The following is a 111,979-nucleotide window of genomic DNA, read 5'->3' as shown; positions in this document are numbered from 1 at the left end:
CAGGGTGGTGGCACCGCCGATGCCGGAGCCGACGCTGACGGCCAGCCGCTCCCCGTCGAGGCCGGAGTCGGCGAGGCCGGCGTCCGCCCAGGCCTGCTGCGCCGCGATGATCGCGATCGCCTCGGAGCGGTCGAGCCGGCGCAGTCGGACCCGGTCCAGCACCTCGGACGGCTCCACGGCCAGCTGGGCGGCGATCCGGACCGGCAGTTGCGCGGCCCACTCCTGGGTGAGGGCACTCACCCCGGAGCGGCCGGCGAGCATGGCGTCCCAGGTCGACGCGACGTCCCCGCCAAGCGGGGTCGTCGCGCCGAGCCCGGTGACGACGACGTCAGGACGACTCATGATCAGGACTGCGCCTCGATGAAGCTGACGGCGTCCCCGACGGTCTTGAGGTTCTGCACCTCGTTGTCCGGGATCTTGACGCCGAACTTCTCCTCGGCGGCCACCACGACCTCCACCATGGAGAGCGAGTCGACATCGAGGTCGTCGGTGAAGGACTTCCCCTCGGCCACGTCGTCCGGGTTCACCCCGGCAACCTCTTCGAGGATCTCGGCGAGGCCGGTGGTGATCTCGTCACGGGTCATTGCGGTTGGTTCCTCTCATAGGGGGGTCTCCGGCGGCCGGCGTCGCCGACCGCCACTCCTCGACGCGTACGCGCCCGAGGGGGTTTCAGGGGCAGCGGACGACCTGACCGGCGTAGGTCAGGCCACCGCCGAAGCCGAACAGCAGCACCGGGGCGCCCGACGGCACCTCCCGGCGCTCGACCAGCTTCGACAGGGCCAGCGGCACGCTCGCCGCCGAGGTGTTGCCGGACTCGACGATGTCCTTCGCGATGATCGCGTTGGGGATGTTGAGCCGCTTGGCGATGCCGTCGATGATCCGGGCGTTGGCCTGGTGCGGCACGAAGGCGGCCAGCTCCGACGGGTCGACCCCGGCACGCTCGCACGCCTGCAGGGCCAGCGGCGCGAGCGCGGTGGTGGCCCAGCGGAACACCGCCTGCCCCTCCTGCTGGATGTACGGGCGCCAGCCCTCGATGCGGACCGCGTCGCTCTTCTCCGGCACGGAGCCCCAGACGACCGGGCCGATGCCGGCCGGCTCGTCCTCGGCCGTGGCGGTGACCACCGCGGCGCCCGCGCCGTCACCGAAGATGATGCAGGTGGAGCGGTCGGTCCAGTCGGTGAAGTCGGACAGCTTCTCGGCGCCGATGACTATCGCGTTGCGCGACGCCCCGGCCCGGATAGCGTGATCCACGGTGCCCAGGGCGTACGCGAAGCCCGAGCAGGCGGTGTTGACGTCGAACGCGCCCGGCGCGGCGATGCCCAGCTTGGCGGCGACCCGGCAGGCCACGTTGGGGCTGCGGTCGATGGAGGAGCAGGTGGCGACCACGACCAGGTCGATGTCGGCGGCGGTGAGCCCCGAGTTGGCCAGCGCCTTGCCGGCGGCGGCGGCGGCCATGTCGGCCACCGTCTCACCGTCGGCGATCCGCCGGGTGACGATGCCCACCCGGTCGCGGATCCACTCGTCGTTGGTGTCCACGAGCTGGGCGATGTCGTCGTTGGTCACCACCCGGGAGGGCTGGTAGTGCCCCATCGAGACGATGCGACTGCCGGTCATGAGTGTCCTCCGATGGGGGCGAGCGGTTGGCCCGGCGTGCCGTGGCGGGCGATCAGGTCCCGTGCGGCCGGCAGGTCGTCCGGGGTGTTCAGGGTGACGATCTCCGGGGCGCCCGCGCCCTTGAGCTCCCGCTTGACCAGACCGGCGAGGGTGCCGGCCGGGGGCAGCTCGATCACGCCGGTCACCCCGCGCTCGGCCAGCGTGCGCATGCACAGGTCCCAGCGCACCGCGGCGGTGACCTGGCGGACCAGCCGGCGCACCAGCTCCTGGCCGTCGGTGACGGCGGTGCCGTCGAGGTTCGACAACAGGATCCGGGCCGGATCGGCGGGGGCGATCCCGGCGGCGACCGCGGCCAGCGCGGTCTCGGCCGGGGCCATGTACGGGGTGTGGAACGCGCCGGCCACCTGGAGTCGGATGACGCGGGTCTTCGCCGGCGGGTCGGCGGCGAACTTGTCCAGCCCGTCGAGCGCGCCGGCGGCGACGATCTGGCCGGCGCCGTTGCGGTTGGCCGGGTGCAGCCCGTGCGCGGCGATCGCGGCGAGCACCTCGTCCGGGTCGCCACCGAGCACGGCCGCCATCCCGGTCGGCTCCAGCGCGCACGCGGCCGCCATCTCCCGGCCCCGGATCCCGGCGAGGGTGAGCGCGGCTTCGGCCGAGAGCACCCCGGCCACCGCCGCGGCGCCCAGCTCGCCGACGCTGTGGCCGGCGGTGAGCGTCACGCCGTCCAGCGGCAGGTGCTCGGCGGCGAGCAGCGCCGCCGCGACGAGCAGCGGCTGGGTGCGGGCGGTGTCCTTGATCTCGTCGGCGTCCGCGGCGGTGCCCAGGTGCACCAGGTCCACCCCGGCCAGCGCCGACCACCAGCGCAGTCGCGCCTCGGTGCCGGTCAGGTCGAGCCAGGGGGTCAGGAAGCCGGGTTTCTGGGAACCCTGGCCGGGACTAAGTACGGCGAGCACGCCTATGACTCTCCCGGATACGCGTGGGTAGCGCTGTGCCGAGGCCCACCAAACCGCACTAGAACCTTTGGAGGTTTCTCACAAAGATCGGCGAGGATCATCACTGCTTTGGGCGGATTTCCGGGCGGCCGGGGTCAATGTCTGGGTCGGGACCGCCGTGACCACCGGGACCACCGGATCCAGCCGACCGACGGTCAACGCCACCTGGAGGGCGAACGCGTCCCGGGGCGACAGCGGCGAGAAGCCGGTCACCTCGGCGATGCGGCGCAACCGGTACCGCACCGTGTTCGGGTGCACGAACAGCGCCCGCGCCGCGCTCTCCAGCGTGCCACCGGCGGCCAGGAAGGCGTCCAGGGTCTCCAGCAACTCGCCACCGGCGCGCACCAGCGTCGCGTACACGTCGTGGCGCAACCGGCGACGCGCCTCCGCGTCGCCGGCGAGGGCCCGCTCCGGCAACAGGTCCGCGGCCGGCACCGGCCGGGGGGCGGTCGGCCACGCCGGCGCCGCCCGGAAACCGGACAGCGCGGCCCGCGCCGACTCCGTCGCCTCATCCAGACTGGGTACGGCCGGACCGACCACCACCGGGCCGTCACCGAACGCGTCCAGCAGCTTGCCGGTGGCGCTCAGCGGATCCGCCGCGCCGCCCAGGACGATCACCAACCGGTCGCCGTGCACTCCGCCGATCACCTCGACGCCGATCCGCCGCGCCTGCCGGTACACCACGTGCAGCACGGCGGAGACCTCACCGCCGGGGGAGCGGCCGACCGCCACCGCGACCGGCGGCGCGTCCGCCCAGCCCAGCGCGGCGGCCCGGCTCGCCAGGACGTCCGGCGAGTCACCGCGCAGCAGCGCGTCGACCAGCAGGGCCTGCAACCGGGCGTCCCACGCGCCGCGCGACTCGGCGGCCCGCGCGTACACCCGGGCGGCGGCGAACGCGATCTCCCGGGAGAAGCGCAGCACCGCCTCGCGCAGCAGCTGCTCCTCACCCTCGGCGGCCAGCTGCGAGACCTGCTCCTCGACGACGTCGATGGTCACCTTGATCAGTGCCACCGTCTGCTGGAGGGTGATCGACCGGGCCAGCGCCTGCGGTGCCGCGGCGAACACCTCGTCGGAGACCTCCTGGGTGCTGTCCGCCGTGCCGCCGCCGTCGCGCAGCCACTGCACCAGCGACCGGGCGCCCGCCTGGGCCACCAGCATCACCCAGGAGCGCTGGTCGGCCGGCAGGGCGCGGAACCACGGCAGCGTCTCGTCCATCCGGGCCACGCTGGCGGTGGCCAGCGCTCCCGCCGATCGCTCGATCCGGCGCAGCGTGGCCGCCAACTCCCCACCGTCGGGCGTACTCACCGCCCTAGCCTGACACGTCGTGAGCAGGCCATCCACGCCGGCACCGGTCAGCGGGCCCGGGTCGGCCGGTCCCGGCGCAGGGTCACGGTGGCGCGAGCAGGCCCAGCTCCTGGGCCAGGATCGCGGCCTGCACCCGGCTGCGCAGGTCCAGCTTCGCCAGAATCCGGCTCACGTGTGTCTTGGTGGTGCTCTCCGCCAGCGCCAGCCGGTCGGCGATCTGCTGGTTGGACAGGCCCAGGCCGAGGCAGGCCAGCACGTCGCGTTCGCGCGGGGTCAGGGTGTCCAGCGCGGCCCGGGCGGCCGCCGACGCGCCGGGCGGGGTGGCCGCGAAGGCGGCGATCAGACGACGGGTCACCGTGGGGGCGATGAACCCCTCACCGCGCGCCACGGTGTGCACCGCCGCGACCAGTCCCGCCGCGTCGGTGTCCTTGAGCAGGAACCCGGACGCACCGGCGCGCAGCGCGCCGAAGACGTACTCGTCCAGGTCGAAGGTCGTCAGCACCAGCACGTCGGCGAGCCGGTCGGCGACGATCGCCCTGGTCGCGGCGATCCCGTCGAGGCGTGGCATCCGCACGTCCAGCACCGCCACATCGGGGCGCACCTGCCGGCACAGCCGGACCGCCTCGTCGCCGTCGGCCGCCTCGCCGACCACCTCGATGCCCGGCGAGCCGCCCAGGATCAGGGCCAGCCCCGCCCGTACCGCCGGTTGGTCGTCCGCGAGCACCACCCGTACCGGCGCGGCGCCGGCGTCGCCCGGGCGCGGCGCGGTCACCCGCCCTCCCCGGTGGGCAGCGCGGCCCGGACCTGCCAGCGGCCGTCGTGCGGCCCGGCGGTGAACCGGCCGGCCAGCAGCGCGGCCCGCTCCCGCATCCCGATCAGCCCGGCCCCGGCGCCCGGCAGCCCCGACCCGTCCGGGCGCACCGGATTCTCCACCGTCAGCACCACCTCCGCCGGCCGGTACGCGATGGTCAGCTCCGCCTCGCCCGTGCCGTGCTTGAGCGCGTTGGTCAGCGACTCCTGCACGATCCGGTACGCGGCGAGGTCGACCCCCACCGGCAGCGGGCCCGGGGTGCCGTCGGTGTGCACCCGTACCGCGAGGCCGGCCGCCCGGATCCGCTCGACCAACCCGTCCGCCTCGGCGAGCCGCGCCGTGACCGCCTCCGGCACCGCGCCGACCACGCCCGCCGTGCCCCGCTCACCCGCGTCCGGCTCGCGCAGCAGCTCGATCATCTGCCGCATCTCGGCCAGGCCCTGCACGCTGCTCTCCCGGATCACCCGCAACGCCGACTCCACCTGGCCCCGCTCCAGCCCCGGTACGGACAGCACGGCGGTGGCGTGGATGGCCACCGCGCTCAGGTGGTTGGCGACCACGTCGTGCAGTTCCCGGGCCATCCGCGCCCGTTCGGCGCTGACCGCCTGCCGGCGGTCCAGCTCGACCAGCCGGGCGGTCTGCTCGGCCCGGGCCCGCTCGGCGGCGGCCTGGTCCCGGTACTGCCGCACGCTGATCCCGGTCAGCACCGGCAGCAGCCCGGCGAGCACCACCGGCACCCCGACGGCCGCCCCCCGCCACTGCCCGAAGCCGAGCACGCCGGCCACCACCGCGATCGCGCTCAGCGTCGCGGTGATCCCCAGCAGCCACCGCCACAGCCGGGGCGGGCCGTACACGCAGGCGTCGTAGAGCACCTGCGTGTAGATCACGACGGTGCCCAGCGAGTTGCCCAGCGCCGTGTCCACCACGAGCGCCCCGGTCCCCACCGCCAGGCTGGCGCGTGGCGCGACCCGACGCAGACCGACGGCCACGCACACCGCCAGCAGCGGCGCCAGGAACAGCTCGGGCGGCACGTCCGGGTGCGGGACGATCTGCGGCTGCATGCCCAGGCCGTACAGCACCAGGCCACCGATCAGCGACGCGCCGGCCAGCGTGAGATCCCGGCCGGCCGTGCCGGAGCCGAGCCACGGTGGCGGTCGCATGCCCCGATCCCACCACAACCGTCGACCCTCCGACTCCGACCAGGGAAGGAGCCTGACGGCTCCGACATGCGCCGAAAGGGGTACGTCGAGCGCGTCCCGGACGGTTGGTCCGTCGAAGGGAGGACCCCGATCTCGTCTCCGGCGTCGAGGCCCGGGCCCCGCCGATCGGCGACGCTGGGTGCCGACGACGGGGGAGGTCGCCATGGTGGTCGCGGTGATCATCGGTTGTGAGATCGCGTTCTGGGTGCTGCTCGGCGCCGGGCTGGTGGCCCGCTATCCGCTGCGCCGGCCACGACTCGGCGCGGCGCTGCTGGTCTGCGTACCGCTGGTCGATCTGGCACTGCTCGCCGCGTCGGTGATCGACCTGCGCCGCGGCGCGACCGCAGGCGTCAGTCACGGTCTCGCCGCCGCCTACCTCGGCTTCTCGGTGGCCTTCGGGCACTCGATGGTGCGCTGGGCGGACCAGCGCTTCGCCCACCGGTTCGCCGGTGGTCCGCCGCCGGTGCGGCCTCCCCGCCACGGCTGGGCCCGCACCCGCCACGAGTGGCGGGAGTGGGCCAAGGCGCTCCTCGGCTGGGCTGTCGCGTGCGCCCTGCTCGGTGCGGCGATCCTCTGGGTCAACGACGCGGAACGAACCCGTGAACTGGGCAACTGGATCCGCAGCCTCACCGTCGTGATCCTGATCTGGCTGGTCGCCTTCCCGGTCTGGGAGACCCTGTTCCCTCGCCGCCCGAAGCGCTGACCCCGGGGTACGCCGTGCACAGGCCGTCGGTCCCGGCCAGTACGGTGACAGGGCACGTCGGGGGGAGCGCCCCCGCGCGTGAGTGCGAGCGTGAGGAGACCGGGGATGGCGCACGGGGAGGCCGAGCACGGCTGCGCCCAGGGCGAGCCCTGCCGGCTGGGGCACCACGACCCGCAGGCGGCCGGCAAGCCGCGCCGGCCGGTCGGCGGGGCGTCGGCGCACCCGGCGGAGTCGACCGGCGGCCGTCCGTCCGAGCGGGCCGACGACGACGTGGCCGTGCCACGCCAACGGGCCACCGAGCCGGTGCCGGCCGAGCCGGACGACGTCACCGGCTGCCGCAGCGAACTGCCCGGGTGGGCGGGGGCGCACCGGCACGGCCCGGTCCGGCCGCGTCAGCGGGCCACCCGACGGGAGCGCCCGCCGCGCCGCTGGTGCTGACCGCGCGACGGCTGGTCTGACCCGCCGCCCGAGGTCAGCGGGTCCGGCGGCGGATCAGCAGGGCGATTCCGGCGAGACCGACCGTGATGGTCAGCATGACCGCGACGTTGAGCAGCAGCAGTCGCTGCAACTCGCCGAGCGCTTCGTCGATGTCCCGTGCCGGGTCCATCGTGTCCTCCGGGAGGACCCGCTCGCCGCCGCCCACGCCGCCGCTGACCGTGTCGAACTGCCGCTCCAGCGGCACCCCGGCGGTGCGCAGCGTCTCGGACATGCTGAGCCGGCCGAGGAACCAGCCGGCGCTGGTCTTGCGGCCGTCCGGCTGCTTGGCCGGTCGGTAGACGCGCGGGCCGCCGGCCGCCTTGGGGTAGAGGTCGAACGTCTGCTTCGGCGTCTCACCGGCGAGCACCACGACCGTGTACTTCGGACCGAGGTTGGCTGCCTTCGGCCCGGTCGGCATGCCGGTACGACCGAAGAAGTTGACCTGGTCGATGACCGCCACCACGTGCGTGGGCTGGGTGTCCGACCGGAGCCGCAGCGGCTCGGTGAGCCCTTCGCCGGTGATGTCCACACCGGCGGGTGCCGGCTTGGGCGCCGCGCTGGCCGGGCCGGCGGTGCCGAGCGCCAGCAGTGCCGCCGCCAGCGTGCCCGCCAGCACGGCGACCCAGCGCCTCATCTGTCGGACCATCCCGCCTCCTCGCCCCGTTCGATGGATGGCTTCGTCATGACGTCCGGGTCGGTCGGCCGGTGACAACACCGACCGAGCGGTCGGGCCCACTCTCACAGACTCCGCAGAACGTCGATGAATTGCAGCTTGTGGAACAGTAATTGGAACTATCTGCGATCTCTGCTCGACTAATGAGGAGCTGTTTTGATCAGCGGGCGGATCGTACCCTTACGGAGGGGTTCATGGGGGGCAGGGTTACACGAATGGCGCGGGTCGTGCCAGTGGTGTTCGGCGTGGCGTTCGGTGTGTCGTTGCTGGCCCCGGCGACACCGGCCGCCGCGCACAACTCGCTGACCGGCAGCGATCCGCGCGACGGCGCCCGGGTGGCCACCGCGCCCGCCCGGGTCGAGCTTCGGTTCCTGGCCAAGCCGGCCCCCGCTACGACGAAGATCACAATAACCGGACCGGACAATGTGGTCGCCGGCGGGCAGCCGACCTTCGACGGCAGTCGCGTACGCGTGCCGTTCAAGCCCGGCGCGGCGGGGCTCTACATCGTCGGTTATCAGCTCGCGTCCAGCGACGGCCACCCGATCAAGGGCGAGGTGCGGTTCACCCTCACCACCGGCACGGCCGCCGACCCGTCCGCCAGCCCCTCGGCCGCCGGCACCGGCCCGGCGGCAGCGCCGACCGGCTCGCCCTCGGCCGGGCCCTCGGGAGTCAACCCGTCCTCGGGCGGGCCGCCATCGGCGCCGGCGGGCAGCTCAACGGCGTCCGCTGCGCCAGCGGCCTCGGAGCGGTCCGACTCTGGTGGCCGCTGGTGGCTCTGGGCGCTCGGCGGCCTGGTGCTGCTCGCTGCTCTCGCCGCCGGCCTGGTGTTCCGTCGCAGGAACCGGGCGCACTGATCACACGATCGCCGCAGGCCTGGTGAACGGGGTGTCCGCGTCCCCCTTTGCTCTGCTTCAGCGGAGGCAACACTTCGCGTCCGATATTCGGACACCGGGTGTTGCGTGGGTTGAAGCAGAGCAAAGGGGGCGACGCGTAGGTACGACGCCGGCCCGCTGCCGGTCGGACTGTCAGGGCAGGCGGAGCCGGGCGGCGCGCATCCGGGTCAGGGTGCGCTCGCGACCGAGCACCTCCAGCGACTCGAACAGCGGCAGGCCGACGGTGCGGCCGGTGACCGCGACCCGGACGGGCGCCTGCGTCTTGCCGAGCTTGAGGCCGCGCTCGGCGCCGACCGCCTCCAGCGTCGACTTCAGCGACTCGGCGTCCCAGGACTCCAGCGCCTCGAAGGCCGCGACGGCGGCGTCCAGCAGGTCGCCCGAGCCGTCCTTCATGGTCTTGGTCCAGGCCGCCTCGTCGATCAGCGGCGAGGCCAGGAAGAGGAAGTCGACGTTCGGCACGATCTCGCTGAGCACGGCGATCCGGGTCTGTGCCAGCGGTGCGACGGCGGCGAAGGCGTCGGCGTCGAACTCCTCCGGCTGCCACGGCGGCGGCGCGATGGTCCCGGTGCCGGTCAGCCACGGCTGGCAGGCGTCGATGAACTCGGGCACCGGCAGCGCGCGAATGTACTCGCCGTTGAAGGCGCGCAGCTTCTTCTCGTCGAAGAACGCGGGGGAGGGGTTGACCTCCTCCAGCCGGAACTCGTCCTCGATGACCGACCAGGGCACGATCTCCCGGTCGCCCGACGGCGCCCAGCCGAGCAGCATCAGGTAGTTGCGCATCGCGGCGGCGAGGTAGCCCTCGTCGCGGTACGCCTCCAGGGCGACCTTGTCGCGGCGCTTGGAGAGCTTCTGCCGCTTCTCGTTGACCACCACCGGCACGTGCGCCCAGACCGGCGGCTTGACTCCGAGGGCGTCCCAGAGCAGCTGCTGCTTGGGGGTGTTGGGCAGGTGCTCCTCGGCCCGGATCACGTGGGTGATCCCCATGGTCATGTCGTCGACGACGTTGGCGAGCAGGAAGACCGGCGAGCCGTCGCCGCGGGCGATGACGAAGTCCTCGATGAGCTTGTTCTCGAAGGTGGGCTCACCACGGATCAGGTCGACGACCACGGTGGTGCCCTCGTCGGGCGTACGGAAGCGCAGCGCGTGCCCAGGCCCCGGGCCGAGGCCGAGGTCGCGGTGGTAGCCGTCGTAGCCCTGGTACTGCGAGCCGGTACGGGCCTGCACGTCCTCGCGGGTGCAGTCGCAGTAGTAGGCCCGACCCGACTCGTAGAGCCGGGTGGCGGCGGCCCGGTGCTCGCCGGCGTTCGCCGACTGGAAGTAGGGCCCCTCGTAGCTGCCCCGGGAGATGCCGATCCAGTCCAGCGCGGAGAGGATGCCCTCGGTCCACTCGGGCTTGTTGCGGGCCGCGTCGGTGTCCTCGATGCGCAGCACGAACACCCCGCCCTGCTGCTTGGCGTAGATCCAGTTCTGCAGCGCCGAGCGGGCGCCGCCGACGTGGAACATACCGGTCGGGGAGGGGGCGAAGCGCACACGTACCGTCACGTCCTCCAGCCTACGGCGGCCGGCGACCGCTTTTGGCCACGGCCCCCCGACTCAGGGGACTGAGCGGATCTTGACGACCAGGGCGCTGCCCACCAGGGTGACCGCGGCGGTGACCGCGTAGAGCGTCGGGTAGCCGCCCAGGTGGACGACGAGCGGGGCGGAGAGCGCCGGGCCGAGCACCTGCGGCGCGGAGTTGGCAATGTTGATCACGCCCAGGTCCTTGGCGCGGTCGGTGGCCCGGGGCAGCACCTGGGTGATCAGGGCGGCGTCCACCGAGAGGTAGACGCCGTAGCCGGCGCCGAGCAGCAGGGCGGCGACGATCGCCATCGGCCAGACCGGCGCGATGGCGAGCAGCAGCGCCGCGACCGCCATGATCAGGCCGGAGACGATCACGTAGACCTTGCGCCGCCCGGAGCGGTCCGACAGCCGGCCGGCGACCACCGCGGTCAGCATCATGCCGAGCGTGTAGAGCAGGATCAGCACCAGCAGACCGCCCTCGGGGTCGGGGTAACGCACCCCGTCGGTGAGGAAGTACAGCAGGTAGAGGGTGCCCAGCGCGTTGCCGAGCTGGACCAGGAACCGGGTGATCCACGCCCAGGCGAAGTCCGGGTGCCGGCGCGGGCTGATCCACATCGAGGCGAACAGCGCCCGGGCCCGCAGTGCCGGGCGGTGCGCGCGGGGCAGTCGGTCGTCGGGAGTGAGCAGCGCGAACGGCAGCGACAGCACCAGGATGGCCACCGCGATGGCCAGGTAGCCGGCGGCGTTGCCGGTGACGACTGCGGTGACCAGCACCGCGCCGAGCACCAACCCGAGCGCCTGCGGGATACCCACCCAGCCGGAGACCGCGCCGCGCTGCGCCACCGGAACCCGGTCCGGGATGGCGGCCGTGAGGCTGGCCAGCATCGCGTTGAAGCAGACCTGGGCGGCGACCCAACCGACGGCGACCCCGAGGATGGTCCGCTGCTGGGCCAGCAGCACCAGCGCCGCCGCGCCGAGCACCGCGCCGCCCGCGGTCCAGACGTGCCGACGACCGAACTCCCGGCCGAGGATCCGCAGGCAGGTCCGGTCGGACAGCGCGCCCGCCAGGGGGTTGGCCAGCACCGCGGCCAACGCGCCCAGGCCGGTGACCACGGCCAGCATGGTCTCCTTGTCGGCGGGCGCGATCCGCTCGATCTGCTGGGGCAGCAGCACCTGGATCGGGGTGAAGAACGCCATCCACACGCCGAGGTTGGCCGCGAAGACCAGACCGATCCAGCCGCGTCGCACCGGCACGGTCGGTTCGGCGAGCGCCGCCGGCAGCGCCGCTGGTGCGGGGTCGAGGGTGGTCACCGCGCCGAACCGTCCCGGGAGGCCGCGATCACGTCCCGCAACCAGGCGTACGACGACTTCGGTGTACGCCTCTGGTCGGCGTAGTCGACGTGCACCAGCCCGAAGCGCTTGGTGAACCCCTCGGCCCACTCCCAGTTGTCCAGCAGCGACCAGACGAAGTACCCGCGTACGTCCACCCCGTCGTCGATGGCGGCCCGGACCGCCCGCAGGTGCCCGTCGAGGTACGCGATGCGCTCCGGGTCCGCCACCTGCCCGTCCGCGTCGGGTGCGTCGTCGTATGCGCAGCCGCTCTCGGTGATCTCGATGGGTGGCAGCGCGTCGCCGTACGTGTCACGCAGCCAGCCGAGCAGCTCGCGCAGCCCGTCGGGGGCGACCGGCCAGTCGAAGGCGGTACGCGGGTAGCCGTCCAGCGGCACCAGGTCGAACGGCAGCGGCGAGCCCTCCTCGGCGGCCCGTACGCCGGTGGGGTTGTAGTAGTTCACCCCCAGCACGTCGATGGGCGCGGCGATGGTGTCCAGGTCGCCGGGGCGGACGACGCCCGGGTCGAAGCCGGGCAGCTCCGGGTAGCCGCGGCCGAGCAGCGGGTCGGTGAAGAGCCGGTTGTGCAGCGCCTCGTACGCGGCCCCGGCGGCCCGGTCGGCGTCGCGGTCGCCGAGCACCCGCACCGGGGAGTAGTTGTTGGCGATCGCCACCGGGCTGGCGCTGCTGGCGCGCAGCGCGGCGACCGCGAGCCCGTGCCCGAGCAGTTGGTGGTGGGCGACGGGGAAGGCGTCGAAGAGCAGCATCTCGCCGGGGGCGTGCACGCCCATGCCGTAGCCGAGGCTCATGTGGATGAACGGCTCGTTGAGGGTGATCCAGAGCCGGACGCGGTCGCCGAGACGGGCGGCGGTCCGCTCGGCGTAGTCGGCGAAGCGGGCGGCGGTGTCGCGGTTGAGCCAGCCACCGGCGTCCTGCAGGGGTTGGGGCAGGTCCCAGTGGTACAGGGTGGCCACCGGGTCGACGCCGGCGGCCAGCAGGTCGTCGACCAGGCGGTCGTAGAAGTCCAGGCCGGCGGCGTTGGCCGCGCCGCTGCCGCTGGGCTGCACCCGGGGCCAGGCGATCGAGAACCGGTACGCGGAGACGCCCAGACCGGCCAGCAGCGCTACGTCCTCGGCGTACCGGTGGTAGTGGTCGCAGGCGATCTCGCCGCTGCTGCCGTCGCTGATCCGGCCGGGGGAGCGCGCGAAGGTGTCCCAGATGGACGCTCCGCGTCCGCCGGCCGTGGTGGCGCCCTCGATCTGGTGGGCGGACGTGGAGACGCCCCAGCGGAAGCCGGCGGGGAACTCGGGCATCGGTGCGGTCGGCATGCGCCCTCCCGGTCAACGTGAAACGTGTTCGGGACTCTAGGGCGCTGTCGATGAATGCGCCATAGGCCGGGTTGGCGCAATCCGCAATGGTTGATCGGCGTGTCTTTTTCCTAACCCGTCCACGTAAGTCCGATTTAGCGCATAGAGTGCCGATATCGTGGGATGTCCTCACTGGAGGAAAGACGGAAATGATCCTCGTGGAACGCAGTGCGCACGTGGCGGCGCCGGTGGAAGTGGTCTGGGACGTCGTGCAGCGGGCCGAGCAGTTACCGGCCTGGCTGGCGGGGGTCCGCGCGGCCGAAGTGCTCTCTGGAGAGGGCTTCGGGCGGCGGCAACTGGTCCAGGCGGGGCGCGGTTCGGCGCATGAGGCCGAGGTGATCGCCTATCAGGAGCCGACGCTGATCGGCTGGCGGGAACGGGCCAAGGGTGCCGGTGCACGTGCGGAGGCGCGCACCGAGATCTACGTCCAGCTCACCGAGGACGAGGAGGAGGAGGGCGGGACGATCGTGCGACTCATCGTCGTCCGCTGGCCGGCCGGCCCGGTCAAGGCGGCCCTGCTGCGCCTGGGCCTGCGCCGGGTCGGCGCCGACCTGGAGGACTCGCTCGCCCGGCTCACCGACCTGGCCGCCGTCGGCTGACGGGCGCGTCTGCTCCCGGCGTCACCCGCCCCTGGCGGTGGCCCCGGGCCCCCGCCAGGGGCCCCTGGACCGCCGCCGCTCCCCACTCACCCGCCGTCCGCCCGGTCGGTCGGGGCCGGGAGCGAGGGTGCGGGTGCACCAAGAAGGGCCCGGCGCGGGTGCGCCGGGCCCTTTCTCGATCGTGCTGGATCAGCTGTCGCCGCCGGTCTCGCCGACCGGGGCGGCGTTGACGTCGTCGATCGCGTACTTCTTGGCGGCCTCGGCCGGCACGGTGGCCGGCACCGCGCCGCTGCGGGCGAGCTGCCGCAGCGTGGCGACCACGATCGACTCGGCGTCGACGTGGAAGTGCCGGCGCAGCGCGTGCCGGGTGTCCGACATCCCGAAGCCGTCGGTGCCCAGCGACGTGTAGTCGCCGGGTACCCAGCGGGCGATCAGGTCCGGTACGGCGCGCATCCAGTCGCTGACCGCGACCTTCGGCCCGTCCGCGTCGGCCAGCTTCTGCGCGACGTACGGCACCTTTGCCTCGGCGCCCGGGTTGAGCAGGTTGTACTCCTCGGTCTCCACCGCGTCGCGACGCAGCTCGGTCCAGGAGGTCACCGACCAGACGTCGGCGGCCACCCCCCAGTCCTGGGCGAGCAGCTGCTGGGCCTTGAGCGCCCACTGCATGCCGGTGCCGGAGGCGAGGACGTTGGCCTTCGGGCCGTCGACCTGCGGTGCCGGGGAGTAGCGGTAGATGCCCTTGAGCAGGCCCTCCACGTCCACCCCGGCCGGCTCGGCCGGCTGGAGGATCGGCTCGTTGTAGACCGTCAGGTAGTAGAAGACGTTCTCCTGCGCGTCCCCGTACATCCGGTGCAGGCCGGCTTCCATGATGTGGGCGATCTCGAAGGAGAACGCCGGGTCGTACGCGACCACCGCCGGGTTGGTGGCGGCGATCAGCAACGAGTGGCCGTCCTCGTGCTGCAGGCCCTCACCGTTGAGCGTCGTCCGCCCCGCGGTCGCGCCGAGCAGGAAGCCCCGCGCCATCTGGTCGGCCGCCGCCCACAGTCCGTCGGCGGTCCGCTGGAACCCGAACATCGAGTAGAAGATGTACATCGGGATCATCGGCTCGTCGTGGGTGGCGTACGCCGAGCCCGCGGCGGTGAACGAGGCGACCGAACCGGCCTCGTTGATGCCCTCGTGCAGGATCTGCCCGGTCGTCGACTCCTTGTACGACAGGAACAGCTCCCGGTCGACCGAGGTGTAGCGCTGCCCGTGCGGCGAGTAGATCTTCGCGGTCGGGAAGATCGAGTCGAGGCCGAAGGTGCGGGCCTCGTCCGGGATGATCGGCACCCAGCGCTTGCCGAACTCCTTGTCCTTCATGATGTCCTTGAGCAGGCGGACGAAGGCCATCGTGGTGGCCACCTTCTGCTTGCCCGAGCCGCGCTTGACGTCGGCGAACCGCTCCGGACCGGGGATGGTCAGCCGCTTGGTGCTGGTCCGCCGCGACGGCAGGTAGCCGCCGAGCTGCTCGCGGCGCTCCTTCAGGTAGGCCAGCTCCTCGGACTTCTCACCGGGGTGGAAGTACGGCGGCAGGTAGGGGTTGTCCTCCAGCGCCTTGTCCGGGATGTCCAGGTAGAGCCGGTCGCGGAAGGTCTTCAAGTCCTCCAGCGTCAGCTTCTTCATCTGGTGGGTCGCGTTGCGGCCCTCGAAGTGTGAGCCGAGCGTCCAGCCCTTGATCGTCTTCGCCAGGATGACCGTCGGCTGACCGGTGTGCTCGGTGGCCGCCTTGTAGGCCGCGTAGAGCTTGCGGTAGTCGTGCCCACCCCGCTTGAGGTTCCAGATCTCGTCGTCGCTCAGCGGCTCGACCATCTTGCGGGTCCGTGCGTCCCGGCCGAAGAAGTGCTCCCGCACGTACGCGCCGGACTCGGCCTTGTAGGTCTGGTAGTCGCCGTCGGTCGTGGTGTTCATGAGGTTGACCAACGCGCCGTCGGTGTCGGCGGCGAGCAGCGGGTCCCACTCACGGCCCCAGACCACCTTGATCACGTTCCAGCCGGCGCCGCGGAAGAACGACTCCAGCTCCTGCATGACCTTGCCGTTGCCCCGGACCGGGCCGTCCAGCCGCTGGAGGTTGCAGTTGATCACGAAGGTGAGGTTGTCCAGCTCCTCGCGGGCGGCCACACCGATCGCGCCCAGCGTCTCCGGCTCGTCCATCTCGCCGTCGCCGAGGAACGCCCACACGTGCTGCTGCGAGGTGTCCTTGATGCCGCGGTGCTGCAGGTACCGGTTGAACCGGGCCTGGTAGATCGCGTTCAGGCCGCCGAGGCCCATCGAGACGGTGGGGAACTCCCAGAAGTCCGGCATCAGCCGCGGGTGCGGGTACGACGGCAACCCGCCGCCCGGATGCGACAGCTCCTGGCGGAACCCGTCGAGCTGGTGCTCGCTGAGCCGCCCCTCCAGGAACGCCCGCGCGTACATGCCGGGGGAGGCGTGGCCCTGGTAGTAGATCTGGTCGCCGCCGCCCGGGTGGTTCTTGCCCCGGAAGAAGTGGTTGAAGCCCACCTCGTAGAGCGACGCCGAGCTGGCGAAGGTGGAGATGTGGCCGCCGACGCCGATCTCCGGGCGCTGCGCCCGGTGCACCAGCATGGCGGCGTTCCACCGGACGTACGCCCGGATGCGCCGCTCGACGTGCTCGTCACCCGGGAACCAGGGTTCCTGCTCCGGCGGGATGGTGTTGATGTAGTCGGTGGTGGTCAGGGGCGGAACCCCGACCTGGCGCTCACGGGCCCGCTCCAGCAGGCGCAGCATGACGTAGCGGGCGCGTTTGGCGCCGCGCTCGTCGATGACACCGTCAAGCGACTCGACCCATTCGCTGGTCTCTTCAGGGTCGATGTCCGGAAGCTGGCTCGGTAGGCCGTCGCTGATCACCGGGCGCTTGCGTTCCGTAGCCACAGGCGTTCCCTCGGTTGTGTGTGGGATAGGTCTCTAGCGCCATCCTGCCCCCTGGTGGCACCCGTCGTCACGTCTAGGTGCCCCCGACGCGATGCTGAACACAGGTACCCGTCGGTAACTTAGCGCGACGACCCTTCCTTTCCCCATGCACCGGGGCTCCCGGCCCGCTGCGGCAGAATGCGACGTATGCGCAGTGACGTGATCACCGTCCAGACCGGGACCCGGCCGGCCGTCCGGGACATCACCGCCGAGGCCCAGAGCTTCGTCTCCGGCGAGGGAGACGGCCTGCTGCACGTCTTCGTGCCGCACGCCACCGCCGGGCTGGCGATCATCGAGACCGGATCGGGCTCCGACGACGACCTGCTCACCGCCCTCGACGCGCTGCTGCCCACCGACAACCGCTGGCGGCACCGGCACGGCTCGCCCGGCCACGGCCGGGACCACGTGCTGCCGGCCTTCGTCCCGCCGTACGCGACGCTGCCGGTTCTCGACGGACGCCTCGCCCTGGGCACCTGGCAGTCCATCTGCCTGGTCGACACCAACGGCGACAATCCCACCCGCCAGGTCCGCTTCTCCTTCCTCCCCGCCTGACCCCGGGCGCCCCGGGCCGCCGTGTGGGGTCGAACCTGATCGTTGAGCTGGGCGGTCGTCGTGGTGCGTACGATGTGGCGGTGGCACCGGAGGTGGTTTCCGCGGCGGGTCGACCGGTGGACCGGGCCGGCCTCGCGGCCGACGTGGTGCGCCGGATGGCACACCTGACCGCCTCGCTGCGACACCGGCAGGGCACCGCGTTCGCCGAGTTGGGGCTCACCCCGGCCACGGCCCGGGCGTTGCACGAGCTGGACCCGGACCGTCCACTGCCCGCCCGGGATCTCGCCGATCGGCTGGGCTGTGACCGGTCCAACGTGACGGCGCTTGTCGACCGGCTGGAGCAGGCCGGCCTGGTCGAGCGTCGTACCGACCCGACCGACCGCCGGCAGAAGACGCTCGTGGTGACCGAGGACGGCCGGGGCGTGCGGGACCGGGTGACCGAGGTGATGTCCGACTCCCGACTCCTGGCCGGGCTGAGTGACCAGGAGCTGTCCACCCTGCGTGACCTGGTGTGGAAGGTGTCCGACGGCGGCTGTCCGGAGCCGTGCGACCCGGCGTGAGTCGACCCGCGCCGGCCGTGTCCCACTGGGCGAGCATGGCCTGCGTCGGTAATGCTGTCGGACGTGACCACCCCGCAAGATCTCGACGACCGGTTCCGGGAGACGCTGGCGGCGCTGCCCGCCGCGCAGCGGAGGCGTGACCCCGCCGACCCGGTCACCGACGACGCCCCGCTGACCGGCGCGCGCCTGCTGGAACTGTTCGACGCGCAGGTGACCAGCCGCCAGCTCGACCTCGCCGGTCGTTGGCTGCGCAGTTTCGGGGAGGGTTTCTACACCATCGGCTCGGCCGGGCACGAGGGCAACGCGGCGGTCGCCGCCGCGCTGCGCCCCACCGACCCGGCGTTGCTGCACTACCGCTCCGGGGCGTTCTACTGCGTGCGGGCGGCCCAGGTCGCCGACGCCACGACGCCGACCGACACCGCCGACGCCGAACGGGCCGCCGACCGGGAGGCTGCCGCCGACCCGGAGCCGGCCGCGGAGCCCGAGCCGGCCGGGTCCGAGCGGCCCACCGGCGGGTTCGCGGCGTACGCCGAGGCGGCCCGGGACGTGCTGCGCGGAATGGTCGCCTCCAGCGAGGAGCCGATCGCCGGTGGCCGGCACAAGGTGTTCGGCCGCGCCGACCTGGCGATCGTGCCGACCACCTCCACCATCGCCTCGCACCTGCCCCGCGCGGTAGGGATGGGGCTGGCCGTGGAGCGGCTGCGCCGGCTGGACACCGTCGGGCGGCGTGCCGGGGCCGGGGTACGGGTCGGCAGCGGGGCCGGCGCGGCGCACGCCCCCTGGCCGCCGGACGCCATCGTGGTCTGCTCGTTCGGCGACGCGTCGGTCAACCACGCCAGCGCCACCGCCGCCTTCAACACCGCCGGCTGGTACGACCACGCCGGGCTGCGCATCCCGGTGCTCTTCGTCTGCGAGGACAACGGACTGGGCATCAGCGTCCGCTCGCCGGAGGGCTGGGTGGAGGCGACGCTGCGCGCCAAGCCGGGCATCCACTACTTCAGCGCCGACGGCGCCGACCCGGTACGGGCGTACGAGGTGGCGCAGGAGGCCGCGGCCTGGGTACGCCGGCACCGGCGGCCGGCCGTACTGCACCTGCGCACGGTCCGGCTGATGGGCCACGCCGGGGCGGACGCGGAGTCGGCGTACCGCAGCCCGGCCGAGCTGGCCGAGGACCTTCAGCGGGATCCGGTGGCCGCCACCTCCCGGCTGCTCGTCGACGCCGGTGTGGCGACCGCCGACGAACTGCTGGCCCGGTACGACGAGACCGGCTGGCAGGTCCGCCGGCTGGCCGAGGAGGTGCTGGGCGAGCCGAAGCTGGCCTCCGCCGCCGACGTGGTGTCGGCGCTGGCGCCCCGCCGCCCGGTGCGGGTGGCGCGGGCGGTGGCCGACGCGGCGGCACGGGCCAGCGGGCCGGGCTCGGCGGCGCGGGAGGAGGCGTTCGGGGGCAAACCGCCGGAGCTGGCCGGCCCGCTCACCCTGGCGCAGAGCATCAACGCGGCGCTCGCCGACGGGCTGCTCGACCATCCCCAGATGGCCGTCTTCGGCGAGGACGTGGCCGCCAAGGGTGGCGTGTACGGGGTGACGAAGGGGCTGCGTGACCGCTTCGGGGCGGCCCGGGTCTTCGACACGCTGCTCGACGAGACGTCGGTGCTCGGGTTGGGCCTCGGCGCGGGGCTGGCCGGGATGCTGCCGGTGCCGGAGATCCAGTACCTGGCGTACCTGCACAACGCTGAGGACCAACTGCGCGGCGAGGCGGCCACCATGCAGTTCTTCTCGCAGGGGGCGTTCCGAAACCCGATGGTGGTGCGGGTGGCGGGGCTGGCGTACCAGGAGGGGTTCGGCGGGCACTTCCACAACGACAACTCGGTGGCCGTACTCCGGGATGTGCCGGGTCTGGTGATCGCGGTGCCGGCGCGGCCGGACGACGCCGCGCCCATGCTGCGGACCTGCCTGGCGAGCGCGGCGGTGGACGGCAGCGTCTGCGTGTTCCTGGAGCCCATCGCGCTCTACCACACCCGCGACCTGTACGCCGAGGGTGACGGGGAGTGGCTGGCCGGCTATCCGGAGCCCGGCTCGTGGGTGGCCGGGCACGTGCCGGTCGGCCGGGCCCGGGTCTACCGGGTCGGCTCGGCCGACGACCTGACCATCATCACCTTCGGTAACGGGGTACGGATGTCACTGCGGGCCGCCGCCGTCCTCGCCGAGGAGGGAGTGGGCACCCGCGTGGTGGATCTGCGCTGGCTGGCGCCCCTGCCGGTGGCCGACATCATCCGGGAGTCCTCGGCGACCGGCCGGGTGCTGGTGGTGGACGAGACACGCCGCTCCGGCGGGGTCGGCGAGGGGGTGATCGCCGCGCTGGTCGACGCCGGATACGTGGGTGCCGCGCGGCGAGTAGCCGGAGTTGACTCTTTTGTACCATTGGGTCCGGCAGCCCGTCATGTTCTGGTCTCCCCGGAAGCCATTACCGACGGTGCCCGTACGCTGCTGGCACGGTAAATTCCGTTCCACCCGGTGCGCCACTTGCGCGCAGAGGCACAACTGTGTGGACTTTGCCTGACGGCGTCGGTCCGACGCCGCGAGCAGGGACGAAATGAGGAGGCACGCGACAGTGAGCGCGACCGCTGGTCAGGCCGCCGACGGGGTACGCAGCCTGGCGGACCGGTTCGGCATCGAACCGGGGATGGTCGTCATGGAGATGGGGTACGACGACGACGTCGACCAGGATCTCCGCGACGCCCTGACCGACCGCTGTGGAGATCTGGTCGACGAGGACACCGACGAGGTGGTCGACGCGGTGCTGGTGTGGTACCGCGACGGCGACGGTGACCTCTTCGAGCTGCTCGTCGACGCCCTCGGCCCGCTGGCCGACAACGGGGTCGTGTGGCTGCTCACCCCGAAGGCGGGGCGCGAGGGGCACGTTGAGCCGAGTGAGGTCGCGGAGTCCGCGCCCACCGCCGGCCTCCAGCAGACCTCGACCGTCAACGCCGGCCGGGACTGGAGCGGCGCCCGCCTGGTGCTGCGCCGTGGGGCCAAGGCCAAGAAGTAGCCCGTCATCGCTTTCTCGCGCCCGGCGGTCCGCACCGCCGGGTGTGGCAGGCTGGCGTCGTCCCCCGACTCGACCCCGAGGAGTGCAGATGCCGATCGAGGTTGGCGCCGAGGCGCCGGACTTCGTGCTGAAGGACCAGAACAACCAGGAGGTCCGCCTGTCGGACTTCCGGGGCCGGCGCACCGTGCTGCTGGTCTTCTACCCGCTGGCGTTCACCGGCACCTGCCAGGGCGAGCTGGCCGAGGTGCGGGACAACCTCGACGAGTACGTGAACGACGACGTCCAGGTGCTGACGGTCAGCGTCGACTCGGCCTACAGCCACAAGATCTGGGCCGACCGGGAGGGCTACCAGTTCCCGATGCTGGCCGACTTCTGGCCGCACGGCGCCGTCGCCCAGGCGTACGGGGTGTTCAACGAGGTGGCCGGCTTCGCCAACCGGGGCACCTTCGTCATCGACAAGGCCGGCGTGGTCCGCTTCGCCGAGATGAACGGCCCGGGCGAGGCCCGCGACCAGCAGGGCTGGCGCAAGGCCATCGCCGACGCGACCGCCGGATAGGGGTACGCCGTGCGGCCGGGCCGGCGGCGAGCAGGTAGGCTTGCCAGCCACCGGCCCGCCGCACACGGGCGATCCGGGCGCGTAGCTCAGTGGGAGAGCACCCGCCTTACAAGCGGGGGGTCGCAGGTTCGAAACCTGCCGCGCCCACCCATCACCACCGGCGAGAACTGCCCTGAGGCGATCAATTCCGGGGCGGTGGCAGCAGCCCTCCTGCCCGAGCAGGTCTTACTCACGTGCTGCCGGGGTTCTGGCCCCGCCGCCACACCTCGCCCTGCGCGGCATGTCGCTCGGCCGCGTGCCGCTCCTGGGCCGATGTGGCATCGCGCCCCGCAGCCGAGTCCTCGGGCGTCGAAAGCCGCCTCCGATCGCGCCAAGCGACGAAGATGAACGCCGCGATCAGCAACACGACGAGCGCTACGAGAGACACCACCAGACTCGTCATGCCATCGAAGCTACCGGGTACGCGTAGCTCAGTGGGAGAGCACTTGCGCGGCATCCGTGACGGCGATGTCAGGACTGGGTGCGGGTCCACTGCTGGTTGGTGCCAGTTCCGCAGGTGTACTGAGTGATGTCGGTGCCGTCTGCGGTGCCGCTGCTCACCACGTCCAGGCACTTGCCGCTGTGTCGGGCCCGCAGTTGGTAGTAGTTGCCGGTGGCGACCCACTGCCACTGCTGGTTGGTGCCCCCGCCACAGCTGTACTGGATGACGTTGGCGTTGTTGGCGGTGGAGGCGTCGGCGACGTCGAGGCATTTGCCGCTGTTCTGGTTGACGATCCGGAAGTAGCCGCTACCGGCGTCGCGGAACTCCCACTTCTGGTTCGCACCGCCGTTCCAGGACCACTGTTTGACTTCGGCGTTGTCGGTGACGGCCTGGTCCAGCACGTCGACCACCTTGCCGCTGTTGCGGTTGGTGATGCGGTAGTAGAGCGGCGCCTGCCCGGTGACGGTGCCCGCGGCGGTGTCGATGGTGATGGTGGGATACCAGGTCAGGCTCATGGTCGTGGCCGAAGGGAAGGCGATCGGCAACCACACGTACTGGGAGTCGTTGACCGGCCCGCCCCAGGCGCCGGCCCAGCGGTCGCCGAGGTAGAGGTAGCTCGTCGACGACGTGCCCTGGATGGGGAGCACGAAGGCCGACTGGGAGCGGAAAGTGGTCGAGTCCCCGACGTTGGTCATGCCGGTCCACGGGCCGGAAATGCTGGACGCCGTGGCGTACCTGGCCTGGTTCGGGCTCCAACCGGTCAGGCCCGAGGTGAGCAGGAAGTAGGTGCTACCGCGCTTGAACAGAGCCGGTGCCTCACGGTTGCCGTCGTTCCAGAAGTTGCCGACCAGCGTGGCCACGGAGAGATAGTCGGCGGTGAGGCGATAGATGAGCAGGTCGCGGTTCTCGTCGCCGGCGGAGGCCATGTAGGCGGTACCGCCGTCGTTGTAGAGCGTGATGTCTCGCGACATGTTTCCCAGCGGCCGGAAGCTGCCGTGGTACGTGTAGGTGCCGTCCACGGTGGCCGAGGAGGCGACGGCGGCCCTGGCCTCGCCGTAGTCGCTGCCGTTCTCCTTGTGCATCCACATCACGTACCGGTTGGTGCTGGCGTTGTAGATGACCTTCGGCCGCTCGATGTTGGCCGACTGCAGTTCCGCCGCCGACGACTGGGTCAGCACGTTGTTGCGGAACTCCCAGTCGCGCAGGTTGGTGGAGCGGTAGACGGAGACGGCCCGGAACGTGTTGTTGGCGTTGCGGTTCTCACCGAACCAGTAGTAGTAGTCGCCGACCTTGAGTACCCCACCGCCGTGCGCGTGCAGCACGTTGCCGGCGGTGTCGGTGAACTGTGTGCCGTTGGAGATCGTGACCGGCGCGGCCTGGGCCGGGGCGGCGGCCATGGTGGTTACCGCCACGATCGCCGTTCCGACCAGGGTGAGCGCCGCCATCAGGGATACAAGCCGTCTGTTGCGTCTCACTACGTTCGTCCTTCCGTGGGCGGGCGGCGACCCGCCGCCGACTGCGGACGACGGCGCCACCGTCCGAACCAATCCATTCATGAATGTACATCTGTCGTCGTCGACTACCTCATCCGCCGGCTGGTGCCGTTGTGGGAGCCAGTGAGTCCCACCGGGGTCAGGCGCGATCCGCGACCATCACCCGACTGTGGGCGAGTGACGCACGGCGGATCGGCAGGGCGAGTGCCCGCGCCGTGTCGAGCAGGTCGTGGTCGCCGGTGACGGTGAAGCCGTGTCGGGCGAGCAGGGCGGCCATGGCGGCGGGCGTCCAGGTCGAGCGCCACGGCTCGGTAGCCCAGACACTCCGCCGGCCGGTGGACGCCATCAGCAGCCGTGCGACGAGCCGGCCCAGCGTCAGGGATTTCCCGGGGAGCTGGAAGTTGACGATGAGGCGGCTCGTCGGCGCAGAGCACGCGGCGATCGCGGCAACCGTCGTGGACACCTCGGCAGCCGTCAGGTACGGCACGACGCCCTCCCAGATCCACGTCGTCGGCTCGCCGGGGCGATGCCCGGCGGCTGCCAACGCCTCGGCGAGGCGGTCGCGGCCGAAGTCCACCGGCACGAACGTCGGTGAAGTGCCGGGCAGGCCCTCGGCGCGTTCGCGTTTGTCGCGCTGGCTGCTCGGCTGGTCGACCTCGAAGACCGTCTTGTCGGCGAGTTCCGGCATCCGCCAGGCGCGACCGTCCAGCCCTGCCCCCAGGATCACCACCTGCGAGCTGTGGTGGTCACGTACGGCGTCGTCGATCGCCACCGTGCGGGGCACCATCATCTCGGCGCAGGCCCGTACGGTCTCGTAGTCGACCCGTTGCCGCCACGGCTTGGGCGCGGAAGCAGCGCGTACCCAATCGACGGGCTCCCGCTCGTCGGCGCGGAGCAGGCGCATGGCCGTCGGGTCCGCGAAACGGCCGGGAGCGATCAGGCCGTCCGCCGCCGCGCGGCCCTGGCAGACGAGCACCGCCGTACGGCTCGCGGATGGCGTCGTCGGCATAGCTCGCGCTCCTGTCCGTGTCGCGGCATCGGCTCTGGGTGCCGACGCTACCGTCGCACGAAGCCGGTCGGCCCGTTGGTCTCAGTCTCCACGACCGTCACTTGACCGCACCGGATAGCCTTCGCGGCTATGGGCGCGATCAAACCGTGGCACCTCGCGGTCCTCAGCATCTGTTGTCTGCTGCCGACGGTGGTGGCGATCGCCGGTGGAGTTTGGGCCGTACGCCGCAACCGCACCCGGCACTGAGTCGAGGCGACACGCATGACCAACGCGGACGAGCACGGTCACCCCGAACCGCCCGTCGCGGGCGACGAGACCGCCACACTGCTGGGCTCCCTGGACCGCCAGCGCGCCACCCTGGCCTGGAAGACCGGTGGTCTCGACGCGGCTGGCCTGCGGGCGACGCTCGGCCCGTCGTCGATCACCCTGGGTGGGCTGCTCAAGCACCTGGCGCTGGTCGAGGACCTCTACTTCTCGCTCAAGCTGGCCGGACGTTCACCCGGGCCACCGTGGGACACCGTCGACTGGGACGCCAACCCCGGCTGGGAGTGGCGCTCGGCCGCCGAGGACACCCCCGAGCAGCTCTACACGCTGTGGCGGGAGGCCGTGGCGCGCTCCCGGGCCACGGTCACCGAGTTGCTGGCCGACGGCGGCCCGGAACAGCTCGCCCGGGGCGAGTGGCCCGACGGTCGGGTGCCGAGCCTGCGCCGGGTCCTGGTCGACCTCATCGAGGAGTACGCGCGGCACGTCGGGCACGCCGACCTGATCCGGGAGTCGGTGGACGGGCTCACCGGCGAGGACCCGCCCCGCTGAGCTTCCGGCTCAGGTGCGATCGGCCACCATCACCCGGCTGTGGGCCAGTGACGTGGCATGGCGGATCGGCACGGCAAGGGTCCGCGCCGTGTCGAGCAGGGCGTGGTCGCCGGTGACGGTGAAGCCGTGGTGGGCGAGCAGGGCGGCCATGGCGGCGGGCGTCCAGGTCGAGCGCCACGGCTCGTTCGCCCAGACACTTCGCCGGCCGGTCGACGCCATCAGCAGCCGCGCGACGAACCGGCCCAGCGTCACGGACGTGCCGGGCAGTTGGAAGTTGACGATGAGGCGGCTGGTCGGCGCCGAGCACCCGGCGAGCGCGGCGACCGTCGCGGACACCTCCGCCGTGCTCAGGTAGGGCACGACGCCCTCCCAGATCCACGTCGTCGGCTCGCTGGAGTGATGCCCGGCCGCTGCCAACGCCTCGGCGAGCCGGCCGCGGCCGAAGTCCACCGCGACGAACGTCGGTGGGGTGCCGGGTAGGCCCGCGGCGCGTTCTCGTTTGTCGCGTTGACTGCTCGGCTGGTCCACCTCGAAGACCGTCTTGTCGGCGAGTTCCGGCATCCGCCAGGCGCGCCCGTCCAGCCCCGCCCCCAAGATCACCACCTGCGGGTTCAGGCGAGCCCGTACGGCATCGTCGATCGCGACCGTACGGGGCACAATCATCTCGGCGTTGGCCCGCACCGTCTCGTAGTCGACCCGCTGCCGCCACGGTCGGGGAACGGCAGCGTCGCGTACCCACCGCACCGCCTCCCCTTCGTCGGCGCGGAGCAGGCGCATGGCCGTCGGATCCGCGAACCGGCCGGCAGCGATCAGCCCGTCCGCCGCCGCGCGGCCCTGGCAGACCAGCACGGCCGTACGGCTCGCGGGCGGGGTCTTCGGCACCGGCTTAGCTCCTGTCGCCGTTCCGGCATCGGCTCTGCAGTCGACGGTAGCTGGTGGAGGTGAGCTGACACGTGCCGGCAAGGCTCCTCCGCCGTGGTCCGGGCTCAGCTCAGGGCTGCGCGGAGCCGTTCCCGCTCGTCCGCGGTGCCGATCGCCGGTCGGTGTTCGGGGTGCTCGACATAGTGGCGGATTGTGTGCGCGAGGAAGGTCGGGTCGACGTGCAGGCGCGCGATCGGCAGCGGATATCCGACGGGCGCTCTGCCGCCCGGCGTCGCCGGAAGCCGCATCAGGGAGAGATTGGCGGCACCCCGGGCTGGAGGCTTCGGTCCGCCCGCGAGCAGGCGGTCCCAGGGGAGGAAAGTGCGCCGGATGATGCCCCGCACGGTGATGCCGTCGCGGTCCAGCGCCAGCAATGGCCGGTTCATCAGCAGGATGGCCGCTACGCCTCCCATGACAAGGACCGGGACACCGATGCTCAGAGCCACGGTGCCCGGATCGTCGGCGAGCCGCAGGCGGTCCTCACCCGGAACACGTTCGGTCTGCACGAAGCCGCCGGCCAGCCAACCGAGGACGATCGACCACGGGCCGATCCAGCGCGGACTGGCCGGTGCGACGAGACAGCGCCCACCGACGTCCACCTCCCAGGTAGCTGGTCGCTGCCGGATCGCCCTGGTGAACAGGGCATAAGCGGCCCACGGCACCAGGAAACAGGCTGCCTGAGCGGCCACCCAGAGCAGGAAGGCGACGCCGCTTGGGTGGATCCGCCAGGTCACCGGCTTGAACCACAGTTCGGCGCAGACGCGTAGGGCTAACGCGACCACGGCGATGGGCCAGATCAGCAGGCGAGCCGCACGAAGAGGCATGACGGCACCGTAGACGGCCCGGGCAACCACTGGGGCGCTCGGTGCTGGGCAGCAGCTCAGACAGACCGCGAGCGGTCCATGGCGTCACCGCATCGCCGAACCGCCCCCGATCACGGCCTCCCGCAGCACGTGCAGTGCATCCTCGAACTCGGCGGTGGCGGACTCGCGCGGGTATCGGCGGTGCAGCTCGGCGTTCCGATCAGTCGGGGGCATTGGCCGGAGGAGAAGTAACGATGGGCGACGACCACGCGGCGGGTCGGGACCGTCATGATGTGCGCGTGCAGGACACCGTCGCCGTCGCGCTGATCACCTCACTGTCCACGTTGGCCGCCGCGGCCCTGACCGGGCTGGTCGGCGCGTTCAGCACCCGTCGGCAACTCGCCCACCAGCTCACCGTCGCCCGGCAGGAGAGCGCCGACCGGTGGGCGACCCGGCGTGACGAGCTGCGGCGCGACGCGTACGTCGGGTTCCTCAGCGCCTGCGACGCGGCGTACCGGCGGCTGGACCGCCGGTGGGTCGAGCCGGGCGTGGACACGGCCACGCCCGGCTACGACGAGACGTACGCGGCGATGCGCGCCGTGGACGAGGCGTACAACCTGGTGTTGTTGGAAGGCCCGGCGGACGTCGCGGCGGCGGGCCGGTCGGTGCTGGCCAGCCTCACGACGGAGTACGCCGAGCAGCGCCGCCTCGCCGACGAGCCGGGCGACGCGGCAGTGCCGCTTCGCGACCGGCACCGGGAGCGCTGGCTCGCGGCCATCGAGGTACGGACCAACCGGCGCGTCGCGTTCGTCGACGTCGTGCGTTCCGTATTGGGCCGGGAGGAGTGACGCAGCTGGGTGGGGTATCTCAGCTGGTGAAACCCCCGTCGACGTTGACCACCGCCCCGGTCACGTAGCCCGCCTCGGGGCTGGCCAGGTGCGCGACGGTCGCCGCGATGTCGGCGGGGCGAGCGTAGCGGCCGACGGCGGTGAATCCGGCGATGGTCGCCGCGTTCGGCCCGTCCGCCGGGTTGGCGTCGGTGTCCGTGGGCCCCGGGTTGACCAGGTTGACGGTGATGCCCCGGGGGCCCAGCTCGCGGGCCAGACCCCGGGTCAGCCCGACCAGAGCGGTCTTGCTCATCGAGTAGAGAGCCAACCCGGGGAAGACCGCCCGTTCCCCGACGTTGCTACCGATGCTGATGATCCGTCCACCGTCGCCCAGGTGCCGCAGCGCCGCCCGCACGGCGAGGTACGGCGCCCGCACGTTCACGGCGATCGTCTGCTCCAGCTCGGCTGTGCCGAGATCCTCCATGGCACCGACCAGGAACACCGCCGCGTTGTTGACCAGGATGTCCAGCCGACCCAGCTCGGCGGCTGTCCGGTCGACGGCGTCCCGGACGGCCGTCGGGTCGACGCTGTCGGCCTGGATCATCAGGGCCCGCCGGCCCAGCGCCTCGATCTGCTTCACCACTGTCGCCGCCTGCTCGGCGTCCTGCCGGTAGGTCAGCGCCACGTCGGCCCCATTCTGTGCGAGGCGCAGTGCGATACCGGCCCCAATGCCGCGGGAACCCCCGGTCACCAGGGCGGCCTTGCCACCAAGTGTCGTCGTCGTCATGCGAACGATCATGTCGACGGCTCGTCTTCGAGTCTGGCGGCCATCGGACCACTCGTTCCCTGCGCCGGGTCCGTTTCCCGCCGCCGGCCAGGGACGCCCTATCCTCGTGACGGAGCGTACGGGGGGAGCATGATCGTGGAGCTGGCAGACGTCGACGCGGTGCTGTTCGACATGGATGGCACCCTGGTCGACTCCGACGCCGCCGTCGAGCGGGCGTGGGAGCGCTGGGCGTCCGAGTACGCCGTCGAGCCGGCGGCGGCACTCGCGATCGCGCACGGCAGACCCGCCGATCAGACGATCCGCCGGCTCCTTCCCTCGCTCGATGACGCGGCGGTCGCCGTGGCGGCGGCACGGCAGTTGGCGTTGCAGTACGACGACCTGTCCGACGTGACCGCCACCCCGGGCGCCCTCGAGCTGCTGTCGACGTTGGCCCGGTTGGGGTTGCCCTGGGCGGTGGTGACCAGCGCCGACGTCCGGCTGGCCGAGGCCCGGCTCGGTGCCGCCGGCATCACCGCGCCCGTGCTGGTCACCGTCGAGGACGTGCGCGCGGGCAAGCCGGCCCCGGAGGGCTACCTGCGGGCCGCCGCGCTGCTCGACGTGCCACCGGCGCGCTGCCTGGTCGTCGAGGACGCCGAGGTCGGGTTGCAGGCCGGGCGCGCGGCCGGCGCGATGACCGCTGCGCTCAAGGGACTCGACGGCGACCTGCGGTTGGTCGGCCTGACGCAGCTGGCGTACAGGTTCACCTCGGCGCCCACGGCACGCTGACCGGCAGGGTCGCGCATCCGCCGTGACGCTCGGCCAGACCCGGCAGCGCAACAGCGCCAACGGGCCGCATCAGGCGAGCCGCTCGGCCAGCCAGGGGAGCAGGGCGTCGGCCTGCGCCTGCTGGAACGCCCGTACGGTGGGGATGCCGGGCGGCGGCGGACGGCGGGCGCTGTCGGCGAAGAAGCCGGCCAGTCCGGCGTACACCCCGGTGAGCGCGGCCGGGTCGACACCGGCGGTGAGCGGCAGCCGGCGCAGCATCGCCTCGGTGTCGTGCCCGCCGTAGAGCCGGACGTTCACCAGCAGCAAGGCGGTGTCCAGCCAGGCCGGCCCCCGGCAGGCCCACGGCCAGTCGACGACTGTCACCGTGCCGGCCGCGTCGAGCAGCAGGTTGTCGGCCCGCACGTCCAGGTGGCAGAGCGTGTCCCCGCTCAACGCGGCGACGCCCTCGTCGGCGGCGTGCCGCAGGTGGTCCAGGTGGGCGCGAACCCACGGATCGAGTCGTGGCGGCGGGTCGGCGGCGATCCGGTGCCAGCCGGCGAAGTCCCCGGCCAGCAGCTCGGCGGCGGCCGACACGTGCGCGACGGGGTTCGGGGTGAGCGCGCCGGCCATCGCCTCCAGGGCGCTGAGCACGCGGGTCAGCTCGTCCGCCCGCCACGGGGTTGTCGGGTGTCGTCCGTCCACGTCGGAGAAGACCAGTGCCACCCACTCGTCGTCGTCGTGGCAGCCCAGCAGGCGGGGTGTCGGCGCTGTCGGCGGTAGCGCGCCGGCGGTGCGGGCCTCGGCGCGGTGCATGACCGGGCTGTCCGGGTTCTGCGCCGGGCTGACCGCCTTCACGAAAGCCCGCCGGCCGGTCGCGGTGCGGACCCGGTCGGCGGTGCCCGGCGAGAAGCCGCCCGACTGGGACACCGCCTCGACCACCCGATCACCGATGATGCCCTCCACCGCGGATCGGACCACCGCCGGCAGATCACCCCAGCCGATCCGCGTCGCTGTCCCCTGCATCCCGCCACGGTGCGCCGGCCCCGCCCCGACGAACAACCCATTTCCCGGGCTCGATGATCATGTGGATGCCGGGCCTCTTTGGGAGATCGGCCCGGGTCGCGGCCCCGTCGCGGGTATCACGGTGGCGGCGTCTGCGTGGTTCTGCTGCACTACGCGCTGGATCAGACATCGAAGGGGAGGCCCCGGTGGAGCTGACATTGACGCCGATGACCGAGCAGGAACTGGCCCGGCTGTGGGAACCGCTGGAGGTGGGATACGCCGAGGACCTGGTCGCGCACCGGGGCATGACGCCGGAGGCGGCCCGGGAGCGGTCGGCGCAGCAGCTGCGGGAAGGGCTGCCGGCGGGCGCGGCCACCGAGGGGGTTCTGCTGCGGGTGGCGCGGGTCGACGACACCGAGGTCGGGTGGATCTGGGTGAGCCTGCCTGGGGCGAGTGACGCGGCCGGCCCGACGCGGGCCTGGATTCAGAACATCGAGGTACATCCGACGCACCGGGGGCGTGGCCACGCGCGGCGGATGATCCAGCTCATCGAGGCCGAACTGGCCGGACTCGGGGTGCCCGAGCTGGGGTTGAACGTCTTCGGGACGAACACCGTGGCGATCGGGCTCTACCGGAGCCTGGGCTTCGAGGTCACCGCGCAGCAGATGGCCAAGCGCATCGATCCGACGGGCTGAGCCGCCCCGGCCCCGGTTCAGGACTGTTCGTCCGACCAGCGGGAAACCGCTGCGGACCGCACCCGGGGAGGAGCGACGGATGACGCATGGCGCCGGACTGACCATCGGTGTGCTCGGCTCGTACGGTGGCCGGAACCTCGGCGATGAGGCGATCCTCACCGGTCTCCTCACCGATCTACGCATGCAGGAACCCAACGCCCGGATCATCGTCTTCTCCCGCAACCCGGAACACACCCGCGCCGCCCACCCGGACGTCGAGGCGGTGCCCTGGGAAGGCGTCAGCCGTACCGACTCGGCGTTGGTGCTGGCCCAACTCGACCTGCTCATCCTCGGTGGCGGCGGGATCCTCTACGACCGGGAGGCCCGCCGCTATCTGCGGGTCGTGCGGGTCGCCCAGGAACGGGGCCTGCCCCTCCTCACGTACGCGGTGGGGGTCGGGCCGCTCAGCGACGCGGTCGACACCGGCATGGTCCGGGAGACGCTCGCCAGCGCGACCCAGGTGACCGTCCGCGACCAGGAGTCCCGGATGGTCCTGGAAGAGGCGGGACTGCTCAACCCGATCACGGTCACCGCCGACCCGGCGTTTTTGTTGCAGCCGGCCGACTTCCCGGTGCACCTGCTCAGCGAGGAGGGGGTGCCGGCCGGTAAGAGGCTGGTCGGGATCAGCGTGCGGGAGCCGGGACGGGCCGCCGAACGCCTCGACGTCGACGGCTACCACCGGCTGCTGGCCCAGATCGGTGACTTCCTGGTGCACCGCATCGACGCGTACGTGCTGTTCGTGCCGATGGAACGCGACGACATCCGGCACTCGCACGGGGTGTTGTCGCACATGGTCGCCGCCGAGCGGGGGCGGATCCTGCACGGCACCTACTCACCGGAGCAGGTGCTCGGGCTGATGCGCCACTTCGACCTGGCCGTCGGCATGCGTCTGCACTTCCTGATCTTCGCGGCGATGGTGGGCACGCCGTTCCTGCCGCTGCCGTACGCCGGCAAGGTCTTCGACCTGGCCCAGCGGCTCGGTGTGCCGGCGCTGCGGGGCGTGGAGCGGGAGGTGGAGGGGCCGCTGCTGGCCGAGGTCGACCGACTCTGGGACGAACGCGAGGAACGCGCCGCGGCCACGGCCCGTCGGGTCGCGGAGGTCTGCGAGCAGGCGCGGGGCACCTCGGAGGTCACCCGTGGCGTGCTGGACAGACTGCGCGCTCAGGCCCTCACCCGAGTCTGACCCGCGTCACACCGCCGGACCGGTCCACCGGTAGCGCCACTCGCGGCCTTCCTCGCGGGCGGACTCCAACTCGTAGATCTGCGCCTCCGCCAGCCCACCGGACCCGATGTGGTGGTGGGTGAGCGGCGGCCGGCCGTTGGTGTCCAGTTCGACGGTCACGGTCTGCCCGTCCGCCGCGCCGCCGACGAGGAGGATCTGCACGGATGAAGCCATGCGCCCATCCTGCCCGTCACGAGGGCGCCTCGCAGCGGGATACGGGGCAGCGCGAGGGGCCCGACGTGGTTACGGTCGGCGGATGACGGAGCAGACCATCGATCCGACGCTCGGCCCGGTGCTCGCCCGCGTCGGCGACGAGCGCGCCGTGCTGGACTCGTTCCTCGACTTCCACCGTGGCGTGGTGCTGCGCAAGCTGCGCGGCCTGTCCGACACCGAGGCGGCCCGCCGGCTGGTGCCCTCCGCGACCACGCTCGCCGGGCTGGTCAAGCACCTGACGCTTGTCGAGCGGAACTGGTTTCCGGTGCTGCTGGCGCCCGAGCCGGGCGACGTCTACCTGAACTCGGAAGAGGACGCGATCGCGAGCTTCACCCTCGATGAGCACGACACGGTCGACGGGCTCGTCGAGGCGTACGAGCGGGCCTGCGCCCGGTCCCGGGCGGTCGCCGCGCGTTTCGACCTCGACCACGTGGTGCCGCACCCGCAGCTCGGTGAGGTGTCGGTGCGCTGGATCCTGGTCCACCTGATCGAGGAGACCGCCCGCCACGCCGGCCACGCCGACATCCTGCGCGAACTGACCGACGGGTCGACCGGCGCGCTCTGAGCCCGGCCGCCCGTCGTCATCCGGCGGGTAACAGGCCCGGCGGATACTCCATGCCGTCGTGGGCGCAGGCCGCCGCGGCGACCCGTGCCGCGTACCGGGCCGCCTCGGTCAGGGGCTCGCCCCGCAGCCGCCCGGCGATCAGCCCGGCCGCGAACGCGTCGCCGGCCCCGTTGCTGTCCACCACCGGCCCCGGCGCGGCGGCGGGCGGCACCGGCACCCGCGTGCCGTCGCCCGGGTACAGCTCGGCGCCGTCCGCGCCCCGGGTCACCACCACGGTCCGGGGCGCCAGCGTGCCGGCGAGCGCCGCGGCCCGCTCGCCCAGCCGCACCCCGCTGACCAGGACCAGGTCGGCGACCTCGGCGAACGGCCGGTGGTAGGGGTTCGTGCCGTCCCAGTCGTGCAGGTCGGTGGAGAGCGACACGCCCGCCGGGAGCGCGGCCCGCACGGCGGGCAGCAACGGCACCACCCAGTCCATGATCGAAAGGTGTACGTGCCGGGCGTCCGCGACCAGCTCGGCCACCTCCGCGGGCGAGAACGGCGGGTCGCCCCGCCACGGGCGCGGGTCGTACAGCGAGGTGCGCCGGCCGCCCGGGTCCACCAGGTTCACCGACCGTCGGGTCCCGCCGCTGTCCTGCGCCAGCACCGCCGGCACCGCGGCCCGGGTCAGCGCCGCCCGGATCAGGTCGCCGGCCGGGTCCGCGCCGAGGGTGTCGACCACCCGTACCCGCAGGCCGAGCGCCCGGCCGGCCAGCGCCACCCCGGCACCGGTGTTGCCGATCCGCAGCTCGATCGGTTCGACGGTGTGCGAGTCGGCGGCCGGCAGCGGCAGCGCGGGCACCCGTACCCGCACATCCACCCCGAGCCCGCCAACAACCAGGAGATCGACCATTGTGCCGACGCTAGCCCAGCCCGGCGTGGACACCCCCACACCCCCGACCTGGAGTCGATCAACCCGTCGGCGGCGTGTGTCGTGCGGTGGGCGCTGACGCTCGTCGCCCCGGGCCGCCTATCCTGGGCGCGGGCGGCGGAGGGGGAGTAGGTGCTGGTCATCCATGGGCTGTGGAAGCCCTGCGACGACTCGACCGCTGGCCTCGCGGTCTGGGCCGAGGACAGCGCCGCGCCGCCGTCTCCGGTCCGCCCCGGCAGGCCGCCCCGGGAGCGCCCGCATCCCTTCGCCGCCGGGCACGCGGACCTGGTCGCGGCCCTCGCCGACGCCGCCGAGCCGGCCCGCCCGGCCACCGCGCTGCTCACCCTGCCCACCCGGGCGGGCGCGCCGACCGACTCACCCGAGCTGATCCGGACCACCGTCGCACCCCCGGCCCGCGGCCAGCTCACCCTCGCCGCGTGGCGGGTGCCCGTCCTGGTGTACGCCCCAGACGACGCCCTCGCACTGCTGCGCGCCCTGGACGACCTCCCGGTGGTGCCCGGGGCGACCCTGCGTCACCTCGCCGAGCTGGCCGACTTCGCCGCCGACCTCGTGGCCCGGGGCCGCGTCCTGCCCGGCGTCAGCACGCCGATCCCCACGGCCGGCTCGGTCGATGCCCCTGTCGGCTCGCCGGATGCCGGCGTGGCGTCGCAGGCCGGGTCGGCCGATGTCGACGTGACCGGGCTGGTGGCAGACCGGGCAGCCCAGGTGGCTGCGCGGGCCGTCTGGCGTCCGCTGCTGACCGGCACCGACGCCGCCTGGGCGCGCTCGCTGGCACTGGCACTGCCGCCCGCAGCCCGCGCCGCCGCCCCCGTCCCGGTCGCCGTCCCCGCTGGGGCTGCCACCGCGCCGCCGGCCGTTGCCGCTACCGCTGCTGCGGTGCCGGCCGCCGAGCTGGTCGCGGACGCGCTCGACGCGCTCACCGACGCCGCCGCCCGAGCGGCCCTCGTGACCACCACGCTGGCCCGAGGAGTACGCCCCGGCGGGCCCGCGCCGGCCTGGTTGGCCGCGCTCGCCGGCCCCCGCCGCGACTTCACCGTCGACCGGGCCGCACTGGACATCCTGCGCGCCGAACTCGACGACTGGCAGCGCGACGCGGCCGGCGGCGCCGTCCGGGCCAGCTTCCGCCTGGTGGAGCCGGCCCCCGACGAGGTCACCGAGCCGATCCTGGCCACCCGCCCGCTGCCGGGCGACGCGCCGCCCGCGTCTGTTCGCACAGGCGGCGGTGAGCTGGCCGAGGGTGGCCCGACAGGCGGCGAGGACTCCCCGGCGGCGCGGTGGCGGCTGGAGTTCGGGTTGCAGGCGGCCGATGAGCCGGGGCTGCACATCGACGCCGGGGAGGTCTGGCGGACGCACCCGCTCGACGGTCTCGCCGACCGTACGGCCAGCCCGCAGGAGACCCTGCTCGCGGAGCTGGGCCGGGCCAGCCGGCTCTGGCCCGACCTGGACGCCGCGCTGCGCACCGCCGCACCCGAGGCGATGGAGTTGGACGTCGAGGGCGCCCACCGGTTCCTCAGCGAGGGCGCCCCGGTGCTGCACGCCGCCGGCTTCGGGGTGCTGCTGCCCTCCTGGTGGCGGCGTCCGTCGGCGCGGCTCGGCGCTCGGCTGCGCGCCCGCAGCCGGACCGCGCCCGGCACGGTGGCCAGCACCGAGGCCGGCGTCGGGTTGGACGCGCTCGTCGACTACCGCTGGGAGGTCGCGCTCGGCGACCAGCCGCTGTCCGCCGACGAGCTGGCGGCGCTGGCCGAGCTGAAGACCCCGCTGGTACGGCTGCGCGGCCGATGGGTGGAGCTGGACCCGGGTCGGCTCGCGGCCGGTCTGCGTCTGCTGCGCTCGGCCGGCGAGCTGACCGTCGCCGACCTGTTGCGCCTCGGGCTCGCCGACGGCGACGACACCGAGGCGCTGCCGGTGCTGGAGGTGACCGCCGACGGGGCGCTGGGCGACCTGCTCGCCGGCGCGGTCGAGCGCCGGCTCACCCCGCTCGACCCGCCGCCGGGTTTCCAGGGGACGCTGCGGCCGTACCAGCGGCGGGGACTGGCCTGGCTGGCGTTCCTGCGGTCACTCGGCCTGGGCGGGGTGCTCGCCGACGACATGGGGCTGGGCAAGACCGTGCAGTTGCTGGCGCTGCTCGCCGGGGACCCGCCGGAGGCCGGACCGACCCTGCTGGTCTGTCCGATGTCGCTGGTCGGCAACTGGCAGCGGGAGGCGGCCCGGTTCACGCCGACGCTGCGGGTGCACGTACACCATGGGGCGGAGCGGGCGCGGGGGGCGGAGTTCACGGCGGCCGCGCACGGCGCGGACCTGGTCCTCACCACCTACTCGGTGGCCGCGCGCGACGCCGTCGACCTGGCCGGCATCGACTGGCACCGGGTGGTGGTGGACGAGGCGCAGGCGATCAAGAACGCGTCGACCCGGCAGGCCGAGGCGGTCCGCGCGCTGCCGGCCCGGCAGCGGGTGGCGGTGACCGGTACGCCGGTGGAGAACCGGCTCGCCGATCTCTGGTCGATCATGCAGTTCGCCAATCCAGGGCTGCTCGGCCCGGCCGCGACGTTCCGCAAGCGGTTCGCCGAGCCGATCGAGCGCCACGGCGACGTCGAGGCCGCCGAGCGGCTGCGCCGGATCACCGGCCCGTTCGTGCTGCGCCGGCTCAAGACCGACTCGTCGATCATCTCCGACCTGCCGGAGAAGCTGGAGATGGAGGTGCTCTGCAACCTCACGGCCGAGCAGGCCGCCCTGTACCGGGTGGTGGTCGACGACATGCTGGCCCGGATCGAGACCAGCGACGGCATCGAGCGACGCGGGCTGGTGCTGGCCACCATGACCCGGCTCAAGCAGGTCTGCAACCACCCCGCCCAGCTGCTGCGCGACGGCTCGGCGCTGGAGGGCCGCTCCGGAAAGCTGGCCCGGCTGACCGAGATCCTGGAGGAGGTGCTGGCGGCGGGGGAGCGGGCGCTGCTGTTCACCCAGTACGCGGAGTTCGGCGCGATGTTGCGCGGGCACCTGTCGGCGCGCTTCGGCCGCGAGGTGCTGTTCCTGCACGGTGGGCTCGGCAAGGCCGAGCGGGACGCCCTGGTGCAGCGCTTCCAGTCGGCCGACGGCCCGCCGCTGTTCGTCCTGTCCCTCAAGGCCGGTGGCACCGGGCTAACCCTGACCGCCGCCAACCACGTGGTGCACGTGGACCGGTGGTGGAACCCGGCGGTCGAGGACCAGGCCACCGACCGGGCGTTCCGGATCGGGCAGCGCCGGCGGGTGCAGGTCCGCAAGTTCGTCTGCGCCGGCACCGTGGAGGAGAAGGTCGCCGCGATGATCGCCGACAAGCGCGCCCTCGCCGAGCGGGTGGTGGGCACCGGCGAACAGTGGATCACCGAGCTGTCCACGGGTCAGCTGCGGGAGCTGTTCGCCCTGGAGGCCGGGGCGGTGGTGGAGTGATGAGCACGGACCGGTTCGCCGACTACGGCCGTCCCCGGCGGGTCGACGGTGGGCTGCGGGCGCGCAGCGCCCGAGGCGCGATCGGGCGGTCCTGGTGGTCCCGGCGCTTCCTGGAGGTGCTGGAGTCGTTCGCGCTCGGCACCCGGCTGACCCGTGGCCGGTCGTACGCGCGGGCCGGTCAGGTGCTCCGGCTCGACATCGCGCCGGGCCGGGTCACCGCCCAGGTGCAGGGTTCCCGGCCCCGGCCGTACGAGGTCTCCATCGCGCTGGCGACGTTCCCGGCCGCGCTCTGGACCCGGATCGAGGACGAGTTGGCCGGGCAGGCGTTCTTCAGCGCCCGCCTGCTCGCCGGGGACCTGCCCGACGAGCTGGAGGAGCTGTTCGTGGCGGCGGGCGCCCCGCTCTTCCCGGCCGCCGTGGACGAGCTGACCCAACGCTGCAACTGCCCCGACTTCGCGGTGCCGTGCAAGCACCTCGCGGCCACGTTCTATTTGCTCGCCGAGGCGTTCGACGCGGACCCGTTCGAGCTGCTGCACTGGCGTGGCCGCTCGCGCGCGGACCTGCTCGACCGGTTGCGCGCCCGTCGGGCCGAGGCCACCGGCACGGCGGTGTCGCCCGCGCCGGCTGCCGCCCCCGTGTCCACTTCGGACGACAGTTCGTCCGCGGTGGACGCGCTGCCGCCGGTCGGTGCGGCCCGGGCGCTCGCCGGGCTGGCGACCACCCCCCTCGCGGAGGCGGTGGACCGCTTCTGGGCGTCGCCGGTGCCGCTGCCCGACCGGCCACCCCGACTGGCGACCGGGCCGGATCTCCTGCTGCGCCAGCTCGGCCCGCCGGCGCCGGCCATCGGAGGGCCGGGCCTGCTGGAGCGGCTGCGTCGTGCGTACCGGGCGTTCGGCCCGAGGTGAGCCCTCACGTCCAGCGGCGGCGGAACCGCCACATGATCGCCGCGTTGGCCACCAGCACCACCGCGCAGATCGCGCCGGCCAGCCGGCCGGCGAACACGGCCATCGCCGGGAGCGACGCCCACAGCACGATGGTCAACAACATCAGGTAGCGGCCCCTGCGGGCTCGGACCCGGTGGTCCAGCCGGGCGAAGAAGGCCGGGTCACTCTCCCGGAGCTGACGGGTGATCTGGTCGAACCTGCGCTGATCCTCTTTGCTGAGCATGGCGCTGCCTTCCCCTCACGCGTTCAGCGGTTCGGCGGCATACCCGCTGCGGCGGCGGCTCACGCTCGCCCGCTCCTCCTTTTCCCAGCGTGAGGACACTTCACGTCCGGCTTAGCCGAGCCTTAAGTTTGCCTGTGGTGGTGAACGACGCGGAACGTGTCGCGTACGGCGGCCAGGTCCGATCCGTACCCGGCTGCCGCACGTCCGCCCTGCTGGGAAGGTCGGAGCCCGGCCCGCGTCCCCGGCCTGCCACGAACGCGGTGGTGAGGGCTGTCTTAAGTGCCCTCACCGGCGCGTTCGGCTCACCTTGAAGGCACCTGAGCGCTTGGTTACCTTGCCGTAGCAACCCCCTCAGGCAACAGTCGCCGCACCTGCCGCACCTGCTCGGTCGCAGCTTCCGGCGCTCATCAGAAATCGGGATTGGTACATGGCCGACCAGAATGTGCCACCACGTCGACCGCGGGACGACCGCGGCTGGGACGGACGCCAGCACCACACCTCGGACAGTTACGGCGACCCCACCGCGTCCGCGTCGTACGGATACGACTCGCCCCACCCCTACCAGGGCGGCTACCCGGCGCAGGGGGACCCGCGCGAGCAGTACGGCGACGGGTACGCGCACGCCGGACAACCCGCCCCCGCCCCGCGTGGGCCGCAGTGGGTCGGCCCGGAAGGTCTGGGTCGTCCGGCCCCGGCGCGTCCGGCCGGTGCTGGACTGCCCACCCTGGACGATGACGACGAGCCGGGCCGCAAGGTCGGCCGGCGCAAGGCCATTGTCGCGCTCGGTGGCACCGCCGCCGTCGTGGCCGGTGGCGCGGCGCTCGCCATGACGCCGCAGTTCCGCAGCCTCTTCGGTGACGAGGCGGCCGCGGGCGACGCGACGGGCAACACGGTGACCGACGGGACCGCGGCGCGTCCCAGCGGCCAGCAGCCCAGCACGGTGCGTACCTACACCGAGCAGAACGAGAGCTACATGGGCTCCCGGGCCGGCGAGGCGCTGAAGAAGAACGCGCCGACCGGTGGCCGGACCTTCTCCGGCCCGGCGGCGGCCGCCGCGGAGACCACGGTGACCGTCAAGACGGTGCTCGCCAAGGACCCGATCCTGCACCTGGCCCGGCGGGCCACCTTCGGCGCGACGCCCGCCGTGGTCGCCGACATCAAGCGCCAGGGCATCGACGCGTGGATCCGCGGGCAGCTCGACCCGGACAAGATCGAGCCGAGCAAGGCCGAGCTGAAGCTCGCCGAGCTGCCCACCCAGACGCTCTCGGTGGAGCAGCTGCGGACCCAGCGCGACAAGCTCAACGAGCAGGGCGCCCAGCCGGAGCGTGAGGTGGTCGACGCCACCCTGGCCCGCCAGATCTGGTCGAAGCGCCAGCTGTTCGAGGTCATGGTCGACTTCTGGAACGACTTCCTGCACGTCGCCGCCGACTTCGACGGCGGCGAGGTGTACCGCACGTCGTTCGACAAGGACGTGGTACGCAAGCACGCGCTGGGCAGCTACCCCGAGATGCTGGTCGCGGCGAACAAGCACCCCGCGCTGCTGATCTACCTGAACCAGAAGGACTCCCGCAAGGACGCCATCAACGAGAACCTCGCCCGGGAGAACCTGGAGCTCTACTCGGTCGGCGTCGACGGCGGCTACAAGGAGGGCGACGTCCGGCAGGCGGCCATGCTGCAGACCGGCCGTGGCGTCAACGACAAGGGCGAGTACGTCCTGAACGCCCGGAATCACTACCAGGGCAAGGTGAAGATTCTCGGCTTCACCCACGCGAACACGTTCGGCATCGAGGACAACAAGGAGCCGACGAAGCAGCAGATCGCCGCCGTGGACGCGGCGATCGACAAGTACATCACCTACATCGCGCTGCACCCCTCGACCGCGAAGTACGTGGCGCAGAGCCTCGCGACCCGGTTCGTCTCGGACACCCCGCCGAAGTCCCTCGTGGACCGGCTGGCCAAGTCGTACACCAGCAACAACGGCATGATCAAGCCGGTGCTGATGACGCTGTTCAGCTCGTCGGAGTTCTGGGCGGCGGTGGGTCAGAAGGTGCGCCGGCCGATGGAGTACCTGGTCGCCACGTACCGCACCCTGGGCGTCGCGCCGGAGGCGTCGGCGAAGAACGACAACGGCGACAACAAGCGCACCCCGTTCGCCCGGGGCCTGCGGCAGATCCAGGACAAGCTGCGTGAGCTGGGCCAGTACCCGATGGGTCAGCCCACCCCGGACGGCTACCCCGACGTCTACGTCGCGTGGACCTCGGCCGGCACGATGGTCAACGGCTGGAACGAGGCCGGCGAGATCGTGGCGGGCTACCGCACCGTCTTCACGTACACGGCGCCGGAGAAGCTGGTCGCCAAGCCGCCGGCCACCGCCGGGGCGTACGTGGACGCGCTCTCGATGCGACTGGTCAACCAGAAGCTGAGCACCCGGGAGAAGAACCTGATCCTCGGCGTGGCCGGCGTGCCGGCGACCGCCAAGGTCGATGCCACGTTCAACGGGGCCATCACCGCCGTCGCGCGGGCGATCCTCGCGTCCCCCCAGCACCACCTCCGGTGAGGCACCCGATGGAGAAGACTGTGTACAACTCTTTCCCCCTGCACCCCGAATGCCCGGACCTGCGGCGACTGGCCGACAACCCGGCCGAGGCTCTGTTGCGCGCGGAGGCCGACCTGGTCGCCGCCGAGAACGCGGCCGAGGCCGACCGCTACCGCACGCTGGAGGACCTGGAGGAGGCCCAGCAGGACGGGCGCGGCGTCACCCGGCGGACGTTCGTCGCCGGTGCGGCGGCCACCGCCACCGCCCTGGCCACCGCGCAGTTCGTCACCACCTCGGCGTCGTTCGCGGCGACCAAGACCGGCACGCTGATCCACGTCTTCCTCTACGGCGGCCTGGACGGGCTGAGCCTCGTCGCGCCGGACAACGACCCGGTGCTCGCCAAGGCCCGGCCCGACCTGCTGCTCGGCAACGACTCGCTGGCCCTGAGCCGCGGCTTCAAGCTGACCAGCGCGTTCAAGCCGCTGGAGCAGTACCTCAAGGCCGGTCAGCTGGGCTTCATCCCGGCGGTCTCCGACGAGCGGCTGTCCCGCAGCCACTTCCAGGCCGCGGACGCCTGCAACCTGGGCGGGCTGCCCAACGAGACCGGCGGCCGGGGCTGGCTCGACGGCCTGGTCGACCACCTGGGCAAGGGCACCGCGTTCCGTAGCGTCGGCATCGGCAGCACGCTGCCCCGCTCGCTGGTCGGCAACAACGGCGCGCTGTCGCTGAACAGCGTCGGCTCGCTGCGGCTCAACGGCGACGACAAGTTCCGGGCCGCCACCGAGAAGGCCATCAAGGGGCTCTTCACCGGGATCAACCACCCGGTCGAGGAGGCCGTGCAGGAGGGCATGGGCGCGCTGGCCACGGCGCAAAAGCTCGCCGCCAAGCCGTACCAGCCCGCCGCGGGCGTCAAGTACGAGGGCGTCGGCAACGCGTTCCAGCAGCTCGCGCAGCTGATCAAGGGTGGTGCCAACGTCCGGGTCGCGACCGTCGGCATGGGCGGCTACGACACCCACGAGAACCAGGGCACTCGCGAGGGCGGCCAGCTGCACCGCCGGCTGAACGAGCTGGCAAGCGCGATGGCGGCGTTCTTCACCGACCTCGGCCCGCAGGCCGCCGACGTCACGATCATGGTGTCCAGCGAGTTCGGCCGCCGGGTCAGCTCGAACACCGGCGGCACCGACCACGGCCACGGCGGCGTGGTCACCGTCCTGTCCGGCAAGAAGCTGGCCGGATCGCTGCTCGGCACCTGGAACGGCCTGGACAAGCTGGACTCCGGTGACGTGCCGGAATACAACAACATGTTCAACGTGTACGGCTCCCTGGCGCAGGGCCGCTTCGGGCTCACCAACGCCGAGGTGCAGAAGGTGTTCCCCCGCATGAAGTACGCACCGATGAAGCTGTACGCGTGACGCATTCGCACACCCACGCCGCCGGCCGCCGCACCGGGACGACCTCGTCCTGGCACGGCGGCCGGTCGGCGGAACCCGTACTCCCGCAGATCCCGGCCCGGCGCGGACCCGGCGGCCGGCGGCTGCTGGCCGCGCTGCTCCTGGTCGGGCTGCTCGCCAGCGTGTTGCCCTGGTGGCTGGGCACCCCCGCCGGTTCGCTGCGGACCACCGCGGCCACCGTCACCGCGGCCGGCCGGATCACCGGCCTGATCGCCGGCTACCTGCTCCTGGTGCAGGTGCTCATGATGAGCCGGCTGCCGGTGCTGGAGCGGTGGATCGGCGGCGAGCAGCTCGGCCGCTGGCACCGCGACATCGGCGCGACGCTGCTGGTCGCCGTGCTGTCGCACCTGTCGCTGATCCTCGTCGGGTACGCCGACCTGCGAAACCACTCGGTCCTCGCCGAGGTGGGCACGCTGCTCGGCGGCTACGAGGACATGCTCTCGGCCTTCGTCGCCACCGGCATCATGCTGGTGGTCGGCTTCAGCAGCGTCCGGGCGATCCGCCGGGCGCTGCCCTACGAGGCGTGGCACCTGCTGCACCGGTCGAGCTATCTGGTGCTGCTGCTCGGTTACGGGCACCAGTTCACCCACGGCGCGCAGCTCTACAAGCCGGGCCCGGTGCGGACCGGCTGGATCGCCCTGTACCTGCTGGTGGTCGCCGCCCTGCTCTGGGGTCGGGTGATCGCGCCACTGGCGTTCAACCTGCGTTACCGGCTGCGGGTCGCCGACGTCGTCGCGGAGAGCCCGGACACCATCTCCATCTACCTCACCGGGGAGCGGCTGGGCCGCCTGGAGATGCTCGGCGGGCAGTACTTCCGCTGGCGCTTCCTCACCCCCGGCTGCTGGTGGCAGTCGCACCCGTTCTCCGTCTCGGCCGCCGCCAACGGCCGCTGGCTGCGGCTCACCGTCAAGGTTGTCGGCCGGCACACCGCCGACCTGCGCGACCTGGACCCGGGAACCCGGGTCTGGGCCCACGGCCCGTCGGGCACCTTCACCGCCGCGCACCGGGTGCGCGAGCGGGCGCTGCTGATCGCCGGTGGGAGCGGCATCACGCCCATCCGGGCCATGCTGGAGGAGCTGCCGCCGGGCGCAGCCCTGATCTACCGGGCCCGTACGCCGGCCGACGTGCTGCTCAGCCGGGAACTGGACTGGCTGGCCCAGGAACGGGACACGTCGATCTGGTACGTCATCGGCTCCCGCGACGACCCCGGCCCCCGCCAGCTCATGAGCCCGGACGGGCTGCGCCAACTGGTGCCCGACGTGGCCCGGCGCGACGTCTACCTCTGCGGGCCCTCCGGGCTGGTCGAGCAGTCGGTGCGCGCGCTGCGCCGTGCCGGCGTGCCCCGCCGGCAGATCCACCTGGCCACCTTCGAGCTGTAGGAAGGCATCGCATGCGTCGCGCGTTGTTCGCGATCACCGGTCTGGCCGCCAGCACCACCGCCCTGGTGGTGCTCAAGGGCTCGCCGGGCGCCACCCAGGTCGCCCAGAACCTGCCGACAGCGCAGCCGGTCAACCCCGCCGGGCCGGGCGTCGACCCGAGCGCCGACCCCGAGGCGCCCGGGACCGACCCGGCTGGCGCGGGCCCGAAGCCGTCGGTGACCGCCGGCGCCTCCACGTCGCCCAAGCCCAGCAAGACCACCGCCCGCCCGTCGGGCACGAAGACCACCGCGAAGGCGCCCTCGGCGCCGAAGACCACCACCAAGGCGCCCCAGTCGACCACCCGCCGGGTCACCGGCCCTCCGGTGGACACGGCCAATGGCTACGGGTACGTGCAGGTGCAGATCGTGGTCTCCGGCAGCAAGATCATCGAAGCCACCACCCTGGCGTTGCCGAGCGGCGGCGAGTCCGACATCCACAGCGGCGACGTGCGGGACACGTACAACGGCACCGGCGCTCCCAACACCCCCAGTGAGGTGGTGCGGAAACAGAGCGCCAACCTGAACACCGTCTCCGGCGCCACCGCCACCAGCAACGCCTACAAGAGCTCACTGCGGGCCGCGATCGAGCAGGCATTCTGACGTGCCGGCCGCGATGATCCGACCCGGGCTCTGCCGGGTCGAGCAGATCATGGGTACGACGATCACCCTGGACCTCGCCGACGACCTGCCACCGGGCCGCCTGCACGAACTGGCCGATGACGTCTTCGCCTGGATGCGTGAGGTCGACGGCCGCTTCAGCACGTACAAGGCCGACAGCGAGGTGTGCCGGTTCGACCGGGGCGAGGTGCTGCTCTCCGAGGCGTCGGCGGACCTGCGTTTCGTCCTGGAGGCGTGCGCCGACCTGTGGGGCGCCACCGACGGCTTCTTCGACGCGTACGCCACCGGGCGGCTCGACCCGTCCGGGTTCGTGAAGGGCTGGGCGGCGCAGGTCGCCTCCGACCGGCTGCTCGCCGCCGGCGCGGCGAACCACTGCGTCAACGCCGGCGGTGACGTGCGCGTCCGCGGCTTCTCGCCGACGGGGGAGCCGTGGCGGATCGGCATCCGGCACCCCTGGGACGCGATGGCGACGTGTCTGGTGCTCGCCGGCACCGACCTGGCCGTGGCCACCTCCGGGGTCTACGAGCGGGGTCGGCACGTGCTGGACCCCCGGCGGGGCGCGCCGGCCAGCGGGCTGCGCTCGGTGACGGTGGTCGGCAGCGACCTCGGCGTCGCCGACGCCTACGCCACCGCCGCCCTGGCCATGGGGGCGGCGGGGATCGGCTGGCTGGACCGTCTGGGCGACCACACCCACGCGGTCGTCACCGACGACGCCCGCCAGTTCCACTCCACCGCGCTTCCGCTGACGGTCTAGACGCGTGTCTTCTGGATCCGGGCGCGAGCCGGCGACGATCCGGAGAGACGGTCTAGCGCAGCGGGCGATGGGTGCCGGCGGGGCGGGTGCCGGTGGGGCGGGGCCGCCCGGGGCGCGAGCCGGCCGGGCGGGTGCCCGCCCAGCGGTGCCGCGGATAGCTGCGACGGGGCGGTTCGGTGCCGCCGGGATACGGCGACCTGTCGTCCGTGGACATCGTTCCCCCGTTCGTGGCGCGCGTTCGCGCTGTCACCTGCTCAACGAGCACCGGCCGTCCGGCGACGCTGTCGGTCACCGGATCGAATCGTCGGCCGGGGCCCGGGTCACCTGCCCCGGCGGGGCAGGGGCAGGTGACCCGGGAGCAGGTCGGGGGCGAGCGTCACCCCGCTGGCCCGCAGCGCCTCGATCAGGGTGTTCTGCACCAGGTAGGAGTCCGGAAGCCGCCAGCGGGCCTGCTCCGGGGCGACCGCCCAGCGGACGGTCCCCTCGGGCAGCCGGGTGGGTGGCGCCGGGATCCACGAGCCCGGCCCGTGCCGGACGACGTGGAAGCAGTGCTCCAACTCCGGTCGGAGCGGGTCGCCGGGGCGGACCAGGAACATCCACCGGCCGGTGGGGGTGACCAGCACGGGCCCGCGTACGCCGGTGCCGGCCGGGTGGACCTGCACGGCGTCGAGCACGTGCCGGCCGAGGTGGGCCGGCACCTCCAGCACGTCGAAGGTCCGGCCGGTGGGCAGCAACACCCCGTGCGGGCGGGTGCGCCACCAGGTGGCCACCCGGGCCGGATCGGTGGTGGCGGCCAGCTCCCAGTTCTCCAGGGCGGGGTGGCAGCCCACCGTGGGGCAGCCGGCCCGACCGCACACGAACCGGCTGCGGGCGAGGCAGGCACCGGGGGTCACCTCCCAGCCGTGTACGGCGTACCGGATGGCGACCCGGCGCAGCCGGACGCGTTCCAGCGGCGACAGTTCGGCGACGCGCGGTACGACGTTCCCCCACATGTGTGCCATCTCCCCTCGTCGGGCCCGGCGAACGCCAGGTCGCATGTCGAGCACCGTCACTGCCGTAACCCACGATCGTTGAGGTTGACGAACGGCTCGTGCAACTTGCACGAAAAGTACGAGGACTGGCTGTCCGGCTGACGTACAGGCTGTGCGACCAGCGAAAACTGCAAGACGAACGACGGATCGCCGCACCCGCGGACATCGCCGCCAACCGATGGGTGGCGGCGGCAGGGGAGGGATGGGGAGATGGACGAGCTACCCATTGGACGGCGAGTGGCCTACTGGCGGGGGCGACGCAAGATGTCGCAGCAGGTCTTCGCCGACCGTCTGGGCAAGTCGAAGAGCTGGGTGGACAAGGTCGAGCGGGGCGTCCGCCGGCTGGACAAGTTCTCCGTCCTCTACGAGATCGCCGACATCCTGCAGATGGACGTGCAACTGCTGCTGGGCCGTGACCCGGAGCGGCGTACCGACGCGCTGAACTGCATCGACCAGGTCGAGGTGCAGGAGATCCGGGCCGCCCTGGAGCGGTACGACTCGATGAGCGCCTACTTCGACGCCGTGCCGTACCCGCCTCCGCTGGACGACATGCGCAAGGCCGTCAACCACGCCTGGCTCACCTACCAGTACGGCCGCTACGGGATGCTCACCCGGGCGCTGCCCAAGCTGCTGCGCGACGCTCAGGCGGCCGACGCCGCCTACGGGGGAGCGCAGGCGCCGGAGGCGGCCCACCTGCTCGGGCAGGTCTACCAGATCGCCTCGTCGGTGCTGCGCAAGCTCGGCGAGTGCGAGCTGGCCTGGCTGGCCGCCGACCGGTCGATGGCGGTGGCCCAGCGGGCCGACGACCCGCTGCTGGCCGGCATCGCCACCACCCGGGTCTGCAACGCCCTGGTCGCCATGGGTCGGGCCCGGCCGGCGCTGGAGCTGAACGTCCAGATCGCCAACCGGCTGGCTCCCGGCGGCAGCAACGAGGTCTCCCCGGCCCGGCTGTCCGTCTACGGGATGCTGCTGTTGCAGGGGGCCATGGCCGCGTCCCGGATCGGCGACTCGGCCAGCGTCGACGACCTGATCAACTGCGCGCAGGAGGCCGCCACCCTGCTCGGCGGCGACCACAACCACTACTGGACCTCGTTCGGCCCGACGAACGTCGAGTTGCACCGGGCCGCCGCCGCCGTCGAGTTGGGTGACGGGGGCCGCGCGGTGGAGGTGCACCAGGTACGCATCGTGGAGCCCGCGTTCAACGCGTTGCTGCCCGAGCGCCGCGCCCACCACCTGCTCGACATCGCCCGGGGGTACGCCCAGATCGGCGACGTGGCGAACGCCGGCGAGATGCTGCTGCTCGGCGATCGGCTCGCGCCGTCGGAGATCCGCTGCCGGCCGATCGCCCACGAGGTGATGTCGGACGTCCTTCGTCGCACACGTGGTGCGCCGCCTTCTCCGGTAGCGGAGTTGGCTGAGCACATGGGAGTAGGGGTATGAGCGCGGAGCCGGCTTGATGACCGGCGCACCACACACCAGCGAGCACCGTGCGGTGCTCTACGTCATCGCCTGCGGTTCGCCGCTGGCCCGCCACGTCGGCCGTCTGGTCGAGCTGGCCCAGTCGGATGACTGGGACGTCTGCGTGATCACCACGCCGGACGGCGCCAAGTTCGTCGACCGCCCGGCCCTGGTCCGGCAGACCGGCCACCCGGTGCGGACGCACTACAAGAATCCCGGCGACCCGGACGTGCTGCCGCCCGCCGATGCCATGATCGTCTGCCCGGCGACCGTGAACACGGTCAACAAGTGGGCGGCCGGCATCGCCGACACCCTCGCTCTCGGGCTGCTCGTCGAGGCGCAGGGCAAGGGCGTTCCGATCGTCGCGGTGCCGTACACCAATGTCGCGATGGCCGCCCACCCGGCGTTCCGGGCCGGTGTGGCCCGGCTGGCCGACTGGGGCGTCACGGTGCTCTTCGGTGATCATGTGGTCGCCCTGCACCCGCCCGGGACGGGTGAGCAGCATCTGCACGCGTTCCCCTGGCAGATGCCGCTGGCCGCGCTGCGGACCGTCGCGTACCGGGCCGCCTGAGCGCCCGCCGGTCGCCTCCCACGGGTCGACAGACCGGCGCGGCCGGGCCGGGCGTCGCCGCCCGAAGGTCCCCGCGCCGGTAAGCTGGCCCGCCGTGAGCATCAGCGCATCCACAGCCACGGTGACGGACGTCGTCGCCGAGTTGGAACGGCGCTATCCGCCGAGCTGGGCCGAGGAGTGGGACCGCGTCGGCCTGGTGCTCGGCGAGCCGACCGCCCAGGTCCGCCGGGTGCTCTGCGTGGTCGACGTGGTGCCCGAGACGGTCGCCGAGGCGCTGGCCGTCGGCGCGGACATGATCGTCGCGCATCACCCGCTGCTGCTGCGGGGGGTCTCCTCGGTCGCTGCGACGACAGTCAAGGGGCGGATCGTCCACCAGCTGATCCGGGCCGGCGTGGCGCTGTACGTGGCGCACACCAACGCCGACGTCGCGTCCCCCGGCGTCTCCGACGCCCTCGCCGCCCGGTTCGGCCTGACCGGGCTGCGCCCGTTGCAGCGGCCGGCGACCGGCTCTCCCGCCCACGGCGACGACCGGGGCATCGGCCGGATCGGGGAGTTGCCCCGTCCGATGACCCTCGCCGAGCTGACCCGGCACGCCGCAGCCGTGCTTCCCGTCACGTCCTGGGGAGTTCGCGCCGCGGGGCATCCCGGGCGTATGGTTCGTACCCTCGCCGTCAGCGGTGGGTCGGGGGACAGCTTCCTCGGCGCCGCGACCGCCGCCGGGGTGGACGCGTTTCTCACCTCCGACCTGCGGCACCATCCGGCCAGCGAGCACCTCGCCGCCGATGGTCCCGCCCTGATCGACGCCGCCCACTGGGCGACCGAACGACCGTGGCTGGACGACCTGGCCGCCCTCCTGCGAGAGGCGCCGGGCGTCGAGACGCTGGTGTCCGACCTGGACACCGATCCGTGGACCATGCACGCCGCCGCACCCGTTGTGGACGACAAGGAGCCCGACCGTGAAGGCTAACCCCCAGGTCCAGCGCCGCCTGCTCGACCTTCAGGCGATCGACACCAACCTCGCCCAGCTCGCGCACCGCCGCCGCTCGCTGCCGGAGCGGGCCGAACTGGAGGCGCTGGCCCGGGAGTTGTCGTCGCTGGAGGACGAGCGGGTTCGCGCCCAGGTCGCGGTCGACGACCTGGACCGGGACATCGCCCGCCTGGAGAAGGACGTCGAGCAGGTGCGGGCCCGCAAGGAGAAGGACCAGAACCGACTCGCCGCCGGCACCGGCCCGGCCCGGGAGCTGGAGGCGCTCCAGCACGAGCTGGCCTCGCTCAACCGGCGCCAGGGCGACCTGGAGGACGCCGAGCTGGAGCTGATGGAGCAGCGGGAGACCGCGCAGGGCGTGCTGGACGGCGTGGAGCAGCGGCTGGCCGACACCCGGGAGAAGCGGGCCGCCACCGAGCAGCGCCGCGACGACGCGCTGGCCGAGATCGCCAAGGAGGAGGAGTTCAAGCGGGGGGCCCGGCAGCCGCTCGCGGCCGACCTCCCGGCCGAGCTGGTCACCCTCTACGACAAGATCCGCGCGGACACCGGGTTGGGCGCGGCGCTGCTCACCGCCGGCCGCTGCGGCGGCTGCCGGCTGGACATCTCCGGCGCCGACCTGGCCCGCATCCGCAAGGCGGCCCCGGACGACGTGGTCCGCTGCGAGGACTGCCGGCGGATCATGGTCCGTACCAACGAGTCGGGCCTGTAGGTCGTGGCGCCGCGCGTGGTCGTCGTCGAGGCCGACGGCGGGTCCCGGGGCAACCCGGGGCCGGCCGGCTACGGCGCGGTGGTGCGCGACCCGGAGACCGGCGAGGTGCTCGCCGAGCGCTCCGAGTCGCTGGGTACGGCGACCAACAACGTCGCCGAGTACCAGGGCCTGATCGCCGGTCTGCGGGCCGCCGCCGAGTTGGGCGCCGCCGAGGTGGACGTCCGGATGGACTCCAAGCTGGTGGTCGAGCAGATGTGCGGCCGGTGGCAGATCAAGCACCCGGGCCTGCGGCCGCTCGCCGCCCAGGCGGCCACGCTTGTGGGTCGCTTCGGCGCGGTCCGCTTCACCTGGATCCCCCGCGAGCAGAACCGACACGCCGATGCGCTGGCCAACGCCGCCATGGACGCCGCCGCCGGCCGACCCACCCCGCCGCCGGCCTCCCTCGGCGCACCGGCCTCGGCCAGCGCCCCGGCCGGGGGTGCCACGACGGGCAGCGACCCGGCCACCGCGCCGGCCTCCTGGGAGCCCCGCCCGAGCTTCACGGCCACCCGCCTGATCCTCGTGCGGCACGGCGAGACCGCGTACACCGAGCAGGGCCGCTACTCCGGCCGCGGCGACGTGCCGCTCTCCGAGCGCGGCCGGGCCCAGGCCCGCGCCACCGGCGCCCGGGTGGCCGCGCTGGCCCCGTCCGTCGCGGCCGTGCTCAGCTCACCCCTGTCCCGGTGTACGGCCACCGCCGCGGCGATCGCCGGGGCGCTCGGTGACGTGCCGGTCCGCACCGAGACCGACCTGATCGAGTGCGACTTCGGGCAGTGGGAGGGGCGCACCTTCGCCGAGGTACGCCAGGAGTGGCCGGGGGAGATGGACGCCTGGCTCGCCTCGCCGCGGATCGCCCCGCCGGGCGGCGAATCGTTCACGCAGGTGGCCGAACGCGTCCACCGGGTCGTCAACGCGCTGCCGGCGGCGTACCCCGGGGAGACCGTGGTGGTCGTCTCGCACGTCTCGCCGATCAAGCTGGCGCTGCGCGACGCCCTCGCCGCCAGCGACGCCTTCCTGCACCGGCTCTTTTTGGACGCGGCCGGCATCTCGGTGCTCGACATGTGGCCCGACGGCGGCATCGCGGTCCGCACGGTCAACGACACCGCGCACCTGCCCGCCGCCTGAGCCGCGCCCCTCCGGCACCCGTCGCACGTCGCCCGCCAGCGGAACGGTCGCGCCGTTCGGCGCAGCCGGTGCGCCGTTCGGCGCAGAGCCGTCCGCGCGCTGATCGTGACGGCGGTCACAGAGTCGTAGCCTCCGGCCGTTACATCGAGTGCCACGACTCCCCGGAGGTGTGTCAGATGCCTGCACCGGAACCGGAGGCGCCCACCACGGCGCCAACCCGGGCGAAGGACCACAGTCCCTGGAACTGGTTGCTCTTCCTCCCCATCGTGGTGCCGCTGATCCCGGCGTTCTTCAACGGCGACGCGCCCCGGATCTTCGGGTTCCCGCGCTACTACTGGCTGCAACTGGCCTGGATCCTGCTCGGCGTCTCCACGACGACGCTGGTCTACCAGATGACCAAGAAGCGGGGTGAGCACTGATGTGGCGTGACCATCTCACCGAGATCATCGTCTTCTCCCTGCTGTTCCTGCTGGTCAGCGCGATGGGCTTCGTGGCCGCGCGGTGGCGGCGGCCGAAGGACATGGCGCACCTCGACGAGTGGGGCCTGGGCGGGCGCAGCTTCGGCGGCTGGATCACCTGGTTCCTGGTCGGCGGTGACCTCTACACCGCGTACACCTTCGTGGCGGTGCCGGCGTTGATGTTCGGAGCCGGGGCGGCCGGGTTCTTCGCGGTGCCGTACACGATCGTCGTCTACCCGCTGGTCTTCCTGGTGCTGATCCGGCTCTGGTCGGTCTCGCACCGGCACGGCTTCGTCACCCCGGCCGACTTCGTCCGTACGCGGTTCGACTCGCCGGTGCTGGCGCTGCTGATCGCGATCACCGGCATCGTGGCCACGATGCCCTACATCGCGCTGCAACTGGTGGGCATCGAGGCGGTCCTCAAGACGATGGGGGTCACGGGTGAGAGCACCCTGGCCCGGCACCTGCCGATCATCATCGCGTTCGCCATCCTGGCGGCGTACACCTACCAGTCGGGGCTGCGCGCCCCGGCGCTGATCGCGTTCGTCAAGGACAGCCTGATCTACATCGTGATCCTGGTGGCGGTCATCTACCTGCCGTACAAGCTCGGTGGCTGGGGCGACATCTTCGACGCGGCGGACGCGAAGTTCCAGGCGTCACCGAACCCGAACGACGGCATCCTGCTCAACGGCAACAACCAGCTGCAGTACGTCACGTTGGCGTTCGGCTCGGCGCTGGCGCTGTTCCTCTACCCGCACAGCATCACCGGCGTGCTGGCCAGCCGGAACCGCGACGTGATCAAGCGCAACATGTCGGCGCTGCCGGCGTACAGCCTGCTGCTCGGTCTGATCGCGTTGCTCGGCTACATGGCCATCGCGGCCGGGGTGAAGCCGCTGGCGGGAGCGTCGGCCGGCAGCGTCGACAACAACACGATCGTGCCGCTGCTGTTCGACCAGCAGTTCCCGGACTGGTTCGCCGGGGTCGCGTACGCCGCCATCGGCATCGGCGCGCTGGTGCCGGCGGCGATCATGTCGATCGCGGCGGCGAACCTGTTCACCCGCAACATCTACAAGGAGTACCTGAAGCGGGACGCCTCCCCGGCGCAGGAGGCGAACGTCTCGAAGGTCGCCTCGCTGGTGGTCAAGGTCGGGGCCGTGGCCTGCATCGTGTTCCTCGACCCGCAGTTCTCGATCGACCTCCAGCTCATCGGCGGCGTGATCATCCTGCAGACGCTGCCGGCCGTGGCGCTGGGCCTCTACACCCGCTGGTTCCACCGGACCGCCCTGATCGCCGGCTGGGTCGCCGGGATGGGGCTCGGCATGTGGATGCTCTACCAGGTGGCCAGCCCCACCCGGAAGCACTTCGGCGGGTCGGCGTTCCCGCTGGAGAAGTTCGGGTTCGACACGCCCAAGACGATCTACGTCGGCATCGTGGCCGTGCTGGTCAACCTGGCGGTCGCCGCGCTGTTGACGCTGGTCCTGCGGGCCACCAAGGCGCCCGAGGGAGTCGACGGCACCACGCCGGACGACTACTTCGCCGACGAGGGCGACCCCCGCATCACCCCCGGCGTCGACCGCGACGCCGACTCGGCCCGCGAACCGGTCGCCTGACCCCGTTCCCCGTTCCCGTTCCCCGTTCCCCGGGCGCCCGCCGCGAGGTCGGCGCCCGGGGTGCCCGGCAGGCCCGTCGCCCGCTCGCGCCGTCGCCTGTCGCGCCGTCGCCTCAAGATCGTGCTCGATCCTTGTTGTAGTGGTGTCGGGCCCTGGGGATGCCACTACAACAAGGATGTTGCGCGATCTAGGCGGTCGAAGGGTCACGCGTCGTCCGGGACCCGGGCGGTGGCGGGTCAGCGGGGATGGGTTAGCGGCGGTTGCGGTCCACCAGGGCCTGGTTGAGGCGGCCCAGCAGGGTCGCCAGGGCGGCCCGGTCCTCGGCGCTCCAGTCGGCCAGCATGTCGCCGTAGAGCCGGGTGCGGGCGGCCTGCACGGCGGCCATCCGCTGTAGCCCGGCCGGGGTGGGGGAGATGACCGTCCCGCGGCCGTCCGTCGGGTCGGGGGCGCGGACGATCAGGCCGTCGCGTTGCAGGGCGGAGACCTGCCGGGTCACCGTCGAGCCGTCCAGGTTGAGTCGCGCGGCGAGGGCGGAGACGTTCTGCGGGCCGGCGGCGTCCAGGTGCCGCAGGATGACGTACGCCGCGCGGTCGAGCACCCGGTGCTCGGCGGTGCCGGTGGCCCGCCGGGTGGCCTCGCCGAAGCGCATCAACAGGGCCACCTCGGTCTCGATCCGGCCGAGGGTGCTCTCGTGGTCGTCGCTCATAGCTGTATGATACAGGGTAAGTACCTGTACGATACAGCTAATTGGGGAGTCGGAGTGGATCGGTCATCCGAACCAAACCGCAGTGCCATCTACGCCACCACACTGGTGGCCTTCCTCGCGATCGCCGGCATCGCCGTGGTCGACCCGATCCTGCCGGCCATCGGCGACGCGATCGGGGTCACCGCCTGGCAGGTCGAGTTGCTGTTCACCGCGTACATCGCGGTCATGGCCCTCGGCATGATCCCGGCGACGCTCGCCAGCGGCCGGTTCGGTTTCAAGCCGGTCCTGATCACCGGGGTCTCGGTGGTCGGGCTGGCCGCCATCCTCGCCTCGTTCAGCGACAACATCGTGCAGCTGTCCGTGCTGCGCGGCGTCTGGGGGCTGGGCAACGCGATGTTCTTCGCCACCGCCATGGTGGTGCTGGTCAACCTGGCCGTCGACCGGGAGTGGGTGGTCGGCCTGTTCGAGACAGCCCTCGGTCTCGGCTTCGCCGTCGGCCCGCTGATCGGCGGCCTGCTCGGCCAGGTCTCCTGGCGGCTGCCGTTCTTCGTCTGCGGCGTGTTCATGGTGCTCGCGCTCGGCGTGGCCGCCCGCAAGCTGCGCGAACCCACCAACCGGCAGGCCCCGGTACGCGTCGGCCAGATCTTCGCCACCTACCGCCGACCGGCGTTCATCGCCCTCTGCGTGGTGACCGCCGCGTACAACTTCGTGTTCTTCGTCGTGCTCGGCTACACGCCGCTCTTCCTCGGCCTGGACGTCGTCCCGCTGGGGCTCGCGTTCACCGGCTGGGGGCTCGGCCTGGCCACCGGCATCCTGGTGATCGGCCACCGGCTGGCCCACCGGATCGGCGCGGTGCAGACCGTCGGCGTGGCCATCGCCGGCCTGCTGGTCTGCATGGTCCTCTTCGCCACCTCCACCAGCACCGCCGAGGCGCTCGTGGTGCTCGTGCTCGCCGGCCTCTGCATGGGTCTGGCCAACGCCAACCTCACCGACCTGGCGCTCGGCCTCGGCTCCAGCGACCGCAGGCTCGCCACCGGCGCGTTCAACCTGGTCCGCTGGGGCGCCGCCGCGCCCGCGCCGATCATCTCCGGCAAGCTCGCCGAGCGCTCGCTGTCGCTGCCGTTCTGGGTCGGCTTCGGTGTGCTCGCCGTCGGTGTGCTGGTCTACCTGGCCTTCGCGCACGTGATGGCCGCCGGCTACGGCGAGCGGGTGCTGTGGTCCCGCTGGAACCGCAGCGCCGCGAGTGCCGAGAACACCGCGGAGGAGCCGGTCGGCGAGGCGTACTGACCCCCGGCCCCCGGCCGGGGCCGTTGCGCCGTTCGAGATCCGCGCACTTTCGGGGATATTGCTGCCTCCGGGTTCGCCGAGGCAGCAACATCCCGGAAGTTGCGCGGATCTTGGCGTTGACGCCGCTCAGTGCAGGGCACGCCAGAGCAGGTAGAGGCCGATCGTCGTACCGAACACCACGATCAGCGTCTTGAGCAGCACCGGCGGCAGCCGACGGACGAGCCGGGCGCCCGCGTACCCCCCGATCAGCGTCGCCGGCGCGACGACCGCGACCGCCGCCCAGTTCACCGGGCCGAACAGGGCGAACACCACAAGCGTCGTGAGCCCCACCAATGCGGAGAGCAGATTCTTGATGGCGCTCACCCGCGCCAGCGTCGCGTCCAGCACCAGAGCCAGGCCGGCGACCAGCATCACCCCGAGCGCCGCGCCGAAGTACCCGCCGTACACCGCGCCGAGCGCGACCATCGTCTGCACCGCGACCGTCCGCCGCCGTGGCGACAGGTCGCGGGGGTGACCGACCAGCCGGCGCAGCGGGTCCTGGAAGGCCAGGACCGCGGTCGCGCCGAGGACCAGAAACGGTACGACCAGCTCGAACGCGCGGGCCGGGGTGGCCAGCAACAGCAGCGCCCCGACGATCGTGCCCACGATGGTGGTGGGCACCAGCGTGGCCAGCGCCCGAGGGCGCGGCAGGTCCTGCCGGCTGCCCGCCACGCTGGCCACGTACCCAGGGAACACGGCGACGGAGTTGCTCACGTTCGCCGGCACCGGCGGCAACCCGACCGCGATCATCGCCGGGAAGGTGATCAGCGAACCGCCACCGGCCACCGCGTTGACCGTGCCAGCGGCGAGACCGGCGGCGAGCAGCAGCGCGGCGTGGGAGAGATCCATAGCCCCACGAGGCTAGCCGCCGCCTTTTAGGCTGGCGTCGCCGGATCGCCTATGAGCTGCCCGATCTTGCCCAGGCGGGGCGGCAATACTGGAAGAGCGTCCGTCGTTAGGATGGGAGCGCGACGGACGAGTCGACCGGGCGGTCGCGTCGGCGGGCTCCGGCCCGCCGCCGAGGAACGTCCGGACTCCACAGGGCAGGGTGGTTGTTAACGGCAACCCGGGGCGACCCGCGGGACAGTGCCACAGAAAACAGACCGCCGACCCCAACGGGGACGGTAAGGGTGAAACGGTGGGGTAAGAGCCCACCAGCACCCCGGGTGACCGGGGTGGCTCGGTAAACCCCACCCGGAGCAAGGCCAAGCAAGGGCCGTCACCGCAAGATGACGACCCGGCGCAGACGCTTGAGGGCTGCCCGCCCGATGTCTGCGGGTAGGCCGCTAGAGCCTGCCGGCAACGGCAGGCCGAGATGGATGGCCGCCGCCGGCGCAAACCCCTCGGGGTACGCGCCGCGCACAGAATCCGGCGTACAGGTCGACTCGTCCGTCGCCCACCAGCTCAGAGACCTGATCAAGGCTTGAGCTGGTTCGATGTTGAGGCGTCATTCATGGTCAAACGTCGGGCGGCATCCGGTGCCCTGGAGACGCCCTGAGGGTCGACTGAGTCGAACCTCGTCTCAGATCGGGCTGGCTGTGCCGTCGTGGGTCATCTTCAGGCCCCCGCTTGATAGTCCCCGAGTCGGGCAGCAGCTGTGGGGGAGGGGCGGGAACGTCCCGCCGGTGGAGATGGCGCCGCGACCTGTGATCCAGCGGCAAGCCAGTCCCAGGGTGGGACTGGCGCGGCAGACGGCGCCCTGTCGGCCTCAGTTCTGTTCAAGAAGTGTGCCCGATGAAGTTGATGAGCGGAGTGCAACCTATCCCCAACGCCCGCCGGCTCACACTGAGGTTAAGGGGCCGTGTGACCGGATGAACGGACCTCCACCCTATGGCCGGGTCGCCTGCTCCTGTCGTGCTACCTGGTCCGCCTGATGAGCCAGGGCTGGTCCATCCCTGCCGACAGGCTCGACAAAGAGATTGCCAGTACCCGGCCTGAGGCTAGCCATTTCTGTATCTGCGGCTCCGGTATATCTTCTGCTCCACTCCGCGCGCCCACTTGGGCAACTTCTTCAGAAGAGGGATGTATCGCAGAGCCGGTGCAGCAAATTTGCTAGCAATTAGCAGAGTGCCGGCGCCGCCGCCGAGGAGCAGCAGATGACTGCGCATCGCCGTCCAGGTCCCACTGAATGCCCTAAAGAGGTGGCTCCGCTCAAATGTAACCGGGTCCTGGGTAAGAAACAGGAGAACGGAAACGAAGAGAGCTGCGGTCATAGCCGTCCGCATGACCGAACCACCGCGAGCTCTCGAAAACGCCGCAAAGGACCGGAACTCGTTATCTCGAGAAACTACGCCCTTGCTTCGCCAGAAGTAGACGAGGACCTTGCTTTTGCTGAACAGGTTTATCGCACGATCGAGATATGGTTCCCACACGAGGCCCTCGAGAATTCGCGTGTAGTGCATCTCGGGCGCCTGCTGGTAGCTCTGCAGTGAGGCAGGCACTACGGCAAGACAGTTGACATGCTGCACGTCCACGACCAGATGTGACCAGTCAAGGTCCGATGAAACCGCAACCGTCTCGCGGAGCTCATTTACTCGCATATCGAGAAGTGCGCCCGCACGGCGGTGTCCGAGGCGGTGCCAAGTCCACATCCGCCCAGGGTTCCTGACCGGAAGGCGAAATCTGAGGTAAACCTCCTCCTCTGCCTCTATCGCTCGAGCCGGGAAAATCTCCCACAGTGAGAACTCTGCCGTGCTTATCTTCGAGTCGCGAACGCATTTTCTTGTGTCGAGTGACATAAGGATCATCGGCCCATCACCGTCGTCGTAGACCCGCTCTCCGTTCCCGTCTGTGGCAACACTGACGGCCGTATTGCCGAAGACAAGATTCAGGTCTGCGGTGCGATTCAGCATCCGGGGAATTACGTCTGTCAACTCCCCTTCAGCGGTTCCGAAAGGTACGGCGATCCGGAAGGAGTCCAACGCTGAGGAGGATGGTCTTACCTTCAAGCCGATGTCACACAAGAACAAGGACCTGCGAAATAGGCCCGGCAGGCACCACAGATTGATGTCAAGCTTGCAGACTTCGAATGCAGGTGGCCTGGGATGGCGGACGACCGCGAAGAAGCCCATTAAGCTTCACCTTCGAAGAACCGAGGGGTGTAGCCGAGCGTGAGGGCACTCGACGGGGGGTGCAGGTGCCTTACTTTAGTTCGGCGTTGTCAAGCATGGAAGGTGTTGCGAAGTCCGCCGCCGCGAGCTGCTCCGCCAGTGACCACTGCAGGACAAGCTCATCCTCGCCAAAGCCGTATCTGTTCAACTCAAGAGAAGCTTGGCCAAAGCCGAACGGTACCAGAAGTGAGCGTACGCTCGCGGAGTGCTGGTTCCGCACTGTCAGAAATCCGACTTCCGTCTCTTCTCGAGCCCATCTGCAAAGACAATTCTGCACCAAACGACGGCCCACGCCTCTTCGGCGCATTGTCGGGTCAACCCAGAGCGTGCTGAGCTTGAAGCGGTCCGGGCCCTTTGGCGTTTCAACCGCTACCCCGACCAGATGTTGGCCTCCGGCACGCCCGAGGGCTACGGCGACGGTGCACCTAGCTTGCCCGTCTAGAACCTCGCCTAGCCTCCGGAAGAGTTGCTGGTCCCCCTGAGGATAGAGCTGCCTCACTGTGGGTCCTACCGACTGCATGACTGGCAGCAGATCGATGCCTTGAAGTGGCCGGATCAGGATGTCGTAGCAGGGCAGTTGGGCCAGCGAGGCATCGGGGGCGGTAGCGATAGCATCGACCAGAGGGGTTTGGGCGACTTTGGGCGTAACGGCCGAGACAGTGCCGTTTGGGCGGTGACCTGGAAAGAGTGCCACCGCTACCCCCTAACCATTCCGGTAGCCTCTGGTTGCCCGCGGCTAACGACTGCATGCCGCACGGCGATGTGCGCGCTGCCTAAAGATCGCGTCCGAAGGACGGCACCGTACCATGCCCGCGTTAACGGCAGCTACCACCCACAGTCGAGGCCTACCCGTAGTGCTGGCGTCCAAACAGAGCAGGGTTTGCGGCTCAACGCGGCATCCGCGACCTCAAGCGTACCCAACCTTGGTAAACGACCCGGTCCTTCGACGGAAACGCGCCTATCGGTCAAAGCTGGAATCCGAGGTGCGAATGAGTTCCCCCGCTTTGATGGAGCGGTGGTTACCTGCTCCCGGCTGGTGCAGGGATGGCGATAGGTGGCTCGGCTGGTTGCGTCTGGCGGCTGTGCCAGGCGGTCTCCTACTCGTCCGGGCTGAGGTAGCCCAGTTCCTTCTGGATGCGGCGGGTGTTGTACCACCCGTCGATGTAGGCGAAAATCGCGTTCTCGGCCTCGTCGCGGGTCCGCCAGCTCGTGCGGTAGACGAGTTCGATCTTCAGCGTTGACCAGAAGTTCTCCATCAGCGCGTTGTCGTAGGAGTCGCCGACGGAGCCCATCGACGGCAGGATCCCGTTGTCCTGTAAGCGTTGCGCGAAGCGAAACGACGTGTAGTTCGATCCCCTGTCCGAGTGGTGGATCAGCTGCCCGTCGCGGACGTCGCGCGACCAGATGCCGTATTCGAGTGCGGCGAGGATCAGGTCGGTGTCGCAGCGGTCGGCGGTCTTCCAACCGACGATCCGGCGGGAGAAGACGTCACGGACCGCGGCGAGCCAGAACACGCCCTCGCCGCAGGGGATGCGGGTGGCGTCGGCGACCCAGAGCCGGTTCGGCCCGGCCGCGGTGAACTGCCGGTTGACCAGATCCGGCGCCGGCGTGTGCCGTGGATCCTGCCGGGTGGAGCCGCCCCGCCAGCCGCGACGCAGGAACGCACCCTGCCAGCCGTGGGCCGCCATCAACCGCTCGACGCGTTTGCGACCCACACCGATGCCGTCACGGCGTAGCTGCCGATGCACCCGGTCCGCGCCGTAGGTGCGTCCGGAGGTCTCCCAGATCTCGTAGATGTTCGACAACAGGCCCAGGTCGACCACGTCGCGGTCGCAGGGCTGCTCGGCCTGCCTGACCCACGCGTAGTAGGTCGAGGCGCCGATGTTCAGGACCCGTAGCAGGAGCGCGACCGCGAACTGGTCACGGTGTTCATAAATGAACGTCATGACCGTCGCCGGGTCGGGCCGAGCTCCGCCGCGAAATACGCGCTCGCCGCTTTCAGGATCTCGTTCGCCCGCCGCAGCTCGGTGACTTCTCTGCGCAGCTGGCGGTTCTCCTCAGCCATCTTGCTGGTCGGCCGGTCGTGACGCTCGCCGGCGTCGGCCTCGGCTTGGCGGATCCAGTTCCGCAATGCCTCGTGATGCACGCCCAGCTGCTCGGCCAGGCGCCGGATCACCGGCTTCGGGTCCGACTCGCGGTACAAGCGCACAGCGCGGACGTAGCTCGTCGGGGTACTTCTTCGGTGCTGCCACGGACGACTTCCTCCCCATGGCCATCAGGCCATGGTCAAGAAGCTCCATAAAGCGGGGGTGGCTCAGAAGCCCTGACGCACGACCGGACCGACCGGCTGGCTTCCGTAGCGGTCTTGGTGGTCCCATTCGTGGATGAGGTGGGACGAGTGCGTGCTGGAGGTGCTGGAGCACCTGGGGGAGATGGGTCTGGTCGGGCTGGTCAAGATTGACGGGGAGCGGGAGCGCAAGCCCTGGACCGTGGTGATCTCGGGTCAGGGGCTCGACGGCGCGTCGATCAGGGTCGACGGCCACAGCCTCGACTACTGCCTGAAGGATGCGGTCGCCGCGCTTCATGAGCGCTTCCCGGACGAACTCGCGCTGCGCTGAGATCCGACCGTGGGGGCGGTTTCCCGGCGGCTTGCCGCCGGCCGGGCTTGCCGCCCGCACCGCGCGGAGCGCGGTGCCTTGATCTACAACAGGCCTATTCGGCAATTCCTCGCCCAGGATGGATGCCCCAGGATGGATGACCAGGGCGGATCGGTGGGGTGGACTTGTCCGCTGGCTCCATTGCCACAGCGCGGTTGTGCGTTTGGCGTTGGCGAGCCGTCAAGAGCGCCGTCATTAATCCGACTGAAGGGCGATCGCATCCTTCACCGACTACGACTGGTCCGTTAGCCTGGCCTATTCCTTGTCGTTGGGAGGGGAAGTGGATCTAGTCCTATTCAAGCTTCGCGATGATCTCGACGAGGGTGATTGGGGTCTCAGGGCTGTGGTCGACGAGGAATATAAGCCAGTCCCCGTCAAGGAGATAGTTGGCCTAGAGATCGGCCTGTACGTTAAGACTGCCAAGGTTAATGTACCCAAATGGCAGAAAGACTTGATGCTTTTGGCGCTCGACCAGGCTGCAGAGGAAATAATTGGGCTCAAGAATCAGAGCACAGGGGCGGTAGTCCGAATAGAGCGAAGCGGCCACCGCTTCCTGCTCGTCTACGGCACAGGTCGTCACGCGGTTGATTCAAGTTCGATTGAGGCTGGATTTGGCCTGAGGGTGGCGGCGAATGTAGTTGACCCTGAAGCGCTGAGGGGTGTAGATACACGGGCGATCGTCGGCTCGGGACGAAGTCAAGTTATCTCGATGCCGTCGGCTGGCTCTCTGCACAAGCTTGGCATCGAACCCACCGCTGATCTCGTTCGATACTTAGAAGGAAAGCCACCAGAAGAGCTTGGCACGGGTGTGGCGGGGGGTGATTCCCTACGGCTCACGATGAAGTCCTTTAGTTATAGATCGTTGCCGGAGAAGCTTGATGAAGTAATCGCGGCGTATGATTCGCGGGAGTACAAAGAGAAGTTTCCGTTCTTGGATTACTTTACTCGCGTTCCCCGCACAAGAGGCGAACTCCACTTGAAACTTAAAGCGGAGTTGGATAAGAAGATCCTGTCGGGTGGCGAGGACATCGAATTTATGAATCCCGACTCGGATCGGCTGGCCAGGCCTGATCGTGTTCTTCTTAAATGGGGTCGCAAGTCTTACCAAGTTCAAGGTGAGATAAACAAGGATGCCGTCTTGGGGGCCGTTTCTCAATGGGACATCCCCGATCCGATGGCATCAGTTCAAGTTCATGCCTTTTACGAGGGCGTCGAGAAGCCTGTTAAGACCTCGCTCATGCCCTACGTTGTGGCAGAGGTGGAGCTAGGCGAGGGGATTTATGCGCCATGCGCTGGCGCATGGTATCGCATCGATAGAGACCACCTTGCGGGCCTGCAGGAACGGATCCGGCGAATTCCTGACCTGACTGAAGAATTGTCGCTGCGCTCCTGGTTTGCTGGAGCGGAAGATGAAGGCGATTACAATCTCGAGGCGTTGGGTAGTAACATCGACCACGTGGTTTTGGATCAGTCCCTTTTCTACAGCAAAGGAGGAAGGAATCTAAAAGTAGAAATTTGCGATCTGCTGACGCGTCGCAAGGAGCTGATTTGTGTGAAGAAAATGAAAGAGTCCTCGCCTACGCTTTCTCACCTTTTTGCGCAGGGTGCGGTTTCGGCTCGACTCTTTAGCGACAGTAGGCAGTATCAGAGCGCTGTTCTACAACACTTCAACAAAATGGCTCAGGCTACCAGGGTGGGAGCCTTGGGGGACTGGAAGATTGTTTTTGCAATAGCTACTGACAAGCCTGGAAAGCTTGCGGATTCACTGTTCTTTTTCAGCAAGGTCAATCTTGACCTTGCTGAGCGTGCTATCCGTGGCGCTGGACTGGGTGTCGCGCTAGCGAAGATCGATCTTGTTAAGCCTGGGGTGGTCCCATCCACCCGTCGGAGTGCAGGTAAAGACAGGGTGATACGTCGTGGTGACGATCGCAGCGAAAGACCGCGGCTCTTTTAGGGGCGCAAATAGCTCGATGGTTGGAATTTGCTCATCTTCGAAGCCAGCGGTGGTGGATCGCAATCGGGTCGAGCGGCGCGGCGGCACGTTAGGCGCGAAGATCCGGTGTGTGCCTCTAGCGGCCTGGATGGGAGTTGAGGCGGAGGGCCGGCGAGTACAGTTCAGGTTGGTCCATCTCCCGGTGCCTTGAGGGCTTCAAACTGCTATTGGTGGGGCTTTTCGTTGTCCAATGGCAGTATCTGCACGCCCTTTCTAAGAGCAAACAACTCCCTGCGGGCTATAGCTTCGCCTTCTTGGTGCAGTTGGTAGCCCGTCAAGCCACACCCACCCGTCATAAGTGTGGAGATCCCTGCGGATTTTAATCAGGCGGCAGAGGATCGGTTGTGCGAACTGTGGGCTTGCTGAAGTGGTCAGATACAACACGTCACCGGCCTTCACGTCGGCTCTTCCGGTACCTCCAGGCGCGTAGGGTCTCGCCGGCCGCCGTCAGTCGCGGGCATCCGTCGTCAGAGCACTTCGAGCAGACTGACCGGTGATGGAAGTCGATGACGTAGCCAGCCATCAGGACGGGGAACGAGGGCTCTGGCTGCCGCTGAGGAGTCAGCATGGTTCACCGCTGGTTGAGGCGCTTGAGGGCCTGCGACGAGCGCCAGGCGGCGGCCACGGTCATCAAGGGCTGCTCTGGGACCGGGACAGAGGCCTCCTCGACGAGGACTGACGACGGGTGGTGCGTCAGCTCCAGGCTCTCAGCTGCCACCTCGGCAGTTCTGTCGAGGTGGCAGAGGAAGGTGCTCGACAACCTGTTCGGGCTACAGACCGGGGGTCACTAATCGTCATCAGTCTGTGACGGAGTTGGGGTCGCAGGTTGACGCGGCGCTGCGACCGTCGGGCATGGCCGTTCAAATGCTGCTGAAGGCGCGGCGGCTCAGTGTCTTGCTGGCGGCTGCCATTCTCGTGCTGGCCGGGTTGACCGCTTGCACGCCTGAGATCAAAGGCGTTACCGGCGTGGGCGTGGATGCCGATGGGCAGCCCGTTGCGGTTTTGTCCTGGTGCGCGGACCGTCCGCCAGACGTTGTTATGTTCTTTGCCGAACGGGCGTCGATCTCGCCATCCCCGTCCGCCGTGGCGACTTCCACGAGCTGGCCCTACTGGCCGGGACGACGGTACGCCGTACCGCGTGCGGCGACCTCGCCGACGACGGTGCCTCTGGAGGGCTTCCCACGTGACCCGGCCCCCAGCCCGAACGCGGCCTTCCAGCTGTTCGGTGTCGCCAGCGACAGCAGCTTCACCTCGCGTTCGGTGACCTTCCGGCTTACTGAATTGGAAGACATGCGGCCCGGATCGGTTCTGATCACCGAAATTGTGGGCAACGGCGAGGTGCAGAGAAGCGTATCTGTCGATGAGTTCGCGAGTCTCGGAAAGGACGCATGCTGATCAGCGGTAGTGGGCCGCAGTTGTGTATGTGGGGAACCCGCCCGGTTTGTGGACTCCCCGATGCGCCGGGTGAGGCCGTAGTGCGTCGCGGCGCTACGGCCGCCCAGCGACCTGGGCGACGAACCTGGCCCAGGCTGCCGGGGTGAAGGTCAGTGCCGGACCGGCAGCGTCTTTCGAGTCGCGTACCGCCACGACACCGGGCAGGTTGCGCGCCACCTCGACGCAGTTGCCGCCGCTCGCGCCGCTGCGGGTGGACTTGCGCCACCGGGCGTTACTGAGGTCCATGATGGCTCTCAACTTCCTTCAGCAGGTGGACTAACGGCGCGGTAGCGCGGCGATTTGAGCCATGGTCGAACGCGGCGCATTGATCCGGCGCAAAGGGCTCGCGCGCCTGACTATAGTTACGGCCGCCCGGCGACCTGGGCGACGAACGCCCGCCAGGCTGCCGGGGCGAAGGCCAGGATCGGGCCCGCAGGATCCTTGCTGTCTCGGACACCGATGACGCCGGGCAGGTTGTCAGCAACTTCGACGCAGTTGCCCCCCGACGATCCGCTGCGCCGGGACTTGCGCCAGGTGGCGTTAGTGAGGTCCATGATGGCTGTGCACTTCCTTCATCAACTCGTTGGACTGTCGGCGCGGGAGTGCTTCGTTCCTCACGTTCTCCCACCTCGTCTGGAGAGTATGTAACCCATCTTCGTTGTCGACCACGATCCCGCCTAGCTGATTTTCGAGGTGCCCGACCCAGGACCCGTCGCCAGCCCGCGCCAGCGCGAACGGCCCGGACAGCCCGATATGGAGGCCAGCGCCGGCCGGGATCACGTGGATGTGAACGTGCGGCAACTCGGCGACGGTGATGAGGTGAGCGACCTGCTCGGCCATGATGCCGGCGTGCTCATCGCCGGCGCGGCGGAGCGTGGACTCATCCAGCACGGCCACCACCTGCGGAGGGCTATCGCCGGTGAGGATCTTGTGTCGGCTCATGCGAGCGCTTACCTGCTGGTCGACCTCGGTGGCCGACATGAGGTCGTTCAAGCGCATCACGACGCGGGCGTAGTTCTCGGTCTGGAGTAGGCCCGGGATCAGTAGTGGCTCGAAGAGACAAAGCTGTCGCGCGCCACGCTCGGCGTCCAGCCACGGCAGAAACCATGACGGTGCGCCGAGTTTCACCACCAGGCGTCCGAACAACCCGTCGTTGTTGAAGGCGCGGTCCGCTCCCCGGATGAAGTCCATCGTCAGCGCTCGGGTACCGCTCTCCACGGCGCTGACATGCGAAGCGCTGAAGCCCGCCGCCCGGCCGAACGACTCCTGCGTCATCCCGGATGCTCCACGAGCACGGCGGATCTCGCTCACGATGAAGTCCGCGAGGGGACTGGGCACGTCAGCCATTCAACGCTCCTCAAATCGGAGATCGACTACCCGAGGTGCCACACCCCTGGGGCCTCTCCCGCCAGCTCCGGCCCGGACACCTGGAACGCCTTCCGAGCGTAGTGGCCTGGCAGCAGAGTGTCACCAGGCGGCGCGGCCGGTAGGGACGACGAAACCCGGCGGTCGCGTTCGTAGCGGGGCCGCTCCCGACGGGCGAGCACTCACGGGAGCGGCACCCTCCCAACGGCGCCAAGGGGAAGACCGTGCCCGACGACAAACCCCAGGAGATCGGCAAGATGAAGGCCGGGGATGTGGTCCACCTGACCACTGCGGCCAGCGTGCAGTTTCTGCGCCCGATCTTCGTACGTGTCATCCGCGAGTTGCCCGAGCGGCACACGTACGACGGGTGGGTCTGGATCGAGGGTTACCAGCTGAACGCGGCGGGCGACGCGGTGGCGCGGCGCGAGCTGTACGTGAGGCGAGCCGGCGTGCGGTGGCAGGCCCTGCCCGTCGCACCGATCAGGCCAGCCAAACGCCGGCGAGACCCGGTGCGGGTCGGATGATCGCGCGCCCTCGCCCGCACCTGCCGGTGCGCCCGGCGTGGCGGTGTCGCAACTGCGCCGCGCCCTGGCCGTGCGGGCCGGCTCGGCTCGCCCTCGTGGCCGAGTTCTACGGTCATTCGATCGCCCTGGCGTTCTACCTGGCCGCGTCCATGCGGGAGGCGATCGACGACGCGTACGACCTGGGGTTGCGCCCTGATCTACCCACGCTCCACGCCCGGTTCCTCGGCTGGATGTCCCTCGCCCGTCGGCGTCGCCGGTCACATCGGCTCTGAGCGGTATACCTCAGAGTCATATTCATACCTCTGAGGTATACCGCTCAATGTCGCAACCGCCCCGACGGAGGCTACCGACGGTTACCGCCGCCTGCGCCTACAGCTCCAGCCAGGTAAGGATCTACTCGTCTAGTGCTTCTTGAACACCGGCATGGTGTCCAGCGTGGTGGTGATGTTCTGCGTGGTGCCGCCCCGGTACGTCTTCCCGGTGGAGATGTCGGTCCAGCTGTTGCCTGGCGGGAACCACACCGACGTCGTGGCGGTGGTGCCCGGCGTCGTCACCGGTGCCACCAGGTAGTCCGGGCCGTAGAGGTACTGCGAACCGGCGGTGGCGTACGCGGCCTGCTCATTGGGGTACGCCAGGTACATCGACCGGACGATGGGCGTACCCGTGCGGGTGGCCTCCTTGGCGGCGGCGTAGGTGTACGGCTGCAGTTCCTTGCGCAGGTTCAGGAACTTCTTGGCCGACGCGTTCGCCGCCGGGCCGTACTGCCAGGGCAGCCGGTCGCTGTGGTTGGAGTGCAGCCGGTCGATCGGCTGGAACGTGCCGAACTGCACCCACCGGGCGTACAGGTCGTCGGGCAGCTTGGTGCTGCCCGGTTCGCTGCCCGGCTCTCGCAGGCCGCCGGTGTGTCCGCCGATGTCGTGGCTGACCGCGGCCAGCCCGGTCGCGGCCGACTCACCCGGCGTGTAGCCGACCTCCATCTGCAGGGTCGACCAGTCGGAGGTGGTGTCGCCGGTGAAGTGCAGCGTGGTGCGCTTGTCGGCCCATGGGCCGGTCGCCACCGGGGTCGGGCTGCCGTAGCCACCGGCCTGCAACGAGCCGTACGCGCGGGAGAACGCGAAGCCGGTCTTGTCGGCGTACTGCTGGTTGATCCACGCGTCAGCCGTCACCCCGGCGAGGGAGGACTTCGTGTTGTCGCAGCACCAGTCCAGCCACCAGAGGTCCGGGCCCTTGGTGCCCTTCGGGATCATCCCGTCGTGCAGCTGCATATATGCCTTGAGCTGGTCCGGGTCGCCGAAGTCGAACGCGTAGCAGTCGGGCCCGCCGTTGCAGCCGACGCGCTGGAGCTTGCCCTTCGCGGTGGCCTGCGCCTGGGCGAACTTCGGGTCCGAGCCGAGGATGCTCGGGTGGATGTTGATGCCGGTGTGCAGGCCCTGCTTCCTGGCCCAGTCGAAGAACGCCTTCGGGTCAGGGATGCGGGTGGGGTCGATGCTCCAGCCGTTCCACTTGTCCGGCGCCTTGATGTCCGTGTCAAGGACAAGAACATCCATGGGTACGCCCTCAGCCCTCGCCCGGGCCACCAGGTCCTGGAATTCGGTGGCGGTGCGGTCGTAGTACTCGGAGTACCACACCCCGTACGCCCACTTCGGCAGCAGCTTGGTGGGCCCGGTCAGGGTGGACAGGTCCTGCAGACCACGGGTGAAGTCCTGCCCGTACGCGAAGACGTAGCCGTCCTGCTCCGCGGCGGGCCGGGGCTTGGTGGTGCTCAGGGCCGAGGCCGAGTCGTCGAGCAGGTACCAGCCGTCCTGGTAGAGCAGACCCGGGGCGGTGAGCGCGGCACCGGTCACGCCGTCCAGACCCCGGCGGTAGCCGCCAAGCGGCGCGTGCGGGGCGAGCAGCGGCGAGTCCTTGCTCGTGACGGCGACCGTGTCGACGTTGACGTTGCAACTGGCGTCCGTGGGGCAGCCCAGCGTCACCGTGTTGGTGCCACGGTCGAGGTGGACCGGGACGGAAACGGTGTTCCAGTAGTCCCAACCGCTGGTCGGCGCGAGGGTCGCCGTGACCGGCGCCGCCGTTCCGGCCGTTACCGACATGGTGCGCGCCTGGCTCGGCTGGGCGCCGGCCTGGCCGTTGGCATAGCGGATCTGCACCTGGTAGTCACCCGGCGACGGAACATCCGTCACGGTGAGCGCGACTGCAGACGTGGTGCTCTCCAGGCCGGCCAGGAACCCCGTACCGGAAGCGCCGTTGTGGTCGTTCGCGGGCTTCGCGCCGCCGGTCAGCGTGCCGGTCTCGGCCTCTCCCAGCGTGCCGAATCGCAGGGACTGCGGCTCGGGGGCGGCCGGCGCCGGGAACGGATCACCCGGGTTGACCACCGCGAGGCTGTCGATGTTCACATTGCCGGAGTCGTTGGGACCCCGCACGACGCTGATCTCGTGCCGACCCGCGGTGAGGTCGACCGGCACGCTGGCCAGGCCCCAGGTGTCCCAGTTCGCGGTGGGCGGCAGCGTCAGCGTACGGCCGGCGTCGCCGTCGATGAGAACCGTCAGGGTGCGGGCCACGTTCTGGCCGTCGCCGCCGGTGCTGTTGGCGTAGCGGACCGAGAGCTGCTTCGTGCCGCCCTCCGGCGCGTCGAGCGCGAACGTGACCGAGTCGCCGGACGAGGCGAAACCGGCCGCGAAGCCGCGCCCGGTGTATCCCCGGTGGTCGGTGGCCACGCCGGGACCGTTCAACTGGAGTGATTCGGCCTCGCAGAGCGCGCCGAACGCGCACGCCGGAGCGGTGTGGCCGGCCCAGGGCTGGCCCTGCACGAGCTGCTTACCGGTCTTGAGCCGCACTGTCAGGTTGTCGGCGGTGAACGCGCCCGAGCCGACCTGGTACCGCACCGTCATCGCGCCGGTGTCGATGGTGAGCCAGCCGTGCTCGACGTGCTTCGTGAAACGCGTACGGGGGAAGTCGTCGCGCCCGATGGCGTTGAACGTGGCGGCGTCGGTGAACCGGCCGTCCTTCTGGTACTCGGTGCGGATCAGGGTCGGGGACAGCACCTCGAAACGTGCGTTGCCCGACCGTACGGCTGCGTCCTGCGCCTGGTGGTGGCTGGCCTGCGCCGGCCCGGGCGGAGCGAGAGCCAGCCCCGTGCTGAGAATGCCGACTGCGGCGGCTGCTGTCGCGCGGCGGCGCGGTGAGTTCCGATAGAGCAAGATGCGCTCCTCGTCTCATATGGAGGAAATAAGTCGTTGACAACGCTGTCACTCGCCGGAAACGCGTGTCAACGGGCCTCGGACGGTGTCCCTTCTCTCTTTCGCGCACCACCCGTGCATGACCACCAGCGCGCACGACGGCCGCACCTTCGGACCGGTTCGCCGCACGCCGACGCCCGGGATGATCCACTCCAGGTCGGCGATCTGGGGGTATCAGGCCGCTCGGATGCCGCCACCTCGGCGATCTGGAGTGGATCGCGCCGCGCCGCGCCGTCCGCCGCGCCGCGAGACGCGGGCCGCCGCCCGCCGCCTGTCAGCAGCGTGCGGCGGCCAGTGGGGCTGCGCCGGCCAGGGCCTCGACCGTCGTCGTCGGCGCGGCTGACTCCGCCACTGTCGGCGAAGGCGAAGGCGAAGGCGAGGGCGAAGGCGAAAGCGAAGGTGACGGCGACGGCGGGACGGCGGCGACCAGGGAGGCCGAGGTGCGTTGGACCTGCTTCGGCGCCATCCGGATGCCGATGGCGGTCGTCTGGTGGCCGTACACGTCAATGACCCTGATGGTGTACGGCCCGGGGCCGATCCCGTCCTCGATGCTCCAGTAGTTGTCGACCTGGCGGGCCGCCTTGCGAAAGCCCCCGCTCGACCCCTGCGCCTCGACCGAGCGCAGCGGGTTGCCGTGGTTGCCGACCTGCACGGCGAACCACCACTGCGACGCGCCGCCCTTCATCCGAAAGGTGAGGCCGCCGTCGAGCGGTGGGTCCACCACCGCCCGGTACGTCACCTGCGCGATGCCCTGCGCCCGGTCGGCGATCCGGGCGAACGCCTCGTCGGAGAGGTCGATCTTGCTGGGTCCGCACCCGCCGCACTGGTCCATGACCATCACCCGGACCGTGCCCTTCGGGCCGCTGACATCCAGGTAACTGCCGCAGGCCGCCGCCCCGGCGTACTGCGAGGCGCCGAGGGCCACGTAGAGCCGGTCCGTGGGAGGGCCCGGGAAGGAGCAGGTGCCGCCCGAGCGGCCCGCGTCGTAGAAGCTCGCCGTTCCCTTGTGGACGGTGTTACCCGCGGGCGGCGCGGCGCAGGCCGGGGCGGCGCCGCCGCGTACGGCGAGGGTGACGCCGAGTACGGCGGCCAGGGCGGCGATCCCGGTGCCAGCCAACCAGTGCCTGACCCGCCGATTCAACCGGGGCGTGCCGTTGTCGCCGGCCGGGGTGGCGTTCTCCGGATCCATGGCTGGTGCCGTCACGGCGGCTGATGTTGCCGTACCGTGCCACGGCAGCGCAAAGCCGTCGAGCGGACCGTCACGCCCCGGATCGGCGAGGGCGCACTCCGTTGCGGCGGCCGTGACTTCTCGTATGGCCACGGCGCCTGCGTGCGGCGTTCTAGGCTCCGAGATATGGCGGTGGCGTGCCCTTCTCGACATTGGCGCACAAGTCCGGGCAATGCCCTCACCGGATGATTCCCCTCGCGAGGCGCGAACTCAGACAGGGAGGAAGCACGCATGGCGGTCAAGACGAAGACACGTCCCGGCACCACGGAGATTCGCCCGGTCCAGGTGGAAATCCCTCAAGCGGACCTGGACGACATGAAACGACGGATCGCCGCCACGCGTTGGCCGGAAAAGGAAATCGTCGACGACCAGTCGCAGGGCGTGCCACTCGCGACGATCCAGGCCCTCGCCCGTTACTGGGAAAATGAGTACGACTGGCGCAAGGTCGAATCACGGCTGAACGCCCTACCGCAGTTCATGACCACCATCGACGGGGTGGACATTCACTTCATCCACGTGCGTTCGAAGCACGAGGACGCCCTTCCGCTCATCGTCACGCACGGGTGGCCCGGATCGGTGATCGAGCAGTTGAAGATCATCGAGCCGCTCACCGACCCCACCGCACACGGCGGCAGCGCGTCGGACGCCTTCCACGTGGTGATCCCGTCGCTACCCGGCCACGGCTTCTCCGGCAAGCCGACAGCGCTGGGCTGGAACCCGCAGAAGATCGCGACCGCCTGGACCGAGCTGATGACGCGCCTCGGCTACTCGCGGTTCGTCGCCCAGGGCGGCGACTGGGGCGCGGTCATCGTGGACCAGATGGGCGTGCAGGCGCCGCCGGAACTGCTCGGCATCCACACCAACATGGCCGGCGCGGTCCCACCCGAGATCGACCTGTTGTTCCAGGGCGACACCACCGGCGCGAACAATGCCATGGGCTCACTGCCCTCGGGTCTGTCCGACGACGAGATGCGCGCGGCCACCGAACTGGACTACGTCTGGAAGCACGTCGCGTACGCCCTGATGATGGCGACGCGTCCGCAGACGCTGACCGGGCTGGCGGACTCTCCGGTCGGCCTGGCGGCCTTCCTGCTCGACCACGACGCGAAGAGTCTGGCCCTGATCGCGCAGGTCTTCGACGGCGCCCAGGCGGGTCTGACCCGCGACGACATCCTGGACAACATCTCGCTCTACTGGTTGACGAACACCGCGATCTCGGCGGCCCGCCTGTACGCGGAGAACAAGCTCTCGTTCTTCGCCGCCAAGGGCGTCAACGTCCCGGTGGCCGTGAGCGTCTTCCCCGACGAGCTGTACGAGGCCCCGCAGAGTTGGGCGGAGCAGGCGTACCCGAACCTCATCTACTTCAACGAGCTCGACGTGGGCGGGCACTTCGCGGCCTGGGAGCAGCCGAAGATCTTCTCCGAGGAGGTGCGCACCGCCTTCCGGTCGCTTCGCTAGTTGGCCGTGCACCTGCCCCCGCTGAACGGGGCGGTCGAGTGGCTCAACTCCGCGCCGCTCGGCCCCGCCGAGCTGCGGGGTCGCGTCGTCCTGGTGAACTTCTGGACGCTGACCTGCATCAACTGGCTGCGCCAGGAGCCGTACGTCCGGGCCTGGTCGCAGGCCTACCGCGACGACGGCCTCGTCGTCGTCGGGGTGCACACGCCGGAGTTCACCTTCGAGCATCAGGTCGACTGGGTGCGCCGGGCGGTCGCGGCGCGCTCGATCGACTACCCGGTCGCGGTCGACAACGACTACGCGGTCTGGCGTGCCTTCGACAACCAGTACTGGCCCGCGCTCTACTTCGTCGACACGGACGGGGTCATCCGCGACGAGCACTTCGGAGAGGGGCGCTACGAGCAGTCCGAGCGGAGGCTTCAGCAACTGCTCGGCGTCGAGCGCGACCCCGTACCCGTCGATGGGCTCGGCCCGGAGGCGGAGGCCGACTGGGGCAACCTGCGGACGCCCGAGACGTACCTCGGGTTCAGTCGCGGCGAACACTTCGCGTCGCCGAACGGCCCCGCGCTCGACGAACGCCGCGCCTACGACCTCCCCGATGCCCTGGCCCTCAACCAGTGGGCCCTGGCCGGGGAGTGGACGATCGGGTCGGAGAACGTCGTGGTCGATCAAGCCGGCGGCAGCATCGCCTTCCGGTTCCACGCCCGCGACGCGCATCTCGTGCTGGCCCCCGGGGCGGGACGGTCGATCCCGTTCCGGGTGCTCCTCGACGGCGAGGCTCCCGGCCCCTCCCACGGGGTCGACGTCGACGCCGATGGCAACGGCGTCCTGGAGGACGGCCGCCTGCGTACCTCAGGGCCGGGGTGTAGGCGGGCGTCCGTCGCGTACCGGTCGGCGAGTGTCTTCTCCGCGGCCTCGTCGCCGTCGTCGGCGGCGAGCAGTAACGCGGCGATCTCGTCCACGAGGGTGAGGTCGGCGTCGGCGAGGTCGTCGGTCATCGCGCCGAAGCCGTCCCAGAGCAGCAACTCGTCCTTGCGCCGATGGGCCAGCTCGTGCAGGACGTAGTCATGGATGAACCACGGGCCGTGGAGCGGCAGTTCCGGGCTCACGCCGTAGGAGTCGGGATCGATCGCCCCGGCCCGGTACGCCGACCAGACCCGCGCCGCCGAGTCGAAGAGCCCTGTCGTCGGATCGATGTCGTAGCCGTCGAACCGCCGGGGTCGCTGTACGGGTAGTGCTGTCGGTAGTTGTCGATGTCCATAGGGCAAGTCTTCGTCCTGCCACCGTGTCAGGGTCAAGGCGTCCGCACGCGATAGTGTCGCCTGCTGTGACAGCGCCCGAGATCTCCATCGCCACGCCAGCAGACCGTTCCGCGGTGGTCGACTCGCTGGTCGCCGCGTTCGTCAAGGATCCCGTCCTGCGGCACCTGTTCCCCGACGAGGCGACCTATCCGCGCTACGCCGCCACCTTCTTCGGGAATCTCTTCGACAGGCGGGTGCACCGGTCGTCGATCTGGACGATCGGCGGGGGTGCGTCCGTCGCCATCTGGGAGCCCTCGGCCGAATCCCTGGCGGCCGGGCACGGATCGCCGGCGGAAGCTCGATACCCCGCTGACGTGCGGGCCCGCGTCCAGGGCTACGACGAGGCCGTGCACGCGGCCCTGCCGACGTACCCGTTCTGGTATCTCGGTGTCCTCGGCACCCACCCGGACAGCGCCGGACGCGGCTGGGGCCGCGCGGTGATGCGGGCCGGGCTGGCCCGCGCCGCCGCCGACGGCCTGCCGGCGATCCTGGAGACCAGCAACCCCGCCAACGTCGAGCTGTACCGCCGCGCCGGCTGGGAGGTGGTGGGGTCGCTGTCGGAGCCCAGGCCCACCTGGATCATGCAGCAGTCACCCCGCTGAGCCGTGGCCGCCGCCGGCTGCCAGCCCTGCCTCCCCGCCCACCCGACCGTTGCGGGCATCGGATGTCGGGTGGGCCACCTGCCCTGCCGCCTAGCGTTGCTGCTCGTCAGGGGAAGGAGGTCCGGGTGCTGGAGCGGCTCAACGAGGCCATGGCGCACATCGAGCGGCACCTCGACCAGCAGATCGAGGTGGCCGACCTGGCGCGGATCGCGCTGACGTCGGAGTACCACTTCCGGCGGCTGTTCTCCGCGCTGGCCGGCATGCCGCTGTCGGAGTACATCCGTCGGCGCCGGCTCACCGTCGCCGGCGCGGACGTGCTGGCGGGGGAGCGGACGTTGCTCGACGTCGCCGTGCGCTACGGCTACGGATCGGCCGAGGCGTTCGCCCGGGCGTTCCACGCCGTGCACGGCGTGGGGCCGGGAGAAGCTCGGCGTACGGGGGCAGCGCTGCGCGCCCAGCCCCGGATGTCCTTCCGACTCACCGTGGAAGGGAGTGGCAGCATGGAGTACCGCATCGTCACCAAGGACGCGTTCGCGCTGGTGGGGCGCAAGGCCCGCGTCCCGCTGGTGCACGAGGGGATGAACCCGGCGATCGTCGCGTTCATCCGCAGCATCGACGCGGGAACGACAGCCCGGATCGAGGCGCTCTCCGATCAGGAGCCGGCCGGGGTCGTCAACGTCAGCGACAACCTCGCCGACGGTCGGGCCGAGGGCAGCGAGCTGGACTACTGGCACGGGGCGGTCACCGGCGTCACGCCGCCGGAGGACCTGGACGCGCTGCCGGTGGCGGCCGGAACGTGGGCGGTGTTCACCACCTCCGGCGCGTTCCCGCAGGCCGTGCAGTACCTGTGGCGGGACGTCTTCACCCAGTGGTTCCCGTCCAACCCGTACCGCAGCCGACCGGGACCGGAGATCTCCCGGGTGCGGGTGTCCACGGACGGGACCACGGCGGACGCCGAACTGTGGATCCCCGTCGAGCGCGTCGCGGCCTGACGGGCGCGGCTCAGGCGGGGACGTCGTCCCAGGTCGTGCCGGGCGGGAGGTAGCCGGCTGACGGGTTCTCGCGCAGCGCGTAGGCGAGGACCAGCAGCGCGTGCTTGTCCAACTCGGGCAGCCGATCGAGCGGGAACCACCGCACGGCCAGCGACTCGTCGTCGTTGACCCGGGCGGTGCCGGCCACGACCCGGCAGACGAAGCCCAGGTTCAGGTATTCGCAGTGGTCCCCGTTGGGGTAGGTGTGCGGGTGCGAGACGGCACTGGACAGCCGTACCGGCGTCACGTCCAGGCCCGTCTCCTCCCGTACCTCCCGGACGAGCGCGGTGGCCGGCTGCTCGCCCGGCTCCACGAAGCCGCTGATCACCGACCACCGTCCGTCGTCGGAGCGCTGGCCGAGCAGCACCTCGCCGGCGTCGTTGCGGATCACCGCGCTGACGCTGGGCAGCCACAGCAGGTCGTGGCCGACGTGTTTGCGCATCCCCACGATGTAGTCCGGTACCGCCATCGGGCGATCATAGGCCGCGCGTGGTCGGCCGCCGCCGTCCCGGCAGCGCCGCGCCGCGCTCAGCCCGACCAGGCGACGGTACGACGAAAGCGCGCGTACTCCCCGGCCAGCTCGGCGTCGATCCGCTCCATCCGGGCGGGGGTGAGCACCACAGCCGGGTCCTGCCACGGGCGTCCGGCGAGCATCCGGCGGCGTAGCCCGATCGGCGGGTGGGCGGCGAAGAGCGAGGCTTCGTCGCGGACCGACAGTTGGCGCAGCAGCGGCAGCCGGTCGCTGCTCGCCGCCCGGGCCTCGGCGAACGCCGATCGCCAGCGGTCCGGGCCGTGCCCCGCCCGCGTCTGGACGCGCACCGCCAACGCCATCGACTCGCCGGCCAGCAGGGCGTCGAGCAGGCCGGTGGCGGCCGTCGTACCGGCGACCCGGGCGGCCAGGTCGTCGGCCAGGTACTCGGCGCGCTGGCTGTCCCGCAGCGCCACGCTCACCAGCACCAGGTACGCGCCGAACAGCACCCGGGACACCACCCACTGGAACGCGCGGCCCAGCGCGTCACCCACCACCTCCACCAGGCCGGCACCGATGGTGGTCCGTACCGGCCGGAACAGGTCGGCGGCCGACGCGAGCATGGTGAACGCGGGTTGGGTGAGCAGACCCCGACGCGGGTCGCCGTTGACGAAGTGGCCGAGTTCGTGCCCGAGCAACGCCACCCGTTCGCCGGCGGGAAGCGAGCCCCACAACGGCAGCCCGAGCCCCAGCACCCTGCGGCGTCGCACCCCGACCGCGTGCGCGTACGCGTTGATGTCGCCGTCGACCCCGACCACGTCCGGCGCTGGTGCGCCGATCGACGCGGCCACTTCGTCGATCAGCCCGAACAGCTCCGGCGCCCGGTCGCGGGACAGCACCTCCAGATCCGGGTCGACCCGGCCGAAGCGCGGCCGCAGAGCGACAGCCAGGCCGACCATCGCCACGCCCAGCACGATCGCCAGGTTGGGAAAGGGGAACGCCACGATCAGCCACCCGCCGACGACCGCGAGGGCGAGCACGGCCGCGACCAGCAGCAGGGACACCACCGCGGTCAGCACCCGTGCCCCGTTCGACCCGCCATCACCGAGCGGGCGGCCAACCAACTGCCGGAACTGCCGCCCGGTCGCCTGGAACGCCAACCGGTGGGTCCACCTGTCGACCCAGGTCCAGCCGAAATCGCGCTCGCGCCGCCGGGGGTCGTAGGCGTCCAGGTTCCACTCACAGCCGGGGCACCACGGCACCGCGTCCCGAAGCGATGCGGTGGTGGTTCCGCATCCCGGGCACGCCCCCGCGCCGGTCGCCATGTTGATCACGGCCACGAATCCTGCCCCGGATCGCCGCACGCGGGAATCGACCGTTCGGTCACCGGCGTTCTCGCGCGCCCAGTGCCCCCACCTGCACTTCTTTCGGTGTTTTCGCCCGGAGCGCGGTAGGCGTCTCTACTGTGGAGAGGGTTCGGCGACTTGTGTGATCCGGTGGCGGTCAGCCGGTTCGCGGTGCACAGTGATTCCCATGAGCGACAGCGGACGTAATGGGCAGTTCTACTGGTGCACCCGGCACCACCGGGTCGAGACGGACACCGACGTGTGTCCGGCGAAGCACGTCCTCGGCCCGTACAACTCGGCGGCCGACGCGGAGAACGCCCTGCAGCGAGTGCAGGAGCGGAACGAGGCGTGGGAGGCCGAGGACGCCCGTTGGGCCGGGGACGACAGGTAGACGGCGCGGGACGGCCCGCGTCGCGGTAGTTCGTGCTCCGCGAGGACGCACGCGAGAGCACGTCCCCGAGGAGGGAACCACGATGGCCGAAGCACAGCAGGCCACCACCCGTCCGGCCGCCCGACGCACCACCGCGAAGAAGACCGCCGCGGCGGAGCGCAACACGGCGGCGAGCCGGACCACCCCCGTGCGCAAGTCCACCACGGGCGCCGCGAAGGCGCCGGCCCGCAAGGCGGCCGGCGGCGCGGGGCGTGCCCCGGCCAAGAAGACCACCGCGGCGGCGAAGAAGGCCCCGGCGAAGAAGGCCGCTCCCTCCAAGACGGCCGCCACCACGACCGCCGCCGCCAAGACCGCTGCGGCGAAGAAGACAGCGGCGGCGAAGAAGACAGCTGCGGCGAAGAAGACCGCGACCAGGACCAGCGCGGCGGCGAAGAAGGCTCCGGCGAAGAAGGCTCCGGCCAGGACCTCGCCGGCCACCCGCAAGACGACCACCGCCGCGAAGCGGACACCAGCGCGCAAGAGCACCACCGCCGCGAGCAGGACGACGGGTACGGCGAAGAAGACGACCAGCGCCGCGAAGAAGACCACGGCGTCGGCGGCGAAGAGGACGACCGCCGCCGCGAAGGCGCCCGCGCGCAAGGTCGCGACCAAGGCGTCCACGGCGAAGAAGACGGCCGCCAAGAAGGCCCCGGCGAAGAAGACGGCGGCGACGAAGGCGCCCGCCAAGAAGGCGGCGGCGAAGAAGACCGCTTCCACCCGCCCGAGCGGCGGCGCCCGCAACGCCCCGGCGAAGAAGGCGCCGGCCGCGAAGGCGACCGGCACCTCGTCGATCACCGCCCGCAAGGCGGCGGTGAAGAAGGCCCCGGCGAAGAAGACCACCGCGGCCAAGGCGCCGGCCCGCACGGTGACCGCCCGCAAGTCGCCCGCCCGCCCGGTCGCCGCAGGAGCCACCACCCCACGGGGTACGCGCAGCACCGCCCGCAAGGCGACCGGCTGAGCGCAGGCAGCCTCGGCTCGACACCCACGGAGATCTCGGCCGGTCACCGGAAGCGGATCACCGGTGGCGCTGTCAGGATTGACCCCGTGGTCATCCGACGCGTACTCGCGCCCCGCATCGACTTCGGCGCGCTGCGCCGCGAACTCGGCCTGCCCGAGGGTTTCCCGGCGGCTGCCCAACGGGAGGCCGACGCGGCGGCTGCCGCGCCGCCCCGGCCGTCCGTCGACCGCACCGACATACCGTTCGTGACGGTCGACCCGGCCACCTCACGTGACCTGGACCAGGCGATGCACCTCGCCCGCCGCCCGGGCGGCGGCTACCGGGTGCGGTACGCGATCGCGGACGTCGCGGCGCACGTCGAGCCGGGCGGCGCGCTCGAGGAGGAGACCTGGCGGCGCGGGCAGACGGTCTACCTGCCCGACGGCAACGTGCCGCTGCACCCGCTGACGCTCAGCGAGGGCGCGGCCAGCCTGCTGCCCGACGACGACCGCGCCGCCGTGGTGTGGACCATCGACCTGGACGCCGACGGCGGCACCGTTGCCGTCGAGCTGGAGCGCGCCCTGGTGCGCAGCCGGGCGAAACTCGACTACACCGGCGTGCAGGCGGCGGCCGAGGCAGGCCGGCTGCCCGAGCCGATCGCGCTGCTGCCCGAGATCGGCGACCGGCTGACGGCCCGGGGGCTGCGCCGTGGCGCCATCAACCTGCCGCTACCCGAGCAGGACGTGGAGCCCGACGGTGACGGCTGGCGGCTGGTGCTGCGCGGGCCGGTGCCGATGGAGGAGCACAACGCGCAGATCTCGTTGCTGACCGGGATGGCCGCTGCCGACATCATGCTGGCCGGCGGGGTGGGCCTGCTGCGGACGATGCCGGCACCGAAGCCGGAGGCGGTGCAACGCCTGCGGGCGGCCGCCGCTCCGCTGGGCGTGCACTGGCCGGACGGCGCGGGCCCCGGCGAGGTGATCGCTGGCCTGGACGCCGCGCAGCCGCGCTCCGCCGCGTTCATCGACCAGGCGGCCGAGCTGATGCGCGGCGCCGCGTACACCGCCTTCGACGGCACTCGGCCGGAGCAGCCGGAGCACGGCGGGGTGGCCGCCGCGTACGCCCATGTCACGGCGCCGTTGCGGCGCCTCGCCGACCGGTACGCCACCGAGGTCTGCCTGGCCCTGCACGCGGGCCGCGAGGTGCCCGACTGGGCCCGCGCGGCGCTGCCCCGGCTGCCCGAGGTGATGGCCAGCACCGACCGGACCGCCTCGGCGGCCAGCCGCGGCGCCGTCGAGCTCACCGAGGCGGTGCTGTTGGAGCACCGGGTGGGGGAGACCTTCGACGCGGCGGTGCTCGACGTCGACGCCCCGCCCAACGGCAAGTCCCGGCCCCGCCCGCCCGGCGGAACGGTGGCCCTGGACGCCCCACCGGTACGCGGCCGCTGCCTCGGTGCGCTGCCGCTCGGCGAACGGGTCCGGGTCCGCCTGGTCACCGCCGACCCGGCGGCCCGCACGGTGCTGTTCGAGCTGGCCTGAGCGGTGTCGTTCGGGAGTGGTTCGCTCGGGTAGCGGGGATTGTCACAGCGGCTCGCGCTGCTGACGGACCGGGCGGTTTGCGAGGATGAGCCCATGGCATACGACGCGAGCACGCTGCCCGACGTGTCCGGGCTGACGGTCGGCATCATCGGCGGCACCGGCGACCAGGGCCGTGGCCTCGCCTACCGGCTCGCCCGGGCCGGGCAGACGGTGCTGATCGGCTCCCGATCGGCGGAGCGGGCCGCCGAGTCCGCCGCCGAGATCGCCGCTCTGCCCCGGATGCCGGCCGACGTCCGCATCACCGGCGCGGCCAACGACGAGGTGGCTCGCCGCAGCGACGTCGTGATCATCGCGGTCCCGTGGGACGGGCACGCCGCCACCGTCGCCGCCCTCGCCGAGCCGCTCGCCGGAACGATCGTCGTCGACTGCGTCAACCCGCTGGGCTTCGACAAGCAGGGCCCGTACGCCCTCCCCGTCGCCGAGGGCAGCGCCGTCCAGCAGGCCGCCGCGCTGCTGCCCGACTCCCGCGTCTGCGCCGCGTTCAACCATGTCAGCGCCCCGCTGCTGGCCGACCCCGAGGTCGACCGGATCGACCTCGACGTGCTGATCTGCACCGAAGACCGGGAGCTCGTCGACATCGTCGGAGCGCTCGCCGCCCGGATCCCCGGAATGCGCGGCATCTACGCCGGCCGGTTGCGCAACGCCCACCAGATCGAGGCGTTCACCGCGAATCTGATCGCCATCAACAAGCGCTACAAGGCGCACGCCGGCATCCGCGTCACCGACCTCTGAGAGCGCACGTCCGCTCCGGGTAGGGACGGTCGGGCGCACCGCTCTTGGCCGGACGGCCAGGGTCTGCCCGGTCGCTCTGAATCGGCTGGTCAGATGACAGCGCCCTGAGGGACCATGCGGCGTGACCGATGCTGATGGGGTGCTGAGGATCGCCTCGCAGAGCTGACGAGCCTCCTACAGCGAGATGATCCGGAGGGCGTCGTGTCGCTGTGGCACGACCTTTCGCATGTGAGCGGGCTCTTGCGGCTGCTGGCGTACCTCGACCTGCCCGACACTCGCCAGGTGCGCGAAAACTAGGTGTCGCTACCGATCGAGCCGCCCATGCTCGGTCGCGCCGAGGCCGGGCGGCTCGGCCCATGCGCCGCCAGGCTGCACCCCACGGCACGCCTTGTCGGCTCACGCACGCGCAGCATCTGGCCACGAGCTAACGAGGCTGAACGGCGGCCTGACTGGGATGATTGGCTGTCTCGGTGTGGTCACGTCCGCCGGTGGTAGTGGTTGCGGCGGGGGAGTTGGTGGGGGTCGAGCCAGGCCGGTGGAATGAATTCGGGGTGGCCGTGACCGCCCAACCGGACGGTCCAGTCGCCGTGGTGGATGTGTCGGTGGTGGTGCCCGCAGAGGAGCACTGCGTTGGGCAGGCTGGTGTCGCCGCCGTCGGCCCAGTGTCGGATGTGGTGGGCGTCGCACCAGCGGGGTGGGCGGTCGCAGCCGGGGAAGGCGCAGCCGCGGTCGCGCAGTACGAGGGCGCGTCGCAGCGGGCCGGTGATGAGGCGGCGTTGCCGGCCGACGTCGAGTGGTTGGCCGGCGCTGCCGAGGACGGCGGGCAGGATGGTGGCGTCGCAGGCGAGGCGCCGCACGGTCTCCGGGGCGAGCTCGAAACCGGTGTCCAACGTGCCTCCGCCGAGCTGCCGGCCGAGGCCGTCGTAGCTGGTGGTGACGACGATCTGCGCGGGCTCGCCGCCGTGCTCGGGTAGCTCGCCGGTGCGCAGGCTGAGTCGGCACAGGTCGGCGAGGGCGTCGTGGCGGCGTTGGCCGGGGGAGCGTTGGTCGTCGGGGCCGGTGGGCGCGGTCAGTGGGTCGATGGCGGCGCGGAGCAGGCCGGCGGTTTCGGTGTCGAGGATGCCGGTGAGGCGCAGACGGCCGTCGGTGAGGGTGGAGAGGGTGACGTGGCGGTCGCGGGCGGCTCGTCGGGCCTCGGCGTCGAGAGCGGCCTGGGCGGCGGCGTCGGCAATGTCGGGGGCGACGTGGTCGAGGATGCGGGTGCCGAGTTTGCGCAGCAGGGTGGGGTCGAACTGCCCAGCCCACTCGACCAGCAAGCCGACCGCCTTGTCGGCCGCCGCGCTGCCGGCGGCGGCCTCGACGGTGGTGACGGTGTCGGCGATGACCCGGGCCTGGTCGAGCGTGATGTCGGCGTCGGCCAGTGCCTGTCGTATGCCGGGGTTGCCGGTGTCGAGGGTGGTGGCGAGGTCGACGAGGCGGCGGGCGGCGGGGACGGTGAGGTGCAGACGCTCGCGCAGCCACACCGCCGTGGAGGACGCGCCCTGCGCGGTCGCCGCGCGCCGGCCGTCGAACTCTCGGATCAGCGCCAGCTTGACGGCGGCGAGGCGCTGCTCGATGCGGTGCGTGGCGTCGAGCGCGGCGACGAGGTCGTCTGCGCAAAGGGCCCAGACCGCCGTGTCGGCGCAGGCCGTGACCGCGGCCTCTGCCTGCGCCAACCCCTCCATCATGGCCCGAGACTAGAACACCTGTACGACATTTTCAGCGACCAAGATCGATTGATCCGTCAGCGCTTCAGACTGGGAGCGGAGGGACCAGCCGGTGAATGGGAACACCGTGCCGCCGGCCCCGCCGCTCCCAGTCCCCTCTAGGCCGTGCCGCCCCTCGTCGTGCCCAACGGAGGTGGGGCCGGCGAGGAGCGGGCAGCAGGCAACCCGGCCACACCGCCACGCAGATCGCCGGTGGTGACGGCCGCGGCCTGCGGTCCGTGGACTCGGCCTGCGGACTCGGCCTACGGACTCGGCCTACGGTCCGTGTGCCGCGGACTCGGCCTGCGGCCCAGGGACTTGGCCCGTGGCCCAGGGACTCGGCCTGCGGCTCGTGGCCCGTGCAGCGCTCTAGAAGGTGTGTTCGGCTGCCGGGAACTCGCCGCCGCGGACCTCGTCGGCGAAGCGGCGGGTGGCGTCGGTGAGGACGTCGGCCAGGTCGGCGTAGCGCTTCACGAAGCGCGGCGCCTTGCCGGTGCGCAGGCCGGCCATGTCCTGCCAGACCAGCACCTGGGCGTCGGTGTCCGGGCCGGCGCCGATGCCGACCGTGGGGATCGCCAGTTCGTGGGTGATCTGCTTGGCCACCTCACCCGGCACCATCTCCAGCACCACCGCGAACGCGCCGGCCTCGGCCACCGCCCGCGCGTCGGCCAGCACCTCGTCGGCCGTGTCGCCCCGGCCCTGTACGCGGTAGCCGCCCAGGGTGTGCTCGCTCTGCGGGGTGAAGCCGATGTGCGCCATCACCGGGATGCCGGCCCCGACGATCGCGGCGATCTGCGCGGCGCAGCGTCGGCCGCCCTCCAGCTTCACCGCGTGGCAGCCACCCTCCTTCATGAACCGGACGGCGGTGCGCAGCGCCTGGGTGGGGCCCTCCTCGTACGAGCCGAAGGGCAGGTCACCGACGACGAGGGCCTGCTGGGTCGAGCGCACCACGGCCCGTACCAGGGGAAGCAGGTCGTCGGCGGTCACCGGCAGGGTGGTCTCGTAGCCGAACACGTTGTTCGCGGCCGAGTCGCCGACCAGCAGCACCGGCACGCCGGCCCGGTCGAAGATCCCCGCCGTGTACTGGTCGTACGAGGTGAGCATCGGCCACCGCTCGCCACGCTCCTTGGCGGCGATCAGGTCGCGGGTGCGGACCCGACGGGTGGCCGGTCCGCCGTACAGCGCGGTCACCTCGTTGGGAGTGGACTCGGTCATGACTGTCTCCTTCCTCGAGGCCGCCTGCGCGGTCCCCGGGTTCCGTCGCGATCGTCGCACCGCCAGGCCCGGCGACGGCAGAGCGCAGTGGAAGATGTCACTCACGACCGCCGCGCACCGGGCACGCCGCACGCGCCGGCCCGGGTCCGATGACCCGACCCGGGTGTACGAGGTCAGCCGTGCTCGCGCCAGCGGTTGGTGATCGGCAGACGACGGTCTCGGCCGAACGCCTTCATGGAGATCTTCGTGCCGGGCGCCGACTGGCGTCGCTTGTACTCGGCGGTATCCACCAGCCGCAGCACCTTGTCGACGACGGCCGGGTCGTGGCCCGACTCGATCAGCCCGTCGCGGCCCAGGTCGCCGTCGACGTAGCCGATCAGGATCGGGTCCAGCACGTCGTAGTCGGGCAGGGAATCGCTGTCGAGCTGGCCCGGGCTCAGCTCGGCGCTCGGCGGCTTGCCGATCGAGTTCTCCGGGATCGGGGCGGTCTCGCCGCGGCGGGCCGCGTCCGCGTTGCGCCACTTCGCCAGCCGCCAGACCAGCGTCTTCCAGACATCCTTGATCGGGTTGAAGCCGCCCACCGAGTCGCCGTACAGGGTGGAGTAGCCGACCGCCAGCTCGCTCTTGTTGCCGGTGGTGAGCACCAGGTGGCCCTCCTGGTTCGACAGCGCCATCAGGATGACACCGCGGACCCGGGCCTGGAGGTTCTCCACGGCGATCCCGGACAGCGACAGGTTGGCGAGGAAGGCGTCCACCATCGGCTGGATCGGCTCGACGCGGTAGTCCAGCCCGGTGCGCTTGGCCAGGTCGGCCGCGTCCTCACGGGAGTGCTCGGAGGAGTGCTGGCTGGGCAGCGACACCCCGACCACCCGGTCCGGGCCGAGCGCGTCGACGGCGAGGGCGGCCACCACCGCCGAGTCGATGCCGCCGGAGAGGCCGAGCGCCACCGACGCGAACCGGTTCTTGTTGACGTAGTCGCGCAGGCCGAGCACCAGCGCGTGCCACACCTCGGCCTCGTCGGCCACCGGCTCGATCAGCCCGCCGGTGGCGGCCGGGCCGGACGGCGCGGGCGGGATCACGTCCACCGTGTGGTGCGCCACCCGCATGTCGTCCGCGACGTTCCGGCTGCCCGGGGCCGTGGTCGCGGCCGGCAGCTCGACGTCGTGCACGAGCAGGTGCTCGACGAACTGTGGGGCGCGGGTGAGCAGTTCGCCGTCGGAGGTGACGATCATCGAGTCGCCCTCGAAGACCAGCTCGTCCTGGCCGCCGATCATGTTGACGTACGCGATGGCGGCGTTCGCCTCGGCGGCCCGGCGGCGAACCAACGGCAGCCGGATGTCGTCCTTGTTCAGCTCGTACGGCGAACCGTTGATGTTGACCACCAGGCCGACGCCGGCCTGCCGGGCGGCGGCGAACGGGCCGCCGGCCTGCCACAGGTCCTCGCAGATGGTCAGCGCGACGTCCACCCCGCCGATCCGCACCACGGTCAGCTGGTCGCCGGAGACGAAGTAGCGGTCCTCGTCGAAGACGCCGTAGTTGGGCAGGTGGTGCTTGAAGTAGCGGGCGACCACCGTGCCCCGGTGCAGCAGCGCGGCGGCGTTGCGGGCACCCCGGCCCGGCTCGGCGTCCCCGCTGATTTGCGGCGGCCCGTCGGCGTCCAGGTAGCCGACCACGACCGGCAGGTCACCGAGACCGTCCTCGGCGAGGTCGGCGGCGAGCCGCTGGAGGGCGGCCTGGGACGCGGCGACGAAGGAACGCCGGAAGACCAGGTCCTCGACCGGGTAGCCGGTCAGCATCATCTCCGGGAAGAGCACGAGCTGGGCGTCGGCGTCGGCGGCCTGGCGGGTCCAGCTGCGGACCAGGTCGGCATTGCCGGCGAGGTCGCCGACGCTCGGGTTGACCTGGGACAGGGCGAGACGCAGGGTGGGCATGTCCTCATCTTGCCTCAGCATGGCCGGAGCAATCCGTACCGTCGGACGAGATGGCGGCCACGCGCGAGCGCCGCGCGACGGCCAGGCCGGATCGGTACCGTTCGGCGGCGGGACGCGAGGGGACGGACGGCGGCGGTTCGCGTAACGTCTGCGTAACCAGGCCCGGGAACACTGGGCGGTCAGGTCGGGTACAGCCCGACCAAGGCGGACAAAAGAGTTGTCGCGAGGGGTTGGGGAAGTGGACCGTCAGCAGGAGTTCGTCCTCCGTACGCTGGAAGAGCGGGACATCCGGTTCGTCCGGCTGTGGTTCACGGACGTGCTGGGCACGCTCAAGAGCGTCTCGGTGGCGCCCGCGGAGCTGGAAGCGGCCTTCGAGGAGGGCATCGGCTTCGACGGCTCGGCCATCGAAGGCTTCGCCCGGGTCTTCGAATCGGACATGGTGGCCATGCCCGACCCGACCACCTTTCAGGTCTTCCCGTTCGAGGGTGGGGTCAGCGGCGAGAGCGCCCGGATGTTCTGCGACATCCTGCTGCCCGACGGCGGCCCGTCCTGGGCCGACCCGCGGCACGTGCTGCGCCGCGCGTTGTCCAAGGCGGCCGAGAAGGGCTTCACCTTCTACACCCACCCCGAGATCGAGTTCTTCCTGCTGGAGAACGGCCCGCAGGACGGTTCGGTGCCCACCCCGGTGGACACCGGCGGCTACTTCGAGCACACCACCCACGCGGTGGCCCGCGACTTCCGCCGCCAGGGCGTGCTGGCGCTGGAGCGGATCGGCATCTCGGTGGAGTTCAGCCACCACGAGGTCGCCCCCGGCCAGCAGGAGATCGACCTGCGCTACGCCGACGCGCTGACCACCGCCGACAACATCATGACCTTCCGGCACGTGGTGAAGGAGGTCGCGCTCTCCACCGGTGTGCAGGCCAGCTTCATGCCGAAGCCGTTCACCGACCAGCCGGGCAGCGGCATGCACACCCACCTGTCGCTGTTCGAGGGCGAGCGCAACGCCTTCCACGACAGCGGCGACCCGATGAAGCTCTCCAAGGTGGCGAAGTCATTCATCGCCGGCCTGCTGGTGCACGCCCGGGAGTACACGGCGGTCACCAACCAGTGGGTCAACTCGTACAAGCGGCTGTTCCCGCAGGCCCTGCCGGACCGGATCACCGAGAGCCCGGCGTACGTCTGCTGGGGTCACCTGAACCGGTCCGCGCTGGTCCGGGTCCCGGCGTACGGCAAGCCGAACTCCGCCCGGGTCGAGGTCCGGTCGCTGGACTCGGCGACCAACCCGTACCTCGCCTTCGCGGTGCTGCTCGGCGCCGGCCTGAAGGGCATCGAGGAGGGCTACGAGCTGCCGCCGGGCGCCGAGGACGACGTCTGGTCGCTGAGCAGCGCCGAGCGCCGCGCCATGGGGTACGAGGCGCTGCCGGAGAACCTGGCCGAGGCGATCGACGTGATGGCCGGATCCGAACTGGTCGCCGAGGTGCTCGGCGAGCACGTCTTCGACTTCTTCCTGCGCAACAAGCGGGCCGAGTGGGAGCAGTACCGCCGCGAGGTCACCCCGTACGAGCGGCAGCGTTACCTGGCGCTGTAGTCGCGGGGCTGACGGGGTGGCGCGCTGCCGCTATCGTCTCGATCACCGCGCCGGTACCCCTCCGGGCGGAGAGTCGGGAGGCAGTCGGTGCTGGAGGACCTGCTCAGCGGTGCCTGGCAGAGCGTCGTGTTCGGGGTCGTGGGCGTCGGGCTCATGGCTGCCGGGTTCGGGCTCGTCGACCTGCTGACCCCGGGGCGGTTGCGGGAGCTGATCTGGGTCGAGCGCAACGCCAACGCGGGGTTGCTGCTCGCCGCCAACCAGCTCGGCATCGCCGGCATCGTCTTCACGGCGATCCTGACGAGCTACAGCGACTTCGGCCGAGGGCTGGCCTCCACCGTGGTGTTCGGGCTCGTCGGGCTGGCCATCATGGCGCTCGCCTTCTTCGTGCTCGACCTGCTCACCCCCGGCAAGCTCGGTGAGGTCATCTGCTCGTCCGAGCCGCACCCGGCGGCCCGGGTCAGCGCCGCCACGCACTTCGGCGCGGCTCTGATCGTCTGCGCCTGCATCGCCTGAGGCCGGTCGCCTGAGCGCGCCGCGTCCCGGGCTGTCGTCGTACCCCGGCCGTAGCGTGCCGGGTATGAACCGCACGGACCGGCTCTACGCCCTGGTCGAGGAGCTGCGGGCGGTGTCGCCCCGGCCCCGCAGCGCCCGCTGGTTGGCCGCCCACTTCGAGGTGAGCAGCCGGACCATCGAGCGGGACATCGGCGCGCTCCAGGAGGCCGGGGTGCCGATCTGGGCCGAGCCCGGGCGCACCGGCGGCTACGTCCTGGACCGCAGCCGCACCCTGCCGCCGGTCAACCTGACCCCGGCCGAGGCGGTGGCGATGGCCGTCGCGCTGCACCGGCTCGCCGGCACCCCGTTCGCCGGGCCGGGCGCCACCGCGCTGCGCAAGCTGGTGGCGGTGCTGCCGGCCGCCGACGCCGCCGAGGCGCACCGCCTCGCCGGCCGGGTGCACCTGATCGGCGACGGGCCGGCCACGCCCGTCCCGGCCACCGTCGCCGACGCGGTCACCGCGCGGCGGGTGCTGCGCATCCGGTACGCCGACCGCGCCGGCACCGACTCGGTGCGCGACGTCGAGCCGCTGGGCTACCTCGGCAACCCCCGACACTGGTATCTGCTCGCCTGGTGCCGGCTGCGCGACGAGCTGCGCTGCTTCCGTACCGACCGGATCGGGGACGTCCGGGCGCTGCCCGAGGTGGTGGTCCGGGAGCTCCGCCTGACGGATCTCGACATCCCCCGGGAACGGGTCCGCCCGCTGAGCCTGGTCTGAGTCGGGTCGGGCACGCACCGATCTCCGTCGGGTGATCCGGAAACACCGACAGGACGGTGTCGCGGACGGCCCCGAAACTGCTCTGGACGACGGCGAACCGCCGTCCCGGCAACTCTGGAGGCAGCACGTGTCCACGACGCCCATCACCTGGTTCGAGATCGGCACCGACCGGCCGGAGGAGGCGGAACGCTTCTACGGCGAGCTGTTCGGCTGGACCTTCGAGGAGCAGGGCGCCGGTAGCGGCGGGTCCTATCGGGTGACTGGTGCCGGCGGTGACACCGGGATCGGCGGCGCGATCCGGGCGACCGACGGGACGTCCCCGAACTACGCGGTGTTCTACGCCGAGGTCGACGACGTGGCGGAGACCTGCCGGCGGGCCGAGGCCGCCGGCGCGAAGGTGCTGGTGCCGGCGCGGACCGCACCCAGCGGTCTCACGCTCGCCCACCTGCTCGACCCGACGGGAAATCGCGTCGGCGTGTTCGCACCCCCGCCCACCCAGGGCTGACGCGCGCGGCCCCGCCACGCGGGGGCCGACGTCAGCCCCAGGGGCATGATCGACTCCAGGTCGCCGATGTGGCGGTGTCCGAGTGCGATGGACGCCGCCACATCGGCGAAACGGAGTGGATCACGCGGGACCCCTGGGGGCACGCCTGCCCGGGGTGGTCGGAGGCCGACCTGTCGGGCTACTTGCCCGGCGTACCCGCGGGAGCGCCGTGGCCGTCCGGCCCGCGGTCGCCGCCCGGCCCACGGTGGCCGCCGCCGGGGCCAGGGAAGACGCCGGCCTCGACGGCCTTGGTGATGGCGTCGGCCTGCTCCTGGGTGAGCTTGCCGTCCTTGACCGCCTGGTCCAGCCGCTCCTTGAGCGCGGCCTGCCGGTCCTCGGCGGACGGGCGCGCCGGACGATCGGCGGGCCGGTGCTGCTCGCGGACCTTCTCCAGCGCGGCGGTCACCTTGTCGGTGGGGACACCCAGCTCCTTGGCGAGCGCCTCGGCGAACTCACCCTGCCGGTCGGCCTTCGCTCCGGGAGCGGGGGCGGCGTTGGCGCTCGGGGTCGGCGTCGGGGTGCCCGCGGCGAACGCGATCGTCGGGGCGGCGATCCCCACGCCGAGGACGCCCGCGGTGGCCAGGCCGGCCAGCAGGTGCTTCCTACGGATGGTGCGGGACATGCTGTCCTCCAGATAGTCGGTGATGCGGCAATGTCGTCACCGACAGTGACGGGCGATTCTGGGCGCGACCCGTGGCGACCCTGTCAGCGAGCTGAAAATCGAGCAGCGGGCTGCCCGTCGAGCAGCGGGCTGCCGATCGAGGCGGTGCGCGGGGAAATCGGTTGTGTCGTCATTGGTCAGGCGGTCAGGGTTGGTGGTCGCCAACGGAGGGACACCTCGAGATGACCGTCGAGATCCGGGAGATTCCGCTCGCCGGGTCGGACACCGGCCCGTACGGCATCACGGTTGGGCCCGACGGCGCGTTGTGGCTGACGCTGGTCCAGGCCGGCGGGATCGCCCGCCTGGGGCCCGACGGCGAGGTCCGGACCTACCCGCTGGAGCCCGCTGGCGGCCGCCCATTGATCATCACGACGGGCCCGGACGGCGCGCTCTGGTTTACCCGCTCCGGGGACGACCGGATCGGTCGGCTCACCGTCGACGGCGAGCAGCGCACGATCGCCCTGCCGGCCGGCACCGGACCGGGCGGCATCGCGGCCGGGCCCGACGGCGCGCTCTGGTACGCCGGAATGACCTCCGACGCGATCGGCCGGATCGACCTCGACGGCCGGGTGACGCTGCACCAGTTGCCCACCGCGGATGCCGGACCGGTCGGCCTCGCGCTCGCCACGGACGGGGCCATCTGGTTCGTGGAGATCGCGGCCGGTCAGCTCGGCCGGATCGATCCGGACGGCGTGCTCGTCGAGCTGCCGCTGCCGGACCGGGCGGCCCGTCCGCACGCGATCGTGGCCGACCCGGCGGGCGGCGCGTGGTTCACCGAATGGGGCGCCAACCGGATCGGCCACATCGATCCCACCGGCCGGATCGAGAGCTACGACCTGCCCACCCCCGAGTCGGAACCCCACGGCATCACCCACACCCCCGACGGAGTCTGGGCAGCCCTGGAGATCGGCGCAGTAGCCCACCTGACCCCCACCCCCACCCCCACCCCCACCCCCACCCCCACCCCCACCCCCACCCCCACCCCCTGACCCTGGTGATCAAGAGGTTTGCGTCACGATCCGGCCCGGAAATGACCCAAACCTCTTGATCACCGGGGTGGGAAGCGGGTGGGAGGCGGGCGGGCGGCAGGGGAGGCGGGGGCTAGCGGACGGCGGGGGTGGCCGTCAGGGTTCCGGTGTTGGTGTCCAGGGTTGCGGTGGTGCCTACCGGGACGGTCAGCTGGTCGGGGCCGTGGCCGATGGGGAGGCCGCCGAGGACCGGTACGCCCAGGTCGCCGAGGCGTTCGGTGAGGACGTCGACGATCGTGGTCTCCCAGCCGTCGCCGCAGTCGGTGAACTGCCCGACCGCCACACCGGCCAGCCCGTCCAACGCTCCGGCGCGGCGCAGGTGGGTGAGCATCCGGTCGACCTTGTACGGGGGCTCCTGCACGTCCTCGATCAACAGCACGGCACCGGTCAGATCGGGCAGGTCCGGAGTGCCGATCGACGCGGCGATCAGGCACAGGTTGCCGCCCAGCAGGGTGCCGGTGGCGCGACCCGGCACCCGTACGCCGAAGGTCTCCTCGGTGGGCACCGCCTCGACGGTCACCGGCTCGGTGGTCATCAGCGCCGCGTGCAGGGACTCGGCGGAGCGCAGCGACGTCCGCTCGTCCCGCCAGGCGGCCCCCGGGCCGTGCACCCCGGCCAGCCGGGCGCCCCGCCACAGGGCGAGCTGCAACGCGGTGATGTCCGAGAAGCCGGCCACCACCTTCGGGTCGCGGCGGACGGCGGCCATGTCGATGGCGTCCACGATCCGCTGGGCGCCGTACCCGCCCCGGGTGCAGATCACGCCGCGCACCTGCGGGTCGGCGAACGCCGCGTTCAGGTCGGCGGCCCGCAGGTCGTCGGTGCCGGCGAGGTAGCCGTGGCGGGCGTACGCGTTCGGCGCCGGCACCGGCCGCAGGCCCCACCCGGTGAGCAACTCCATCCCCCGGGCGACCCGCTCCGGCGAGGTCGGCCCGGACGGTGACACCAGCAGCACCGTGTCCCCGGGGCGCAGGACGGGCGGGCGGACGACTGCCGAATCCTCGTTGATCACAACCGCAGAGCCTAACGACACCGTGGAGCCTGACGAGCAGCGAACGCCGGCCGCCGACGCCGGTGCACGCGCCGGCCAGCAACCCCGGTGCGCGGCGGGGGGGGATCCGAGTGGCGGGGCGTGGCGCTGCGGGACGTACCGGCTAGCCTCGACGCGTGGCAACCGCGCTGGTGATCGAGAACGACCCGACGGACGACGCACGCCGGTTGGGTGAGTGGCTGACCGAGGCTGGGCTGGAGCTGTGGGTGGTCCGCCCGCACGCCGGCGAAGAGCTCCCCGCCGACCTGGAGGGGTACGCGGCGCTGGTGGTGCTCGGCGGCGACCAGCAGGCGTACCCGCTGCCGGACGGCTCGCCCGGCGCACCCTGGTTCCCGGCGGTGGAGGGGCTGCTGCGCAAGGCGGTCCGGTACCGCGTGCCCACCCTGGCCGTCTGCCTGGGCGCGCAGCTGCTCGCCACCGCGCACGCCGGGCTGGTCGAGCGGAGCCCGTCCGGGCCGGAGATCGGCCCCGGCGTGGTCGGTCGGCGTGACGCCGCGGAGGGCGACCCGCTGTTCCGGTACGTGCCGCTGATCCCGGACGTGCTCCAGTGGCACTCCGACGAGATCACCGAGCTGCCCCGGGGCGCCACCCTGCTGGCGGCCTCCACCCGGTATCCGCACCAGGCGTTCCGGCTCGGCGACCGGGCCTGGGGGCTGCAGTTCCACATCGAGTGCGACACCGCGATGATCGCCGACTGGGCCACCGACTCGGCCCAGCTCGCGGAGCTGGGCTACGACCCGGAGCTGGTCGTGGCGGCCTGCGACTCGGTGATGGTCGACGTCGAGGAGGTCTGGCAGCCGTTCGCCGCCCGGTTCGCGGCGCTGGCCCTCGGCGAGCTGGACGACAGCACGACGCGGCGGGGCCTGCCGCTGCTCGGGCACTGATGAGCCGGCCGACGAGGGCGCCGGGCCGGCTCGCCCGCTACGGCTTCGGCGTCGCCGAGGGCGACGGCGGAGCCCGCGCCGCCGACCTGCTCGGCCCGGACGGGTTGGGCCTCTGGCAGCCGGTCGAGCAGGAGCCGGTCGACGAGCCGGCCAGGGAGCTGCTCGCCGCGCTGTCCCGCGCCGCCGACCCGGATCTGGCGCTGCGCCAACTGCACCGCATCGTCGAGGCCGAACGGCGCATCAGCGGCGACGGCGCGCCTGGCGGCAGCGGCGCGAGCTCGCCGCTGATCGCGGAGCTGCTCGCCGACCCTGGGCTGCGGCGTCGACTGATCGCCGTCCTGGGCGCGTCGTCGGCGCTCGGTGATCATCTGGTGGCCAACCCGGAGCACTGTCTGGCGCTGCGCACCGCCCCGGACGGGCTCGCGCCGATCGCCGAGGGTCGACTGGAACCGGCCGGCGACGGCAACCCCGTGGCGGTGCTGCGGACCGCGTACCGGCTGGCGTTGCTGCGGATCGCGGCGGCCGACCTCACCGGCGGCCGGGCCCTGGAGCAGACCATGGCGGCGCTGTCCGCGCTGGCCGACGCGACGCTTGCCGCGGCGTACGAGATCGCCGTCGACGAGCTGGCGGAGGGCACCGAGCGACCCCGGCTGGCCGTGGTGGCGATGGGCAAGTGCGGCGGCGGTGAACTGAACTACGTCTCCGACGTGGACGTGATCTTCGTGGCGGCCGAGGACGGCGACCTGCCCGCCGCGACCCTGGTGGCGACCCGGCTGATCCACATCTGCGGGCTTGTCGCCTGGCCGGTGGACGCCGCGCTGCGGCCCGAGGGCAACCGGGGCCCGCTGGTGCGCACCCTCGCCAGCCACCTGGCCTACTACCGGCGGTGGGCGCGCACCTGGGAGTTCCAGGCGCTGCTCAAGGCCCGTCCGGCCGCCGGGGACCTGCCGCTGGCCCAGGAGTGGATCGACCAGCTCGCTCCGCTGGTGTGGCGGGCCGCCGAACGACCCGAGGCGGTCGAGGACGTCCGTGCGATGCGCCGCCGGATCATCGACAACATCCCGCCGAAGGAGCTGGAACGCGAGATCAAGCGCGGTCCCGGCGGGCTGCGCGACATCGAGTTCGCCGTCCAGCTCCTGCAACTGGTGCACGGTCGCGGCGACGAGACGCTGCGGGCGCCGGGCACCATCCCGGCGCTGCGTGCGCTGGTCGCGGGTGGCTACGTCGGCCGCGCCGACGGCGAGTCGCTGCTGCGCGGCTACCGCTTCCTGCGCAGCGTCGAGCACCGGCTCCAGTTGCAGGCCCTGCGGCGTACGCACACCGTGCCCACCGAGCCGTCCGCGCTGCGCTGGCTGGCCGCCGCGCTGGGTTTCACGGCCACGCCGGGACGCAACGCCGTGGAGAGCTTCCGGGCCGAGTGGGTCACCCACGCCACCGAGGTACGCCGGCTGCACGCCAAGCTGCTCTACCGGCCGCTGCTGGAGTCGGTGGCCCGGGTGCCGGCCGACGGGCTGCGGCTCACTCCGGAGGCCGCCCGGCACCGGTTGGAGATCCTCGGCTTCGCCGACCCGGCCGGGGCGCTGCGGCACCTCCAGGCGCTCACCGGCGGGGTGAGCCGTACCGCGGCCATCCAGCGGACCCTGCTCCCGGTGCTGCTGAGCGAGTTCGCCGACGCGCCGGAGCCGGACCGGGGACTGCTCAACTACCGCAAGGTCTCCGACAAGCTGGGCAGCACCCCCTGGTACCTGCGGCTGCTGCGCGACGGCGGTCCCGTCGCCCGGCGGCTGGCCCGGGTCCTGGCCCTCTCCCGGTACGTCGCCGACCTGCTCGCCCGCGATCCGGAGGCGCTGCGGCTGCTGGCAGAGGAGAACGAGTTGGCGCCGCGCCCACGGGCGGTGCTGCGGGAAGGCTTCCTGGCGGCGGCGGCCCGACACACCGACCCGGTCGAGGCGACCCGCGCGGTGCGGGCGCTGCGCCGCCGGGAACTGGTCCGCGTGGCGTGCGCCGACGTGCTCTGCCGCGCCGGCGCGCTCGCTCCCACCCCGACCCGGCCGGACGGCACGACGCGCCCCGCCGTCGGCCTGGCCGACATCACCGAGGTCGGCACGGCGCTCTCCGACGTCACCGACGCCACTCTCGCCGCCGCGCTGCGCGCCGCCCGGGCCAGCCAGCCGGCGCCGGCCGGGCTGCGGTTCGCGGTGATCGGGATGGGCCGGCTGGGCGGGTACGAGTCGAACTACCTCTCCGACGCCGACGTGCTCTTCGTCTACGACCCGCCCGCCGACAGCGGCGAGAGCGCGGCCAGCGCCGCCGCGCACGCGATCGCCGAGGAGCTGCGGCGACTGCTCGGGGTGCCCGCCCCCGACCCGCCGCTCGGTGTCGACGCCGACCTGCGTCCGGAGGGCCGGCAGGGTCCGCTGGTGCGCAGCCTCGCCGCGTACGCGCAGTACTACGCCCGCTGGTCGCGGGTGTGGGAGGCGCAGGCGCTGCTGCGCGCCCGGTTCGTCTGCGGCGACGCCGACCTGGGCGCCGAGTTCGAGGCGATGATCGAGCCGGTGCGCTACCCGGCCGAGGGGCTGACCCGCGAGCAGGTCGTCGAGATCCGCCGGATCAAGGCCCGGGTGGAGACCGAGCGGCTGCCGCGCGGCGCCGACCCGGCCACCCACACCAAGCTGGGCCGGGGCGGGCTGGCCGACGTGGAGTGGGCGGTCCAGCTCGTCCAGCTCCGGCACGCCGGCGCGATCCCGGAGCTGCGCGGCACGCGTACCCTCGATGCCCTCGCGGCCGCCGAGCGGGCCGGCCTGATCGACCCGGCGGACGCCGCGGAGATGGCCGCCGGCTGGTCCCTGGCCGCGCAGGTCCGCAACGCGTTGATGCTGGTCCGGGGCCGCGCCGGTGACCAACTGCCCCGGCACGGGGTGGAGTTGGCCGGGGTGGTGCGGCTGCTCGGCCGCGACGACCCGGGGGAGTTCCTCGACGAGTACCTGCGCACCGGCCGGCGCTCCCGCGCCGCCGCGCAGCGGGTGCTGGAGGCGTAGCGCCGGTCAACTGCCGACGGTGTACTCGCCGGCGTGGGGAACGGTGACGACGCTCCAGACCCCGTCGGCGGAGACGGTGGCGCCACCGGACGCGGCCAGCCAGCGGCTGTAGCGGACGCGGACCGCGACCGGGCCGGCGGTCGGGGCCCGGAGGATCAGCGCCGCGCCGTCGGCGCGGACCAGTTCGGCGGGCGCGGCGACCAGCGGCGTCGGGTCGGCCACCGCCCAGACCCGCCAGTGCGCGCCGGACCAGACCGGCGTCAGGTACGGCAGGCCGCCCTCGACCAGCTCCGCCTCGGCCCGTCCCACCCAGGACAGCGGGGCGTCCGGCACCGCCACGTACTGCACGGCGTTCTCCGCCAGCCAGGCCCGGTAGCTCTCCCGGGTCAGCGGCACGCCGGTTCCGGTCGCGCCGGGCACGGTGGTGAAGAACAGCGGGTTTCGGTCGATGTCGGCCTGCCGCAGCCAGCCCCGGGCCAGTGGCACCTCGCCGAGGCGGGCCGCCTCCCAGTAGTTGCGCGTCGGCGGCACCTCGACCCGCCCGGTGAGCCGCTGCCCGGCCAGGAACGCGCGCAGCGGCGCGTGGTAGCCGGGCGCGCTGGTCGGGTCGCCGATGCCGCGCAGGTCGGCGGGGACCACCGGCGGCTGCCACCCGCAGACGGCCACCAGCAGCGCGGTCAGGCCCACGGCGCCCAGCAGGCGAGCACGCCGCGACCGCTCGGGCGTCGCGGTGCTGGGCGGCGCGGCGTCGGGCCGGGCGGCATTGGGCGGCGCGGGGCGGTCGGCGTGCCGGCGGGCGAGGCGGGCGAGGCGGGCGGTGAGCCAGGCTGGTGGCCGGGCGGCGGCGGCCAGCACCGGCAGCGCGAACATCGTCGCCAGCCGGGTGGCGTTCAACCCCACCGGGGTGTGGACCAGCGCGGCGGCGAGCACCCCGGCGGCGGCGAGGAGCGCGCCGAACCGCACCGGCCGGTACGCCACCAGCGCCGCCACCACCAGGCTGGTCACCACCGCGCGCAGCGTGTCGGTGCGGCTGATGTTCATCCAGCCGCCGTCGCCGAAGAGCAGCGCGGTCGCGGCCAGCGGCACGGCCGCCGCGACAGCGAGCGTCAGACCGTCGGCGTAGCGGCGGGTGAGCAGCAGCGCCACGCCCGCCAGGCCGACGAACAGGCCCGCCACCGGGCTCGTCGCCGACGCCAGCAGCGCGCCGACCGCGGCGAGCGCGAGCCGCCGACGCGGGGGTACGCCCCGAGTCAGCGCCAGCAGCGCGGCCAGCCCGAACGCCACCCCCAGGGCGTACGTCACCCGGCCGGAGACCAGGTTGCCGGTCAGCGTGACCACGCCGACCAGGCTGCCCAGCAGCGGTCGGGGCACCGGGCTGCGGACCAGCAGCGCGGCCAGCGCGGCGGCCGACGCCACCAGCGCCAGCGCACCGGTCACCCGCACGCCGAGCAGGGCCATCACCGGCTGGGACACAAGGCTGTAGCCGAACTGCTGCACCCCGCCGTACCAGCGCAGATCGATCGGTGTCAGGCCGTGGGCGGCGAAGAAGTCCGCCCGGGCGACCTGTGCGGCCAGGTCCGAGCCCATCAGCGGCAGGGCCAGCCAGAGCGCGCCGAGCACGACTGCGGAACCGGTGGCCACCGCCACCACCCGACTGCGCCGCATGCCCACCTCCGTACCGCGACAACCGTACTGGCAGCATGTCCGGCGTGCCTCACCACCTCGCGCGCTGGACCGGACTGGCCGGATCGGCGTTGCTCGCCGTCGCCGCGTTCCTCGGCGGCGCCCTGCCCGGGTCACCCCTGCGCCCCACCCCGGTCAGCATCTGGCAGGGCCCGAACGGGCCGCTGGTCCTCGCCGCCTGGCTGGTCGGCACCGCGCTGCTGGCGTACGCCTGGTGGTCGCTGCGCGAGCGCGTGCCGTCGACCCGCTGGGCGCTGGTCACGGTCGGGCTCTGGCTGCTGCCGGTGCTGATCGCGCCGCCGCTGGCCAGCCGCGACGTCTACGCGTACGCCTGCCAGGGCGCCAGCTACGCCGCCGGGATCAACCCGTACGAGCAGGGGGTGTCCGCGCTGCCCTGCCCCTGGCTGAACACCATCTCCTACATCTGGCGCGACACGCCGGCGCCGTACGGGCCGCTGTTCGTGGTGCTCGCCGGCGCGGTGGTCAAGGCCACCGGCTCGCTGACCGGCGCGATCGTGGTGTTCCGGCTGATCGCCGTGGCCGGGGTGGCGCTGACTGCGGCCAGCCTGCCGGTGCTGGCCCGTCGCGCCGGCGTACCGGCTCCTCGGGCGGTCTGGCTGACGCTCGCCTGCCCGCTGGTCGCCGTGCACCTGGTCTCCGGCGCGCACAACGACGCCCTGATGGTCGGCCTGCTGGTCGCCGGGCTGGCGGTGATCGCCTCGCGGCCCGGCCGCCCCGGTCCGCTGCTCGCCGGTGGCGCGCTGCTCGGGCTGGCCGCCGCGATCAAGGTGACGGCGCTGGTCGTGGTGCCGTTCGCGGCGCTGGCGGCGATCGTCGGCGGGTACTCGATCCGCGCGCTGATCCGCCACGGCGGCTGGGTCGTCGGCGGCGCGGTCGCCGTCGTGGTCGGGGTGACCTTCGCCGCCGGACTGGACTTCGGCTGGGTCGGCGGCCTGGCCCGAGGCGGCGACGTGATCGCCTGGACGTCGCCGTCCACGGCGGTCGGCCAGACCGTCGGCTACCTGGCGGTGCCCTTCGGCGGGCACCTCGACGCCCTGCCGGTCACCCGGGGGATCGGCATGGCCGTGCTGGCGCTGCTGCTGGTGTGGCTGTGGTGGCGGGCCCGCACCCGGGAGCCGCTGTGGCACGCCGCTCTGGCGCTGGCCGCCACGGTCGCCCTCGCGCCGCTGTTCCACCCCTGGTACTGGATCTGGCCGCTGGCCGTGCTCGCGGCCACCGCCCGGCGTACCGGATGGTTCACGGTGGTCGCGCTGGTCGCGTCGTTCCTGGTGCTGCCCGACGGCACCGGGCTGCCCCGGTTCACCAAGTCGGTCGGGGCGCCGCTGATGACGCTGTTGGTGATCGTGCTGGTCATCCGGTTGGTACGGTCGGCTCGGGCGGCCCGTCAGCCGGTCGCCGCCGACTGAGGGACGGTGCGCCGGTAACCACTCCCGGCGCACCGCCGCCGCTCTACGGTCTTTCGGTGGCCCGTTTTGCCCGGTATGCCGGCCTGGTCGGCGCGATCCTGCTCACCGTTGCCGGGTATCTCGGCGGGGCGCTGCCCGACGCCCCGCTGGGCGCGACACCGGCGTCGATCTGGCGAGCCCCGCACGGCCCGACGACGCTGACCTGCTGGCTCATCGGCACGGCGCTGCTGGTCGGCGCCTGGTGGTCACTGCGCGCCGGTGCGCCGTCGGGTCGGTGGGCGTACGTCACCGCCGGGCTGTGGGCCCTCCCGCTGCTGGTCGCGCCGCCGCTGGGCAGCCGGGACATCTACTCGTACGCCTGCCAGGGCTGGACGTACGCGCACGGCGTCGACCCGTACGCGGTTCCGGTGGCGGCGGCCGGCTGCCCGTGGCTGGAGACGGTGGCCCCGATCTGGCGGGACACGCCTGCTCCGTACGGGCCGGTCTTCGTGCTGCTCGCGGCGCTCGCGGTGGGCGTCGGTGGCGGCCTCACCGGCACGATCGTGGCGCTGCGGGTCATCGCCGTGGCGGGCCTGCTCCTGGCGGCGTACTGCCTGCCCGGCCTGGCGCGGGCGGCCGGCGTGCCGACCCGGCGAGCGGCCTGGTTGGCGCTGGCCGCGCCGGTGGTCGGCGTGCACCTGGTGGCCGGGGCGCACAACGACGCCGTGATGCTCGGGCTGCTGCTGTGCGGGCTGCTGGTGGTGGTCCGCCGGCCGGGCCGGCCCGCGGCGCTGCTGCTCGCCGGCGTGCTGCTCGGCCTGGCGGTCACGGTGAAGGCCACCGCCGTGGTGGTCGCCCCGTTCGCCGTGCTGGCCGCGGTGCACGGCCGGCACACCGTACGCGCGCTGCTGCGCGACGGCGGCTGGCTGGCCGGCGGGCTGCTGGCCGCGCTGCTGGTCACCTCGGCCCTGTCCGGCCTCGGCTTCGGCTGGGTGGGCGGGCTGACCCGCAGCGGAGACTCCGAGCAGTGGACGTCACCGCCCACCGCCGTCGGCCTGGTGGTGGACTACGCCGGCGCGTTGGTCGGGCGGGACCCGCAGGCGGTGCCGGTGATCCGCGCGGTCGCGTTGGTGCTGCTCGCGGTCGTGCTCCTGGTGCTGTGGTGGCGCGCCTGGCGAGAACTGCGGGCTGGCCCGCCTGGAGCGCCGCCGCGAGAGCTGCGGGCAGATGATCGCGATCCGAGCGGCGTGGACAGGCCGGCGGCCGGCTCGGCGCGGTGCCGTGCGGCACTGCACGGCGCGGGCCTCGCACTGGTCGCCACCGTCGTCCTGGCCCCGGTCTTCCACCCCTGGTACGCGACCTGGCCGCTGGCGCTGCTCGCGCTCACCTCCGCCCGGACCACGTGGTTCGCGCTGCCGGTGGCGGTCGCGGCCTTCCTGGTCCTGCCCGACGGCACCAACCTGGCCCGCTTCACCAAGGCCCCCGGCGCCCTGGCGATGACCGGTCTGCTCCCCTTCCTGCTCCTTCGGGTGCGGGAGCGGGTGCGGCGGAACGGACCGGAGCGCCGGCCACGTTCCTGACCATCGGTCCGGCGCGCAAGATCGTGCTCGAACGTGGATGTAGTGGCTTCTGGCGCGATCGAGACCACTACATCCAGGATCGAGCACGATCTCGGCGCGGCGCGGCGCGGCGCGGCGCGGTGCGGCGCGGTGCGGTGCGGTGCGGCGCGGCGCGGTGCGGGGCGGGGCGGCGCGGGGCGGGGCGGCGCGGTCAGCGGTGGGCGCTCGGCGCGGCGGGCCGGGCCAGCCGGGTGCGTACGGCAAGTGCCACCGGCAGCAGGGCGGGACCGACCAGGCCGACCACTGCCGCCGTCGCGGCGAGCGCCGTCCAGTTCGGGGGGAACGCGGCCGGCATGCCGTCCGCGGCCCCGGCCAGCGGTTCCAGGGCCAGCAGGCCCACCGGGGTGAGCAGGATCAACAGGGCCCAGCCGCCCCGGTGGTCGCCGCGCAGCGCCAGTCCCGCGGCGAGCAGCACGGCCACCGCGAGCACCGCCACGGCGGCGTTGTGCAGGGCCTGACCCGCCATCACCGCGCGGTAGGTCCAGGCGGCGGTCACGAAACGGGCCGGGCCGGCTCCGCGATTGCGGAGCCGGCCCGGCCGGTGGTGCGGGGACTGCTCAGCAGTCGTAGGCAGTTCAGCAGTCGTAGTACATGGCGAACTAACCGCGCTTGGCGGCTGATCTGGGGGAGTGGTCTCGATCAAGCCGCTGAGCAGGTCGTACGTCGTATATCAACTTCCATCGTTATCCAGTGTTTCCGGGCGGCATCTGTACCCCTCGTGTACCTAACGATCTTGGGCTGGTGGTGTGTGCGAGTGGTTCCGAGGGGGATCGGTGCGGCATCCCGTCGCGGCCGGGGCATCCCAGAGTCGCCGAGGGTCCGGGGCGAGTAGCCCCGGCCGCCGGAGGCCATCCCCGGGTCGTAGGGCCGGAGGCCCTGCCCGCCGGAGGCAGGTTCCCGAGGCGTGTTGCTTGGCGGCAACGCGGAAGAGCCGGAAGTCCGCCAGCGTGCGTCACGGCCTGGCTTGCGGCCTATCGGTGCTGGCGACGCTGGGCGCTCCACTGGCTCAGAAGGTGGGCAAAGAACAGGACAAAGAAGGCCAGCATCAGCACACCAAGGAGGTTGTGGGCCGATTCCTGCCAGCTTCGGGGCATCAACGCCTGCGCCTCGAAGAGGAGTCCGGCAAGACCACAGCAGACGGCAGCCGACGCCCAGAGCCGAGGACGATGCACCACCCGACCGAATAACCTGGCAGTCTCGGCGCGTCGGCTGCGCACTAGAACAACACCGGCGAGCACGATCACAGTGACACTGCCGCCAACGACCAGCGCAATCATTACTGCCTGAGCCACATCCATGGTCGTCACGGCGCCAGGGTAGCCGTAGCACGCGATGCCCCAGGGTATGGGTGTCCCCGTCGTGGATCGTTGGTTCAGCGCCCAGCCCCGGTCACCTCCAATGAGGATGGCCGGGGCCTCGGCGTGTCCACTGGTCTCGCGGTGGCCACCGCCGGGCCGCGCCGGGAGCGAAGCGGCAAGGCGCGGACGGCCGGCGAAAGTGGCCCCGCGTGCGGCCCGCAGGGCCGCCTTGAAGACGTATGGAAAGTTCTCACCGGCGCTGCACTCGGACATATGCACATCAACTGTCGGATCACACTGCACTCGAACAGCTGCACTCGAACATATGCACGCCGTGGCCAAGACAAGCCTCATGCCGAGGCGCTCGGATGGTGCCACTCGGCGCGCCGTGATGCAATGAGGAGTTGTCGTGAGCGCTAGAGCAGATCGTCTAGATCGTCTTCGACGTCGACCCAATCCGCTATGTCAGCGTAGGCGTTTACGCCGGCATACACGTCCGGCACCAGTTCATCGAACGCTCGCAATAGGGGATAACCTACGTCTGGCTCGCTGCGGCGATGTAACACGCCCAGCCCAACAGGCGACGCCGATACATTTCTTGATCCTCACCGCCAAAGTCTGCCATGTAGGTGTCGTAGCCGAACTTCGAAATTGTGTGCAGGATCCAACGCATGCGGCGCTTTATCTTTCGTGGGATCCGTGGTCCGCCCGCGTCCCCCACGTATAAGCCGGTGACGTACTGCCGCCCACCTCGGCGCATGAAGGCCGTTTTGCGCGTGTTCACGAAACGGCGGCCACGCCGGCTGTGAGCCGGGCATGACCGCCGTCCGTGAGGTTGTACCCAACCTGTACCCAAGATCAGTAGTGATCCTGTTGGTGCAGGTCGGAGCCTTGATCAGGCTCAGCAGTCGTAGTACATGGCGAATTCGTGCGGGGTCGGGCGCAGACGCACCGGGTCGACCTCGTTGGCGCGCTTCCAGTCGACCCAGGTGGAGATCAGGTCGGGGGTGAAGACACCGCCGTCGAGCAGGTAGTCGTGGTCGGCCTCCAGCGAGTCGAGCACGGCCGGCAGCGAGCCCGGGACCTGCTTGACGTCGCCCCACTCCTCCGGCGGGAGGTCGTAGAGGTCCTTGTCGATCGGCGTCGGCGGCTCGATCTTGCTCTTGATGCCGTCCAGGCCGGCCATCATCATGGCCGAGAAGGCCAGGTAGACGTTGGCCGACGGGTCCGGAACGCGGAACTCGACGCGCTTGGCCTTCGCGTTGCTGCCGGTCACCGGGATGCGGGTGCAGGCGGAGCGGTTGCGCTGCGAGTAGACCAGGTTGACCGGAGCCTCGTAGCCGGGCACCAGGCGACGGTACGAGTTGACCGTCGGGTTGGTGAAGGCCAGCAGCGACGGCGCGTGGTGCAGCAGGCCGCCGATGTACCAGCGGGCGGTGTCGGACAGGCCGGCGTAGCCGGTCTCGTCGTAGAACAGCGGCTCACCGTTGAGCCAGAGGCTCTGGTGGGTGTGCATGCCGGAGCCGTTGTCGCCGAACAGCGGCTTGGGCATGAAGGTCGCGGTCTTGCCGTTGGCCCAGGCCTCGTTCTTCACGATGTACTTGAAGAGCTGGAGCTGGTCGGCGGCGTGCAGCAGGGTGGAGAACCGGTAGTTGATCTCGGACTGACCGGCGGTGCCCACCTCGTGGTGCGAGCGCTCCACGGTGAAGCCGGTGTCGACGAGCCGACGCACGATCGAGTCGCGCAGGTCGGCGTAGTGGTCGACCGGGGGCACCGGGAAGTAGCCGCCCTTGTACGCGGTCTTGTAACCGCGGTTGCCGCCCTCCTCCTCCCGGCCGGTGTTCCACGCGCCCTCGACCGAGTCGATGTAGTAGAACGACTGGTGCGCCGAGGTCTCGTGGCGGATCGAGTCGAAGATGTAGAACTCCGCCTCGGCGCCGAAGTAGGCGGTGTCGGCGATGCCGCTCGCGGCGAGGTACGCCTCGGCCTTCTTCGCGACGTTGCGCGGGTCGCGGGTGTAGGCCTCGCGGGTGAACGGGTCGTGGATGAAGAAGTTGAGCGCGAGGGTCTTCTGCGCCCGGAACGGGTCGATGAACGCGGTGGCGACGTCCGGGAGCAGGAGCATGTCCGACTCGTGGATCGCCTGGAAACCGCGGATCGACGAACCGTCGAACGCGAGGCCGTCGGTGAAGAGGTCGTCGTTGACGGACTCGACCGGCAGGTTGAAGTGCTGCATCACGCCGGGCAGGTCACAGAAACGAACGTCGACGAACTTCACGTCCTCGTTCTTGAGGTATCGCAGCAGTTCCTCGGGATTGGCGAACACACATCCTCCTGGCACGTCCACGGGGTGGCTAGGCTCCTGGCGACGCTATGGCCGGGGGGTTGCCCGGCCATGTCTTGAGTGTTTCTGCCGTGTTACGTCCCTCGCGGAGCGTCAGCGACGCTCCTGTCCACGCACTCAGCCTGCGCGAACGCCGTACCGACTGTGCCAGTGTAATGACACTTGATGCCATTGGCCCGAATCGGCACGCAGTGGTGACGGCGATCCGAGGCCCCGATTCGGACGCGGATACCCTTGATCGCTGTGACCAATCCGCACGTCCCGGCAGCGCCGGCCACCGATCCCACCTTCACCCCGCCGAGCCTGGGTCGACGCTTCGGAGCGTTGATCATCGACTGGGTGCTCTGCCTGCTGGTGGCCAACATCTTCGCCGATCCGGTACGCGACGGCTGGGCTCCGGTGCTGGCGCTGATCCTGGAGTACGGCATCTTCCTCGGCCTCTTCGCCCAGACGCCGGGCATGTACATCACCAAGGTCCGCTGCGTGAACTGGCACGACGGAGGCCGGATCGGCGTGCTCCGCGCGCTGGCCCGGGGCGTGCTGCTGGCGCTCGTCGTCCCCGCGCTGATCATGGACGAGCACCGTCGGGGCGTGCACGACCGCCTCGTCGACTCGGTCATCGTCGACGCCCCGCGCGGCTGAGCCGACCCCCGCAGGGCCGTTCCGCCCTCGCACGACCCGCAAGATCGCACTCGATCCTGGATGCAGTGGCATCCGCCGCGCACGAGGCCACTACATCCAGGATCGAGCACGATCATGGCCGGGAGCCAGCGCCGGGTCATGAGGGTGTACGCGAAGGAGCCGGACCCGTGCGGGTCCGGCTCCTTGACGCGTACACCTGAGGGTCAGCGACCCCGCGACTGGCGGGAGGCGCCCGGCGGCCGCATGTTCTTCGGGATCGCGCCCTTGGGCATCTGCGGACGGGCGGTGAGCGCCTTGAGTCGCTTGTCCAGCGCGTTGACGTCCTTGCCGCTGAGCGCGCGGGGCAGCCGCAGCAGCGTCGTGCGCAGCTTGCGGATCGGCAGCTCGCCCTCCTGCTGACCGATCACGTAGTCGTGCAGCGGGGCGGAGCCGATGACCTTGGCGAGCCGTCGCTTCTCCTGCCCGAGCAGGCCGCGCACCCGTTGCGGGTTGCCCTCGGCCAGCAGGATCACGCCCGGCCGGCCGATCACCAGGTGGACCATGTCCATCTGGGTGGTCGAGCTGACGGCAGGGGTGACCCGCCAGTCGCCGCGCATGTTGTCCATGATCTGCGCCGCCGCGCCGGGCTGCCCCTCGGCGGCGTTCATCATCGCCTTGTTGGACCGCAGGTTCAGCACGATCAGCACCGCGAGCAGGGCGAACAGGATGCCCAGCGGCAGCCAGATCCAGCTCCAGAGGATCACCGCGACCACGGTGAGCGCGAGCGGGATGAGCACCGCTGCGGCGACCAGCGGCGCGAACCACCGGTCCTGCTTGGCGGTGAACTGGAACACCATCCCGATCTGCTTCAGCCGCTGGCCGAACGAGACCTTCTCCTGGGGCTTTGCCATGCCGCTGAGTCTAGTGGTCCCCGCCGGCCGCGTTGATCCGCGTCCGGGTGCCGGCCGGCTGAGTACCTTACGTCGCCTCAGGCGCTGCGACCGGGCGGGTAAGGAGGGTACGGCCGGGCAAGATGAGGCGGTGTGCCCATGCCGGGCCGGGGCCTTCGCGCGAAGAGTCATCAGCAGAGGACGACGACGCGACGAAGGAGCCCGACATGTTCGGCAACGACGTAGATTTCCTGCTCTCCGTGCACCGTACCCACGCCGCTGAGCTGCGGGCCGAGGCTGCGGCGCAACGACTGGCGCGGTCGGTGCCGCGCCGTTCGGGTCGTACCTGGCTGGGCCGCCGCCAGCCGACCCGCCGCGCGGGTGACGACCGCCGGTGACCACGACCGCCGTACCCAACGCGCCCAGCGGGCCCGGGCCCGTCCCACCGGCCGACCGGCACGACGGACCGGCGCCCGGGTCCGGGCCGTCAGCCGGCGGGCCCGGGTCCGAGCCGCCGGCCGGCGGGCCCGGGTCCGGGGCAGCCGCCCTGTCGCCGCGGCGCCGGCCGATCGGCGGGGCCGGTGTTCCGTCCGGTCATGGCATGCTCGGTCCCGTGACCGTACGTGCCGCCAGTTCCGTCCTCGTCGGCCGCCAGCGTGAGATCGCGACGCTGCGGGACGCGCTGGGCCGGGCCGGGAAGGGCGATCCGGCCACCGTGCTGGTCGGTGGCGAGGCGGGCGTGGGCAAGACCCGGCTGCTGGAGGAGTTCGCGGCCGGGGCCACCGCCGCGGGCGCCCGGGTGCTGGTCGGTCAGTGCCTGGAGCTGGGTGAGGCTGGTCTGCCGTTCGCCCCGTTCGCCGCGGCGCTGCGCGCGGTGTTGCGCGCCGACGGCGCGGAGGTCTTCGCCGGCTACGAGGCGGAGTTCGCCCGCCTGCTGCCGGAGTTGGGCCGGGTGCCGGCGGGGTTGACCGCGCCGAGCGCGCGACCACTGACCGACGCCCCCCGTGGATACCTGTTCGACCTGGTCGCCGAGCTGTTCCAGCGGCTCGCCGACGCCCGGCCACTGCTGCTGATCATCGAGGACCTGCACTGGGCGGACCGTTCCACCCGGGATCTGATCGGCTTCCTGGTCCGGGCCGCGCGGCCGGGCCGGCTGCTGCTGGTCTGCACCTACCGCACGGACGAGTTGCAGCGTGGCCACCCGCTGCGCCCGTTCCTCGCCGAGCTGGACCGGGCACGCGGTGTCGAGCGGGTCGAGCTGGGCCGGCTGGACCGCGACGGCACCGGCGCGATCCTCGCCGACCTGCTCGGCGGCGAGCCGTCGCCCCGTGCCGTCGACGACATCCACGACCGTACGCAGGGCAACCCCTTCTTCATCGAGGAGCTGGCCGTCGCCGGCTCCCCGCTCGGCTGCGCGGCGCTGCCCGAGACGCTGCGCGACCTGCTGCTGGCCCGGGTGGACCGGTTGCCCGAGCCGGCTCAGCGGGTGCTGCGGATCGCCGCTGCCGGCGGCACCCGCTTCGCCCACGGTCTGCTCGCCGAGGTCGCCGGCCTGCCCGAGGCCGAGCTGGAGGACGCGTTGCGCGCCGCCGCCGCGGCCCAACTGGTGGTGGCCGACCCGGACGGCGACTACGAGTTCCGGCACGCCCTGGTGCGTGAGGCTGTGCACGACGAGTTGCTGCCCGGTGAGCACGCCCGGCTGCACGCGCGGTTCGCCGCCGCGATCGAGGCCCAGCCGCACCTGGTCGTCGCCGGCCGCGCTCCGGCCGAGATCGCCCACCACTGGTACGCGGCGCACGACCATCCCCGTGCCCTGGTCGCCGCGCGGGTCGCGGCCTGCGCCGCCGCCGACCGGTACGCCTACGCCGAGCAGCGTCGACTGCTGGAGCGGGCGTTGGAGCTGTGGGAGCTGGTGCCCGACGCGGCCGACCTGCTCGGCATGGACCACCTGGCGTTGCTGGAGCAGACCCTGGACGCGGCGGTCACGGCCGGCGACTTCAGTCGGGCCATCACGTTGACCCGCGCCGGCCTGGCCGAGGTGGACGCCGACGCCGCACCGCTGCGCGCCGCCCGCCTGCTGGACCAGCGGGGCCGGCTGATGGCCCTGCTCGGCAAGAGCGACGGCAGGCGGGAGCTGGATGAGGCGTACCGCCTGGCGGCCAGCGGGCCCTTCGGGGTGGAGCGCGTCCGGCTGCTCGCCGACGTCGCCGCCCACCTGGTCAAGATCGATCCTGAGCAGGCGGCCCGGGTCGCCGCCGAGGCGAGCACGGACGCCGAGGCGCTCGGCGAGGAGCTGGTCCTGCTGCCGACCCGGATCGCCCTGCTCTGCCACCAGCAGCTGGACAACCGGTTGGCCGAGCTGGGCAGCGCCGAGGCCGTGGCCCAGGCGGCCGGGGACACGGCGGCTCTCGTGCTGGTCAAGGTGTTCCAGTCGGACGTGCTCTGCGAGCTGGGCCGCTACGCCGAGTCCGCGCAGGCGGCCGAGGCCGGCCTGGCCGAGGCGCGGCGGGTGGGGATCAGCCGCTCGGCCGGGGCGTACCTGCTGTCCAACCGGGCCGAGGCGCTCATCGCGCTGGGTCGGTGGGATGAGGCCGAGACGGTCTGCGCGGAGGCCGCCCGGATCGACCTGTCCGGCGTCACCGGGCTGCACTGGTTGCAGTTGGGGGCCGGTCTGCGGCTGGCGCGGGCGCACCCGGGGGCCGACGAGATGGTCGATCGGGCGTTGGCCTTCCTGGGCCGCCCCTACCTGTGGCCGAACCACCGACTGCCCCTGCACGAGCTGGGCATCGAGGCGGCGCTGGCCGCCGACGACAAGGTCGAGGCGGTCCGCGCGGCCCGGGTCGCGGTGGCCGACGACAGCCTGCCGCAGCTGCCCCGCGAGGGTTGGCCGGTGCTGAGCGCCGCCGCGCGTACCGCCGCCCGGGTGGGTGACGGGGAGCTGGCCGCCGCCGTCGCCGCGCTCGCGGCCGACCTGCCCGTGCGGCACCCGGCCGCGCGGGCGCACGCTGCCCAGGTCAGCGCCCTGCTGGCGGCCGACGACGAGGCGTTGCCGGCGTGGCGGGCGGCGGTGCAGGCGTGGCGCACCGACGGGCAGCCGTACCCGCTCGGCCGGGCGTTGCTGGCGCTGGCCGAGGCCGCCGCCGCCGCGGGCGAGCGCGACGAGGTGTCGGCCGCGGTCACCGAGGCGGCCCAGATCGCCCGGCGGCTGGGCGCGACGCCGCTGGCCGAGACGGCCGCCACCCTGGCGCGGCGGGTCGGCCTGCGGGGGACGGGCAACGGCGGGGCCGGGGCCGATCTGCTGACGTCCCGGGAACGGGAGGTGCTGCGGCTGGTCGCCGAGGGGCACAGCAACAGCCGGATCGCCGAGCGGTTGTTCATCTCCCCGAAGACGGCAAGCGTGCACGTCTCCCGGATCATCGCCAAGCTCGACGTGACCAACCGCGGGGAGGCCGCCGCGCTGGCCCGCCGTCTCGGCCTGCTCGCCGAGCCCGCCGAGCCCCGCTGAGGGCGCCGCGGTCTCCTCAGCCGCGCGGCAGGTAGATCCGCCAGCCGTCGAGGGTGACCAGGTCGAGGTCGCCCGGGTCGGTGCCGAGCCGCTCGTCGAGCCGGGCCGCCAGCGGCGAGCCGGTCGGCGCGACCCAGGCCGGCGCCGCCGCGCGCTCCACCTCCCGGCGGTACGCGGGGTAGCGGTCGAAGCCGGGGCGCAGGGTGTCGTCGACGACCGCGCAGACGACGTCCTCGGCGCTCGCGAAGGTGAGGCGGTTGCAGGTCCAGTAGCCGGCGCGGACGTGTCGTACGCCAAGGTGGCGCAGCGTGGCCACCAGCTCGGCGTGCCGGGCCTCGGCGGCCCGGGTCGCCGGGGCCGTCAGCGCCGCCTGACCGGTGGCGTAGGCGGCGGTGAGCAGCGTGGCAACGAGGACGACAAGCGCCGCCGGCCGGGCCGCCGTCCACCCGGGGCCAGGCCGGGCCAGCGTCCAGACCGGCCAGAGCAGCGCCGGCACGGAGATGAGCAGGGTGGACAGGTAGCGCGCACTCTCCGCCGGGGTGAGGCCGGAGGAACTGCTCAGGGTGTACGCGCCGAGGGTGGCCACCGCGGCCAGCACGAGAGCCAGCCGCATGGCCGCCGCGACCCGGGGCGCCGAGCCGTCCGCACCGCGTGAGCCGTCCGTACCAGGTGAGCCGTCCCCACCGCCCGAGCCGGGTGGGCGGTGCAGCGTCCGCCAGGCCGTGCCGGCGGCGACGACCAGCAGCACCGGCAGCGCGTACGCCCACCACAGTTGCCAGGTGGCGCAGGATCCGGGGCCGCAGAACCCCATGCCGAGCGGCGGCCCGAGCAGCAGCCCGCCGTGCAGCCGGTCCGCCCAGCTCGCGGTGGCGTCCGCCCCGCCGGCGGCGAGCACCGCGTGCAGCGGGTTGCGGCCGGTCAGCAGGCTGTGCCCCAGCAGCGGGGCAGCCCCCAGCACGGCCGCCGCCCCGAGCAGCGCTCCGGCCCGCCCGCGCAGCTCCCGGTGGCGGAACCCGACAAGCACCGCCCCGGTCGCCACGACGTACGGCAGCACCAGCGGGTCGACCCAGAGCATCAGCCCGGCCAGGATCCCCCAGACCGCCCAGCGGACGAGTCGCCACCCGGGCCGGCCGGCGGCCAGGTCGACGGCGAGCAGGGCGAGCGCCACCCCGGCCGCGTTCATCTCGGGGTAACCGCCGCCGGCGATCAACTGGTTCTTGACCACCCGGTCGGCGCCGAGCGCCAGCAGCGCCACCGCCAGCAGGGCGAACCAGCGGTCCCCGGTCAGCCGCAGCGTCAGCCGCCAGGTCAGCAGCAGGAACAGCGCGTACAGCGCCAGGGTGGGCAGCCGCAGGCCGAACAGGGACGGGCCGGCCAGGGCGAAAACCGGCGCGGCCAGGTACGCCTCCAGCGTGCCCATGTACTGCTGGCCGTAGAACCAGACCGGGAAACCCTCGCCCCGAGCGATGTGCAGCGCGGCCAGCCCCATGGTGGCCTCGTCGCTGTTCGTCGGGGGAGTGGTGTGGCCCAGCAACCAGAGCCGGTAGCCGACCCCGGCGAGCACTGTCAGGGCGGTGAGCCAGCCGACCAGGCCGAGGCGCGAACCGGGCCGCGGACGCGGTCGACCCGCGTCGCGCGGCTGTTCGCGTACCCCGGCGGTCATCGCACGATCATGACACCCGGACGCCGCACGGCCCGTGCGGCGCTGTCGGCGGGTCAGCCGGCGGTGGCGACCGGGGTGGCGGCGCGGGCGTCGAGCGCCTGCTTGTAGAGCCGGCCGGCCCGGTACGACGAGCGCACCAGCGGCCCGCTCATCACCCCGGCGAAGCCGATCTCCTCGGCCTCCTCGCGCAGCTCCACGAACTCCTCCGGCTTGACCCAGCGGGTCACCGGGTGGTGCCGGGGGGAGGGGCGCAGGTACTGCGTGATGGTGATCAGCTCGCAGCCCGCCTCGTGCAGGTCGCGCAGCGCCTGGGAGATTTCGGCCCGCTCCTCGCCCATGCCCAGGATGAGGTTGCTCTTGGTGACCAGGCCGTCGGCGCGGGCCTGCCGGATCACGTCCAGCGAGCGGTCGTAGCGGAACGCCGGCCGGATGCGCTTGAAGATGCGCGGCACGGTCTCCACGTTGTGGGCCAGCACCTCGGGCCGGGAGCCGAAGACCTCGGCCAGCTGCTCGGGCACGGCGTTGAAGTCGGGGATGAGCAGCTCGACGCCGCAGCCGGGCTGCAGGGCGTGGATCTGCCGGACGGTCTCGGCGTACAGCCAGGCGCCGCCGTCGGGCAGGTCGTCGCGGGCGACGCCGGTGATGGTGGCGTACCGCAGGCCCATCGAGACGACCGACTCGGCGACCCGGCGCGGCTCGTCGGCGTCGAACTCGGCCGGCTTGCCGGTGTCGATCTGGCAGAAGTCGCAGCGCCGCGTGCACTGGTCGCCGCCGATGAGGAAGGTGGCCTCCCGGTCTTCCCAACACTCGTAGATGTTGGGGCAGCCGGCCTCCTGGCAGACGGTGTGCAGCCCCTCGCGCGAGACGAGCCCGCGCAGCTGGGTGTACTCCGGGCCCATCTTGGCCTTGACCTTGATCCATGGCGGTTTGCGCTCGATCGGCGTCTCGGCGTTGCGCGCCTCGATCCGCAGCAGGCGACGCCCCTCGGGGGCGGCCGTTGCGGTACGCGCTGCCTGGCCGGTCGTCGGCGCGGAGTGCTCGATCGTCACGAAAACGAGCCTACGCCGGATGGCGGGCGTCTATGTGCGTCAGGCGACCGGCGTCACGCCCCGAACGTTGTGACGCCTGACACCGGCAAGCCGAAAATTGGCGTCACACGCGCAGGGTCTGGGTGCTGCCGGCCCGTGCGCCACGGACCTGTCAACACTCGGCGAGCCGGTCGCGGAGCCGGGCCGACTGCGGGCCGTTGAGGTCCAGTGCGAGCGCCGCCCGGTACGCCGTGGCGGCCTCGTCGGCCCGGCCGAGGCGGTGCAGCAACTCGCCGCGGGTGGCGTGGAACCACGGGTAGCCGTCCAGCCCGACGATCGCTTCCACCAGAGCCAGCCCGGCGGCGGGGCCGTCCCGCTCGCCGACGGCGG

General features: G+C 71.8%; 104 protein-coding genes, 1 tRNA gene, 1 other RNA gene and 1 pseudogene (2 of these 107 running past the window's edge). 57 read left to right on the top strand and 50 right to left on the bottom strand.

Annotation, left to right across the window (positions count from 1 at the left end):
- The 7 genes from fabF to ABZT87_RS11175 all read right to left on the bottom strand — a co-directional run.
- Positions 1 to 342 carry the beginning of a beta-ketoacyl-ACP synthase II gene (gene fabF / locus ABZT87_RS11205; protein WP_354859462.1) on the bottom strand. The gene continues 885 nt to the left of window position 1, outside the view, so only the first 342 of its 1,227 coding nucleotides appear in the window; the start codon lies at positions 340 to 342; the stop codon falls past the left edge of the window.
- Positions 343 to 344: 2 nt separating this feature from the next.
- The gene (locus ABZT87_RS11200) at positions 345 to 584 is read right to left on the bottom strand and encodes an acyl carrier protein (RefSeq protein ID WP_007463517.1); all 240 of its coding nucleotides are present in this window, start codon (positions 582 to 584) and stop codon (positions 345 to 347) included.
- A gap of 85 nt (positions 585 to 669) precedes the next feature.
- Positions 670 to 1,614, bottom strand: coding sequence for a beta-ketoacyl-ACP synthase III (locus tag ABZT87_RS11195; RefSeq protein WP_354859465.1), 945 nt, complete (start codon positions 1,612 to 1,614; stop codon positions 670 to 672).
- Positions 1,611 to 2,567: an ACP S-malonyltransferase gene (locus ABZT87_RS11190; protein ID WP_355135119.1), complete on the bottom strand. Its 957-nt coding sequence runs from the start codon at positions 2,565 to 2,567 to the stop codon at positions 1,611 to 1,613. Before ABZT87_RS11190 ends, ABZT87_RS11195 begins: the two co-directional genes overlap by 4 nt.
- A 78-nt stretch (positions 2,568 to 2,645) precedes the next feature.
- Positions 2,646 to 3,947, bottom strand: a complete 1,302-nt coding sequence (locus tag ABZT87_RS11185) for a helix-turn-helix domain-containing protein (protein ID WP_354859469.1) — start codon at positions 3,945 to 3,947, stop codon at positions 2,646 to 2,648.
- A 46-nt stretch (positions 3,948 to 3,993) separates the two neighbouring features.
- Positions 3,994 to 4,683 carry a response regulator transcription factor gene (locus ABZT87_RS11180; RefSeq protein ID WP_355135117.1) on the bottom strand — a complete coding sequence of 230 codons (690 nt, stop codon included), beginning with the start codon at positions 4,681 to 4,683 and terminating at the stop codon, positions 3,994 to 3,996.
- The gene (locus ABZT87_RS11175; protein WP_355135115.1) at positions 4,680 to 5,882 is read right to left on the bottom strand and encodes a histidine kinase; all 1,203 of its coding nucleotides are present in this window, start codon (positions 5,880 to 5,882) and stop codon (positions 4,680 to 4,682) included. Before ABZT87_RS11175 ends, ABZT87_RS11180 begins: the two co-directional genes overlap by 4 nt.
- A 202-nt stretch (positions 5,883 to 6,084) precedes the next feature.
- Between ABZT87_RS11175 and ABZT87_RS11170 the strand changes: the two genes are divergently transcribed.
- Entirely contained in the window at positions 6,085 to 6,624 is a 540-nt protein-coding gene (locus ABZT87_RS11170; RefSeq protein WP_355135113.1) for a hypothetical protein, read from the top strand.
- A 105-nt stretch (positions 6,625 to 6,729) separates the two neighbouring features.
- Positions 6,730 to 7,062 (top strand): hypothetical protein, encoded by a 333-nt coding sequence (locus tag ABZT87_RS11165; protein WP_354859476.1) that lies wholly within the window; start codon positions 6,730 to 6,732, stop codon positions 7,060 to 7,062.
- Between the two features lie 34 nt (positions 7,063 to 7,096).
- Here the strand turns inward: ABZT87_RS11165 and ABZT87_RS11160 are convergent, their stop codons facing one another.
- Positions 7,097 to 7,747 carry a hypothetical protein gene (locus tag ABZT87_RS11160; protein WP_354859478.1) on the bottom strand — a complete coding sequence of 217 codons (651 nt, stop codon included), beginning with the start codon at positions 7,745 to 7,747 and terminating at the stop codon, positions 7,097 to 7,099.
- Between the two features lie 242 nt (positions 7,748 to 7,989).
- Here ABZT87_RS11160 and ABZT87_RS11155 point away from each other — a divergent pair, with 242 nt between their 5' ends.
- Complete coding sequence (locus ABZT87_RS11155; protein WP_355135111.1) at positions 7,990 to 8,628, top strand: copper resistance CopC family protein; 639 nt, start codon at positions 7,990 to 7,992, stop codon at positions 8,626 to 8,628.
- 171 nt (positions 8,629 to 8,799) lie between these two features.
- Here the strand turns inward: ABZT87_RS11155 and gltX are convergent, their stop codons facing one another.
- Genes gltX through ABZT87_RS11140 form a run of 3 tightly spaced genes read right to left on the bottom strand, consistent with a single transcriptional unit; the run spans position 8,800 to position 12,884 of the window.
- Positions 8,800 to 10,209 (bottom strand): glutamate--tRNA ligase, encoded by a 1,410-nt coding sequence (gltX, locus tag ABZT87_RS11150; protein ID WP_355135109.1) that lies wholly within the window; start codon positions 10,207 to 10,209, stop codon positions 8,800 to 8,802.
- A 51-nt stretch (positions 10,210 to 10,260) separates the two neighbouring features.
- Entirely contained in the window at positions 10,261 to 11,538 is a 1,278-nt protein-coding gene (locus ABZT87_RS11145) for an MFS transporter (protein WP_354859485.1), read from the bottom strand.
- Complete coding sequence (locus ABZT87_RS11140; RefSeq protein ID WP_355135107.1) at positions 11,535 to 12,884, bottom strand: GH1 family beta-glucosidase; 1,350 nt, start codon at positions 12,882 to 12,884, stop codon at positions 11,535 to 11,537. The genes ABZT87_RS11145 and ABZT87_RS11140 overlap by 4 nt, the downstream gene beginning before the upstream one ends.
- A gap of 188 nt (positions 12,885 to 13,072) precedes the next feature.
- Here ABZT87_RS11140 and ABZT87_RS11135 point away from each other — a divergent pair, with 188 nt between their 5' ends.
- Positions 13,073 to 13,522: an SRPBCC family protein gene (locus tag ABZT87_RS11135; RefSeq protein WP_354859490.1), complete on the top strand. Its 450-nt coding sequence runs from the start codon at positions 13,073 to 13,075 to the stop codon at positions 13,520 to 13,522.
- Between the two features lie 189 nt (positions 13,523 to 13,711).
- Here ABZT87_RS11135 and aceE read toward each other — a convergent pair whose 3' ends face one another.
- Entirely contained in the window at positions 13,712 to 16,450 is a 2,739-nt protein-coding gene (aceE, locus tag ABZT87_RS11130) for a pyruvate dehydrogenase (acetyl-transferring), homodimeric type (RefSeq protein ID WP_354859492.1), read from the bottom strand.
- Between the two features lie 186 nt (positions 16,451 to 16,636).
- On the opposite strand from aceE, the gene ABZT87_RS11125 reads away from it, so the two are divergent.
- The 6 genes from ABZT87_RS11125 to ABZT87_RS11100 all read left to right on the top strand — a co-directional run bounded on the left by ABZT87_RS11125 (position 16,637) and on the right by ABZT87_RS11100 (position 21,350).
- Positions 16,637 to 17,041, top strand: a complete 405-nt coding sequence (locus tag ABZT87_RS11125) for a YjbQ family protein (RefSeq protein ID WP_354859494.1) — start codon at positions 16,637 to 16,639, stop codon at positions 17,039 to 17,041.
- 155 nt (positions 17,042 to 17,196) lie between these two features.
- Complete coding sequence (locus tag ABZT87_RS11120) at positions 17,197 to 17,601, top strand: MarR family transcriptional regulator (protein ID WP_354859502.1); 405 nt, start codon at positions 17,197 to 17,199, stop codon at positions 17,599 to 17,601.
- A 51-nt stretch (positions 17,602 to 17,652) separates the two neighbouring features.
- Positions 17,653 to 20,097, top strand: coding sequence for a thiamine pyrophosphate-dependent enzyme (locus ABZT87_RS11115; protein WP_355135105.1), 2,445 nt, complete (start codon positions 17,653 to 17,655; stop codon positions 20,095 to 20,097).
- Between the two features lie 112 nt (positions 20,098 to 20,209).
- Entirely contained in the window at positions 20,210 to 20,647 is a 438-nt protein-coding gene (locus ABZT87_RS11110) for a DUF3052 domain-containing protein (protein WP_030330240.1), read from the top strand.
- 88 nt (positions 20,648 to 20,735) lie between these two features.
- Positions 20,736 to 21,203, top strand: a complete 468-nt coding sequence (locus tag ABZT87_RS11105; RefSeq protein WP_354856558.1) for a peroxiredoxin — start codon at positions 20,736 to 20,738, stop codon at positions 21,201 to 21,203.
- A gap of 75 nt (positions 21,204 to 21,278) precedes the next feature.
- Positions 21,279 to 21,350, top strand: a tRNA-Val gene (locus ABZT87_RS11100).
- An 82-nt stretch (positions 21,351 to 21,432) separates the two neighbouring features.
- Here the strand turns inward: ABZT87_RS11100 and ABZT87_RS11095 are convergent.
- The 3 genes from ABZT87_RS11095 to ABZT87_RS11085 form a co-directional block, all read right to left on the bottom strand.
- The gene (locus ABZT87_RS11095; protein WP_355135103.1) at positions 21,433 to 21,645 is read right to left on the bottom strand and encodes a hypothetical protein; all 213 of its coding nucleotides are present in this window, start codon (positions 21,643 to 21,645) and stop codon (positions 21,433 to 21,435) included.
- Between the two features lie 68 nt (positions 21,646 to 21,713).
- Complete coding sequence (locus ABZT87_RS11090; protein ID WP_355135101.1) at positions 21,714 to 23,159, bottom strand: RICIN domain-containing protein; 1,446 nt, start codon at positions 23,157 to 23,159, stop codon at positions 21,714 to 21,716.
- 157 nt (positions 23,160 to 23,316) lie between these two features.
- Complete coding sequence (locus ABZT87_RS11085) at positions 23,317 to 24,186, bottom strand: class I SAM-dependent methyltransferase (protein WP_355135099.1); 870 nt, start codon at positions 24,184 to 24,186, stop codon at positions 23,317 to 23,319.
- 261 nt (positions 24,187 to 24,447) lie between these two features.
- Here ABZT87_RS11085 and ABZT87_RS11080 point away from each other — a divergent pair, with 261 nt between their 5' ends.
- Positions 24,448 to 24,999, top strand: a complete 552-nt coding sequence (locus ABZT87_RS11080) for a DinB family protein (RefSeq protein WP_354856567.1) — start codon at positions 24,448 to 24,450, stop codon at positions 24,997 to 24,999.
- 9 nt (positions 25,000 to 25,008) lie between these two features.
- On the opposite strand, the gene ABZT87_RS11075 is transcribed toward ABZT87_RS11080, so the two are convergent.
- From ABZT87_RS11075 to ABZT87_RS11065, 3 genes are all read right to left on the bottom strand, one after another.
- Positions 25,009 to 25,881, bottom strand: a complete 873-nt coding sequence (locus tag ABZT87_RS11075) for a class I SAM-dependent methyltransferase (RefSeq protein ID WP_355135097.1) — start codon at positions 25,879 to 25,881, stop codon at positions 25,009 to 25,011.
- 104 nt (positions 25,882 to 25,985) lie between these two features.
- On the bottom strand, positions 25,986 to 26,744 hold the full coding sequence (locus ABZT87_RS11070) for a hypothetical protein (RefSeq protein WP_355135095.1): 759 nt from the start codon (positions 26,742 to 26,744) through the stop codon (positions 25,986 to 25,988).
- Positions 26,745 to 26,828: 84 nt separating this feature from the next.
- On the bottom strand, positions 26,829 to 26,957 hold the full coding sequence (locus ABZT87_RS11065) for a hypothetical protein (RefSeq protein WP_355135093.1): 129 nt from the start codon (positions 26,955 to 26,957) through the stop codon (positions 26,829 to 26,831).
- Positions 26,958 to 26,977: 20 nt separating this feature from the next.
- Between ABZT87_RS11065 and ABZT87_RS11060 the strand changes: the two genes are divergently transcribed.
- Positions 26,978 to 27,571: a hypothetical protein gene (locus ABZT87_RS11060; RefSeq protein ID WP_355135091.1), complete on the top strand. Its 594-nt coding sequence runs from the start codon at positions 26,978 to 26,980 to the stop codon at positions 27,569 to 27,571.
- A 19-nt stretch (positions 27,572 to 27,590) separates the two neighbouring features.
- Here the strand turns inward: ABZT87_RS11060 and ABZT87_RS11055 are convergent, their stop codons facing one another.
- Positions 27,591 to 28,337, bottom strand: a complete 747-nt coding sequence (locus ABZT87_RS11055; RefSeq protein WP_355135089.1) for an SDR family oxidoreductase — start codon at positions 28,335 to 28,337, stop codon at positions 27,591 to 27,593.
- A 129-nt stretch (positions 28,338 to 28,466) separates the two neighbouring features.
- Between ABZT87_RS11055 and ABZT87_RS11050 the strand changes: the two genes are divergently transcribed.
- Positions 28,467 to 29,102, top strand: coding sequence for an HAD-IA family hydrolase (locus ABZT87_RS11050; protein WP_355135087.1), 636 nt, complete (start codon positions 28,467 to 28,469; stop codon positions 29,100 to 29,102).
- 69 nt (positions 29,103 to 29,171) lie between these two features.
- On the opposite strand, the gene ABZT87_RS11045 is transcribed toward ABZT87_RS11050, so the two are convergent.
- Positions 29,172 to 30,104, bottom strand: a complete 933-nt coding sequence (locus ABZT87_RS11045; protein ID WP_355135085.1) for a phosphotransferase — start codon at positions 30,102 to 30,104, stop codon at positions 29,172 to 29,174.
- A 185-nt stretch (positions 30,105 to 30,289) separates the two neighbouring features.
- Between ABZT87_RS11045 and ABZT87_RS11040 the strand changes: the two genes are divergently transcribed.
- Entirely contained in the window at positions 30,290 to 30,778 is a 489-nt protein-coding gene (locus ABZT87_RS11040; protein ID WP_355135083.1) for an N-acetyltransferase, read from the top strand.
- Positions 30,779 to 30,857: 79 nt separating this feature from the next.
- Positions 30,858 to 32,000, top strand: a complete 1,143-nt coding sequence (locus ABZT87_RS11035; RefSeq protein WP_355135081.1) for a polysaccharide pyruvyl transferase family protein — start codon at positions 30,858 to 30,860, stop codon at positions 31,998 to 32,000.
- 6 nt (positions 32,001 to 32,006) lie between these two features.
- Here the strand turns inward: ABZT87_RS11035 and ABZT87_RS11030 are convergent, their stop codons facing one another.
- A complete protein-coding gene (locus tag ABZT87_RS11030; protein ID WP_354856579.1) occupies positions 32,007 to 32,213 on the bottom strand; it encodes a hypothetical protein in 207 nt (68 codons plus the stop codon).
- Positions 32,214 to 32,295: 82 nt separating this feature from the next.
- Between ABZT87_RS11030 and ABZT87_RS11025 the strand changes: the two genes are divergently transcribed.
- Positions 32,296 to 32,817: a DinB family protein gene (locus ABZT87_RS11025; protein ID WP_355135079.1), complete on the top strand. Its 522-nt coding sequence runs from the start codon at positions 32,296 to 32,298 to the stop codon at positions 32,815 to 32,817.
- Between the two features lie 16 nt (positions 32,818 to 32,833).
- Here the strand turns inward: ABZT87_RS11025 and ABZT87_RS11020 are convergent, their stop codons facing one another.
- Complete coding sequence (locus tag ABZT87_RS11020; RefSeq protein ID WP_355135077.1) at positions 32,834 to 33,706, bottom strand: PfkB family carbohydrate kinase; 873 nt, start codon at positions 33,704 to 33,706, stop codon at positions 32,834 to 32,836.
- 150 nt (positions 33,707 to 33,856) lie between these two features.
- Here ABZT87_RS11020 and ABZT87_RS11015 point away from each other — a divergent pair, with 150 nt between their 5' ends.
- Both ABZT87_RS11015 and ABZT87_RS11010 read left to right on the top strand, forming a co-directional pair.
- A complete protein-coding gene (locus ABZT87_RS11015; protein ID WP_355135075.1) occupies positions 33,857 to 37,171 on the top strand; it encodes a DEAD/DEAH box helicase in 3,315 nt (1,104 codons plus the stop codon).
- Positions 37,171 to 38,076, top strand: a complete 906-nt coding sequence (locus tag ABZT87_RS11010) for an SWIM zinc finger family protein (protein WP_355135073.1) — start codon at positions 37,171 to 37,173, stop codon at positions 38,074 to 38,076. Before ABZT87_RS11015 ends, ABZT87_RS11010 begins: the two co-directional genes overlap by 1 nt.
- 4 nt (positions 38,077 to 38,080) lie before the next feature.
- On the opposite strand, the gene ABZT87_RS11005 is transcribed toward ABZT87_RS11010, so the two are convergent.
- Entirely contained in the window at positions 38,081 to 38,338 is a 258-nt protein-coding gene (locus ABZT87_RS11005; protein ID WP_234586377.1) for a DUF3040 domain-containing protein, read from the bottom strand.
- 427 nt (positions 38,339 to 38,765) lie between these two features.
- On the opposite strand from ABZT87_RS11005, the gene ABZT87_RS11000 reads away from it, so the two are divergent.
- The 5 genes from ABZT87_RS11000 to ABZT87_RS10980 are packed head-to-tail and all read left to right on the top strand — an operon-like array spanning position 38,766 to position 45,114.
- Positions 38,766 to 40,895, top strand: coding sequence for a DUF1800 family protein (locus ABZT87_RS11000; RefSeq protein ID WP_355135071.1), 2,130 nt, complete (start codon positions 38,766 to 38,768; stop codon positions 40,893 to 40,895).
- Positions 40,896 to 40,903: 8 nt separating this feature from the next.
- Positions 40,904 to 42,286, top strand: a complete 1,383-nt coding sequence (locus ABZT87_RS10995) for a DUF1501 domain-containing protein (protein ID WP_355064268.1) — start codon at positions 40,904 to 40,906, stop codon at positions 42,284 to 42,286.
- Positions 42,283 to 43,704, top strand: a complete 1,422-nt coding sequence (locus ABZT87_RS10990) for a ferredoxin reductase family protein (protein ID WP_355135069.1) — start codon at positions 42,283 to 42,285, stop codon at positions 43,702 to 43,704. The genes ABZT87_RS10995 and ABZT87_RS10990 overlap by 4 nt, the downstream gene beginning before the upstream one ends.
- Positions 43,705 to 43,715: 11 nt before the next feature.
- Positions 43,716 to 44,342 (top strand): FMN-binding protein, encoded by a 627-nt coding sequence (locus ABZT87_RS10985; protein WP_355135067.1) that lies wholly within the window; start codon positions 43,716 to 43,718, stop codon positions 44,340 to 44,342.
- A 49-nt stretch (positions 44,343 to 44,391) separates the two neighbouring features.
- Positions 44,392 to 45,114 carry an FAD:protein FMN transferase gene (locus ABZT87_RS10980; RefSeq protein ID WP_354856685.1) on the top strand — a complete coding sequence of 241 codons (723 nt, stop codon included), beginning with the start codon at positions 44,392 to 44,394 and terminating at the stop codon, positions 45,112 to 45,114.
- 320 nt (positions 45,115 to 45,434) lie between these two features.
- Here the strand turns inward: ABZT87_RS10980 and ABZT87_RS10975 are convergent, their stop codons facing one another.
- Complete coding sequence (locus ABZT87_RS10975) at positions 45,435 to 46,106, bottom strand: bifunctional DNA primase/polymerase (RefSeq protein ID WP_354856687.1); 672 nt, start codon at positions 46,104 to 46,106, stop codon at positions 45,435 to 45,437.
- 249 nt (positions 46,107 to 46,355) lie between these two features.
- Between ABZT87_RS10975 and ABZT87_RS10970 the strand changes: the two genes are divergently transcribed.
- The 7 genes from ABZT87_RS10970 to mctP all read left to right on the top strand — a co-directional run bounded on the left by ABZT87_RS10970 (position 46,356) and on the right by mctP (position 53,100).
- Positions 46,356 to 47,585, top strand: a complete 1,230-nt coding sequence (locus tag ABZT87_RS10970; protein WP_355064271.1) for a helix-turn-helix domain-containing protein — start codon at positions 46,356 to 46,358, stop codon at positions 47,583 to 47,585.
- 16 nt (positions 47,586 to 47,601) lie between these two features.
- Positions 47,602 to 48,174 (top strand): flavoprotein, encoded by a 573-nt coding sequence (locus ABZT87_RS10965; RefSeq protein WP_354856600.1) that lies wholly within the window; start codon positions 47,602 to 47,604, stop codon positions 48,172 to 48,174.
- Positions 48,175 to 48,268: 94 nt separating this feature from the next.
- Complete coding sequence (locus tag ABZT87_RS10960) at positions 48,269 to 49,141, top strand: Nif3-like dinuclear metal center hexameric protein (RefSeq protein WP_355135065.1); 873 nt, start codon at positions 48,269 to 48,271, stop codon at positions 49,139 to 49,141.
- Positions 49,131 to 49,868, top strand: coding sequence for a C4-type zinc ribbon domain-containing protein (locus tag ABZT87_RS10955; RefSeq protein WP_355135063.1), 738 nt, complete (start codon positions 49,131 to 49,133; stop codon positions 49,866 to 49,868). The genes ABZT87_RS10960 and ABZT87_RS10955 overlap by 11 nt, the downstream gene beginning before the upstream one ends.
- A 3-nt stretch (positions 49,869 to 49,871) precedes the next feature.
- On the top strand, positions 49,872 to 51,032 hold the full coding sequence (locus tag ABZT87_RS10950; protein WP_355135061.1) for a bifunctional RNase H/acid phosphatase: 1,161 nt from the start codon (positions 49,872 to 49,874) through the stop codon (positions 51,030 to 51,032).
- Between the two features lie 176 nt (positions 51,033 to 51,208).
- Positions 51,209 to 51,451 (top strand): DUF3311 domain-containing protein, encoded by a 243-nt coding sequence (locus ABZT87_RS10945; protein WP_354856610.1) that lies wholly within the window; start codon positions 51,209 to 51,211, stop codon positions 51,449 to 51,451.
- On the top strand, positions 51,451 to 53,100 hold the full coding sequence (gene mctP / locus ABZT87_RS10940) for a monocarboxylate uptake permease MctP (RefSeq protein WP_355135059.1): 1,650 nt from the start codon (positions 51,451 to 51,453) through the stop codon (positions 53,098 to 53,100). Before ABZT87_RS10945 ends, mctP begins: the two co-directional genes overlap by 1 nt.
- A gap of 250 nt (positions 53,101 to 53,350) precedes the next feature.
- On the opposite strand, the gene ABZT87_RS10935 is transcribed toward mctP, so the two are convergent.
- The gene (locus ABZT87_RS10935) at positions 53,351 to 53,806 is read right to left on the bottom strand and encodes a MarR family transcriptional regulator (protein WP_355135057.1); all 456 of its coding nucleotides are present in this window, start codon (positions 53,804 to 53,806) and stop codon (positions 53,351 to 53,353) included.
- Positions 53,807 to 53,860: 54 nt separating this feature from the next.
- Between ABZT87_RS10935 and ABZT87_RS10930 the strand changes: the two genes are divergently transcribed.
- Positions 53,861 to 55,093, top strand: a complete 1,233-nt coding sequence (locus tag ABZT87_RS10930; RefSeq protein WP_354856616.1) for an MFS transporter — start codon at positions 53,861 to 53,863, stop codon at positions 55,091 to 55,093.
- Between the two features lie 126 nt (positions 55,094 to 55,219).
- On the opposite strand, the gene ABZT87_RS10925 is transcribed toward ABZT87_RS10930, so the two are convergent.
- A complete protein-coding gene (locus tag ABZT87_RS10925; protein ID WP_354856618.1) occupies positions 55,220 to 55,981 on the bottom strand; it encodes a sulfite exporter TauE/SafE family protein in 762 nt (253 codons plus the stop codon).
- 127 nt (positions 55,982 to 56,108) lie between these two features.
- On the opposite strand from ABZT87_RS10925, the gene rnpB reads away from it, so the two are divergent.
- Positions 56,109 to 56,524, top strand: an RNA gene (rnpB, locus tag ABZT87_RS10920) — RNase P RNA component class A.
- A 548-nt stretch (positions 56,525 to 57,072) separates the two neighbouring features.
- Here rnpB and ABZT87_RS10915 read toward each other — a convergent pair.
- The 4 genes and pseudogenes from ABZT87_RS10915 to ABZT87_RS10900 form a co-directional block, all read right to left on the bottom strand.
- A complete protein-coding gene (locus tag ABZT87_RS10915; protein WP_355135055.1) occupies positions 57,073 to 58,203 on the bottom strand; it encodes a hypothetical protein in 1,131 nt (376 codons plus the stop codon).
- Between the two features lie 70 nt (positions 58,204 to 58,273).
- Entirely contained in the window at positions 58,274 to 58,762 is a 489-nt protein-coding gene (locus tag ABZT87_RS10910; protein WP_355135398.1) for a GNAT family N-acetyltransferase, read from the bottom strand.
- A 577-nt stretch (positions 58,763 to 59,339) separates the two neighbouring features.
- The gene (locus tag ABZT87_RS10905) at positions 59,340 to 60,188 is read right to left on the bottom strand and encodes an IS3 family transposase (protein WP_355135053.1); all 849 of its coding nucleotides are present in this window, start codon (positions 60,186 to 60,188) and stop codon (positions 59,340 to 59,342) included.
- Positions 60,185 to 60,472: pseudogene (locus tag ABZT87_RS10900) on the bottom strand (transposase); the annotation flags it as partial. The gene ABZT87_RS10905 and the pseudogene ABZT87_RS10900, both read right to left, overlap by 4 nt.
- A gap of 154 nt (positions 60,473 to 60,626) precedes the next feature.
- On the opposite strand from ABZT87_RS10900, the gene ABZT87_RS10895 reads away from it, so the two are divergent.
- The 3 genes from ABZT87_RS10895 (at position 60,627) to ABZT87_RS10885 (ending at position 64,287) form a co-directional block, all read left to right on the top strand.
- On the top strand, positions 60,627 to 60,860 hold the full coding sequence (locus ABZT87_RS10895; protein ID WP_355064285.1) for a hypothetical protein: 234 nt from the start codon (positions 60,627 to 60,629) through the stop codon (positions 60,858 to 60,860).
- 319 nt (positions 60,861 to 61,179) lie between these two features.
- Entirely contained in the window at positions 61,180 to 62,853 is a 1,674-nt protein-coding gene (locus ABZT87_RS10890; RefSeq protein WP_355135051.1) for a DUF6119 family protein, read from the top strand.
- Positions 62,854 to 63,744: 891 nt separating this feature from the next.
- Positions 63,745 to 64,287: a hypothetical protein gene (locus tag ABZT87_RS10885; RefSeq protein ID WP_355135049.1), complete on the top strand. Its 543-nt coding sequence runs from the start codon at positions 63,745 to 63,747 to the stop codon at positions 64,285 to 64,287.
- Between the two features lie 93 nt (positions 64,288 to 64,380).
- Here ABZT87_RS10885 and ABZT87_RS10880 read toward each other — a convergent pair whose 3' ends face one another.
- The 3 genes from ABZT87_RS10880 to ABZT87_RS10870 all read right to left on the bottom strand — a co-directional run bounded on the left by ABZT87_RS10880 (position 64,381) and on the right by ABZT87_RS10870 (position 65,673).
- Positions 64,381 to 64,572 (bottom strand): DUF397 domain-containing protein, encoded by a 192-nt coding sequence (locus ABZT87_RS10880; RefSeq protein WP_355064293.1) that lies wholly within the window; start codon positions 64,570 to 64,572, stop codon positions 64,381 to 64,383.
- 116 nt (positions 64,573 to 64,688) lie between these two features.
- Positions 64,689 to 64,880, bottom strand: a complete 192-nt coding sequence (locus tag ABZT87_RS10875; RefSeq protein ID WP_355135047.1) for a DUF397 domain-containing protein — start codon at positions 64,878 to 64,880, stop codon at positions 64,689 to 64,691.
- On the bottom strand, positions 64,867 to 65,673 hold the full coding sequence (locus ABZT87_RS10870) for a helix-turn-helix transcriptional regulator (protein WP_354856633.1): 807 nt from the start codon (positions 65,671 to 65,673) through the stop codon (positions 64,867 to 64,869). Before ABZT87_RS10870 ends, ABZT87_RS10875 begins: the two co-directional genes overlap by 14 nt.
- 275 nt (positions 65,674 to 65,948) lie before the next feature.
- Between ABZT87_RS10870 and ABZT87_RS10865 the strand changes: the two genes are divergently transcribed.
- Both ABZT87_RS10865 and ABZT87_RS10860 read left to right on the top strand, forming a co-directional pair.
- Positions 65,949 to 66,215 (top strand): hypothetical protein, encoded by a 267-nt coding sequence (locus tag ABZT87_RS10865; RefSeq protein WP_354856692.1) that lies wholly within the window; start codon positions 65,949 to 65,951, stop codon positions 66,213 to 66,215.
- A gap of 95 nt (positions 66,216 to 66,310) precedes the next feature.
- Positions 66,311 to 66,487 (top strand): hypothetical protein, encoded by a 177-nt coding sequence (locus ABZT87_RS10860; RefSeq protein WP_355135045.1) that lies wholly within the window; start codon positions 66,311 to 66,313, stop codon positions 66,485 to 66,487.
- A 129-nt stretch (positions 66,488 to 66,616) separates the two neighbouring features.
- On the opposite strand, the gene ABZT87_RS10855 is transcribed toward ABZT87_RS10860, so the two are convergent.
- Positions 66,617 to 69,412 carry a TIM-barrel domain-containing protein gene (locus ABZT87_RS10855; protein WP_355135043.1) on the bottom strand — a complete coding sequence of 932 codons (2,796 nt, stop codon included), beginning with the start codon at positions 69,410 to 69,412 and terminating at the stop codon, positions 66,617 to 66,619.
- Positions 69,413 to 69,725: 313 nt separating this feature from the next.
- A complete protein-coding gene (locus ABZT87_RS10850; RefSeq protein WP_355135041.1) occupies positions 69,726 to 70,655 on the bottom strand; it encodes an expansin EXLX1 family cellulose-binding protein in 930 nt (309 codons plus the stop codon).
- 255 nt (positions 70,656 to 70,910) lie between these two features.
- Here ABZT87_RS10850 and ABZT87_RS10845 point away from each other — a divergent pair, with 255 nt between their 5' ends.
- The 4 genes from ABZT87_RS10845 to ABZT87_RS10830 all read left to right on the top strand — a co-directional run bounded on the left by ABZT87_RS10845 (position 70,911) and on the right by ABZT87_RS10830 (position 75,029).
- Positions 70,911 to 72,137 carry an epoxide hydrolase family protein gene (locus ABZT87_RS10845; protein ID WP_355135039.1) on the top strand — a complete coding sequence of 409 codons (1,227 nt, stop codon included), beginning with the start codon at positions 70,911 to 70,913 and terminating at the stop codon, positions 72,135 to 72,137.
- 6 nt (positions 72,138 to 72,143) lie between these two features.
- Positions 72,144 to 73,199, top strand: a complete 1,056-nt coding sequence (locus tag ABZT87_RS10840) for a redoxin family protein (RefSeq protein ID WP_355135037.1) — start codon at positions 72,144 to 72,146, stop codon at positions 73,197 to 73,199.
- A gap of 262 nt (positions 73,200 to 73,461) precedes the next feature.
- Positions 73,462 to 74,037 carry a GNAT family N-acetyltransferase gene (locus ABZT87_RS10835; RefSeq protein WP_355135035.1) on the top strand — a complete coding sequence of 192 codons (576 nt, stop codon included), beginning with the start codon at positions 73,462 to 73,464 and terminating at the stop codon, positions 74,035 to 74,037.
- Between the two features lie 125 nt (positions 74,038 to 74,162).
- On the top strand, positions 74,163 to 75,029 hold the full coding sequence (locus ABZT87_RS10830) for an AraC family transcriptional regulator (RefSeq protein ID WP_355135033.1): 867 nt from the start codon (positions 74,163 to 74,165) through the stop codon (positions 75,027 to 75,029).
- 10 nt (positions 75,030 to 75,039) lie between these two features.
- Here the strand turns inward: ABZT87_RS10830 and ABZT87_RS10825 are convergent, their stop codons facing one another.
- Positions 75,040 to 75,537, bottom strand: coding sequence for an NUDIX domain-containing protein (locus tag ABZT87_RS10825; protein ID WP_354856656.1), 498 nt, complete (start codon positions 75,535 to 75,537; stop codon positions 75,040 to 75,042).
- Between the two features lie 59 nt (positions 75,538 to 75,596).
- Positions 75,597 to 76,862, bottom strand: a complete 1,266-nt coding sequence (locus ABZT87_RS10820) for a M48 family metallopeptidase (RefSeq protein WP_355135396.1) — start codon at positions 76,860 to 76,862, stop codon at positions 75,597 to 75,599.
- Between the two features lie 208 nt (positions 76,863 to 77,070).
- On the opposite strand from ABZT87_RS10820, the gene ABZT87_RS10815 reads away from it, so the two are divergent.
- From ABZT87_RS10815 to npdG, 4 genes are all read left to right on the top strand, one after another.
- On the top strand, positions 77,071 to 77,274 hold the full coding sequence (locus ABZT87_RS10815) for a hypothetical protein (RefSeq protein WP_354856657.1): 204 nt from the start codon (positions 77,071 to 77,073) through the stop codon (positions 77,272 to 77,274).
- A gap of 82 nt (positions 77,275 to 77,356) precedes the next feature.
- On the top strand, positions 77,357 to 78,271 hold the full coding sequence (locus ABZT87_RS10810; RefSeq protein ID WP_355135031.1) for a histone: 915 nt from the start codon (positions 77,357 to 77,359) through the stop codon (positions 78,269 to 78,271).
- An 86-nt stretch (positions 78,272 to 78,357) separates the two neighbouring features.
- Complete coding sequence (locus ABZT87_RS10805; protein ID WP_355064318.1) at positions 78,358 to 79,788, top strand: RNB domain-containing ribonuclease; 1,431 nt, start codon at positions 78,358 to 78,360, stop codon at positions 79,786 to 79,788.
- Positions 79,789 to 79,881: 93 nt separating this feature from the next.
- Positions 79,882 to 80,580 carry an NADPH-dependent F420 reductase gene (gene npdG / locus ABZT87_RS10800; protein ID WP_354856662.1) on the top strand — a complete coding sequence of 233 codons (699 nt, stop codon included), beginning with the start codon at positions 79,882 to 79,884 and terminating at the stop codon, positions 80,578 to 80,580.
- 476 nt (positions 80,581 to 81,056) lie between these two features.
- Here the strand turns inward: npdG and ABZT87_RS10795 are convergent, their stop codons facing one another.
- The 3 genes from ABZT87_RS10795 to ABZT87_RS10785 all read right to left on the bottom strand — a co-directional run bounded on the left by ABZT87_RS10795 (position 81,057) and on the right by ABZT87_RS10785 (position 85,471).
- Positions 81,057 to 82,307: a DUF222 domain-containing protein gene (locus ABZT87_RS10795; protein WP_355135029.1), complete on the bottom strand. Its 1,251-nt coding sequence runs from the start codon at positions 82,305 to 82,307 to the stop codon at positions 81,057 to 81,059.
- A gap of 387 nt (positions 82,308 to 82,694) precedes the next feature.
- Positions 82,695 to 83,540 (bottom strand): 3-methyl-2-oxobutanoate hydroxymethyltransferase, encoded by an 846-nt coding sequence (gene panB / locus ABZT87_RS10790; RefSeq protein ID WP_354856665.1) that lies wholly within the window; start codon positions 83,538 to 83,540, stop codon positions 82,695 to 82,697.
- A 173-nt stretch (positions 83,541 to 83,713) separates the two neighbouring features.
- Positions 83,714 to 85,471 carry an NAD+ synthase gene (locus tag ABZT87_RS10785; protein WP_355135027.1) on the bottom strand — a complete coding sequence of 586 codons (1,758 nt, stop codon included), beginning with the start codon at positions 85,469 to 85,471 and terminating at the stop codon, positions 83,714 to 83,716.
- A 238-nt stretch (positions 85,472 to 85,709) separates the two neighbouring features.
- Here ABZT87_RS10785 and glnA (ABZT87_RS10780) point away from each other — a divergent pair, with 238 nt between their 5' ends.
- The 4 genes from glnA (ABZT87_RS10780) to ABZT87_RS10765 all read left to right on the top strand — a co-directional run bounded on the left by glnA (ABZT87_RS10780) (position 85,710) and on the right by ABZT87_RS10765 (position 88,834).
- Positions 85,710 to 87,059, top strand: coding sequence for a type I glutamate--ammonia ligase (glnA, locus tag ABZT87_RS10780; protein ID WP_354856670.1), 1,350 nt, complete (start codon positions 85,710 to 85,712; stop codon positions 87,057 to 87,059).
- A gap of 87 nt (positions 87,060 to 87,146) precedes the next feature.
- Positions 87,147 to 87,572 (top strand): DUF350 domain-containing protein, encoded by a 426-nt coding sequence (locus ABZT87_RS10775; protein WP_354856673.1) that lies wholly within the window; start codon positions 87,147 to 87,149, stop codon positions 87,570 to 87,572.
- Positions 87,573 to 87,636: 64 nt separating this feature from the next.
- Positions 87,637 to 88,329, top strand: coding sequence for a YafY family protein (locus ABZT87_RS10770; RefSeq protein ID WP_355135025.1), 693 nt, complete (start codon positions 87,637 to 87,639; stop codon positions 88,327 to 88,329).
- Between the two features lie 127 nt (positions 88,330 to 88,456).
- Entirely contained in the window at positions 88,457 to 88,834 is a 378-nt protein-coding gene (locus ABZT87_RS10765; protein ID WP_355135023.1) for a VOC family protein, read from the top strand.
- 178 nt (positions 88,835 to 89,012) lie between these two features.
- Here ABZT87_RS10765 and ABZT87_RS10760 read toward each other — a convergent pair whose 3' ends face one another.
- Entirely contained in the window at positions 89,013 to 89,495 is a 483-nt protein-coding gene (locus ABZT87_RS10760) for a hypothetical protein (protein WP_355135021.1), read from the bottom strand.
- A 221-nt stretch (positions 89,496 to 89,716) separates the two neighbouring features.
- Here ABZT87_RS10760 and ABZT87_RS10755 point away from each other — a divergent pair, with 221 nt between their 5' ends.
- Positions 89,717 to 90,523, top strand: coding sequence for a virginiamycin B lyase (locus tag ABZT87_RS10755; protein ID WP_355135019.1), 807 nt, complete (start codon positions 89,717 to 89,719; stop codon positions 90,521 to 90,523).
- Positions 90,524 to 90,635: 112 nt separating this feature from the next.
- On the opposite strand, the gene ABZT87_RS10750 is transcribed toward ABZT87_RS10755, so the two are convergent.
- Positions 90,636 to 91,571 (bottom strand): LD-carboxypeptidase, encoded by a 936-nt coding sequence (locus tag ABZT87_RS10750; protein ID WP_355135017.1) that lies wholly within the window; start codon positions 91,569 to 91,571, stop codon positions 90,636 to 90,638.
- 155 nt (positions 91,572 to 91,726) lie between these two features.
- On the opposite strand from ABZT87_RS10750, the gene ABZT87_RS10745 reads away from it, so the two are divergent.
- The gene (locus tag ABZT87_RS10745; protein ID WP_355135015.1) at positions 91,727 to 92,494 is read left to right on the top strand and encodes a type 1 glutamine amidotransferase; all 768 of its coding nucleotides are present in this window, start codon (positions 91,727 to 91,729) and stop codon (positions 92,492 to 92,494) included.
- The gene (locus ABZT87_RS10740; protein WP_355135013.1) at positions 92,494 to 95,532 is read left to right on the top strand and encodes a bifunctional [glutamine synthetase] adenylyltransferase/[glutamine synthetase]-adenylyl-L-tyrosine phosphorylase; all 3,039 of its coding nucleotides are present in this window, start codon (positions 92,494 to 92,496) and stop codon (positions 95,530 to 95,532) included. Before ABZT87_RS10745 ends, ABZT87_RS10740 begins: the two co-directional genes overlap by 1 nt.
- Before the next feature lie 6 nt (positions 95,533 to 95,538).
- On the opposite strand, the gene ABZT87_RS10735 is transcribed toward ABZT87_RS10740, so the two are convergent.
- Positions 95,539 to 97,197 carry a hypothetical protein gene (locus tag ABZT87_RS10735; RefSeq protein ID WP_355135011.1) on the bottom strand — a complete coding sequence of 553 codons (1,659 nt, stop codon included), beginning with the start codon at positions 97,195 to 97,197 and terminating at the stop codon, positions 95,539 to 95,541.
- Positions 97,198 to 97,241: 44 nt separating this feature from the next.
- On the opposite strand from ABZT87_RS10735, the gene mptB (ABZT87_RS10730) reads away from it, so the two are divergent.
- Positions 97,242 to 98,642, top strand: coding sequence for a polyprenol phosphomannose-dependent alpha 1,6 mannosyltransferase MptB (gene mptB, locus ABZT87_RS10730; protein ID WP_355135009.1), 1,401 nt, complete (start codon positions 97,242 to 97,244; stop codon positions 98,640 to 98,642).
- Positions 98,643 to 98,698: 56 nt separating this feature from the next.
- Positions 98,699 to 100,201: a polyprenol phosphomannose-dependent alpha 1,6 mannosyltransferase MptB gene (gene mptB, locus ABZT87_RS10725; protein WP_355135007.1), complete on the top strand. Its 1,503-nt coding sequence runs from the start codon at positions 98,699 to 98,701 to the stop codon at positions 100,199 to 100,201.
- A 190-nt stretch (positions 100,202 to 100,391) separates the two neighbouring features.
- Here the strand turns inward: mptB (ABZT87_RS10725) and ABZT87_RS10720 are convergent, their stop codons facing one another.
- The 3 genes from ABZT87_RS10720 to glnA (ABZT87_RS10710) form a co-directional block, all read right to left on the bottom strand.
- Positions 100,392 to 100,736, bottom strand: a complete 345-nt coding sequence (locus ABZT87_RS10720) for a hypothetical protein (RefSeq protein ID WP_355135005.1) — start codon at positions 100,734 to 100,736, stop codon at positions 100,392 to 100,394.
- Positions 100,737 to 101,211: 475 nt separating this feature from the next.
- Positions 101,212 to 101,547, bottom strand: a complete 336-nt coding sequence (locus ABZT87_RS10715; protein WP_354861373.1) for a hypothetical protein — start codon at positions 101,545 to 101,547, stop codon at positions 101,212 to 101,214.
- Between the two features lie 892 nt (positions 101,548 to 102,439).
- Complete coding sequence (gene glnA / locus ABZT87_RS10710; RefSeq protein WP_354861378.1) at positions 102,440 to 103,864, bottom strand: type I glutamate--ammonia ligase; 1,425 nt, start codon at positions 103,862 to 103,864, stop codon at positions 102,440 to 102,442.
- Positions 103,865 to 104,185: 321 nt separating this feature from the next.
- Here glnA (ABZT87_RS10710) and ABZT87_RS10705 point away from each other — a divergent pair, with 321 nt between their 5' ends.
- Positions 104,186 to 104,524, top strand: a complete 339-nt coding sequence (locus tag ABZT87_RS10705; RefSeq protein WP_355135394.1) for an RDD family protein — start codon at positions 104,186 to 104,188, stop codon at positions 104,522 to 104,524.
- Between the two features lie 203 nt (positions 104,525 to 104,727).
- Here ABZT87_RS10705 and ABZT87_RS10700 read toward each other — a convergent pair whose 3' ends face one another.
- Positions 104,728 to 105,414, bottom strand: coding sequence for a DUF4191 domain-containing protein (locus ABZT87_RS10700; protein ID WP_354861380.1), 687 nt, complete (start codon positions 105,412 to 105,414; stop codon positions 104,728 to 104,730).
- A gap of 206 nt (positions 105,415 to 105,620) precedes the next feature.
- On the opposite strand from ABZT87_RS10700, the gene ABZT87_RS10695 reads away from it, so the two are divergent.
- Both ABZT87_RS10695 and ABZT87_RS10690 read left to right on the top strand, forming a co-directional pair.
- Positions 105,621 to 105,791: a hypothetical protein gene (locus ABZT87_RS10695; RefSeq protein ID WP_355135003.1), complete on the top strand. Its 171-nt coding sequence runs from the start codon at positions 105,621 to 105,623 to the stop codon at positions 105,789 to 105,791.
- Positions 105,792 to 106,006: 215 nt separating this feature from the next.
- A complete protein-coding gene (locus ABZT87_RS10690; protein ID WP_355135001.1) occupies positions 106,007 to 108,898 on the top strand; it encodes an AAA family ATPase in 2,892 nt (963 codons plus the stop codon).
- A 16-nt stretch (positions 108,899 to 108,914) separates the two neighbouring features.
- Here the strand turns inward: ABZT87_RS10690 and ABZT87_RS10685 are convergent, their stop codons facing one another.
- From ABZT87_RS10685 to ABZT87_RS10675, 3 genes are all read right to left on the bottom strand, one after another.
- Positions 108,915 to 110,561: a hypothetical protein gene (locus ABZT87_RS10685; RefSeq protein WP_355134999.1), complete on the bottom strand. Its 1,647-nt coding sequence runs from the start codon at positions 110,559 to 110,561 to the stop codon at positions 108,915 to 108,917.
- A gap of 53 nt (positions 110,562 to 110,614) precedes the next feature.
- On the bottom strand, positions 110,615 to 111,610 hold the full coding sequence (lipA, locus tag ABZT87_RS10680; protein ID WP_354861387.1) for a lipoyl synthase: 996 nt from the start codon (positions 111,608 to 111,610) through the stop codon (positions 110,615 to 110,617).
- 151 nt (positions 111,611 to 111,761) lie between these two features.
- On the bottom strand, positions 111,762 to 111,979 hold the end of the coding sequence (locus ABZT87_RS10675) for a sigma-70 family RNA polymerase sigma factor (RefSeq protein ID WP_355134997.1). 1,018 nt of this gene lie beyond the right edge of the window; only the last 218 of its 1,236 coding nucleotides appear in the window; its start codon lies beyond the right edge, outside the window; the stop codon is at positions 111,762 to 111,764.

This window comes from Micromonospora sp. NPDC005237 (genome assembly GCF_040607775.1).
In the GTDB taxonomy this organism is placed as follows: domain Bacteria; phylum Actinomycetota; class Actinomycetes; order Mycobacteriales; family Micromonosporaceae; genus Micromonospora.
The sequence above is the reverse complement of the archived record's forward strand: the minus strand, read 5'-3'. Positions and strand labels throughout refer to the sequence as shown.

Bases quoted from the DNA above. Each gene is read 5' to 3' on its own strand.
- ABZT87_RS11200 (WP_007463517.1), bottom strand. From the start codon at position 584: ATGACCCGTGACGAGATCACCACCGGCCTCGCCGAGATCCTCGAAGAG.
- ABZT87_RS11195 (WP_354859465.1), bottom strand. From the start codon at position 1,614: ATGACCGGCAGTCGCATCGTCTCGATGGGGCACTACCAGCCCTCCCGG.
- ABZT87_RS11175 (WP_355135115.1), bottom strand. From the start codon at position 5,882: ATGCGACCGCCACCGTGGCTCGGCTCCGGCACGGCCGGCCGGGATCTC.
- ABZT87_RS11170 (WP_355135113.1), top strand. From the start codon at position 6,085: ATGGTGGTCGCGGTGATCATCGGTTGTGAGATCGCGTTCTGGGTGCTG.
- ABZT87_RS11165 (WP_354859476.1), top strand. From the start codon at position 6,730: ATGGCGCACGGGGAGGCCGAGCACGGCTGCGCCCAGGGCGAGCCCTGC.
- ABZT87_RS11160 (WP_354859478.1), bottom strand. From the start codon at position 7,747: ATGGTCCGACAGATGAGGCGCTGGGTCGCCGTGCTGGCGGGCACGCTG.
- ABZT87_RS11155 (WP_355135111.1), top strand. From the start codon at position 7,990: ATGGCGCGGGTCGTGCCAGTGGTGTTCGGCGTGGCGTTCGGTGTGTCG.
- ABZT87_RS11140 (WP_355135107.1), bottom strand. From the start codon at position 12,884: ATGCCGACCGCACCGATGCCCGAGTTCCCCGCCGGCTTCCGCTGGGGC.
- ABZT87_RS11135 (WP_354859490.1), top strand. From the start codon at position 13,073: ATGATCCTCGTGGAACGCAGTGCGCACGTGGCGGCGCCGGTGGAAGTG.
- ABZT87_RS11125 (WP_354859494.1), top strand. From the start codon at position 16,637: ATGCGCAGTGACGTGATCACCGTCCAGACCGGGACCCGGCCGGCCGTC.
- ABZT87_RS11120 (WP_354859502.1), top strand. From the start codon at position 17,197: ATGGCACACCTGACCGCCTCGCTGCGACACCGGCAGGGCACCGCGTTC.
- ABZT87_RS11115 (WP_355135105.1), top strand. From the start codon at position 17,653: ATGCTGTCGGACGTGACCACCCCGCAAGATCTCGACGACCGGTTCCGG.
- ABZT87_RS11105 (WP_354856558.1), top strand. From the start codon at position 20,736: ATGCCGATCGAGGTTGGCGCCGAGGCGCCGGACTTCGTGCTGAAGGAC.
- ABZT87_RS11095 (WP_355135103.1), bottom strand. From the start codon at position 21,645: ATGACGAGTCTGGTGGTGTCTCTCGTAGCGCTCGTCGTGTTGCTGATC.
- ABZT87_RS11085 (WP_355135099.1), bottom strand. From the start codon at position 24,186: ATGCCGACGACGCCATCCGCGAGCCGTACGGCGGTGCTCGTCTGCCAG.
- ABZT87_RS11080 (WP_354856567.1), top strand. From the start codon at position 24,448: ATGACCAACGCGGACGAGCACGGTCACCCCGAACCGCCCGTCGCGGGC.
- ABZT87_RS11070 (WP_355135095.1), bottom strand. From the start codon at position 26,744: ATGCCTCTTCGTGCGGCTCGCCTGCTGATCTGGCCCATCGCCGTGGTC.
- ABZT87_RS11065 (WP_355135093.1), bottom strand. From the start codon at position 26,957: ATGCCCCCGACTGATCGGAACGCCGAGCTGCACCGCCGATACCCGCGC.
- ABZT87_RS11060 (WP_355135091.1), top strand. From the start codon at position 26,978: ATGGGCGACGACCACGCGGCGGGTCGGGACCGTCATGATGTGCGCGTG.
- ABZT87_RS11055 (WP_355135089.1), bottom strand. From the start codon at position 28,337: ATGACGACGACGACACTTGGTGGCAAGGCCGCCCTGGTGACCGGGGGT.
- ABZT87_RS11050 (WP_355135087.1), top strand. From the start codon at position 28,467: ATGATCGTGGAGCTGGCAGACGTCGACGCGGTGCTGTTCGACATGGAT.
- ABZT87_RS11045 (WP_355135085.1), bottom strand. From the start codon at position 30,104: ATGCAGGGGACAGCGACGCGGATCGGCTGGGGTGATCTGCCGGCGGTG.
- ABZT87_RS11035 (WP_355135081.1), top strand. From the start codon at position 30,858: ATGACGCATGGCGCCGGACTGACCATCGGTGTGCTCGGCTCGTACGGT.
- ABZT87_RS11030 (WP_354856579.1), bottom strand. From the start codon at position 32,213: ATGGCTTCATCCGTGCAGATCCTCCTCGTCGGCGGCGCGGCGGACGGG.
- ABZT87_RS11025 (WP_355135079.1), top strand. From the start codon at position 32,296: ATGACGGAGCAGACCATCGATCCGACGCTCGGCCCGGTGCTCGCCCGC.
- ABZT87_RS11020 (WP_355135077.1), bottom strand. From the start codon at position 33,706: ATGGTCGATCTCCTGGTTGTTGGCGGGCTCGGGGTGGATGTGCGGGTA.
- ABZT87_RS11010 (WP_355135073.1), top strand. From the start codon at position 37,171: ATGAGCACGGACCGGTTCGCCGACTACGGCCGTCCCCGGCGGGTCGAC.
- ABZT87_RS11005 (WP_234586377.1), bottom strand. From the start codon at position 38,338: ATGCTCAGCAAAGAGGATCAGCGCAGGTTCGACCAGATCACCCGTCAG.
- ABZT87_RS11000 (WP_355135071.1), top strand. From the start codon at position 38,766: ATGGCCGACCAGAATGTGCCACCACGTCGACCGCGGGACGACCGCGGC.
- ABZT87_RS10995 (WP_355064268.1), top strand. From the start codon at position 40,904: ATGGAGAAGACTGTGTACAACTCTTTCCCCCTGCACCCCGAATGCCCG.
- ABZT87_RS10985 (WP_355135067.1), top strand. From the start codon at position 43,716: ATGCGTCGCGCGTTGTTCGCGATCACCGGTCTGGCCGCCAGCACCACC.
- ABZT87_RS10980 (WP_354856685.1), top strand. From the start codon at position 44,392: ATGGGTACGACGATCACCCTGGACCTCGCCGACGACCTGCCACCGGGC.
- ABZT87_RS10975 (WP_354856687.1), bottom strand. From the start codon at position 46,106: ATGTGGGGGAACGTCGTACCGCGCGTCGCCGAACTGTCGCCGCTGGAA.
- ABZT87_RS10970 (WP_355064271.1), top strand. From the start codon at position 46,356: ATGGACGAGCTACCCATTGGACGGCGAGTGGCCTACTGGCGGGGGCGA.
- ABZT87_RS10965 (WP_354856600.1), top strand. From the start codon at position 47,602: ATGACCGGCGCACCACACACCAGCGAGCACCGTGCGGTGCTCTACGTC.
- ABZT87_RS10945 (WP_354856610.1), top strand. From the start codon at position 51,209: ATGCCTGCACCGGAACCGGAGGCGCCCACCACGGCGCCAACCCGGGCG.
- mctP (WP_355135059.1), top strand. From the start codon at position 51,451: ATGTGGCGTGACCATCTCACCGAGATCATCGTCTTCTCCCTGCTGTTC.
- ABZT87_RS10935 (WP_355135057.1), bottom strand. From the start codon at position 53,806: ATGAGCGACGACCACGAGAGCACCCTCGGCCGGATCGAGACCGAGGTG.
- ABZT87_RS10925 (WP_354856618.1), bottom strand. From the start codon at position 55,981: ATGGATCTCTCCCACGCCGCGCTGCTGCTCGCCGCCGGTCTCGCCGCT.
- ABZT87_RS10915 (WP_355135055.1), bottom strand. From the start codon at position 58,203: ATGGGCTTCTTCGCGGTCGTCCGCCATCCCAGGCCACCTGCATTCGAA.
- ABZT87_RS10910 (WP_355135398.1), bottom strand. From the start codon at position 58,762: ATGCAGTCGGTAGGACCCACAGTGAGGCAGCTCTATCCTCAGGGGGAC.
- ABZT87_RS10905 (WP_355135053.1), bottom strand. From the start codon at position 60,188: ATGACGTTCATTTATGAACACCGTGACCAGTTCGCGGTCGCGCTCCTG.
- ABZT87_RS10895 (WP_355064285.1), top strand. From the start codon at position 60,627: ATGAGGTGGGACGAGTGCGTGCTGGAGGTGCTGGAGCACCTGGGGGAG.
- ABZT87_RS10885 (WP_355135049.1), top strand. From the start codon at position 63,745: ATGGCCGTTCAAATGCTGCTGAAGGCGCGGCGGCTCAGTGTCTTGCTG.
- ABZT87_RS10880 (WP_355064293.1), bottom strand. From the start codon at position 64,572: ATGGACCTCAGTAACGCCCGGTGGCGCAAGTCCACCCGCAGCGGCGCG.
- ABZT87_RS10875 (WP_355135047.1), bottom strand. From the start codon at position 64,880: ATGGACCTCACTAACGCCACCTGGCGCAAGTCCCGGCGCAGCGGATCG.
- ABZT87_RS10870 (WP_354856633.1), bottom strand. From the start codon at position 65,673: ATGGCTGACGTGCCCAGTCCCCTCGCGGACTTCATCGTGAGCGAGATC.
- ABZT87_RS10865 (WP_354856692.1), top strand. From the start codon at position 65,949: ATGAAGGCCGGGGATGTGGTCCACCTGACCACTGCGGCCAGCGTGCAG.
- ABZT87_RS10845 (WP_355135039.1), top strand. From the start codon at position 70,911: ATGGCGGTCAAGACGAAGACACGTCCCGGCACCACGGAGATTCGCCCG.
- ABZT87_RS10825 (WP_354856656.1), bottom strand. From the start codon at position 75,537: ATGGCGGTACCGGACTACATCGTGGGGATGCGCAAACACGTCGGCCAC.
- ABZT87_RS10820 (WP_355135396.1), bottom strand. From the start codon at position 76,862: ATGGCGACCGGCGCGGGGGCGTGCCCGGGATGCGGAACCACCACCGCA.
- ABZT87_RS10815 (WP_354856657.1), top strand. From the start codon at position 77,071: ATGAGCGACAGCGGACGTAATGGGCAGTTCTACTGGTGCACCCGGCAC.
- ABZT87_RS10810 (WP_355135031.1), top strand. From the start codon at position 77,357: ATGGCCGAAGCACAGCAGGCCACCACCCGTCCGGCCGCCCGACGCACC.
- npdG (WP_354856662.1), top strand. From the start codon at position 79,882: ATGGCATACGACGCGAGCACGCTGCCCGACGTGTCCGGGCTGACGGTC.
- ABZT87_RS10795 (WP_355135029.1), bottom strand. From the start codon at position 82,307: ATGATGGAGGGGTTGGCGCAGGCAGAGGCCGCGGTCACGGCCTGCGCC.
- panB (WP_354856665.1), bottom strand. From the start codon at position 83,540: ATGACCGAGTCCACTCCCAACGAGGTGACCGCGCTGTACGGCGGACCG.
- ABZT87_RS10785 (WP_355135027.1), bottom strand. From the start codon at position 85,471: ATGCCCACCCTGCGTCTCGCCCTGTCCCAGGTCAACCCGAGCGTCGGC.
- ABZT87_RS10770 (WP_355135025.1), top strand. From the start codon at position 87,637: ATGAACCGCACGGACCGGCTCTACGCCCTGGTCGAGGAGCTGCGGGCG.
- ABZT87_RS10760 (WP_355135021.1), bottom strand. From the start codon at position 89,495: ATGTCCCGCACCATCCGTAGGAAGCACCTGCTGGCCGGCCTGGCCACC.
- ABZT87_RS10755 (WP_355135019.1), top strand. From the start codon at position 89,717: ATGACCGTCGAGATCCGGGAGATTCCGCTCGCCGGGTCGGACACCGGC.
- ABZT87_RS10740 (WP_355135013.1), top strand. From the start codon at position 92,494: ATGAGCCGGCCGACGAGGGCGCCGGGCCGGCTCGCCCGCTACGGCTTC.
- ABZT87_RS10735 (WP_355135011.1), bottom strand. From the start codon at position 97,197: ATGCGGCGCAGTCGGGTGGTGGCGGTGGCCACCGGTTCCGCAGTCGTG.
- ABZT87_RS10700 (WP_354861380.1), bottom strand. From the start codon at position 105,414: ATGGCAAAGCCCCAGGAGAAGGTCTCGTTCGGCCAGCGGCTGAAGCAG.
- ABZT87_RS10695 (WP_355135003.1), top strand. From the start codon at position 105,621: ATGTTCGGCAACGACGTAGATTTCCTGCTCTCCGTGCACCGTACCCAC.
- ABZT87_RS10685 (WP_355134999.1), bottom strand. From the start codon at position 110,561: ATGACCGCCGGGGTACGCGAACAGCCGCGCGACGCGGGTCGACCGCGT.